General features: G+C 64.0%; 101 protein-coding genes and 2 tRNA genes (2 of these 103 cut by a window edge). 65 read left to right on the top strand and 38 right to left on the bottom strand.

Going from position 1 to position 115,343, the window contains the following annotated elements; all coding sequences use genetic code 11:
- From JOD47_RS01080 to JOD47_RS01050, 7 genes are all read left to right on the top strand, one after another.
- Positions 1-727 carry the 3' portion of a homoserine dehydrogenase gene (locus JOD47_RS01080; protein WP_204531200.1) on the top strand. It extends 608 nt beyond the left edge of the window, so only the last 727 of its 1,335 coding nucleotides appear in the window; its start codon lies off the left edge, out of view; the stop codon is at positions 725-727.
- Positions 727-1,857: a threonine synthase gene (gene thrC / locus JOD47_RS01075; RefSeq protein ID WP_204531199.1), complete on the top strand. Its 1,131-nt coding sequence runs from the start codon at positions 727-729 to the stop codon at positions 1,855-1,857. Before JOD47_RS01080 ends, thrC begins: the two co-directional genes overlap by 1 nt.
- Positions 1,850-2,824 carry a homoserine kinase gene (gene thrB / locus JOD47_RS01070; protein ID WP_372432777.1) on the top strand — a complete coding sequence of 325 codons (975 nt, stop codon included), beginning with the start codon at positions 1,850-1,852 and terminating at the stop codon, positions 2,822-2,824. The genes thrC and thrB overlap by 8 nt, the downstream gene beginning before the upstream one ends.
- A 350-nt stretch (positions 2,825-3,174) precedes the next feature.
- Positions 3,175-5,355: a transcription termination factor Rho gene (gene rho, locus JOD47_RS01065; RefSeq protein ID WP_204531197.1), complete on the top strand. Its 2,181-nt coding sequence runs from the start codon at positions 3,175-3,177 to the stop codon at positions 5,353-5,355.
- Between the two features lie 103 nt (positions 5,356-5,458).
- Positions 5,459-6,535, top strand: coding sequence for a peptide chain release factor 1 (gene prfA / locus JOD47_RS01060; RefSeq protein ID WP_204531196.1), 1,077 nt, complete (start codon positions 5,459-5,461; stop codon positions 6,533-6,535).
- A 16-nt stretch (positions 6,536-6,551) separates the two neighbouring features.
- A complete protein-coding gene (prmC, locus tag JOD47_RS01055) occupies positions 6,552-7,400 on the top strand; it encodes a peptide chain release factor N(5)-glutamine methyltransferase (protein WP_204531195.1) in 849 nt (282 codons plus the stop codon).
- A 17-nt stretch (positions 7,401-7,417) separates the two neighbouring features.
- A complete protein-coding gene (locus JOD47_RS01050; protein ID WP_204531192.1) occupies positions 7,418-8,239 on the top strand; it encodes an L-threonylcarbamoyladenylate synthase in 822 nt (273 codons plus the stop codon).
- Here the strand turns inward: JOD47_RS01050 and JOD47_RS01045 are convergent.
- From JOD47_RS01045 to JOD47_RS01035, 3 genes are read right to left on the bottom strand one after another with little or no spacing between them, the layout of a single operon-like run.
- Positions 8,190-9,134, bottom strand: a complete 945-nt coding sequence (locus JOD47_RS01045) for an NAD-dependent epimerase/dehydratase family protein (protein ID WP_204531190.1) — start codon at positions 9,132-9,134, stop codon at positions 8,190-8,192. The genes JOD47_RS01050 and JOD47_RS01045 overlap by 50 nt on opposite strands.
- The gene (locus tag JOD47_RS01040) at positions 9,131-10,096 is read right to left on the bottom strand and encodes a glycosyltransferase (protein WP_204531188.1); all 966 of its coding nucleotides are present in this window, start codon (positions 10,094-10,096) and stop codon (positions 9,131-9,133) included. The genes JOD47_RS01045 and JOD47_RS01040 overlap by 4 nt, the downstream gene beginning before the upstream one ends.
- Positions 10,097-10,099: 3 nt before the next feature.
- Positions 10,100-10,999: a glycosyltransferase gene (locus tag JOD47_RS01035; RefSeq protein ID WP_204531185.1), complete on the bottom strand. Its 900-nt coding sequence runs from the start codon at positions 10,997-10,999 to the stop codon at positions 10,100-10,102.
- Between the two features lie 177 nt (positions 11,000-11,176).
- Here JOD47_RS01035 and JOD47_RS01030 point away from each other — a divergent pair, with 177 nt between their 5' ends.
- The 13 genes from JOD47_RS01030 to JOD47_RS00970 all read left to right on the top strand — a co-directional run bounded on the left by JOD47_RS01030 (position 11,177) and on the right by JOD47_RS00970 (position 22,595).
- Positions 11,177-13,039: a polysaccharide biosynthesis protein gene (locus JOD47_RS01030; RefSeq protein ID WP_204531183.1), complete on the top strand. Its 1,863-nt coding sequence runs from the start codon at positions 11,177-11,179 to the stop codon at positions 13,037-13,039.
- Positions 13,040-13,041: 2 nt separating this feature from the next.
- On the top strand, positions 13,042-14,049 hold the full coding sequence (locus JOD47_RS01025) for an MraY family glycosyltransferase (protein ID WP_204531181.1): 1,008 nt from the start codon (positions 13,042-13,044) through the stop codon (positions 14,047-14,049).
- Positions 14,050-14,153: 104 nt separating this feature from the next.
- Entirely contained in the window at positions 14,154-14,651 is a 498-nt protein-coding gene (locus JOD47_RS01020) for a Cg1360 family ATP-synthase-associated protein (protein WP_204531179.1), read from the top strand.
- Positions 14,638-14,970, top strand: coding sequence for a hypothetical protein (locus tag JOD47_RS01015; protein WP_239547963.1), 333 nt, complete (start codon positions 14,638-14,640; stop codon positions 14,968-14,970). The genes JOD47_RS01020 and JOD47_RS01015 overlap by 14 nt, the downstream gene beginning before the upstream one ends.
- 85 nt (positions 14,971-15,055) lie before the next feature.
- A complete protein-coding gene (gene atpB, locus JOD47_RS01010) occupies positions 15,056-15,880 on the top strand; it encodes a F0F1 ATP synthase subunit A (protein WP_204531177.1) in 825 nt (274 codons plus the stop codon).
- 75 nt (positions 15,881-15,955) lie between these two features.
- Positions 15,956-16,171: an ATP synthase F0 subunit C gene (gene atpE / locus JOD47_RS01005; protein ID WP_204531175.1), complete on the top strand. Its 216-nt coding sequence runs from the start codon at positions 15,956-15,958 to the stop codon at positions 16,169-16,171.
- Positions 16,172-16,224: 53 nt separating this feature from the next.
- Positions 16,225-16,776: a F0F1 ATP synthase subunit B gene (locus JOD47_RS01000; protein ID WP_204531172.1), complete on the top strand. Its 552-nt coding sequence runs from the start codon at positions 16,225-16,227 to the stop codon at positions 16,774-16,776.
- Positions 16,776-17,591: a F0F1 ATP synthase subunit delta gene (locus JOD47_RS00995; protein ID WP_204531170.1), complete on the top strand. Its 816-nt coding sequence runs from the start codon at positions 16,776-16,778 to the stop codon at positions 17,589-17,591. The genes JOD47_RS01000 and JOD47_RS00995 overlap by 1 nt, the downstream gene beginning before the upstream one ends.
- A 106-nt stretch (positions 17,592-17,697) precedes the next feature.
- Positions 17,698-19,332 (top strand): F0F1 ATP synthase subunit alpha, encoded by a 1,635-nt coding sequence (atpA, locus tag JOD47_RS00990; protein WP_204531168.1) that lies wholly within the window; start codon positions 17,698-17,700, stop codon positions 19,330-19,332.
- 88 nt (positions 19,333-19,420) lie between these two features.
- The gene (locus JOD47_RS00985; RefSeq protein WP_204531166.1) at positions 19,421-20,314 is read left to right on the top strand and encodes a F0F1 ATP synthase subunit gamma; all 894 of its coding nucleotides are present in this window, start codon (positions 19,421-19,423) and stop codon (positions 20,312-20,314) included.
- 83 nt (positions 20,315-20,397) lie between these two features.
- Positions 20,398-21,861, top strand: a complete 1,464-nt coding sequence (gene atpD, locus JOD47_RS00980) for a F0F1 ATP synthase subunit beta (protein WP_204531164.1) — start codon at positions 20,398-20,400, stop codon at positions 21,859-21,861.
- Between the two features lie 6 nt (positions 21,862-21,867).
- A complete protein-coding gene (locus tag JOD47_RS00975) occupies positions 21,868-22,152 on the top strand; it encodes a F0F1 ATP synthase subunit epsilon (protein ID WP_204531162.1) in 285 nt (94 codons plus the stop codon).
- An 11-nt stretch (positions 22,153-22,163) separates the two neighbouring features.
- Positions 22,164-22,595: a DUF2550 domain-containing protein gene (locus JOD47_RS00970; RefSeq protein WP_204531160.1), complete on the top strand. Its 432-nt coding sequence runs from the start codon at positions 22,164-22,166 to the stop codon at positions 22,593-22,595.
- A gap of 84 nt (positions 22,596-22,679) precedes the next feature.
- Here the strand turns inward: JOD47_RS00970 and JOD47_RS00965 are convergent, their stop codons facing one another.
- Together JOD47_RS00965 and nucS are read right to left on the bottom strand one after the other, a co-directional pair.
- Entirely contained in the window at positions 22,680-22,883 is a 204-nt protein-coding gene (locus JOD47_RS00965; RefSeq protein WP_056548105.1) for a cold-shock protein, read from the bottom strand.
- A gap of 314 nt (positions 22,884-23,197) precedes the next feature.
- The gene (nucS, locus tag JOD47_RS00960; protein ID WP_204531157.1) at positions 23,198-23,893 is read right to left on the bottom strand and encodes an endonuclease NucS; all 696 of its coding nucleotides are present in this window, start codon (positions 23,891-23,893) and stop codon (positions 23,198-23,200) included.
- 65 nt (positions 23,894-23,958) lie between these two features.
- On the opposite strand from nucS, the gene JOD47_RS00955 reads away from it, so the two are divergent.
- Both JOD47_RS00955 and JOD47_RS00950 read left to right on the top strand, forming a co-directional pair.
- Positions 23,959-24,279 (top strand): Rv1322 family protein, encoded by a 321-nt coding sequence (locus tag JOD47_RS00955; RefSeq protein WP_204531155.1) that lies wholly within the window; start codon positions 23,959-23,961, stop codon positions 24,277-24,279.
- 14 nt (positions 24,280-24,293) lie between these two features.
- Positions 24,294-25,082: an alpha/beta hydrolase gene (locus tag JOD47_RS00950; RefSeq protein ID WP_204531153.1), complete on the top strand. Its 789-nt coding sequence runs from the start codon at positions 24,294-24,296 to the stop codon at positions 25,080-25,082.
- A 30-nt stretch (positions 25,083-25,112) separates the two neighbouring features.
- Here the strand turns inward: JOD47_RS00950 and JOD47_RS00945 are convergent, their stop codons facing one another.
- Positions 25,113-26,432, bottom strand: a complete 1,320-nt coding sequence (locus JOD47_RS00945) for an AI-2E family transporter (protein ID WP_372432776.1) — start codon at positions 26,430-26,432, stop codon at positions 25,113-25,115.
- Between the two features lie 242 nt (positions 26,433-26,674).
- On the opposite strand from JOD47_RS00945, the gene JOD47_RS00940 reads away from it, so the two are divergent.
- From JOD47_RS00940 to JOD47_RS00910, 7 genes are all read left to right on the top strand, one after another.
- Positions 26,675-28,390, top strand: coding sequence for a DUF8094 domain-containing protein (locus tag JOD47_RS00940; RefSeq protein WP_204531151.1), 1,716 nt, complete (start codon positions 26,675-26,677; stop codon positions 28,388-28,390).
- Between the two features lie 64 nt (positions 28,391-28,454).
- Positions 28,455-29,453: a tetratricopeptide repeat protein gene (locus JOD47_RS00935; RefSeq protein ID WP_204531149.1), complete on the top strand. Its 999-nt coding sequence runs from the start codon at positions 28,455-28,457 to the stop codon at positions 29,451-29,453.
- Positions 29,454-29,539: 86 nt separating this feature from the next.
- A complete protein-coding gene (locus JOD47_RS00930; protein WP_239547962.1) occupies positions 29,540-30,373 on the top strand; it encodes an ABC transporter ATP-binding protein in 834 nt (277 codons plus the stop codon).
- The gene (locus JOD47_RS00925) at positions 30,355-31,926 is read left to right on the top strand and encodes an ABC transporter permease family protein (RefSeq protein WP_204531147.1); all 1,572 of its coding nucleotides are present in this window, start codon (positions 30,355-30,357) and stop codon (positions 31,924-31,926) included. Before JOD47_RS00930 ends, JOD47_RS00925 begins: the two co-directional genes overlap by 19 nt.
- Before the next feature lie 38 nt (positions 31,927-31,964).
- Positions 31,965-32,261 carry a DUF3039 domain-containing protein gene (locus JOD47_RS00920; RefSeq protein ID WP_204531145.1) on the top strand — a complete coding sequence of 99 codons (297 nt, stop codon included), beginning with the start codon at positions 31,965-31,967 and terminating at the stop codon, positions 32,259-32,261.
- A gap of 63 nt (positions 32,262-32,324) precedes the next feature.
- Positions 32,325-33,773 (top strand): MFS transporter, encoded by a 1,449-nt coding sequence (locus JOD47_RS00915; RefSeq protein WP_204531143.1) that lies wholly within the window; start codon positions 32,325-32,327, stop codon positions 33,771-33,773.
- A complete protein-coding gene (locus JOD47_RS00910; protein WP_204531141.1) occupies positions 33,770-35,548 on the top strand; it encodes a DEAD/DEAH box helicase in 1,779 nt (592 codons plus the stop codon). Before JOD47_RS00915 ends, JOD47_RS00910 begins: the two co-directional genes overlap by 4 nt.
- 35 nt (positions 35,549-35,583) lie before the next feature.
- Here the strand turns inward: JOD47_RS00910 and JOD47_RS00905 are convergent, their stop codons facing one another.
- On the bottom strand, positions 35,584-36,207 hold the full coding sequence (locus JOD47_RS00905) for an isochorismatase family protein (RefSeq protein ID WP_204531139.1): 624 nt from the start codon (positions 36,205-36,207) through the stop codon (positions 35,584-35,586).
- On the bottom strand, positions 36,204-37,535 hold the full coding sequence (locus tag JOD47_RS00900; protein WP_204531136.1) for a nicotinate phosphoribosyltransferase: 1,332 nt from the start codon (positions 37,533-37,535) through the stop codon (positions 36,204-36,206). Before JOD47_RS00900 ends, JOD47_RS00905 begins: the two co-directional genes overlap by 4 nt.
- An 85-nt stretch (positions 37,536-37,620) precedes the next feature.
- On the opposite strand from JOD47_RS00900, the gene clpS reads away from it, so the two are divergent.
- From clpS to JOD47_RS00840, 12 genes are all read left to right on the top strand, one after another.
- Positions 37,621-37,926 carry an ATP-dependent Clp protease adapter ClpS gene (clpS, locus tag JOD47_RS00895; RefSeq protein ID WP_204531134.1) on the top strand — a complete coding sequence of 102 codons (306 nt, stop codon included), beginning with the start codon at positions 37,621-37,623 and terminating at the stop codon, positions 37,924-37,926.
- Positions 37,927-37,935: 9 nt separating this feature from the next.
- The gene (locus JOD47_RS00890) at positions 37,936-38,502 is read left to right on the top strand and encodes a DUF2017 domain-containing protein (RefSeq protein WP_204531132.1); all 567 of its coding nucleotides are present in this window, start codon (positions 37,936-37,938) and stop codon (positions 38,500-38,502) included.
- 105 nt (positions 38,503-38,607) lie between these two features.
- A complete protein-coding gene (murI, locus tag JOD47_RS00885; RefSeq protein ID WP_204531129.1) occupies positions 38,608-39,564 on the top strand; it encodes a glutamate racemase in 957 nt (318 codons plus the stop codon).
- On the top strand, positions 39,561-40,352 hold the full coding sequence (locus JOD47_RS00880; RefSeq protein WP_204531127.1) for an MBL fold metallo-hydrolase: 792 nt from the start codon (positions 39,561-39,563) through the stop codon (positions 40,350-40,352). The genes murI and JOD47_RS00880 overlap by 4 nt, the downstream gene beginning before the upstream one ends.
- 68 nt (positions 40,353-40,420) lie before the next feature.
- Positions 40,421-41,218, top strand: a complete 798-nt coding sequence (rph, locus tag JOD47_RS00875; RefSeq protein ID WP_239547961.1) for a ribonuclease PH — start codon at positions 40,421-40,423, stop codon at positions 41,216-41,218.
- Positions 41,211-41,846 (top strand): RdgB/HAM1 family non-canonical purine NTP pyrophosphatase, encoded by a 636-nt coding sequence (rdgB, locus tag JOD47_RS00870; RefSeq protein WP_204531125.1) that lies wholly within the window; start codon positions 41,211-41,213, stop codon positions 41,844-41,846. Before rph ends, rdgB begins: the two co-directional genes overlap by 8 nt.
- 87 nt (positions 41,847-41,933) lie before the next feature.
- A complete protein-coding gene (locus JOD47_RS00865; RefSeq protein WP_239547960.1) occupies positions 41,934-42,593 on the top strand; it encodes a DedA family protein in 660 nt (219 codons plus the stop codon).
- A complete protein-coding gene (locus JOD47_RS00860) occupies positions 42,590-43,240 on the top strand; it encodes a GNAT family N-acetyltransferase (protein ID WP_204531122.1) in 651 nt (216 codons plus the stop codon). Before JOD47_RS00865 ends, JOD47_RS00860 begins: the two co-directional genes overlap by 4 nt.
- Before the next feature lie 117 nt (positions 43,241-43,357).
- Positions 43,358-43,735 carry a GntR family transcriptional regulator gene (locus tag JOD47_RS00855; protein ID WP_372432838.1) on the top strand — a complete coding sequence of 126 codons (378 nt, stop codon included), beginning with the start codon at positions 43,358-43,360 and terminating at the stop codon, positions 43,733-43,735.
- Positions 43,732-44,652, top strand: a complete 921-nt coding sequence (locus JOD47_RS00850) for an ABC transporter ATP-binding protein (protein WP_204531118.1) — start codon at positions 43,732-43,734, stop codon at positions 44,650-44,652. Before JOD47_RS00855 ends, JOD47_RS00850 begins: the two co-directional genes overlap by 4 nt.
- Positions 44,649-45,335 (top strand): hypothetical protein, encoded by a 687-nt coding sequence (locus JOD47_RS00845; RefSeq protein WP_204531116.1) that lies wholly within the window; start codon positions 44,649-44,651, stop codon positions 45,333-45,335. Before JOD47_RS00850 ends, JOD47_RS00845 begins: the two co-directional genes overlap by 4 nt.
- A gap of 90 nt (positions 45,336-45,425) precedes the next feature.
- Complete coding sequence (locus tag JOD47_RS00840) at positions 45,426-46,415, top strand: 3'-5' exonuclease (protein WP_204531114.1); 990 nt, start codon at positions 45,426-45,428, stop codon at positions 46,413-46,415.
- An 8-nt stretch (positions 46,416-46,423) separates the two neighbouring features.
- Here JOD47_RS00840 and JOD47_RS00835 read toward each other — a convergent pair whose 3' ends face one another.
- On the bottom strand, positions 46,424-47,377 hold the full coding sequence (locus JOD47_RS00835; RefSeq protein WP_307836160.1) for an ADP-ribosylglycohydrolase family protein: 954 nt from the start codon (positions 47,375-47,377) through the stop codon (positions 46,424-46,426).
- Positions 47,378-47,507: 130 nt separating this feature from the next.
- On the opposite strand from JOD47_RS00835, the gene JOD47_RS00830 reads away from it, so the two are divergent.
- The 4 genes from JOD47_RS00830 (at position 47,508) to JOD47_RS00815 (ending at position 54,072) form a co-directional block, all read left to right on the top strand.
- Entirely contained in the window at positions 47,508-48,386 is an 879-nt protein-coding gene (locus JOD47_RS00830; protein ID WP_204531112.1) for an aquaporin, read from the top strand.
- 86 nt (positions 48,387-48,472) lie between these two features.
- The gene (locus JOD47_RS00825; protein WP_204531109.1) at positions 48,473-49,636 is read left to right on the top strand and encodes an exonuclease SbcCD subunit D; all 1,164 of its coding nucleotides are present in this window, start codon (positions 48,473-48,475) and stop codon (positions 49,634-49,636) included.
- Positions 49,633-52,728, top strand: coding sequence for an AAA family ATPase (locus tag JOD47_RS00820; RefSeq protein WP_204531106.1), 3,096 nt, complete (start codon positions 49,633-49,635; stop codon positions 52,726-52,728). The genes JOD47_RS00825 and JOD47_RS00820 overlap by 4 nt, the downstream gene beginning before the upstream one ends.
- Positions 52,729-52,800: 72 nt before the next feature.
- On the top strand, positions 52,801-54,072 hold the full coding sequence (locus JOD47_RS00815) for an MFS transporter (RefSeq protein WP_204531104.1): 1,272 nt from the start codon (positions 52,801-52,803) through the stop codon (positions 54,070-54,072).
- On the opposite strand, the gene JOD47_RS00810 is transcribed toward JOD47_RS00815, so the two are convergent.
- A complete protein-coding gene (locus JOD47_RS00810) occupies positions 54,065-54,772 on the bottom strand; it encodes an IclR family transcriptional regulator (protein WP_204531102.1) in 708 nt (235 codons plus the stop codon). The genes JOD47_RS00815 and JOD47_RS00810 overlap by 8 nt on opposite strands.
- Positions 54,773-54,962: 190 nt before the next feature.
- Here JOD47_RS00810 and JOD47_RS00805 point away from each other — a divergent pair, with 190 nt between their 5' ends.
- A complete protein-coding gene (locus tag JOD47_RS00805) occupies positions 54,963-56,300 on the top strand; it encodes an MFS transporter (protein ID WP_204531100.1) in 1,338 nt (445 codons plus the stop codon).
- Between the two features lie 256 nt (positions 56,301-56,556).
- Here JOD47_RS00805 and JOD47_RS00800 read toward each other — a convergent pair whose 3' ends face one another.
- Complete coding sequence (locus JOD47_RS00800) at positions 56,557-57,228, bottom strand: TetR/AcrR family transcriptional regulator (RefSeq protein WP_204531098.1); 672 nt, start codon at positions 57,226-57,228, stop codon at positions 56,557-56,559.
- A 150-nt stretch (positions 57,229-57,378) separates the two neighbouring features.
- Between JOD47_RS00800 and JOD47_RS00795 the strand changes: the two genes are divergently transcribed.
- Both JOD47_RS00795 and JOD47_RS00790 read left to right on the top strand, forming a co-directional pair.
- The gene (locus JOD47_RS00795) at positions 57,379-58,254 is read left to right on the top strand and encodes a DNA-formamidopyrimidine glycosylase family protein (RefSeq protein ID WP_204531096.1); all 876 of its coding nucleotides are present in this window, start codon (positions 57,379-57,381) and stop codon (positions 58,252-58,254) included.
- A 136-nt stretch (positions 58,255-58,390) separates the two neighbouring features.
- On the top strand, positions 58,391-58,558 hold the full coding sequence (locus tag JOD47_RS00790; protein WP_204531095.1) for a hypothetical protein: 168 nt from the start codon (positions 58,391-58,393) through the stop codon (positions 58,556-58,558).
- Between the two features lie 13 nt (positions 58,559-58,571).
- On the opposite strand, the gene JOD47_RS00785 is transcribed toward JOD47_RS00790, so the two are convergent.
- Together JOD47_RS00785 and JOD47_RS00780 are read right to left on the bottom strand one after the other, a co-directional pair.
- A complete protein-coding gene (locus JOD47_RS00785) occupies positions 58,572-59,534 on the bottom strand; it encodes a serine/threonine-protein kinase (RefSeq protein ID WP_204531094.1) in 963 nt (320 codons plus the stop codon).
- Positions 59,535-59,674: 140 nt separating this feature from the next.
- On the bottom strand, positions 59,675-60,475 hold the full coding sequence (locus JOD47_RS00780; RefSeq protein ID WP_204531093.1) for an alpha/beta fold hydrolase: 801 nt from the start codon (positions 60,473-60,475) through the stop codon (positions 59,675-59,677).
- A gap of 320 nt (positions 60,476-60,795) precedes the next feature.
- Here JOD47_RS00780 and JOD47_RS00775 point away from each other — a divergent pair, with 320 nt between their 5' ends.
- The 5 genes from JOD47_RS00775 (at position 60,796) to JOD47_RS00755 (ending at position 66,507) form a co-directional block, all read left to right on the top strand.
- Positions 60,796-61,518 carry an NUDIX hydrolase gene (locus JOD47_RS00775; RefSeq protein WP_204531092.1) on the top strand — a complete coding sequence of 241 codons (723 nt, stop codon included), beginning with the start codon at positions 60,796-60,798 and terminating at the stop codon, positions 61,516-61,518.
- Between the two features lie 78 nt (positions 61,519-61,596).
- Positions 61,597-62,898 (top strand): quinolinate synthase NadA, encoded by a 1,302-nt coding sequence (gene nadA, locus JOD47_RS00770; protein WP_204531091.1) that lies wholly within the window; start codon positions 61,597-61,599, stop codon positions 62,896-62,898.
- Positions 62,895-64,436 carry an L-aspartate oxidase gene (gene nadB, locus JOD47_RS00765; RefSeq protein ID WP_204531089.1) on the top strand — a complete coding sequence of 514 codons (1,542 nt, stop codon included), beginning with the start codon at positions 62,895-62,897 and terminating at the stop codon, positions 64,434-64,436. The genes nadA and nadB overlap by 4 nt, the downstream gene beginning before the upstream one ends.
- The gene (gene nadC, locus JOD47_RS00760) at positions 64,433-65,362 is read left to right on the top strand and encodes a carboxylating nicotinate-nucleotide diphosphorylase (RefSeq protein ID WP_307836159.1); all 930 of its coding nucleotides are present in this window, start codon (positions 64,433-64,435) and stop codon (positions 65,360-65,362) included. Before nadB ends, nadC begins: the two co-directional genes overlap by 4 nt.
- Positions 65,359-66,507: a cysteine desulfurase family protein gene (locus JOD47_RS00755; protein ID WP_204531087.1), complete on the top strand. Its 1,149-nt coding sequence runs from the start codon at positions 65,359-65,361 to the stop codon at positions 66,505-66,507. Before nadC ends, JOD47_RS00755 begins: the two co-directional genes overlap by 4 nt.
- On the opposite strand, the gene JOD47_RS00750 is transcribed toward JOD47_RS00755, so the two are convergent.
- Positions 66,469-67,365, bottom strand: a complete 897-nt coding sequence (locus JOD47_RS00750) for an alpha/beta fold hydrolase (protein ID WP_204531084.1) — start codon at positions 67,363-67,365, stop codon at positions 66,469-66,471. The two genes, JOD47_RS00755 and JOD47_RS00750, sit on opposite strands and share 39 nt — an antisense overlap.
- A gap of 96 nt (positions 67,366-67,461) precedes the next feature.
- On the opposite strand from JOD47_RS00750, the gene JOD47_RS00745 reads away from it, so the two are divergent.
- Positions 67,462-68,244 (top strand): hypothetical protein, encoded by a 783-nt coding sequence (locus JOD47_RS00745; RefSeq protein WP_204531082.1) that lies wholly within the window; start codon positions 67,462-67,464, stop codon positions 68,242-68,244.
- Positions 68,245-68,318: 74 nt separating this feature from the next.
- On the opposite strand, the gene JOD47_RS00740 is transcribed toward JOD47_RS00745, so the two are convergent.
- From JOD47_RS00740 to JOD47_RS00730, 3 genes are all read right to left on the bottom strand, one after another.
- Positions 68,319-68,510: a DUF2795 domain-containing protein gene (locus JOD47_RS00740; RefSeq protein ID WP_204531080.1), complete on the bottom strand. Its 192-nt coding sequence runs from the start codon at positions 68,508-68,510 to the stop codon at positions 68,319-68,321.
- Between the two features lie 190 nt (positions 68,511-68,700).
- Positions 68,701-70,260, bottom strand: a complete 1,560-nt coding sequence (locus JOD47_RS00735) for an HNH endonuclease signature motif containing protein (RefSeq protein WP_204531078.1) — start codon at positions 70,258-70,260, stop codon at positions 68,701-68,703.
- A 59-nt stretch (positions 70,261-70,319) separates the two neighbouring features.
- The gene (locus tag JOD47_RS00730; RefSeq protein ID WP_307836158.1) at positions 70,320-71,243 is read right to left on the bottom strand and encodes an oxidoreductase; all 924 of its coding nucleotides are present in this window, start codon (positions 71,241-71,243) and stop codon (positions 70,320-70,322) included.
- Between the two features lie 91 nt (positions 71,244-71,334).
- On the opposite strand from JOD47_RS00730, the gene JOD47_RS00725 reads away from it, so the two are divergent.
- Positions 71,335-72,138 carry a transglutaminase-like domain-containing protein gene (locus JOD47_RS00725; protein WP_204531076.1) on the top strand — a complete coding sequence of 268 codons (804 nt, stop codon included), beginning with the start codon at positions 71,335-71,337 and terminating at the stop codon, positions 72,136-72,138.
- 108 nt (positions 72,139-72,246) lie between these two features.
- Here JOD47_RS00725 and JOD47_RS00720 read toward each other — a convergent pair whose 3' ends face one another.
- From JOD47_RS00720 to bcp, 9 genes are all read right to left on the bottom strand, one after another.
- Positions 72,247-72,726, bottom strand: coding sequence for a MarR family winged helix-turn-helix transcriptional regulator (locus tag JOD47_RS00720; protein ID WP_204531074.1), 480 nt, complete (start codon positions 72,724-72,726; stop codon positions 72,247-72,249).
- Positions 72,719-73,801, bottom strand: coding sequence for an LLM class flavin-dependent oxidoreductase (locus JOD47_RS00715; RefSeq protein ID WP_204531072.1), 1,083 nt, complete (start codon positions 73,799-73,801; stop codon positions 72,719-72,721). The genes JOD47_RS00720 and JOD47_RS00715 overlap by 8 nt, the downstream gene beginning before the upstream one ends.
- Positions 73,802-73,836: 35 nt before the next feature.
- Positions 73,837-74,802, bottom strand: a complete 966-nt coding sequence (locus JOD47_RS00710) for a DMT family transporter (RefSeq protein WP_204531070.1) — start codon at positions 74,800-74,802, stop codon at positions 73,837-73,839.
- Positions 74,803-74,811: 9 nt separating this feature from the next.
- On the bottom strand, positions 74,812-77,967 hold the full coding sequence (locus JOD47_RS00705; protein ID WP_204531068.1) for an efflux RND transporter permease subunit: 3,156 nt from the start codon (positions 77,965-77,967) through the stop codon (positions 74,812-74,814).
- 44 nt (positions 77,968-78,011) lie between these two features.
- Entirely contained in the window at positions 78,012-79,508 is a 1,497-nt protein-coding gene (locus tag JOD47_RS00700) for a malate:quinone oxidoreductase (protein WP_204531066.1), read from the bottom strand.
- Positions 79,509-79,647: 139 nt separating this feature from the next.
- Positions 79,648-81,381, bottom strand: coding sequence for an ABC transporter substrate-binding protein (locus JOD47_RS00695; protein WP_204531064.1), 1,734 nt, complete (start codon positions 81,379-81,381; stop codon positions 79,648-79,650).
- 245 nt (positions 81,382-81,626) lie between these two features.
- A complete protein-coding gene (locus JOD47_RS00690) occupies positions 81,627-82,319 on the bottom strand; it encodes a fasciclin domain-containing protein (protein WP_204531062.1) in 693 nt (230 codons plus the stop codon).
- A gap of 250 nt (positions 82,320-82,569) precedes the next feature.
- Positions 82,570-82,654, bottom strand: a tRNA-Leu gene (locus tag JOD47_RS00685).
- Between the two features lie 99 nt (positions 82,655-82,753).
- Positions 82,754-83,224, bottom strand: a complete 471-nt coding sequence (bcp, locus tag JOD47_RS00680; protein WP_204531060.1) for a thioredoxin-dependent thiol peroxidase — start codon at positions 83,222-83,224, stop codon at positions 82,754-82,756.
- A 147-nt stretch (positions 83,225-83,371) separates the two neighbouring features.
- Between bcp and JOD47_RS00675 the strand changes: the two genes are divergently transcribed.
- On the top strand, positions 83,372-83,866 hold the full coding sequence (locus tag JOD47_RS00675; protein ID WP_204531057.1) for a MarR family winged helix-turn-helix transcriptional regulator: 495 nt from the start codon (positions 83,372-83,374) through the stop codon (positions 83,864-83,866).
- A gap of 90 nt (positions 83,867-83,956) precedes the next feature.
- Here JOD47_RS00675 and JOD47_RS00670 read toward each other — a convergent pair.
- Both JOD47_RS00670 and JOD47_RS00665 read right to left on the bottom strand, forming a co-directional pair.
- Positions 83,957-84,029 (bottom strand) — tRNA-Lys (locus JOD47_RS00670).
- Positions 84,030-84,119: 90 nt separating this feature from the next.
- Positions 84,120-85,253 (bottom strand): PQQ-dependent sugar dehydrogenase, encoded by a 1,134-nt coding sequence (locus JOD47_RS00665; protein WP_204531055.1) that lies wholly within the window; start codon positions 85,251-85,253, stop codon positions 84,120-84,122.
- Between the two features lie 70 nt (positions 85,254-85,323).
- Between JOD47_RS00665 and JOD47_RS00660 the strand changes: the two genes are divergently transcribed.
- Positions 85,324-86,292, top strand: a complete 969-nt coding sequence (locus tag JOD47_RS00660; protein WP_204531053.1) for a 2-hydroxyacid dehydrogenase — start codon at positions 85,324-85,326, stop codon at positions 86,290-86,292.
- Between the two features lie 3 nt (positions 86,293-86,295).
- Here JOD47_RS00660 and JOD47_RS00655 read toward each other — a convergent pair whose 3' ends face one another.
- Entirely contained in the window at positions 86,296-86,883 is a 588-nt protein-coding gene (locus JOD47_RS00655; RefSeq protein ID WP_239547959.1) for a hypothetical protein, read from the bottom strand.
- A 117-nt stretch (positions 86,884-87,000) separates the two neighbouring features.
- Between JOD47_RS00655 and ilvD the strand changes: the two genes are divergently transcribed.
- The 5 genes from ilvD to serA all read left to right on the top strand — a co-directional run bounded on the left by ilvD (position 87,001) and on the right by serA (position 94,413).
- Positions 87,001-88,716 (top strand): dihydroxy-acid dehydratase, encoded by a 1,716-nt coding sequence (ilvD, locus tag JOD47_RS00650; RefSeq protein WP_204531051.1) that lies wholly within the window; start codon positions 87,001-87,003, stop codon positions 88,714-88,716.
- Between the two features lie 346 nt (positions 88,717-89,062).
- Positions 89,063-90,958 (top strand): acetolactate synthase large subunit, encoded by a 1,896-nt coding sequence (locus JOD47_RS00645; protein ID WP_204531049.1) that lies wholly within the window; start codon positions 89,063-89,065, stop codon positions 90,956-90,958.
- A 2-nt stretch (positions 90,959-90,960) separates the two neighbouring features.
- The gene (ilvN, locus tag JOD47_RS00640; RefSeq protein ID WP_204531047.1) at positions 90,961-91,473 is read left to right on the top strand and encodes an acetolactate synthase small subunit; all 513 of its coding nucleotides are present in this window, start codon (positions 90,961-90,963) and stop codon (positions 91,471-91,473) included.
- 118 nt (positions 91,474-91,591) lie between these two features.
- The gene (gene ilvC, locus JOD47_RS00635; protein ID WP_204531038.1) at positions 91,592-92,617 is read left to right on the top strand and encodes a ketol-acid reductoisomerase; all 1,026 of its coding nucleotides are present in this window, start codon (positions 91,592-91,594) and stop codon (positions 92,615-92,617) included.
- 206 nt (positions 92,618-92,823) lie between these two features.
- Positions 92,824-94,413: a phosphoglycerate dehydrogenase gene (gene serA, locus JOD47_RS00630; RefSeq protein ID WP_204531036.1), complete on the top strand. Its 1,590-nt coding sequence runs from the start codon at positions 92,824-92,826 to the stop codon at positions 94,411-94,413.
- 46 nt (positions 94,414-94,459) lie between these two features.
- Here the strand turns inward: serA and lepB are convergent, their stop codons facing one another.
- The gene (lepB, locus tag JOD47_RS00625) at positions 94,460-94,954 is read right to left on the bottom strand and encodes a signal peptidase I (protein ID WP_307836157.1); all 495 of its coding nucleotides are present in this window, start codon (positions 94,952-94,954) and stop codon (positions 94,460-94,462) included.
- Between the two features lie 246 nt (positions 94,955-95,200).
- On the opposite strand from lepB, the gene JOD47_RS00620 reads away from it, so the two are divergent.
- Entirely contained in the window at positions 95,201-100,357 is a 5,157-nt protein-coding gene (locus JOD47_RS00620; RefSeq protein ID WP_307836381.1) for a peroxidase family protein, read from the top strand.
- 173 nt (positions 100,358-100,530) lie between these two features.
- Here the strand turns inward: JOD47_RS00620 and JOD47_RS00615 are convergent, their stop codons facing one another.
- From JOD47_RS00615 to JOD47_RS00605, 3 genes are all read right to left on the bottom strand, one after another.
- Positions 100,531-102,717: an S-layer homology domain-containing protein gene (locus JOD47_RS00615; RefSeq protein ID WP_204531032.1), complete on the bottom strand. Its 2,187-nt coding sequence runs from the start codon at positions 102,715-102,717 to the stop codon at positions 100,531-100,533.
- Between the two features lie 90 nt (positions 102,718-102,807).
- Positions 102,808-103,791 carry an AfsR/SARP family transcriptional regulator gene (locus tag JOD47_RS00610; RefSeq protein WP_204531030.1) on the bottom strand — a complete coding sequence of 328 codons (984 nt, stop codon included), beginning with the start codon at positions 103,789-103,791 and terminating at the stop codon, positions 102,808-102,810.
- Positions 103,792-104,003: 212 nt separating this feature from the next.
- Positions 104,004-104,594 carry a hypothetical protein gene (locus JOD47_RS00605; RefSeq protein WP_239547958.1) on the bottom strand — a complete coding sequence of 197 codons (591 nt, stop codon included), beginning with the start codon at positions 104,592-104,594 and terminating at the stop codon, positions 104,004-104,006.
- A 157-nt stretch (positions 104,595-104,751) separates the two neighbouring features.
- On the opposite strand from JOD47_RS00605, the gene JOD47_RS00600 reads away from it, so the two are divergent.
- Both JOD47_RS00600 and metG read left to right on the top strand, forming a co-directional pair.
- Positions 104,752-107,772 carry an S-layer homology domain-containing protein gene (locus tag JOD47_RS00600; protein ID WP_204531028.1) on the top strand — a complete coding sequence of 1,007 codons (3,021 nt, stop codon included), beginning with the start codon at positions 104,752-104,754 and terminating at the stop codon, positions 107,770-107,772.
- Positions 107,773-107,952: 180 nt separating this feature from the next.
- Positions 107,953-109,521, top strand: coding sequence for a methionine--tRNA ligase (gene metG, locus JOD47_RS00595; RefSeq protein ID WP_204531026.1), 1,569 nt, complete (start codon positions 107,953-107,955; stop codon positions 109,519-109,521).
- A 66-nt stretch (positions 109,522-109,587) separates the two neighbouring features.
- Here metG and JOD47_RS00590 read toward each other — a convergent pair whose 3' ends face one another.
- The 5 genes from JOD47_RS00590 to JOD47_RS00570 form a co-directional block, all read right to left on the bottom strand.
- The gene (locus JOD47_RS00590; protein ID WP_204531023.1) at positions 109,588-110,097 is read right to left on the bottom strand and encodes a hypothetical protein; all 510 of its coding nucleotides are present in this window, start codon (positions 110,095-110,097) and stop codon (positions 109,588-109,590) included.
- Between the two features lie 58 nt (positions 110,098-110,155).
- The gene (locus JOD47_RS00585; protein WP_204531008.1) at positions 110,156-112,636 is read right to left on the bottom strand and encodes an ABC transporter permease; all 2,481 of its coding nucleotides are present in this window, start codon (positions 112,634-112,636) and stop codon (positions 110,156-110,158) included.
- Between the two features lie 2 nt (positions 112,637-112,638).
- Positions 112,639-113,406, bottom strand: a complete 768-nt coding sequence (locus JOD47_RS00580) for an ABC transporter ATP-binding protein (protein WP_204531005.1) — start codon at positions 113,404-113,406, stop codon at positions 112,639-112,641.
- A 111-nt stretch (positions 113,407-113,517) separates the two neighbouring features.
- Positions 113,518-114,210 (bottom strand): response regulator, encoded by a 693-nt coding sequence (locus tag JOD47_RS00575; protein ID WP_204531003.1) that lies wholly within the window; start codon positions 114,208-114,210, stop codon positions 113,518-113,520.
- Positions 114,211-115,343, bottom strand: the 3' portion of a protein-coding gene (locus JOD47_RS00570; RefSeq protein WP_204531001.1) for a sensor histidine kinase. 67 nt of this gene lie beyond the right edge of the window; only the last 1,133 of its 1,200 coding nucleotides appear in the window; the start codon falls outside the window, past its right edge; its stop codon occupies positions 114,211-114,213.

The raw sequence follows: 115,343 nt of genomic DNA, 5'->3' as shown, positions 1-115,343 counted from the left end.
CATCGAGGGACATGACGCTGCAGCCAAGGCGGCCATCCTCGCCTCCCTGTCCTTCCACACGCGCTTCGCGCTGGAGAACGTGCACTGCCAGGGCATCACCTCGGTCTCGGCGGAGGACATCTCCGCGGCCAAGGACGCCGGCTACGTCATCAAGCTGCTTGCCATCGCGGAGCTGCTGAAGGATGAAGCGGGCGACGACGGCGTCAGCGTCCGCGTGCACCCCACCCTCCTGCCGCGTGAGCATCCGCTCGCCGCTGTTCGCGGAGCGTTCAACGCGGTCTTCGTCGAAGCAGAGAGCGCCGGGGAGCTCATGTTCTACGGACAGGGAGCCGGCGGAACACCGACCGCCTCCGCCGTCCTCGGAGATGTGGTGAGCGCTGCCCGGCGCATGGTGCTCGGCGGTCCGGGGCGCACCGAAACAACGACGGGCCATGTCCCTGCCCTGAGCATCGACATGGTGAACACGAGCTATTACATCGGGCTCGACGTGGCGGACCAGCCCGGCGTGCTCGCTCGGATCGCACAGCTCTTCGCCGAGCATGGAGTCTCGATCGAGACCATGCGGCAGACCATCCACCCGGCAGAAGATGGCGGTGTGGCCAGCGCTGAGCTGCGTATCGTCACCCACCGGGCAGCCGAATCGGCGCTCGCAACAACTGTGAAACATATCCAGGATCTGGACGTCATCAATGCGGTGACGTCAGTTCTCCGAGTAGAGGGACTCTGATGGCTCACCAATGGCGCGGGGTTATCCGCGAGTACGCTGACCGGTTGCCGGTGACGGGGTCCACGCGCGTGATCACGCTCGGCGAGGGCGGAACACCCTTGGTGCCTGCACCGGCGCTGTCCGAACTGACCGGTTGCAGCGTGTACCTGAAGGTCGAGGGGATGAACCCCACCGGCTCCTTCAAGGACCGCGGCATGACCATGGCCATCACCGCGGCTGTCGAGGCCGGGGCGAAGGCCGTCGTGTGTGCCTCCACGGGCAACACCTCGGCGTCCGCCGCAGCTTATGCAACCCAGGCGGGCCTGACCTGCGCGGTACTGGTGCCGGACGGCAAAATCGCCATGGGCAAGCTCAGCCAGGCCATAGCCCACGGTGCGGAGCTGCTGCAGGTGCACGGCAACTTCGACAACTGCCTTGAGGTGGCCCGGAAGCTGGCGGAGTCCTACCCGGTATTCCTCGTCAATTCAGTGAACCCGGCCCGCATCGAGGGCCAGAAGACGGCCGCCTTCGAGGTTGTTGATTCCCTGGGCGACGCCCCCGACTATCACTTGCTTCCGGTGGGCAATGCAGGAAACATCACGGCTTACTGGAAGGGCTACAAGGAGTACTCACAGCCCTATACCTCGCTCAGCGCCGGTGAATTGCCTGCGGTATCGACTCGAACCCCGGTCATGTGGGGCTTCCAGGCCGAGGGCGCATCGCCGCTGGTGAAGGGCTACCCCGTGACTGAGCCGGACACGATCGCCACCGCCATCCGCATCGGCAATCCGGCGTCCTGGGATCAGGCTATCGCCGCGCGGGATGAATCGGGCGGGCTCATCGAGGCGGTGACGGACGAGGAGATCCTCGAAGCGCACCGCTGGCTCTCGTCCCGCGAGGGAGTCTTCGTGGAACCGGCGTCGGCCGCGGGCGTTGCGGGTCTGATCAAGAAGCACGCAGCCGGAGACGTTCCCGAAGGCAAGACCATCGTCATCACGGTCACGGGGCATGGTCTCAAGGACCCGCAGTGGGCGCTCAAGGCGGCCGACGGGTCCGATGTCGAGCCCACCAAGGTGGAGTTCGACGTCGTCAGCGTTGCAGGTGCGCTGGGCCTGGCGGACTCTCATGCAAGCCAGCCGGCAAATGCCTAGCGGAGCGCCGGCCATGACTGCAGCGGCCGTGGTGGCGTCCGGGCAGGAGGTGTCGGTTGAAGTTCCGGCAACCAGCGCCAACCTCGGCCCCGGTTTTGACAGCCTTGGCCTGGCCGTGACGCTCTACGACTCCATCCAGGTCCGGACCACCGGTACAGGCACGACAACGGTGACGGTCACCGGCGAGGGGGAAGAGTCCCTGCCGCGGGACGGGACGCACCTTGTTGCAGCAACCATCCTCGGCACACTGGAGCGCGCAGGGTTCGCCAGCCCCGGCCTGGAGATCGAGACGCGGAACGTGATTCCCCACGGCAGGGGGCTCGGGTCTTCGGCGGCGGCAATCGTCTCCTCCGTGCTCGCCGCCAACGCGCTCCTTCCCGAGTCCGCCCGCATGGATGCCCGCGCCGTCCTGCAACTGTGTTCCACGCTCGAAGGGCACCCGGACAATGTGGCACCGGCGCTGCTGGGTTCGCTCGCAGTGTCCTGGGAAACCGGCCGTGCCTACCAGAGCACCATCCTCGCGGTGCACCCTGACGTGGTGCCTGTTGTTGCTATCCCTGCCAGCGAACTGTCAACAGAGGCAGCGCGCGCCCTTCTGCCAGCTTCCGTGCCGCACAACAGTGCGTCGTCGAACGCCGGGCGCGCGGCCCTATTGGTGCATGCCATGACAACGTCACCTGAGTTCCTCTTCGACGGCACCCGGGACCTGCTGCACCAGGACTACCGCGCCCAGGCCATGCTGCACAGCGCCACGTTGATGCGCTCACTGCGATCCGAGGGCTTCGCCTCAGTAATCTCCGGCGCCGGGCCCACAGTAATGACACTCGCCGTCGGGGAGGACCAGGCCGCAACGGTCATCGCGGCGGTGCAGCGCATCGTCGCCGGCACGAATGAGGGTAGTGACTGGCGTGTTCTTAGGCTGAACGTGGACACAGAAGGTGCTAAAGTGAAGGTGCACCAACGGTAATTGCCTGCTTGAATCGTTGACGTTCATCACTCACCGATCTTACGAAGACAATTCCGAATTCAGATGTGCTTCTGTTGATCTGGCCGTCATCTTCTGTGACCGTCGTGAAACTGCCTGTGTGTCAGCAGTGGCTCAATCTCAGGTGTACCTCCCAGAACCTGATGCGGCAGTACGTCACATCGTGACTGCTACGCACTGGGCCTTGAGGTCTCCAGCACGCTCGGCCACGCCGGAGAGCATCCGGCCAGCACCGAACCTTAGCTTCCAACTCTCTCGACTTGGCGGCGGGCAAACCAAAACCGCGATTCACATCAGAGATGGATCGCCCGACGAGGGGGAAGGAATCCTTCGTGACTCAAACCACTGACCTGCCGACAGGCGTGGATACCCAAGCCGCCGAAACAAACGGCGCACCAGCTTCCAAGAGTTCCGGGCTTGCCGGACTGAAGCTCGCCCAACTGCAGGCTCTTGCCGGTCAGCTTGGCATCACCGTAGGTTCGCGGATGCGCAAGGGCGACCTCGTGGCCGCAATCTCCGACCACCAGCGCGGCTCGGCAGTGGCAGACCGCCCCAAGGCGACGTCTGCACAGGCTCCGGCCCAGGAAAACGCACGTTCCAACGCTTCGTCCGGCAGCGCTTCTGCGCAGAACGGCGCCGGTGCTCCGGAGCAGGAACAGGCAGCTGAGCCTGCCGAGCGGCCCTCGCGCACCCGCAACCGTAATAGGCGAGCCGGGAGCGACGGCGTCGTAAAGACCGACCAGACCGCCGCTGACAGTGCGCAGGGCGGCCAGGCTGCGGGCGCCGCGGCTGAGTCCGAAGGCGGACCGGCCCAGGAAACTTCCGGTGCTGAAGCGGAAACCCCGGATCGCGGCCGCCGCAGCCGTGACGGGCGCCGCGGACGCCGCGCCGAGTCCGATGCCCAGGGCAGTGCGCAAGCCCCTGAGGCCGAGGGTGCCGAGCAGGGTGCCCAGCAGAATAGTGAGAGCACGGACGGTGCGGATACCCAAGGCGAGCGGCGCAATGATCGCCGCGACCGTAACCGGGACCGCAATGAGCGACGCTCCAATGACGAGCGCCGTTCAAACGACGACACCCGCGATAACCAAAACGAACGCGATAACCGCAATGACCGTGGGGACCGTGACAACCGGAATGACCGCGACAACCGTGGGGACCGTGACAACCGCGACAATCGCGGCGACCGCGACAACCGGAATGACCGCGGAGACCGCGACGACGGCAACAGCCGCAACCGGCGCAACCGCAACCGCAACAACCGCGAGGACGACCGCAACAACCGGTTCCGCGACCGCAACGAGCGCCGTCGTGGACGCAACCAGAACCCGGACGTCGACGACGTCGAGGTCACCGATGACGATGTCCTGCTGCCTGTTGCGGGCATCCTGGACGTCCTCGAGAACTACGCGTTCGTCCGCACCTCCGGGTACCTGCCCGGCGTCAACGACGTTTACGTTTCGCTGGCACAGGTCAAGAAATACGGGCTGCGCAAGGGCGACGCCGTAGTCGGCGCCATCCGTGCGCCGCGCGAGGGTGAGAACCAGAGCAGCACCCGCCAGAAGTTCAACGCGCTGGTCCGTTTGACCTCCATCAACGGGAAGAACCCGGAAGAGCTGAAGGACCGCGTGGACTTCGCGAAGCTCGTTCCGCTCTACCCCTCCGAGCGCCTGCGCCTCGAGACCGAGCCCAAGAAGATCGGCCCCCGCGTCATCGACCTGGTAGCGCCGATCGGCAAGGGCCAGCGTGGACTCATCGTGTCGCCTCCGAAGGCCGGCAAGACCTTGATCCTGCAGGCTATTGCCAATGCCATCACGGTGAACAACCCGGAGGTGCACCTCATGATGGTCCTCGTGGACGAACGTCCCGAGGAAGTCACCGACATGCAGCGCACCGTCAAGGGTGAGGTCATCGCCTCCACCTTCGATCGCCCGGCTGATGACCACACGACTGTTGCCGAACTCTCGATCGAGCGGGCCAAGCGCCTCGTCGAAATGGGAATGGACGTCGTCGTACTCCTTGACTCGATGACCCGCCTGGGACGCGCCTACAACCTGGCAGCACCTGCCTCGGGCCGTATCCTCTCCGGTGGCGTCGACTCGGCGGCCCTGTACCCGCCGAAGCGCTTCTTCGGTGCAGCCCGCAACATCGAGAACGGCGGCTCGCTGACCATTCTTGCCACGGCGCTGGTTGAGACCGGTTCGAAGATGGACGAAGTGATCTTCGAAGAGTTCAAGGGCACCGGCAATATGGAACTGCGCCTGTCCCGCAACCTTGCGGACAAGCGAATCTTCCCCGCGGTCGATGTGAACGCATCGGGCACCCGCCGCGAGGAGAACCTGCTCTCGCCCGACGAGGTCAAGATCATGTGGAAGCTCCGCCGGGTCCTTTCCGGGCTGGAGCAGCAGCAAGCACTCGAGCTGCTTACCAACAAGATCCGGGAGACGCAGTCGAACGTCGAGTTCCTCATGCAGGTCCAAAAGACCACGCTTGGATCAAAAAGCGACAACGATTAGCTAAGTAGCCGTTCGGGACATGCCGGCCAGGCATGTCCCGAACGGCTTTGCGCGTTAAGCCACCCATGCCCGCTCGATTCCGATACTGAAGGTTGTGTCTGCCATGTTTGAGTCCATTCAGGGCCTGCTCGATGAGCACGCCGAGCTGCAGGTGCGGCTGTCTGATCCAGCCGTGCATACAGATCAATCCCTGGCTCGCAAACTTGGCCGACGCTATGCCGAACTCAGCGGCATCGTGGAAGCGCACACACGGTGGCAGGCCCTCGAGGATGATCTGGAGGCGGCTCGTGAGATGGCCGAGGACCCTGAATTCGCTGCCGAGATCCCTGAGCTTGAGCAGCAGTTGGCCGCTGCGCAGGAACGGCTGCGACGGCTGCTGATCCCGCGTGATCCCAACGACTCCCGCAACGTCATCATCGAGGTCAAGGGCGGTGAAGGAGGCGACGAAGCCGCGCTGTTCGCCGGCGATCTCCTCCGGATGTACACCCGGTACGCAGAATCGCGCGGCTGGAAGACCGAGCTCATTTCCGCCAATGAATCCGATCTCGGTGGATACAAGGACGTCCAGATGGCCATCAAGGGTTCATCGAATGATCCGGCCGAAGGCGTGTACGCACGGTTGAAGTTCGAGGGCGGCGTTCACCGTGTGCAGCGCGTTCCGGTCACGGAGTCCCAGGGACGTATTCACACGTCGGCAGCCGGAGTGCTGGTGCTGCCCGAGGTGGATGAGCCCGAAGAGGTCGAGATCAGCCAGAACGATCTCAAGATTGACGTCTACCGGTCGTCCGGACCCGGTGGCCAGTCAGTGAACACCACAGACTCTGCCGTGCGCATCACCCACCTTCCCACCGGCATCGTCGTTGCCATGCAGAATGAGAAGTCCCAGCTGCAGAACCGCGAGGCTGCCATGCGCGTGCTGCGTTCCCGCATCCTGGCCGCCAAGCAGGAAGAGATCGACGCCGCCAACTCGGACATCCGCAAATCCCAGGTACGCACCATGGACCGGTCGGAGCGCATCCGCACCTACAACTTCCCCGAAAACCGCATCGCTGACCACCGCACGGGCTACAAGGCGTACAACCTTGACGCCGTCATGAACGGTGAACTCGAAGCGGTCGTGCAGTCCGCCATTGAGCTGGACGAGCAGACCCGGCTCGATGCCATCGGCGACGACGCCTAGCAGCGTCGGCCACAGCATGAAGTCGCTGGCGGATGCCCTGCGTGATGCTGCGTCGACGCTGGCTGAGGCAGGTGTGCCGAGTCCGAAGGTCGACGCGGAACTTCTTGCAGCGCACCTGATGGCTGAGAGTGTCGGCCGGGTGCGTGCCCTCGCCCTGATCGGGGCTGCGGCGCCGGACGGGTACAGCGAGCTCGTTGCTGAGCGGTCGCAGCGGGTGCCGCTCCAGCACATCACGGGCGTTGCGTACTTCCGCGGTCTGGAGCTTGCGGTGGGACCCGGCGTCTTCATCCCCCGCCCGGAGACGGAGACGGTTGCCCAGCTTGCCATCACAGCGGCGCAAGGTGTCCCGGGTGCGCGCGTGGCCGACCTCGGCACAGGATCCGGCGCCATCGCAGGCTCAATTGCCCAGGAGGTGCCCGACGCGGACGTCCATGCGGTTGAACTGAGCGACCTGGCGTTGGCGTGGGCGGAGCGCAATCTCGCCCCGCTCGGTGTCACCCTGATCAGGGGCGACTATGCCAGCGCGCTTTCAGGGCAGAACGGAACGTTCGACGTCGTCGTCTCTAATCCTCCCTACATTCCTACCGATGCGGTTCCCCGCGACCCCGAAGTTGCTGAGCACGATCCGGAGATTGCGCTGTACGGAGGAAGCGCCGACGGGCTACGCCTGCCCCTCGCCGCCGCGGCTGCTGCAGCGCGACTCCTGAAGCCGGACGGCTATTTCGTGATGGAACATGCCGAGGTGCAAGCCGAAGCGCTGATGCGGATCCTGGGTGCGGACCCGTCGTGGACAACTGTCTGCACCCACCAGGACCTTTCGGAGCGGGACCGTGCAACCTCGGCAATTCGAACCAACGTGCAGTAAATGAAAGGATGGCTGGCGTGAGTGCCACCTTCGATTGCTCCGACCCGACCGACCGCAGTGAGGGAATAGCGCGCGCCCAACGCGCGCTCGCCGCAAAGCAGTGCGTGGTGATTCCCACTGACACCGTGTACGGAATCGCCGCGGATGCCTTCACGCCGCAAGCCGTTGCCACGCTGCTCGCGGCCAAGGGGCGCGGACGCAGCATGCCGCCGCCGGTCCTCATTCCACGCGTTCAGACGATGGATGGGCTCGCAACGGACATCAGCCTCGAGGCGCGTCGGCTCGCAGAGGAGTTCTGGCCCGGCGGCCTGACCCTCATCTGCCATGCCCAGCCGTCGCTCACCTGGGATCTCGGCGATACATTCGGAACAGTGGCGCTTCGCATGCCGAATGACCGCGTTGCCCTGGACCTCCTGATCCTGACGGGCCCGCTTGCCGTCTCCTCGGCAAACCGCACGGGACAACCGGCAGCTGCAACCGCGGCTGATGCCTACGCACAATTGGGAGACGCGGTTGAGGTCTACCTTGAGGACGGCGCACGTTCCGCCGACGCCGGTGCGTCCACGATCGTGGATACCACGGGGGACCTGCCCGTAGTGGTCCGCGAAGGCGTGATCTCATTCGAGGAACTGCGTGCTGTGGTTCCCGGGGTCGTGCGTGGAACGAGCGACGACGTCGACGCCGGTGCAGGCGACGAAAGCACGGACGGAGATAGGAGCGCGGAAGAAGACAGGGTCACGGAAGAAGCTGCGGGGCCGCCCGACGCGACACCCGCTGGAAGCCCGCCCCCTAACGGGGACTCCGGCGACGAGCCCCGGCCTCCTCAAGAATCGAACTGACGCGGGCAGGAAGGGCGATGCCTTGCCCGGCAACCCAGCCGGCAACCTGATCCTGGCCGAACCACATCAGCTCAACCCGCCGGATCGATCCGTGAAGACGTTCCTTCAATAGCGCGGATACCCCGTATCCCGTGCGCAGGATGAGTCGGCAGAGAAATGAAGGAAGAACCAGGGGAGTGCCGCCGGTAGCCTCAAGCACCGACCGCACGGTCATCCCTTCCCACGGCTGCAGCACGACTGACGGTACCGGGCCTTGATGCAGACCGATCGTCCGGACCAGCTCGGCGAGGGCATCGACAGAGGAGACCGGGCTGGGTGCCGTGCCGGGTGAGGCGACCGATGCCAGCGGTGAGGCGGCGAGCCGGGCCAGTGCCGTCGTCGTCGGCCGTTCAGGGCCCTGGACGGATGTGGCGCGCACCGAGACAATCTCCAGCGTGCCGAAGCGGCCAAGTCCGAGTGCCTGCTCCCCGAGCGCTTTGCTCCGTGAATAGGGGGAGAAGGGTGCGGTGTCCGGTGATTCGTCGAGGACCGGACGGTGCCCCTGCACGGCCGCACTGCTGAGGTGCACCAGCCGACGTACTCCCGCCGCGGCGCACGCGCGGGCAAGCAGCACAGGAAGCAGGGCGTTGGCGCCGGTCAGCTCCCGGGAGCCGGGGCTGCGCGGTGCGGCAGCTCCCGCCGCATTGACCACCACGGTGCAACCGGAAAGTTCCTTGGCCAGGCGATCGACGACGGCGGCCTGGCGGTCAGCCTCGGCGAACACTTCCGCCGGTGTGTCCGCTGATGCGGTAACGCGCGGTGCCCGGACCGGCCGTGCTTCCTCGCCCGCGTCGGTGAGCGCCTTGAGGACTGCGCTCCCGACGAAGCCGCTGCCTCCGACGACGGACCAGATCATGAGGCAGCGCCCGTCGCCTGGGAATTCAGCGCCGGCATCGGCAGCCAGTCTGGATCCCTTAGAACGAAGCGCGATTCGCGCCACCCGTGCCACAGGGGACCGATCCCCGAGAGCGTGCGCTCGACAGCGATCAGCCGTACCAGTTCCTTCGCTGCTGTGAGGGCTGTGCCGAGGGCAAATCCGACGCGGTTGAACTGTCCGTATTCCATCAGGTACCTCGCGAGATGCCCGCGGTTACGCATTCCGCAGTAGCGTCCCAGGTTGCTCGAATCATTCAGGTGGCGCACGCCGAGGTCGATCTGCTTCTGTGGGCGGGCCTTCCGCAGCACGAACTCGTCGATGTAGACAACGGGTTCCCGCTGGGAGATGAGCCAGCCGTACGTGGTGTCATCGCCGTTGATGAAGAACCGCGGATCAGGGAGCCCCACGGCCCGGACGACGTCCGCATGCAGAAGAACACCCTCGAAGCACGCCACATTGGTGCGGAAAACCGGAGAAGAGGCGAAGACATTGCCGGGAACCGGGAAATGCACGCCGAGGAATGCGTTGAAGCGGTGCTGCCAGAAGAAAGGCTCCCCGGTATGGTCCAGGCGCCGGCCATGCAGGCACCTGTACTTGTCGAGCCACGGGGAGAAGGCCGCCAGCGCGCCGGGCAGGGCTTCGACGTCGTCATCCATCAGCCACAGCCAGGTTGCGCCGTCAGCGACGGCCCGCTTCACGCCGGCGGAAAATCCGCCGGATCCGCCGGCATTGACTGCCAGTCGATGCACGGTCAGCGGGACCGGAAACGAGGCAGTCGCCGCTTCCAGCACCTCACCGGTGGAGTCGGTACTGGCGTTATCAACGACGACGACGGCGGCAGGCGCCGGATCGAGCCGCCCCAGCGAATCCAGCAGTCGGCTCAGATAGCCGGCGCGGTTGAACGTGGTCACCACCACGGTGACGGACGGCTGGGCACTCATCAGTCAGAATCCGAAATCCGAAGGAGGGCCGAAGCTTCGCCCACGCATTCCGGCAGCGTAGGCACGGGCCCAGGAGGCGAAGCCGCGGATATCACCGCGGCGGAGATAGTAGACCGGGTAGCCCACCACGTCCGCGACGAAGGACCGCACGCGGATGTACCGACGCGTCAGATGTCCCCGGTTCCGGAAGAAGTAGAAGCGCTTGAAGGGTGTTTCCGGAACCAGCACGTGGAGCCGGTCGCCGATCACGTGCTGGACTTCCGCCCATCCCGGCGGGTGGCTGAGCGCGACGGTGGTGACCGTGCCGAACGGTATGCCGGCGCGGCGAAGCCGAAGCATGAAGTCAGTTTCGTCGCCGCGGATGAAGAGGCGTAGATCCGGCAGTCCGACCCGGAAGAAGACATCGGTGCGGATCAGCGCGCCGTTGAAGAACTGCGCAATGTCCGGGATGAAGCCGAGGTTTTCCACCTGGTCACGGTCGTGGGTGGTGCGCCCCTGAATGCGGAAGGGGAAGGAGAGGCGGGTGGAATCGGTCGGCGCGACAATCAGCGGTACAACGACGTCCAGTTTCCTCGAGCGGGCCGCTTCCAGCAGGCTGCGCAGGACTGTGGTGTCCTCCGGGTGGGCGTCGTCGTCCATGATCCAGATCCATTCGGCGCCGCTGGCCATTGCGGAAAGAATGGCAAGGGAGAATCCGCCGGCGCCGCCCAGATTGGTGGAGGACCGGATGTAGTTGACGCGCGCGCTGGAACGTTCAGCCAGGGCAGCGACGTCCTGCGTGCCCGAGTCGACCAGTGCCACAGAGGTGATCGGATGATCCTGCCGTGCGAGCGCTTCAAGGAGTGTCTGTACATCATCCGGCCTGTCGAAAGTCACTGCCGCTACAGCCACGGTTTCCTGCAAAACGGTCCTTTCGGCCAGCCTCCGCAACGCTCAGCTCACTGCGACAGGTCACAGGGAGCGCACATCAGTCGGGCTAGTATTCTCGGGTAGGGAAAGTCTATTACACGGCCCGGACGGCCTTTTTGCGCCGGATCGAAGGGGGCGTGACGCTACGCCAACCGCCCATCCAAAGGAATCATGACACAGACGGATAACCAGAATTCCGCGGCTCGCGTGAATCGGGACGACTCCGCCGGCAGGACCGACAAGCCGGCGCTGTGGCTGTGGTCCCAATACGCCTTCGATTCGTTCGCGTGGATTGTTGCTGTCTTCCTGGCCGTGATCCTTCGCCTGGAGCTGCTGGTCACCCAGATCAACGTTCCCGGTGCAGTTGTCTTCTGCGCCGTTGCAGTGATCTCCCAGTTGGTCGTCGGCATGAGTTTTGCCCTTTACCGGGGACGCTATGCGTTCGGCAGTTTCCACGAAGCGCGCCTGCTGGTCATCGTGACGGTGATTGTCTCGGTGATCCTGCTGCTGGTAAGCATCGCTTTCATCAGCGTTATCCAGATCCCGCGCAGCGTGGCCATCATCGCATTCCCGTTCGCCTGCATCTTCATGGCATCGACCCGCTACCTGAAGCGCATGTATGTGGAGAGTAAGGCCAAACCCGGCGACGATGCTCAGCGGACCCTGATCTACGGAGCGGGCTTCCTTGGCAAGTCACTGGTGACCCGAATGATGCAGGACCGGGAGTCCCCCTACTTTCCTGTCGGCCTGATCGATGATGATCCCGCCAAGAAACACCTGCGGCTCGCCACGGTTCCGGTACTGGGCCGCCTCGAAGATCTGCCGGAGATGGCGCGTCGCACGCGTGCAACCGCCCTCGTCATTGCGTTCTCCGATGTTGAAGCGGCCCAGGTGCGGCGCGTCTCGGACCTCGTAGCGGGGCTCAACATGCGGGTGTTGGTGCTGCCTCCGCTGCGGGAGATGCTCGCCGGAGGTGGAGAGAAGGGACTCACCGATTTCCGTGAAGTGGCGGTCGAGGACCTGATCGGTCGGCGTCCGGTGGACATTCATGCCGACGAGGTGGCCGGCTACATCGCCGGCAGGCGGGTTCTGGTGACCGGTGCAGGCGGCTCCATCGGCTCGGAGCTGTGCCGCCAGCTCGCAGAATTCGGTCCGGCGGAACTCATCATGCTGGATCGGGACGAGACGGGACTGCAGACCACCCAGATCTCCCTGACAGGCAGGGGACTGCTGACGGGCAGGGACACTGTCCTTGCCGACATCCGGGAAGCGGACACGCTGCGCGCGATCTTCGTGGACCGCAAGCCTGAAGTGGTCTTCCACGCGGCGGCGCTCAAGCACGTGTCCTTGCTTGAGCAGTATCCCGAAGAGGCGTGGAAGACCAACGTCCTCGGCACGCTCAACGTGCTGCGGGCAGCTGAAGCGGCCGGTGTCAGCAACTTCGTGAACATCTCTACCGACAAGGCTGCGAATCCCACCAGCGTTCTCGGCCACTCGAAGCGCGTCGCTGAGAAACTGACGGCCTGGACAGCCGGCGCGGCGGGTGCGAGGTACGTGTCTGTCCGCTTCGGCAACGTCATCGGCAGCCGCGGATCGATGCTGCCGCTCTTCACTGAGCAGATCCGGGTGGGCGGACCGATCACCGTCACAGACCGGGAGGTGACCCGCTTCTTCATGACCATCCCTGAAGCCTGCCAGCTGGTCATCCAGGCGGGAGCAATCGGCAGCGGAGGCGAAGTCCTCATCCTCGACATGGGGGAGCCGGTCAAGATCCTGGACGTGGCCCAGCGGATGATTGCCATGTCGGGGAAAGACATCGAGATAGTCTTCACCGGCCTGCGCAAAGGCGAGAAACTGCATGAGGATCTCGTGGGCATCGACGAGGACGACGCCCGGCCCCTTCATCCCAAGATTTCGCATACCCGGGTAGCGGCGCTTGATCCGGGCATGCTCGACCTGGGTGACTGGAAGGTCAAGGGCGGCATCGAGGCCTATTCGGAGGGCATGCAACCTCCGGCCGAAAAAGGGGCCTGATCATGTTGCTCTGGGTTGTTGTCGGTTCGTCGCTGCTGCTCAGCCTGGTCCTCCCGTTTGGACTCAAGCCGATCCTGCAGAAGCTTGGTGTGCTCGACATCCCCAATGAACGCTCCTCCCACACCTCGGTGGTTATCCGTGGAGTGGGCATCACCGTCGCGGTGGGTATCGCCGTCGGGCTTGTTCTGTCCCTGCTGACGGGCCTGGTCCCGGTTGACCGTTCAGTGGTGCTCATCGTCCTGGCCATGCTCTCGGCCGCGGCCGTCCTCGGCTGGATCGAAGACTACCGGGGTCTGTCGATCCGGCTGCGTGCGCTGATCCAGTTGATGATCGGAGCGGTGGGGACCGCTGCGCTAGCGTGGACGATCGGACAATCCTACTGGTGGGTGCCCATTGGAGCACTCGCCGTGGCCGCCTATGTGAATGCGGCCAATTTCATGGACGGCATCAATGGCATCTCCGGCCTCCATGGCGTCCTTGTGGGAGTGTTCTATTCGGTGGCCGGCATGCTGGTGGGCCAGTTCTGGCTGACTGTTGCCGGACTGGTTGTCGCGGGAGCCTTCGCGGGATTCCTGCCCTGGAACCTTGGGCGGGGCTTTGTTTTCCTTGGCGACGTCGGCAGTTACCTGCTCGGCGCCTCCATTGCCGGCATGGCGGTCGCAGGCTTGCTGGCCGGCGTTTACCTTGAGTACCTGCTGTCCCCGGTACTGATCTACCTGGCGGACACCTTCATCACCTTCCTGCGGCGGATCAGGGCAGGGGACCGCTGGTACGCCTCGCACCGCGAGCATGTCTACCAGCGATTGACTGACGTCGGGCTCACCCACGTGCAGTCGGCGCTCGTGGTGACCATGTGTTCTGCACTGGTCGGCGCGGCCGGATTTGTCCTTGCCACAGCACCCGCGCCACTGGCCATTGCCTGCTCGGTGTTTGCTGCCGCCGTCGTCGCCCTGTATATCTACTCGCCGAGAATTCTCGCACGACGACGGTTGATTCCGGCTGACGGTTGAGAAAGGCAACTAAAAGCGGGATCGATTTCTATCTGCTGTAGAATTTCAGGGACCGGTCGGGCGGAGACGCCGGCCCTACCCAGCCCCTCGATGGACGGAACCCCATGAGCACACCCGACGCATCGCGCGCCAGTGTGTCCCGTGCCTCCGCGTCTGGTCCCACTGAGTCCCTGTGGCTGCGGATCCTGCTGCGTTGCCTCGCTGTCACGGGGGCGGCGCTGGTCATCACTACGGCCACCGCGTTCGCGGTGGACGGGGGAAGCGGGGCGGCGAGCGTGCTGTTCGGCTACGCCGTGGTAGCGCTCTTCTTCGCGCTGAGCCTGCTCATCGGTCATTTCGTCGGCCGGTCGAATCCAAGCGGTGCCCTCGGTATCTTCATGGTCACCTATGCCATCAAGGTCGTCGGCTTTGCCGCTGTCCTGTTTTTCATCGGCGTCCCGGCCTGGCTGGAACGCAACTGGTTCTTCGGCGCAGCCGTGGGAGCAGTGGTTCTCTGGCAGGTAGTGGAGGTCACCGTCTTTTCCAGGGCTCGCCATCAGCTGTACAACGACTATGACTCGACCGGGTCGTCCGGAGCGCAGGCAGCTGATGGGCATGCGTAAAGGCGCATCCAACGCCGGCTCGGGCTCGGGCGATGAGCGCCCAGAGGCTGACGCGCGCGGTCGCTACGGCGAAGCCGGGTACAACGATGGAATAGCTGTTTTCAGCTACATCATTGGCGGGATCATAGTCTGGAGTTTGATAGGCTGGGGGCTGGACAATCTCCTGGGGACGCGTTGGATCGTGCTCGCAGGAGGCCTCTTGGGTGCAGTGGGCGGTTTCTACCTCTCCCACAAGCACAACCTCACCCGTTCCAACTCCTCCGGTCCTGATTCAATGCCGGAGCGCAGGCGCGGTCCGGAGGAAGGTTCCCCTGAGTGATGTCCCATAACTTCATGCGTCGGAGCAGTAACGCTGTGCCCGATCCAACCACGCCCAACGATGGACACTGCAGAGAGGAAACGCGTTGATCGCGCTTGCGCTCCCCGCTCAAACCACCACTGAAGAGGGCTTTGTCCCACCCACGATCGAAGAAGCGCATCCGCCGAACATTCTTCCCTGGAATAGTGAGTATGGCGTTTGGTTCGCGCCAGGCTTCGGCAAGCAGATGCTGCTGGTCATCCTGTCGGTTATCCTCATCGGCGCATTTTTCTATATTGCCTCCCGCCGCAGTCAACTTGTTCCTGGCAAACTGCAGTTCCTTGGTGAAGCAGCGTACGGCTTCGTTCGCAACTCCATCGGCAAGGACATCATCGGCGGACGCGAGTACATGAAGTACGTCCCCTGGCTGTTCACCGCGTTCTTCTTCATCCTGGTGAACAACATCTTCGGTGCGGTTCCGCTGCTTCAGATCCCTACTTTCTCCCACCCCGGCAGTGCGTACGCGATCGCGGCCATCTTCTACATCCTTTGGATTGCCGTCGGCATCAAGAAGCATGGCCTGCGCTACTTCAAGCTCGCCGTGGTTCCCTCCGGGGTGCCGTGGTACATCATGCCGCTGGTAGTTCCGATCGAGATCATTTCGAACTTCCTGGTTCGTCCGGTCACCCACTCCCTCCGTTTGTTCGCAACCATGCTGGCAGGTCACCTCATCGTGATGCTGGCAGGCAGCGCGATCGAATTCATGACCCTGTCCGGCAACATACTCCTTCAGGGAACCGGCGTTCTGGTTCTTGGCGGCGCGGTTGCCATGTACATGCTCGAAGCTTTGATCATGGTTCTGCAGGCCTACGTTTTCACCCTGCTGGCCGCGATCTACATTGAGGGCGCGCTCCACGCGGACGCTCACTAACACGTAACAAAGTCTTCCCCGCTGGGGATGATCCCAACCAACCTGCCGCATAGCCGGCATCTTGAAAGGAAGAAAATGGAAGGCATTATCAACGGCAACATCAACCTCGTAGGCTACGGTCTCTCCGCAATCGGCGGTGGTATCGGTGTGGGCCTCGTGTTCGCCGCGTACATCAACGGTGTTGCTCGTCAGCCCGAAGCGCAGCGTGTGCTGCAGCCAATCGCATTCCTTGGCCTGGCACTGACCGAAGCCCTCGCAATCCTCGGTCTGGTCTTCGCCTTCGTTCTCTAGAAGAGTCGCTGGCTGACCAAACGGACTAGTGGTAGAAAGACGGGTGAAACAACATGGATAGCGCAGTCATACTTGCAGCTGAGAGTCCCCTCGCACCGAACCTATGGGAATTATTGGTTACGGTCGCAGGGTTCGCTGTACTGATGTACATCGTTATCAAGTTCGTCATGCCGGCGTTTGAGAAGACGTTTGCAGAGCGGACTGAAGCCATCGAGGGTGGCATCGCGAAGGCGGAGGCCGCTCAGGCCGAGGCTAATGCTGCACGCGAGGAGTACAAGCAGCAGTTGGTCGACGCTCGCACCGAGGCGAATCGCATCCGCGAGGAAGCACGTGCTGAGGGCGCACAAATCCTGGCAGAGCTCAAGGAGAAGGCTGTCGCCGAGGCGAACCGCATCTCCGCACAGGCTGAGGCACAGATCGAGGCCGACCGCCAGGCAGCTGCTGTCTCGCTGCGGGCTGACGTCGGGACCCTTGCCACTGACCTGGCCAGCCGGATCGTCGGCGAGTCCCTGGCCGATGACGCGCGTTCTGCACGTGTCGTCGATCGTTTCCTCGCTGACCTGGAGGCGCAGTCCGCTACCCAGAGCGCAGGTGCAGCCAAATAATGGCAGGCGTATCAAGCCAGTCCCTCACGGCGGCACGGCAGGAACTCGAGCCTCGGCTCGGCACAGCATCGCTGACGCTGGCTGAGGAACTGTTCGGCGTGCTGGACACACTCGATTCGAACGCCGGGCTCCGCCGCGCCGTCACTGACCCCAACCGCGACGGAGAGCAGAAAGTTGCTCTCTCCACGCGGCTGTTCGCTGGACGTATCTCGCCGGAGGCGTCAGAAGTCATTCGCGACCTCGTCGCCCGCCGCTGGGCCAAGCCCCGCGACATCGGTGATGCCCTGGAAGCGCTCGCCGCAACCGTGGCTATCGCCGTCGCCGAGAACAGGGGACAGGGAATTCACGGTCTTGAGGGACTTGAGAATGATCTTTTCTCATTCCTGAGCGTCGTTGAATCGAACCATGATCTGCAGCGTGCTCTGTCTGAACCCCAGGCAGAAGGATCCGCGAAAGTGGCCCTTGCGCTGAAGCTCGTTCCCTCGGCCGGAGATGAAGCCAGGCTTTTGATCCGTCAGGCGGTTCTGTCGCCGCGTGGCCTGAGGCCCTCGGCGTTGGCTGAACGCTTCATTGAGCTTGTTGCCCTGCGCCAGGAGCGCTGGATTGCTACCGTCAGCGTTACCCGTCCGCTGTCGGATGAGCAGCTGGCCCGGCTCCAGGCAGGGCTGAACGCGCTCTACGGGCGAGACCTCAAGGTCAATGTCAGCGTGGACCCGTCCCTCGTGGGCGGCGTTCGCGTGAAGGTGGGAGACGAAGTGGTTGACGCCACGGCACTAACCCGTCTGTCCGAACTCCGTCGAAAGATGGCCGTTTAGCTGCGGACAGGGCAACGCTGAAGCTCGCGGGCTTCGACTACAGACGAAAACAACACGGTCACCGCTTACCGGCGGTGATCACAACACAGGAGAGCAGGGACTGCAGATGGCCGAATTGACCATCAACGCCGACGACGTCCGTAATGCGTTGAACGAGTTCGCGGCGTCCTACGAACCCGGAAACGCGGAGCGGGTCGAAGTTGGCCGCGTAACATCCGCAAGTGACGGCATCGCCAGGGTAGAGGGACTTCCCTCTGTCATGGCAAACGAGCTGCTGCGCTTCGAAGACGGCACGCTGGGCCTCGCCCAGAACCTCGACACCCGTGAAATCGGTGTCGTTGTCCTCGGTGACTACACCGGTATCGAAGAAGGTCAGGAAGTACACCGGACCGGAGAGATTCTCTCCGTTCCCGTTGGCGACGCCTTCCTTGGCCGCGTGGTTGACCCCCTCGGGCAGCCGATCGACGACCTCGGTGAGATCAAGTCGGAGGCGCGTCGTGCACTCGAGCTCCAGGCACCGGGCGTAACGGAGCGCAAGTCGGTGCACGAGCCGATGCAGACCGGCCTCAAGGCCATCGACGCCATGATCCCGATCGGCCGCGGACAGCGCCAGCTCATCATCGGTGACCGCCAGACCGGCAAGACGGCCATCGCGGTGGACACCATCATCAACCAGAAGGCCAACTGGGCATCCGGAGACGTGCAGAAGCAGGTCCGCTGCATCTACGTCGCCATCGGCCAGAAGGCTTCGACGATTGCGGCCGTGCGCCAGACGCTGGAAGACAAGGGCGCGCTGGAGTACACAACCATCGTGGCGTCCCCTGCCTCGGACCCCGCCGGCTTCAAATACCTTGCTCCCTACGCAGGTTCGGCCATCGGCCAGCACTGGATGTACGGCGGCAAGCACGTTCTGATCATCTTTGATGATCTCTCCAAGCAGGCAGAGGCCTACCGCGCGGTGTCCCTGCTGCTGCGCCGTCCGCCGGGACGCGAAGCCTACCCGGGCGACGTTTTCTACCTGCACTCCCGCCTGCTGGAGCGTTGTGCAAAGCTCTCGGACGAGTTGGGCGCGGGCTCGATGACAGGTCTTCCGCTGGTCGAAACCAAGGCGAACGACGTGTCGGCCTACATTCCGACCAACGTCATCTCCATCACTGACGGTCAGATCTTCCTCCAGTCAGACCTGTTCAACGCCAACCAGCGGCCCGCCGTCGATGTTGGTGTGTCCGTGTCCCGCGTTGGCGGTGCCGCTCAGGTGAAGGCGATGAAGAAGGTTTCGGGTACGTTGAAACTCGATCTCGCCCAGTACCGCGACATGCAGGCGTTCGCCATGTTTGCTTCCGACCTGGACGCTGCCTCGCGTCAGCAGCTGACCCGCGGGGCACGCCTCATGGAGTTGCTGAAGCAGGGCCAGTATGCTCCGTTCCCCATTGAGGAACAGGTCGTCTCGATCTGGGCCGGCACCAATGGGTACCTTGACGATGTTCCGGTTGAAGACATCCGCAAGTTCGAGGCGCAGTTCCTGGAGCACCTGCGCCACAAGTCCTCAGTGCTGACAACGCTGGCGCAGACCAATCAGCTCGAAGACTCCACCGTGGATGAGCTCAAGTCCCACATCACGGACTTCAAACAGGGGTTCTTCGGCGAAGGTCATGATGGTCTTGTCGCAGGCCACGAGGAACACAGTCCCCTCGATGAGGGCGCCGTGGACCAGGAAAAGATCGTCAAGCAGAAGCGCTAACGGCGCGGGCGTTCGCGCGCACCGCGCGTGAACGCCCGATGCCTGAACCGTGGTTCCTTTCGTGGGGACTACGAAGGAAAGGACAAGTATGGGAGCCCAGATCCGGGTCTACCGCCAGAAGATCGTGTCGACGACGTCGATGCGGAAGATCTTCAAGGCGATGGAACTGATCGCCACCTCTCGCATTGGCAAGGCACGTGCCCGCGTGTCGTCGTCACTGCCCTATGCCAATGCCATCACCCGTGCGGTTTCCGCTGTGGCGTCGCAGTCCGAGATTGATCACCCACTGACCACCGAACCGGAGCAGATCCGGCGGGCGGCAGTGCTCATCATGACCTCGGACAGAGGCTTGGCGGGCTCCTACTCGGCCACTGTGCTGAAGCAGGCGGAAGCTCTCCTTGAGCTTCTCCGCGAGGAGGGTAAGGAAGTCAAGACCTATCTGATCGGCAGGAAAGCCCAGGCGTACTTTGACTTCCGCGGCCGTCCCTACGAGCAGGTCTGGACCGGCGGCACGGATGCGCCTGAGTTTGAAACCGCACGTGAGGTTGGCGGGGTGCTTCTGGAGCAGTTCGGAACCGACTTTGAGGACGGTGGTGTCGACGAGATCCATGTCGTCTACACGCGCTTCCGTTCGATGGTCACCCAGGAACCGACGGTCATTCGTCTTCTGCCGCTTGAGGTAGTGGAAGAGGAAGCAGCGAGCGAGTCGGACATCCTTCCGCTGTACGAGTACGAGCCCGAACCGGAAAGGGTTCTTGATGCGCTGCTTCCGCGGTACATCGAGTCCCGGATCTTTGCAGCGCTGCTCCAGGCGGCTGCGAGCGAACTCGCGGCACGCCAGCGTGCCATGAAGTCGGCCGGCGACAACGCCACCGATCTGATCAAGAAGTACACGCGCCTCCGCAACACCGCCCGCCAGGCGGAAATCACGCAGGAGCTTTCGGAGATCGTGGCGGGTGCGGACGCACTAAGCGCGTCCTGACCCTCGGCCTCCGCGGACCCCTCCCGGGGTTCCCAACCGCACTACCATTAGCACCACGCCATCTACTGAATGAAGTGAGAGAGATGACTGCCCAGACTGTTGAGAACAGTACGGACTCAGTTGCCCCCGGCGCGACCGGCCGCATAGCCCGTGTCATCGGCCCGGTTGTCGACGTTGAGTTCCCGGCTGACGCCATTCCCGCCATCTACAATGCGCTGACCACCGAGGTGACCCTCAACGGCGAGACGCGCACCATCACCTTCGAGACCTCGCAGCACCTGGGCGACAATCTCGTGCGTGCGATCTCCCTGCAGGCAACCGACGGCCTCGTCCGCGGCACCACCGTTCAGGACACCGGCTCTGCCATTTCGGTTCCCGTCGGGGACGTCGTGAAGGGCCATATCTTCAACGTACTGGGCAAGCCGCTCGACGTTGAGGAATCCCAGCTGGAGATCACCGAGCGCTGGCCGATTCACCGCAAGGCTCCCTCCTTCGCCTCCCTTGAGGGTTCCACCGAGATGCTGGAAACCGGTATCAAGAGCATCGACCTCCTCACCCCGTACATCAAGGGTGGAAAGATCGGACTCTTCGGCGGTGCCGGCGTGGGTAAGACGGTGCTCATCCAGGAGATGATCACCCGTGTGGCCCGCAACTTCGGTGGTACTTCGGTCTTCGCCGGCGTCGGTGAGCGTACCCGTGAAGGAAACGACCTCTGGGTCGAGATGGAAGAGGCCGGAGTCCTCAAGGACACGGCGCTTGTCTTCGGACAGATGGATGAGCCGCCGGGCACGCGCCTGAGGGTCGCACTGTCGGCACTCACCATGGCGGAGTACTTCCGCGATGTCCAGAAGCAGGACGTGCTGCTCTTCATCGACAACATCTTCCGTTTCACCCAGGCAGGCTCCGAGGTGTCGACCCTGCTGGGACGCATGCCTTCGGCAGTGGGTTACCAGCCGAACCTGGCAGACGAGATGGGCCTCCTCCAGGAGCGCATCACGTCCACCAAGGGCCACTCCATCACCTCGATGCAGGCCATCTACGTCCCGGCGGATGACTACACAGACCCCGCGCCGGCCACCACCTTCGCGCACCTCGATGCAACCACGGAGCTGTCGCGTGAAATTGCCTCGCGCGGTCTGTACCCCGCGATCGACCCGCTGACCTCCACTTCGCGGATCCTCGATCCGCAGTACATCGGTCACGATCACTACAACACCGCTGTGCGCGTCAAGCAGATTCTGCAGAAGAACAAGGAACTCCAGGACATCATCGCCATCCTCGGTGTCGATGAGCTGTCGGAAGAAGACAAGATCGTTGTGTCGCGTGCACGCCGCATCCAGCAGTTCCTCTCGCAGAACACCTACACCGCAAAGCAGTTCACCGGTGTCGAGGGCTCAACCGTGAGCATCAAGGACACGATCGAGGGCTTCAACGCCATCGCCAACGGCGATCTCGACCACATTGCTGAGCAGGCGTTCTTCAACATCGGCGGTCTGGACGACGTCGAGCGCCAGTGGGCACGGATCCAAGAGCAGAGCGGAAAGTAAGCCGCCATGGCTGAACTTGAAGTTGAGATTGTCGCGGCGGACCACTTTGTGTGGTCCGGCGCGGCGACCATGGTTAAAGCCCGCACGGCCGACGGCGAAATCGGGATCCTTCCCGGACACTCGCCAGTTCTCGCAATCCTCGCAGAAGGCGAGCTTGCCATTCAGCCGGTATCCGGCGAACGCCTCACTGTGGGTGTCGATGGCGGATTCTTCTCCGTGGATAGCAACCGCGTGGTGATTGTTGCCGACAATGCCAGGATCGGCGGCTCAGTGACCGCAGACGCAAAGTAGCAGTTGGGCTGATGGACGGCATCGGTATCACGTTCATCACGCTCGCGGTGCTCTTTGCCCTGGTAGTTCTTATGATCGGCGCCTTCTGTCTGCGCCGCTTTCAGCTGCGCACAGCGCTGGGAACGTTCGACGCCTCCATTCGCCTCCCGAGTAAGGGCTGGCGGATGGGGGTTTGTCGTTATACGGATAAGCACCTGGAGTGGTTACGGCTGGTCTCGCTGAGCCCACGGCCGAGGCACCGGTACGTGCGCAGCTCCCTCGAACTGAAAGGCTGGCGTCAGCCCACTGAGGTGGAAAAGGCACGTATTCAACCGGGAGCGATAGTGGTAACGCTGAGTTACGAGGGGACAGATGTTCTCTTGGCGATGAAGTTCGATGTCTACGCCGGATTGTCCTCCTGGTTGGAAGCCGGTCCTGTGATAGGCATCGGCACCTGGCGCTGACGCAGGCACTCCGGCGGCGGGCAGTGCTTAAATAGTTTGGGCCCCCGCACAAGTGGGGGCCCAAACTATGTGCGTGAGCTTGAGTTACAGTGCGGTGACGCCTGTAGCCTGGGGGCCCTTGGCTCCCTGGCCGATCTCGAACTGCACGCGCTGATTCTCATCAAGGCTCCGGAATCCGCCGGTCTGGATCTCGGAGTAGTGAACAAAGACGTCGCCCTCGGAGTCGTCCGGCGTGATGAAGCCGAAGCCCTTTTCAGCGTTGAACCACTTGACGGTTCCCTGTGCCATTTATATTTCTCCTCTTAATGGAACATATTTCTGAATCGACACACTGTATGCCGACCGCGAGTTACTTCGCGTGAATTCCACCGAGGACAAGAAAGACCCTGCACCTACGACAAGCTTCACGCTCGCAACCTGTCTTGCGAGCATGAAAACCACGTACACAAAGACTGAAATAAGCATCACATAGCCGTATGTGCAGGTCAACGGACATTCCGACGATTAAACCGATTGTTAAGCGGGAATTCGAATATCCGGAAGTTCAGGATTGCGGTAACCGGTCCAAACCGTCACAGCAGGCCAACAGATGCGGGCTGCGGTCAGAACAGACGTGAATCCGCGTCGTCGACACCGCGCATTGCATCGTAGTCAAGTGTCAGGCAATCGATTCCGCGGTCCTGCGCCAGCACCCGCGCCTGGGGCTTGATTTGCTGTGCTGCGAAAACACCTTTGACCGGAGCCATCAGCGGGTTGCGGTTCAGCAGCTCAAGGTACCGGGTAAGTTGTTCGACGCCGTCAATGTCGCCGCGGCGTTTCAGTTCAATGGCCACCGTGCGGCCTTGACCGTCCCGGGCCAGAATGTCCACCGGACCGATCGCGGTCATGTACTCGCGGCGGATGAGTGAGTAGCCCTCGCCCAGCAGACTGATCTGCTCCGCGAGCAGCCGCTGCAGGTCGGCTTCCACACCGTCCTTGATCAAACCGGGGTCAACGCCGAGATCATGCGAACTTTCGTGCAGCAGCTCATGGATGCTGATGACCAGGCGGTCGTCGCTCTTGGCATGCTGGACGTTCCAGGTTTCGGTGACCCCCAGTTCGGCGTCGTCGGCCGCCGGCTCGACGATCCTGAGGGTGGCCGGCGGGCTCATCCAGTTGAGCGGCTTATAGGAGCCGCCGTCGGAATGGACCAGAACCGAGCCGTCCGCCTTGACCATGAGCAGCCTGGTGGCGAGGGGAAGGTGGGCGCGGAGGCGTCCGATGTAATCGACGGAGCAGCGGGCAATGACTAAACGCACCCTTGGCACAATACCTGCCCCGCGACGGTTTCCCGTTCACTGCGCCCCCGGTGCAGACTTGATCCATGCCCCGTTCCAACCAGCCGAGGAAGTCGCGCGCCCAGCCGCGCCGCAAATGGTCCGAGGCCCCTGAACTGGATCTGGAGCGCGCACGGGCGGGCATTCCCACTAGGGAATCGGGTCGTGACGGTGTCTGGTCGGTCCGGCGGATCACCGAGCAGAATGCCGCCAAGCACTATCTGTGCCCCGGGTGCCACCGGGACATTCCGCCCGGCGTCGCCCATCTCGTTGCCTGGCAGGAAGACTCATTGCTCGGTTCGGAAACTGCGCTGGCCGACCGGCGGCACTGGCACCTGGCGTGCTGGCGTACCCGCCGGTCGGGGTAAGTAGACTGAACCAGATGACCAGCTCAGAACCCGCGTACCAGTTCTCCGAAAGCTCCGAACCCGCTGAAATCAGGGCGGGCACGGTCCTGCCTGCCATCCGCCGCGACATTGAACTGACGACGGCGGACGGCAAGACCCTGGTGGGCGAGTTCGCCGCACCCGAGGGCAGAGCTCCGGCAGCGACGCTGGTGACGCTGCATCCCCTTCCGACTGCGGGCGGTTTCATGGACTCACATGTCTACCGCAAAGCCTCATTCCGGCTCCCGGCGCTGGCGGACATCGCGGTCCTCCGGTTCAACACCCGCGGCACCTGCTCACCGCGCGGTTGCAGCGACGGAGAATTCGACGGCGGCGGACTGGAGCAGCATGATCTCCAGGCGGCGGTGCAGTGGGTCGTCAACGAGGGGTTGACCAACGTCTGGCTGGTGGGCTGGAGCTTCGGCACCGAGCTGTGCCTGAAATACGGGGCGAGGGAGCCGGTTGCCGAGTACATCGAGGGCGCCGTCCTGCTCTCCCCGCCGCTGCATCGCGCCACGGATGCGGATCTCGACTCCTGGGCGGAAGCGGAGCTTCCCCTGCACGTACTGGTACCCGAGCACGATGACTACCTCCAGCCGCCGGAAGCGGCTGAGCGCTTCGCCCGGGTGCCGCAGGCGCGGGTGACCGGCGTGGACGGCGCCAAGCACCTGTGGGTGGGGGAAAAGTACGTGAGCCGCGTGCTGGAGGAGGTTGCCGCCGTCGTGCTGGGTAAGCCTGTTGCCCTGGCAACCGAATGGAACGGCTTCACGGCGCGTGCCGACTAGCGTGCCCCGCTACCGCTACCGCAATTGCTGCTACTGATTGTCCTGGCGGGCGATGAAAACTTCCTTCAGAAGCAGCATCACACCGGCCGCGAGCGGAATGGCGATGAGCGCGCCGAGCACTCCGAGCAGGCTCCCGCCCGCGATCACCGCGATGACGGCGATCGCGCCGGGTACCGCCACCGCCTTCTGCATGATGCGCGGAGAGATGAAGTAGGCCTCCACCTGAAGATAGGCCACATACAGCACTGCGAACAGCGCAGCGGTCTGCCACCCGACGGTGAGTGCCACCAGACTGACGACGGCGGCGGCAATCACCGCGCCGACCAACGGTATGAATGCCAGCATTGCCACCACGAATGCGAGCAGGACCGAGAATGGAACATCAGCAATGGTCATGAAAATGAAGGCGAAGGTCGCGTTCAGGAGGGCCACGCAGGCCTGGCCGATGACGTAGTTACCCACACTGCGTGTGATCTCCTCGGCGAGCCGCTCGACGCGGGGCCGGCGCGAGCGGGGAGCGAGCCGGTAGGCCCATTTCTTCATCGCCGGCAGCGAAGCGAGGAAATACAGCGTGAGCACCAGAATCACGAGAACGCCGAACAGGCTGTTGATGATGACCGTGCCCACGCCCAGAACGCCGCCGAAGATGCCGCCGACTGCCTCGGAGTTGGCGAAGAACCTGTTGATCTCCTCGGTCACGCGTTCGCGTACCTCGAACTGCTGGTCAATCGTCTGGAAGAAGTCCGACGCAAGGAACTCCCGCGCGTAACCGGGCGCACGCTCCACCAGCTGGGTGGTCTGCGAAACGATCGTCGGGATCAGGACGGCGAAGAAACCGACGATGATGCCGACAAGCATCACCAGGGCCAGCGTAATGCCGGCGGGGCGGGGTACGTTCCGGTTTTCGAGCCAACGAACGATGGGGTCCAGCCCGAGCGCGATGAAGAGCGCTGCGCCGATCCAGACAAGAAGCTGACCGACATTGGTGATCATGAAGTAGGCCAGCAGCGCAAGCCCCGCGCCCACACTGGCCATGAAGCCGAAGTGGATTGGATGCTGGCGCATCGATCGCGGTGGTGGGCCACCGAACTTGAGGCGGTCGTCGCTGATGGCGACGGACTCGTCCACCGGGACATCCTCGCCGCGTTCGGGCGGGAACTCGAACCTGGGCCGGGGCTGCGCCATCGGCACCATATGCCGCAGGCGTGCCATGGCGAAACCCAGTCCCCGCCGGCGCACCTCGACGCGCGGTGCAGGTTCGTCCACGCGGGGAGCCTCCGGCGCGGAGTTCACTGATGACGCCGGGCGAGGCAGCGGCTCGCTGATCGGCACGTCCTCGGGTTCACTCACGTGTGTCCGCTTTCATTTGCGTGGTGGCGCGGGCAGCGCCGGATGCATGACTAGCGAAACAGTAACAGGAGCGGCGGGCCCTCCGCGGGAAACTCCCGGGCGGTTCCGCCCGTTGTCAAGAGGGTCCTTCAAGGTGTGCCGGCGGCCGGCGGGTCCGGACGGGGCATCTTCGTTACCATGGGATCTAGTCCGATTCCTGAGGTAGCCCCAGGCTTGACTCAATCCAACGTTAGGTTTCTCGCGTGCGCTTTCCTCTTGCTGCTCCCATCATGGTGATCGGTGCGCTCCTCGTGGTGCTGGGTGTCGGCCAGCTCACCTGGTGGGCACCGTCGGAGACAGCCACGGTCAGCGTTCCTGCAGATGTACGCAGCGGACCTGTCACGGTGATCGATGCCGGAGCCAAGGCGGCGGACGCTTCAGAGATGGACATCACGGTCCAGTCGGAGGGCACATTCACCCTTGCGGTCGGCAGGGCGTCCGACGTCGATGCCTGGGTGGCGGATGCGGCGCACCTGACGGTCACCGGCGTGGAAGAGGACCGGTTGCTCACCGAGTTCACGGAGGGCGAGGAGACGGTTCCCAACCCTTCCGGCGCCGATCTGTGGACGAGCGAGGAGACCGCTGACGGTACGTTGACCCACCGCTGGCTGGACCCGGGGGAGGGCGAGTGGTCCATCCTGATCGCCGCCGACGGAGAGAATGCTGCGCCGACTGCTGTGTCAATCACCAGCCCCAACGACACCGCGACCCCATGGGCGGTTCCGCTGATCATTCTCGGTGCGCTGCTGCTGGTGCTCGGGATCGCGCTCGCCTTCATCAAGCCGCGCAAGACCCGGCGTGCACCTGCACCTGTCGGATCCCGGGCCTACGCACGGCAACAGAACCGCGGGCGGAACCCAGGGAACGCTTTCGCGGCGCACCCGGTGCGTCCGTTGGCTGCACTGGGCCTGGCCGCCGCGCTCGGCTTGACCGGAACGGCGGCGGGTACTGCTTCGGAATCCGAAACCGCAACGCCGGGCGGGTCAGCGTCGCCGGAAGAATCAGAGCCGCCCGCTGAAGCGGAGGATACGCAGTACCCGGTTCTCCTCGAGAGCCAATTGGACCGTATCCTTGCCGCAGTGGCCACCTCGGTGTCAGAGGCCGACGCCGCTGCTGACGCAACGCTTCTTGAACAGCGTGTTGCAGGTGCTGCCGCAGCCCTGAGAACCGCAAACTACTCCGTCCGTTCCCAGGCGGACGACGTGCCGGCTCCCACCCCTGTGGCCGCGGACCCGGTTCTCGCGAGTATGATTCCCACCGGCAACGACTGGCCGCGCACCGTCGTCGCGCTGACGCAGGGCGAGTCCAATCCGGTGCCGCAGGCACTCGTGCTGGTTCAGGAGGATCCCCGATCCAACTACAGGCTCACCTCCTCCATCCAGATGCTTCCGGGCACTACTTTCCCCACGGCCGGATCGCCGGAGGGACTTCAGGAGATACCTGTCGACGGCGGAGAGGACCTCGTTGCCTCTCCGCAGGACGCGGTTGCTGCAATCGCCGATTACCTGACCAGCCCGGACGGCGGCAACGAGGCCACATTCGAACCGAACTCCTTCGCGGATGCGATCACCTCTTTCCAGACCGATGTTGTTGCCGATGCCGATAATGATTCGGCAGAGATCACCTTCACCCATGAGCCGGTTGCCGAGCACACCAGGGCGATTTCCGCCGGTGACGGGGGAGCGATGGTCTTCGGATACCTTGAACACACCTACAGCAGCGTGCCGGAAGGGCCAGGCGACTCGATCGCTTTGGACGGAACTGTCTACGAGACACTCACCGGCGAGGAAACCACGGAGGACGGCATCGATGTCCGCTACGGCGAGGCCGTGATGATGTACGTCCCGGCTGTGGGCAGTGATCAGAAGATTACGGTGATCGGCGCCGCCCAGCAGCTGCTGTCCGCTGAACTGCGCTGATGACCTTTCCATTCCGTCGGGCGTGAGTTGCCCGTGGATGTTGACCCAGTAATAAGGTGAAAACATGACCATTCCGAATATCCCGGGCGGCCCTGCGCCGTCGTCCATGAACTTGCGCGGCGCCGTCGATCTCTCCGCGTTGAAAGCCCGATCGCAGGCGGCGGGCGGAGCGGCCGGAAGCCAGGGCGGTCCGGCCCCCGAAGGCCCGGATGCCGGCGGTGTGCCGGCAGGCGGCAGCCCGTACATTGTCGATGTCACCGAGCAGGTTTTCCCGCAACTGGTTCAGCTGTCCGCGCAGGTGCCGGTGATTGTTGCGATCGGCGCGTCCTGGAGTGAGCAGTCGGCGCAGGTCCTCACCGTCCTTGAGGCTCTTGCAGTGGAACAGGCGGGCCGAATCCTGGTTGCCCGCGTGGATTTCGATGCGCAGCCGGGGATTGCGCAGGCCTTTCAGGCGCAGGGCGTCCCCACTGTCGTTGGTGTCCTCAAAGGGCAGCCCGTACCCCTGTTCGAGGGGCCGCTCGCGGAACCGCAGATCCGCACCTACGTGGAGGAACTGCTCAAGGTCGCACAGGCCAACGGCGTGAGCGGTTCGCTGAACGACGCGCCGGGCGGCGATCCGGCGGCTAGCGGGGAACCGGCCGAGGAACCGCTGCCACCGCTGCATCAGGAGGCGTTCGACGCCATCGAAGCAGGCGACTACACAGCGGCCGCCGCAGCGTACCGCAAGGCGCTTGCCGAACAGCCGGCCGACGCCGATGCAAAGTCAGGGCTCGCACAGGTGCAGCTCATGCAGCGGCTTCAGGACGCGGATGCCGCCGCTGTCCGCGCAGGAGCGGCGGAGGCCCCCGATTCCCTCGAGGCGCAGCTCGCTGTTGCGGACCTCGACCTGTCGGGCGGGCACGTGGAAGATGCGTTCGCGCGACTGACTAACTTCATTGCCCGGAGCGCCGGTGAGGACCGGGAGTCCGCTCGGGTTCGCCTCCTCGAGCTGTTCGACATCGTGGGTCCTGCCGACCCGCGGGTGAACAAGGCGCGGAGTGCACTGGCGAGGGCATTGTTCTGATCCCAGCTCCCATCAGCGCCGGGGGTTCCGGTTTTTAGTCCTTTCGGATGACGAACTGGCGCCAACGCCGTTGTTAGCGTTGACGCATGACGTCCCAACCTTTTTCTGCACCACAGCCTGCCCCGGATCAGCGCGAGGCATCGGTCGGTGACTCCGCACCGGTGGCCCGGCCCGCACTGGTGCTGCGTGGTCTTGCGAAGCGTTTCGGCGAGAAGATTGCGGTCAACGGCATTGACCTCGATGTTCCGGCCGGGTCTTTCTATGGGCTCGTGGGACCCAACGGTGCCGGCAAAACCACAACGCTGTCGATGGCCACGGGGCTGTTGCGCCCTGACTATGGTCAGGCCTGGGTGCATGGCGTCGATGTGTGGGGAAGCCCGCTGGATGCCAAGCGGTTGATGGGCATTCTGCCGGACGGCGTCCGGCTCTTCGACCGGCTGACCGGTGAACAGCTCGTTACCTATGCGGGCCTGCTTCGCGGAATGGACCGGGACGAGGTCGCTGTGCGAGTGGCGGACCTGCTGCGGGCGCTCGACCTCGCGAATGACGCAGGGACGCTTGTCGTGGACTACTCGGCCGGCATGACGAAGAAGATCGCGCTGGCCTCGGCACTTGTCCACGCGCCCGGGCTTCTCGTGCTCGATGAACCATTCGAGTCCGTCGATCCGGTTTCGGCTGCCAATATCCGCGACATCCTTGCAACCTACGTGGCAACGGGTGGCACCGTCATCGTGTCGAGCCACGTCATGGACCTCGTCCAGCGGATGTGTGACCACGTGGCAGTCATCGCGGCCGGTACCGTGTTGGCGGCGGGGACGGTCGACGCGGTGCGCGGCGACGCGAGCCTGGAAGACCGGTTCGTGGAGCTTGTCGGAGGAAGGAACACTGCGGAGGGGTTGTCGTGGTTGCGCACCTCCTGAAACTCAAGCTCCTGCTCCTGCGCAACTCCCTTCGCCGCAGTACTTGGCAACTGGTCGGAGTGATTCTCGGTGGTCTGTACGGTCTTGGCCTGCTAGGACTGATCGTCGCGGGGCTGATCAGCCTCGGTGCACTCGACCTGGACCTGATACGGACCGTCGTCGTGCTGGGCGGGTCCGCAGCTGTACTCGGCTGGCTGGTCATCCCTCTCATCGCCTCCGGGGTGGACATGACGCTGGACCCGGCCCGGTTCGTCACTTTTGCAGTACCGATGCGCCAACTCATGACCGGCCTAGCACTGGGCGGAGTGATCGGCATCCCGGGAATTGTGACCCTCATTGCGTTCCTCACCCTGACGCTGACCTGGATACGTTACCCGGCATCAGCTGTTGCAGCGGTAGTCTGCGCGGTTTGTGCCGTCCTTCTGTGCATCGTGGGCTCGCGCCTGATAACGACGGCGGGCACGGCGCTTTCCTCCTCGCGGCGGTTCAAGGATCTCAGTTCGACGGTCGCGATCATTCCGCTCATCCTTCTCGGCCCGATCTTCGCAGGGATCACTGCCGGGTTCCAGAACTCGCCGGAATTTGCAGGGGAACTGGCGAACATCCTCGCGTGGACGCCGCTCGGCGTATTCGTCGCCATCCCCGCCGATCTCGCTGCCGGGGACGCGCTTGTCGCCCTGGCTCGTTTTGCGATCGGTATCGGCACCATCGGCGGGTTAGCCTACCTGTGGCACAAGAGTCTGAGCCATGCACTCGTCACGCCTCCGTACAACGCCGTCACCCGCAAAGGGGCGGGTAACCTCGGCCTGCTCGCGCGTTTTCCCGGAACGCCGACCGGTGCGGTCGCAGCACGTGCGCTCACCTACTGGATGCGCGACCCTCGGTATGCGGCATCCGTCATCGTGGTTCCTCTGCTGCCGGTCCTGCTCTGGTTCATCAGCCGAGACTCCGGTGACCTGTTTCTGCTCAACTATCTGGGTCCCATCACAGCATTCCTGCTTGCCTGGTCCATTTCGGCTGACATTTCCTATGACAACACGGCGTTCTGGCTGCACCTTTCCGCGGGAGTCAGCGGCAGGGCCGACCGCGCGGGCAGGACGCTCGCACTGCTGGTCTTCGCAGCGCCGGTGGTGCTGGTCTTCACCGTCGCCCCGCTCTGGTTGAGCGGATCGCTGGCGGACCTTCCCATGATGCTCGGGCTGAGCCTGGGGGCGTTACTGTCCGGAGCCGGCTTTTCAAGCGTTCTCTCTGCACGCTATACCTACAATGTTCCGCTCCCGGGAGAGAGCCCGTTCAAGACACCGCCGGGAACGGGATTCTCGATGCTGGCCGTCCAAGGCCTTGGCTGGATGGTCCTGATGGTGCTCCTGCTGCCGGAGATCGCCCTGGCGATTGCCTATCTTCTGACTGGAAATGCAGTGTTCGGATGGCTGACGCTCCTTGCCGGGGTGGTGCTTGGGACGGCCGTGCTGATCGGGGGGATCCGGCTTGGGGGAGCCTGGTATGACAAGCGTGGATCCGAATTGCTGCAGGCAGTCAGCGTGAACAAGTAAGCCGGGTCGGGGCCTGTGCCGCGCAGTAGGATAGAGGAATGAGTATGCCTGCAGACCCGTTTGACGACAGCCCGCATGGAGCGCCGGGTGACTCCGGCACGTCCACAGCCACGATCGAGCGCGAGGAACTGCGCGAAGAAGTTGAGCCCGGCGACCGGGAAAGATTTGCCCACTACGTGCGCAAAGAGAAGATCATGGAATCCGCATTCTCCGGAGAACCCGTGATCGCGCTGTGCGGCAAAGTCTGGACCCCGGGCAGGGATCCCGAGAAGTTTCCGGTGTGCCCGGAATGCAAGGAAATCTATAATTCGATGCGGCCAGGGGACAAGTCCTAGCCACACTCTTCATACGTCCGCCGGGCACGTCCCGGCGGACGTTCGCATGCCCGTGAGGAAGCCATGTCACACCCTGAGGCGCTGCGCGGCGGGGCGATGTCCGCATCGCTGCGACCCCTGACAATAGGGGTCATCGCCATCATCACCTGCGCGGCCTTCGAGGCCATGGCGGTGGTGACGGCGATGCCCTCCGTCGCAGCGGAACTCGACGGCGTATCCAGCTACGGACTCGCGTTCTCCATGTATCTGACCGCCTCCCTGCTCGGCAGCGTCCTTGGTGGGATCTGGTGCGACAGGCGTGGACCCCGCCCGGCACTTGCCGCTGGTATGGGCCTCATGATTGCAGGTCTGGTGGTGTCCGGGAGCGCGCCGGCCTTCTGGATCATGACTGTTGGGCGCGCAGTGTCGGGACTCGGCGGCGGCTTCATGATTGTTGCCGTCTACGTGATTATTGCCAAGGCTTATCCGCAGCGGATGCAGCCGGTGGTCTTCGGCTGGCTTGCGGCGGCATGGGTAATTCCTTCACTGATCGGGCCCTACGTTGCCGGCGTCCTCGCAGAGCAGGCGAGCTGGCGTTGGGTCTTCCTTGGCGTGGCGCCCGTCATCGTCGCAGCGTTCCTCCTGGTCTGGCCGCGCACGGAACGGCTTAAAGTGGCAGGGCCACCGGAGCCGCTGGACCAGGCAGCACGCAGAAACGCAGGAACCGGGGTGCTGCTTGCCGGCGGCGTTTTTGCAGCGCAGTTCGCACTGACCAAAATCGCGGCTGACGGATTCGACGATCCCGTTGCCGCCTGGCTGCTGGTGGTGCTGGGTGGCGCCGGCCTGGCGGCCGCGGCTGTTTCCTTTCCCCGGTTACTGCCCGCCGGCACGGTTCGGCTGGCGCCGGGACTTCCAAGCGTTATTGCCACCCGTGGGCTGATGACCGTCGCCTTCTTCGGCGCAGAGGCATTTGTCCCGCTGATGCTGGTCTCTGCACGCGGCCTCAGCGCCTCCACGGCGGGCCTCGCTCTGAGCGCTGCAGCGATCGGGTGGAGCGCGGGCTCCTTCGTGCAGGCCAGGGTCAGCTTCCGCCGGCAGTGGCTGCTCGTGATCGGCGCCTCCCTGCTGTCCGTGTGTATCGGTGGGCTTGCGCTGGCCGTAGCTGCCGAGGTGCCCTTCTGGGTTCTTGTCTTCGTGTGGAGTGCTGCAGGCTTTGCCATGGGACTTACGTTGTCCAGCACATCGGTGCTCGTCCTGAAGCTGTCGGCGCCGCACGAGCAGGGCAGGAACTCGGCGGCTCTGCAGCTCTCGGACCAGCTGGGCGGAGTCATCGGAACCGCCGGCGCCGGAGGCCTGTTCGCCCTCCTGAGGGACCCGGCCGCGCCGGGCGAACTACACGTGTTTGTTGCAATCTGGCTGGCTCTGTGCCTGTTCGCTGTAGTCGGTATAGTGGCCGGGTTGAGGTCTGCGCGAGGCGAATCGGAGCCCGTTGAAGCACCAAACCACACACGAAAGGTGCCGTCCCAAGAGTGAGCAACAACGCACTGTTCGGCGCTGGTCCGGCACTTCCGCCCGCGTACCCGGAACGCGCCGCCTGGGGCACTGCACCCAAGTTGCGGCAGTGGCAGGAAGAGGCGCTTGCGAAGTATTTCGCCAACACACCGCAGGATTTCCTGGCTGTGGCGACGCCCGGAGCCGGTAAAACCACGTTCGCGCTCCGCGTTGCCACCGAGTTGGTGGAACGGCGGATCGTGAACCGCATCGTGGTTGTTGCTCCCACCGACCACCTCAAGCGGCAGTGGTCCGACGCCGCCGCAAAGGTTGGTCTGTCGATCGACCCGAACTTCCGCAACGCGGACGGCCGGCACGGTAATGGCTTCATCGGCGTGGCCGTGACCTACGCCCAGGTCGCCAGCAAGCCGATGCTGCACCGGGCCAAAACTGAAGCGGCCAAGACGCTGGTCATCCTCGACGAGATCCACCACGGTGGCGACGCGCTGTCCTGGGGTGACGGTATCCGCGAGGCGTTCGAGCCGGCAACGCGCCGGCTTGCCCTCACGGGAACGCCGTTCCGTTCGGACACGGCCGCCATTCCGTTCGTCGAGTATGCCCAGGACGCCGACGGCATCCGCCGTTCGCAGTCGGACTACACGTATGGGTACGGCGACGCGCTTCGCGACCACGTGGTCCGTCCGGTCATCTTCATGGCGTACTCCGGACAGATGCGCTGGCGGACCAGCGCGGGAGAAGAAATGGCGGCCTCCCTGGGGGAGGCCGCCGTCACCAAGGACATCACGGCGCAGGCCTGGCGGACGGCCCTGAATCCCAACGGTGAATGGATTCCCGCGGTGCTGGCTGCGGCCGACCGGCGGCTGACGGAGGTGCGCCGCGCCGTGCCTGACGCGGGCGGTCTGGTGATCGCCACAGATCACGACGATGCACGCGCCTACGCGGGGCAGCTGAAGAAGATCACGGGCGAGTCCCCTACGGTCATCCTGTCCGATGATGCCAAGGCGTCCGGGAAGATCGAGGCCTTTTCCGCGGGCGAGACGCGCTGGATGGTTGCTGTCCGGATGGTATCCGAGGGCGTGGACGTTCCGCGCCTGGCGGTCGGCGTGTATGCCACCTCCACTGCGACGCCGCTGTTCTTCGCCCAGGCGGTGGGACGGTTTGTCCGTGCACGACGGCGGGGGGAGACCGCGTCGGTCTTCCTGCCGTCAGTGCCGAACCTCATGGCGCTGGCAAACCAGCTCGAACTGGAGCGGGACCACGCACTGGACCGGCCGGAGAACAACGAGGACGGTTTTGCGCCGGAGGAAGCGCTCATGGAGGCCGCGAACCGGGAGGAGAAGGCCTCCGATGAGCTGACAAAGCAGAAGTTCGAGGCGCTCGAGTCCCAGGCTTCGTTCGACCGCGTACTGTTCGACGGCGGCGAATTCGGTGCGGGCGGTGAGATGGGCAGTGAGGAGGAACTCGACTTCCTCGGCATCCCGGGCCTGCTTGACGCGGACCAGGTGGGTGTCCTGCTGCGGCAGCGCCAGCAGGAGCAGCAATCACGACGACGGCGTCCGGTTGCCGCACACGAGCCCGTAGCCGCCGAGGTGGTGGACCACCGCCAGCTCACCGAGCTGCGCGGGCAGCTCGCCAAGAATGTCTCGGCCTGGTCTGCCCGCTCCGGAATGCCCCACGGTGTCGTGCACTCGGAACTCCGCAAAGCGTGCGGAGGCCCTGCTGTGGCGCAGGCAAACGAGGAACAGCTTCAGCGACGGCTCAAGAAGCTGCAGGACTGGTTCATCGGCCGGACGTGACCCGCACAGACCGGCAGTACTGACTGACCGTGAAGTCAGTCGAGGAGCTCGACCCCGGCATCTTCGAGCTCCGCAAGAACCTCGGTGAGGCGTTCGGCGTGGACAGGTCGGGTGTAGTCCACCAGGAGGCGGGTGGTGTAACCCGCCACTACAGCATCGAGCGCTGTGGCCCGTACACAGTAGTCGGCGGCGAGACCGGCGATTGCCACCTCGTCCACCTCGTTCTCACGCAGCCAGTCATCGAGCGAGACGGCCTCATCTGCTGCGACCGGATCGGCGGTGTTCATCTTCTGGTCACCGGTGGGCACCTGGTCCTCGGGCGCAAGGACGCCCTCGAATCCCGAATACGCCGCCTCGTACTGTCCCTTCCGGAAGACGGCGTCTAGGCTCTCGAGGTCCAGGTCGGCGTGGAACTGTGCACCGGACTGGTCCGCAACGCAGTGCACCGGCCACGAATCTTCGAAATCAGGCTGATCGGAGAAGTGTGAACCGGGATCGATATGCCAGTCCTGGGTGGCCACGATGTAGTCGTAGTGGTGCCCCTGCGCGTCGATGTAGTCGCTGAGTGCCTGTGCCACGCCCGCACCTCCTTCGACGGCGAGTGAGCCGCCCTCGCAGAAGTCGTTCTGTACGTCGACGATAATCAGTGCTCGTGTCATGCGGACTCCTCGTATTCGGTCGGGATGGCCGGCTCGCCGCGCTGCAGCCGCATCACGGATCCGGGCAGCTCGGCCATCGACTCGCGGTGGCGTTCGACGGCGCGCTGCACGGCCTCCGGCCCGGTCCACCCGGGTAGCACCTCGCCGTCCGCGACGAACTGGTGCAGCAGCGTGCGGTCATTGCCGTCGTCGTACGGATGGCTGCCAATCCCCAGAACTTCGGCTACTGCCCTGCCGGACTCGTTGAGGCGTCGCAACGCATATTTGCGGCCGCCCACTGAGGTCTTGTTCTTGGCCGCCTTCGCCACGGAAACAAAAGCGCCGTCGTCGTCGGTCCGGCTGACCAGCTTGTACACCATGCCGGCGGTGGGTGCGCCTGAGCCGGTGACGAGGGAAGTCCCGACGCCGTAGCTGTCCACGGGCGCGGAGGCGAGCAGACCGATGGCGTACTCATCAAGGTCGGAAGTCACCACAATGCGCGTCTGGTGGTTCCCCAAATCGTCGAGCAGCTGCCGCACCCAGCGCGCCTGCTCCACGAGGTCGCCGGAATCCAGGCGCACTGCCCCCAGGTCCGGCCCGCCGGCGGCGACGGCGTTACGGACGCCCTGTTCGACGTCGTAGGTGTCGACGAGAAGCGAGGTACCCTTCCCCAGCGCTGCAACCTGGGCAGCGAAGGCCTCAGGCTCGGAGTCATGCAGGAGGGTGAACGAGTGCGCTGCCGTACCAACGGTGCGCAGGCCGTAGCGGCGTCCCGCCTCGAGGTTGGAGGTGGTGGCGAATCCCCCGATGATGGCTGCGCGGGCCGCGGCCACCGCGGACTCCTCCTGCGTGCGCCGGGAGCCCATCTCGATGCACGGGCGGGACCCGGCCGCTCCGGTCATGCGGGATGCGGCGGAGGCGATGGCGCTGTCATGGTTGAGCACCGAGAGGAGGTAGGTCTCAAGGATGCAGGCCTCAGCGAAGGTGCCCTCAACGATGAGGATGGGGGAGGAGGGGAAATACGCCTCGCCCTCGGCATACCCCCAGATGTTCCCGGTGAAGCGGAAATCGGCGAGCCAGGCCAACGTGGTGTCGTCGACGACTCCGGCGGCGGAGAGCGCGTCCAGCTGTGCCTGCCCGAAGCGGAAATGCGCCAGGCCCTCCAACAGACGACCGGTTCCTGCGACGATGCCGTAGCGGCGGCCCTCGGGCAGGCGCCGGGTGAAGACCTCGAAGACCGATCTGCGGTGCGCGGCCCCTGAATGGAGGGAGGCCTGCAGCATGGTCAGCTCGTAGTGGTCCGTGTAAAGCGCGGAATTGGGGTGCTGCCAGGTTCGATGTGGGCTCACAGGAAAACTCTAGCCCCGTTCGCCGTCCGGGTGCCGCGAAGAGCGCAGCGCAGGCAGAACCATGCGCCAACCTACAATGGGGACCATGAGTGTTGGCGTAATTCCCGAAACCCACCAGCTCGAGGAGACGGAAGAAGATCTGGCAGCCGGCACCGCCGTTCCGTGGGTGGTCATCGTGTGGAATGACCCGGTGAACCTGATGAGCTACGTGACGTATGTCTTCCAAACCTACTTCGGTTACAGCGAGGCGAAAGCGAGAACCCTCATGCTGGAGGTCCACGAGCAGGGCAGATCCGTGGTCTCCACCGGTTCGCGCGAACAGGCCGAGCGTGACACGGTGGCAATGCATTCGTACGGCCTGTGGGCTACTTTCCAGACAGCGGACGCATAGGGAGCGGCAGTGGCCAGGGCATTTCGCAAAACGCGGCGCGGTATCGCCGGCGAGTTCGAGCAGGGGGAGCTGCGGCTGCTCCGGCGGTTGTTCGCGGACGTCGTGCAGCTGCTGGAGACTGAGAAACGGGAAGACGAGGATCCGCTGGCGGCACTGGTCGGTCTCGATCTCGAGGCAGTGAAGCCCGAGGACAGCGCGGTGATCCGCCTGCTGCCGGACGCTGTAAGGAACGACGACGACGGCGCGCTGGAATTCCGCCGCCTCACCGAACGGTCGCTGCGGGAGGAAAAGGTCAGTGCCCTGCGCGGGGCGGCGCTGCTGCTCGAAAACACGCAGATGGTTTTGAACCCCGATCAGGCGCAGGTGCTGGCCCGTGCGCTCAACGATGTCAGGCTGGTCCTGGCGGACCGCCTGGAGATCAGGACCGACGAGGACGCGGCCCGGCTGCATGGGATCGCGGACCTTGAGGATGCCGAGGATCTCGAGTCCTACCTTGCGCTGGTCTACAACTTCGTCACGTGGGTGCAGGAGGGCCTGATGCAGGCTCTACTCTCATCGGCAGGGCCCTCCGATTGACCGTTCGGGCGAGCGCTTCAGACCGGACACCGGAGCAGCGTTGTGATTAAGGACACGCCTGCCTGCTTAGCCAACTCCGGCGGTGCGTCCTATCCTCAGAGGATCATGAGTTCTGTCCCCGCCGACTCCGAGGCTGCCGAACTGGCCGCTCTGAGGTCCACCGAAGCACCCATCGGCATCTTCGACTCAGGCGTCGGAGGCCTCACTGTGGCCCGGGCCGTCATCGATCAGCTGCCCCACGAATCGGTGCTCTATGTGGGCGACACAGCGCACGCACCCTACGGTCCGTTGCCCATTGCGCAGGTGCGGGCCTATGCGCTCGGTGTCATGGACGAACTGGTGGATTCGGGGGTGAAGCTGCTCGTCATCGCCTGTAACTCGGCGTCCGCCGCCGTTCTGCGCGACGCGCGCGAGCGCTACACCGCGAGGTACGGAATTCCTGTCATCGAGGTGATCCAGCCGGCAGTCCGCAGGGCAGTCGCCTCCACGAGGACCGGCCGGATCGGCGTCATCGGAACCAGTGCAACGGTTGGCTCCCGTGCCTACGAGGACACTTTCGCCGCGGCTCCCCACCTCGATATCTTCTCCGCCGCGTGCCCCGCGTTCGTTGACTATGTGGAAGCGGGCGTTACGGCAGGCTCCGAGGTTCTGGAGACCGCCGCCCGCTACCTTCGTCCGCTGCAGGACGCTGAGGTCGACACGCTGGTTCTCGGGTGCACCCACTATCCGCTTCTGACGGGCGTGATTTCCTACGTCATGGGTGACTCGGTGACCCTCGTCTCCAGCGCGGAGGAAACAGCCAAGGACGTCTACCGCGCACTTGTGTCCCATGATCTGCTGCGCACCGGAACCGGCCAGCCCCGGCACCACTTCGTAGCGACGGGCAACGCAGCCCGCTTCGAGGAACTGGCGCGGCGCTTCCTCGGACCGGAAGTCTTGAGCGTGGAACATGTCGACCATGTGTCCGCGCAGTATCCAACAGGAAGCATGGCTCGGATCACGCCGGACATGATCTCCACAGCCCGGGCGGACGCCGGCGCTGCCGGGAACCGCCGTCCATGAAGCTCACCATCGTCGGGTGCAGCGGATCGTTCCCCGGACCTCACTCGCCTGCCTCCTGCTACCTCGTGACGGTGCAGGAGGAGGGCAAGACCTGGCGCATCCTGCTCGACCTCGGCAACGGATCCATCGGCGCATTGCAGCGCTACATGGACCTGCGGGATATTGACGCCGTCCTGCTGACCCATCTCCATCCCGATCACTGCATGGACCTGTGCGGTTTGCATGTGGCGGTGCACTGGGATCCGGCGGGCTGGAACCAGCCGCGTATCCCCGTGTGGGGTCCCGCCGGAACCGCGGACCGGATGGCCACCGCCTACGGGTTGGACCTCGATCCGGGCATGCATGATGACTTCGACTTCCATGCCTGGTCGCCGCGCACTCCCGTGCAGGTCGGTCCGTTCACCATTACTCCCTACCCCGTCCTTCACCCCGTGGATGAGGCCTACGCCCTTCGCGTCGAGGTTGCGGATCCGCATGCTCCGGGCGGCAAGCGGGTCCTCACCTACTCAGGCGATACAGACGCGTGTGACGGGCTCATTGAGGCTGCAGTCGACTCTGGAATTTTTCTCTGCGAAGCCGCCTTCCATGAGGGCAGGGACGATGCCATCCGCGGCGTCCACCTCACGGGGAAGCGGGCCGGCGAAGTTGCATCCGCTGCCGCCTCGCGGCGGCTGCTGCTGACGCACCTGCCTGTCTGGAACGACGCCGTGCTCACCATGGAAGAGGCGCGCAGCAGCTATGCGGGGGATGTAGCCGTGGCGGTTGCCGGGGTTTCGTACCTGGTCTGACCTCGGCGTGTGCCGGCCGAAACGCGCCTGAATAGCCCGTACTGAACCGGCTCTGGCAGACTGGAGCCATGACTTCCCCCTCCTCTTCTGCACCTGACTTTGCGCCTGTATCGACTTCCGAAAGCAACGTGGTCCGTGCGGACGGACGGACACCTGACCAGCTGAGGCCCATCAGCATCACCCGGGGCTGGTCCAACCAGGCGGAAGGGTCCGCGCTGATCGAATTCGGTAACACCCGGGTGCTGTGTACTGCATCGTTGACCACCGGAGTTCCGCGGTGGCTCAAGGGGGAGGGCAAGGGCTGGGTCACAGCTGAATACGCAATGCTTCCCCGAGCGACCAACACCCGCTCCGACCGCGAATCAGTGAAGGGCCGGATCGGCGGCCGGACCCACGAGATCTCACGCCTGATCGGACGCTCCCTCCGCTCGATCATTGATACGCGGGCACTCGGGGAAAACACCATCGTCCTTGACTGCGACGTGCTGCAGGCGGATGGCGGCACCCGCACAGCCGCTATCACCGGAGCCTACGTGGCGCTCGCCGAGGCAATCCGCTATGCCAAAGAACACAAGATGATCCCGCAGTCCTCCCGGCCCCTGACGGACACGGTCGCCGCGGTGAGCGTCGGCATCATCGACGGGGTGCCTATGCTCGACCTGCCGTACGTCGAGGACGTCCGCGCGGAGACCGACATGAATGTCGTCGTCACCGGAAGCGGAAGCTTCGTCGAGGTTCAGGGAACAGCCGAGGGTGCTCCCTTCGACCGGGCGGAACTGGATGCACTGCTTGACCTCGCGCTGTTGGGCACCTCCCAGCTGGCCCAGATCCAGCGCGAGACACTAGGGGAGTCCGCCGGTGTCTGAACCTCCTGCGGCTGCGCCGGCACGCCTGGTCCTCGCTACGCGCAACGCGGGGAAACTGCGTGAGCTGCGCTCGTTGCTGCGCGGCAAAGTGCCAGGGCTCGACGTCGATACCCAGTTGATCGACGCCGTCACGGCCGGCGCACCCGACGTCGTGGAAAGCGGCACGACCTTCGAGGAGAACGCCCTTCTCAAAGCACGTGCGGTTGCAGAGGCGACCGGCATCCTGTCGATCGCTGATGACTCCGGGCTGGCTGTCGACGTGCTCGGAGGTGCTCCCGGCATCTTTTCGGCACGGTGGGCCGGCCGCCACGGCGATGACTCCGCGAACCTGCATCTCCTGCTCAGCCAGCTCGCCGACATTCCGCAGGACCGGCGGCAGGCCCGTTTTGTCTGCGTTGCGGCACTGGCGCTACCGGGCGGGACGGACGTCGTGAGGCGTGGTGAACTGGAGGGAACGCTTCTGCATGAGCCGCGGGGCGAGGGCGGCTTCGGGTACGACCCCGTGCTCCAGCCCCGAGGAATGGACCGCAGCTGCGCCGAGCTGGCGCCGGAAGAAAAGAATGCCATCAGCCACCGGGGGCAGGCGTTCGAGGCACTGTTGCCGTCGATCGTCGAACTCCTGGGGTGACTGGCGGTTCGCCAGACAGAGGCCCGGCTCCCGCTTTCGGTGTGGGCGGCCTGATAGGGCAGACTTAACCGGGTTATGAGAACAGTCATGAGTTACCTGCCCCTGCAGACCGGGAATGAATCCACACTCGGAGGTGTCGCTGACTGGGCGGTAACCATGATGGAGACGATCGGCGCGCCCGGTGCGGGCCTGGCGATCGCCCTCGAGAATCTTTTTCCCCCGCTTCCGAGCGAGGTCATTCTCCCGCTTGCAGGGTTCACGGCCAGCAGGGGCGACTTCACCCTGTTCGAAGCTCTGTTCTGGACCACCGCCGGGTCGGTCTTGGGTGCCTACCTGCTCTACCTGCTGGGAGTCCTGCTTGGCCGCGACCGGATGAGGCACCTAGTGTCCAAAGTTCCCCTGGTCGATCTCGAGGATGTTGACAGCGTTGAGGCGTGGTTCAACCGCCACGGCTACAAAGCCGTGTTTTTCGGGCGGATGGTGCCGATCTTCCGCAGCCTGGTCTCCATTCCTGCCGGCATTGAACGCATGCCGGTATGGAAGTTCCTCGGCCTCACCCTCGCCGGCAGCCTGATCTGGAACACCATCTTCGTGTTGTCCGGCTACTACCTGGGTGAGAACTGGCATCTGGTGGAGCAGTATGCGGGCATCTTCCAGAAAATGGTGATTGCCGCCGTCGTGCTGGTGGTGGTCTTCTTCATCGTAAGCAAGGTTCGGAAGGTGCGTCGCAAACGCGAGGCCTCATGACGCGCCTCGCCGATGTGTGGCCGCTTTTCGGCCTGGAACTCCGGACGCCGCGGCTGTCGCTGGCACCTGTCCGGGACGAGCAGTTGCCGGAGCTGATCGACGCAGTGCAGGACGGAATTCATGACCCGGTGAAGATGCCGTTCGGTCTGCCGTGGACGGACGCGCCGCGGGACGTGCTCATCCGCGAGACGGTCAAGCACCAGTGGCGCCAGCGCTGTTCGGTCGAGCCTGGGTCCTGGACGATCAATTTCGCCGTGAGCTTCGGGGGCCGGGTGGTGGGAATGCAGGACGTCTCTGCCCGTGACTTCCCGCTTTTGCGCACCGTTCACAGTGGGTCCTGGCTCACGCAGTCCGTGCAGGGGCGGGGTCTCGGCAAGGAGATGCGAGCCGCAATCCTCCTGTTCGCGTTCGATCACCTCGGTGCCGTCGCTGCACTTTCGGAGGCAGCCGAGTGGAACAACTCCTCGCTCGGAGTTTCGCGCAGCCTCGGCTATAGAGCGAACGGTGTGTCGGAGATTGTTTCCCGGCCCGGTGAGGTGACGCGGCAGGAGCATCTTCGGCTGGAGGCAGCCGCGTTGGTCCGACCGGAGTGGACCCTCCGCGTGGATGGGATCGAGCCGGTCCTGCCCCTTCTCGCCGCAGGTTAGCCGCGCCCGCAGCACCTTAGCCATTGACAGCACCGTTTTTGGTTATATGGTTAGTTACATGAGTAATGAACCAGCTAAGCGCGTCGATCGCGCAGCCCCTGGTCCTGGAGCGCCATGCTGATCGACAACGGACGGCCGATCTTTCTCCAGATCGCTGAACGTATCGAGAGCGACATCATCGACGGCACCCTGGCGGAGGAATCCCAGGTGCCGTCCACCAACGAGTTTGCGGCCTTCTACCGCATCAACCCGGCAACGGCGGCCAAGGGTGTCAACCGGTTGGTCGACGACAAAATCCTGTACAAGCAGCGAGGAATCGGCATGTTCGTTTCAACGGGAGCGCGGACGGTGCTCATGCAGCGCCGGCGCGAGGAGTTTTTTGACCAGTACGTCCAGCCGCTTGCCCGCGAAGCACGCAAGCTCGGCATCGAGCCGGACGAACTTGCAGACATGATCAGGCAGGGCGAGCACGCCATTCAAGGGGGAACACAGTGAGCACGGTCATTGAAGTCACCGACGTCACCAAGACGTACAGGAAATCCGAAGCGTTGCGAGGGGTGACTCTTACGCTGCAGCCGGACCGCATTTATGGCCTCCTTGGCCGTAACGGTGCAGGAAAGACAACGTTGATGTCCATCCTCACCGCGCAGGGTTTCGCGACGTCCGGGCAGGTGCGGATATTCGGTGAGCACCCGTATGAGAATGAGCGCGTTCTGAACCGGATCTGCTTCATTCGTGAGTCGCAGAAGTACCCGGACTCCTTCACTGCCGAGCATGCTTTCAGATCCGCGGCGCTCTTTTTCGCCAACTGGAGTCAGGAGCTGGCCGACCGGTTGGCCCAGGACTTCCAGCTGCCGCTCCGCCGCAACATCAAGAAGCTTTCACGCGGTCAGCTCTCAGCCGTCGGCGTGATTATCGGCCTGGCGTCGAGGGCGGAGCTGACTTTCTTCGACGAACCGTACCTTGGCCTGGATGCTGTTGCCCGTCAGCTCTTCTATGACCGGCTGGTCGAAGACTACTCCAGGCATCCGCGCACCGTCGTTCTGTCTTCGCACCTGATCGATGAGGTGGCCAATCTGCTCGAGCATGTGATTGTGATCGACCAGGGCCGCATCATCATGGATGACGACGCCGATGCCATCAGGGGCTCGGCCTTCACCGTGGTGGGATCTGCCGAGAAAGTTCGGGCGTTCCTTGGCCACCGCCAGGTTCTTCACACTGACAGCTTTGCTTCGCTTGCCTCGGTCACCGCACTGGGAGCGCTGACGGACAGCGAGATCCAGGCTGCGGCTGAACAGGGCCTTGAGCTCGCTCCCGTGTCCCTCCAGCAACTCATTGTCCGCAAAACCATGTCCGCCTCACCGTCAGCATCGGGCAGCGCGGACCTTTCCTACTCGGAGGCAGCACGATGAACCGCGTCATCAATGTCATGCGCATGCAGCTGATCAACCGGTGGATCTTCATCGGGATACCACTGATCATTCTGGCTGCCTCCTTCCTGGTCACCCTCATCATCTGGTCCTTCCTGCCCGACGGCGGCGGCCGGCTGTCAGGAGGTTCGCAGGCAGTGATGTGGTACTTTTTCGCCCTGGGCATCCAGTCCCTGACCCTGACGTTCCCCTTCTCACAGGGGCTGAGCATCACCCGGCGGACGTTCTTCCTCGGCACGCTTGCACTCTTCTCGGTGATCGCCCTCATCACATCGGTCACGTATTACCTTTTGGGCATCGTGGAGCAGGCGACGGGCGGTTGGGGTGTCGACGGACGCTTCTTCGCCCTGGACTGGATCGCGAACGGACCCTGGTACCACCCCATCGTGTTCTACTTCGCCGTGATGATGGCGCTTTTCCTGGTGGGTTTCTGGGCGGCGACAATCTACAAGCGCTGGCAGACCAGCGGGCTGCTCGTGGCAGGGATCAGCGTCGCACTCCTGCTGGTGGGAACGCTGTACCTCATCGGTTCACGCAATGCCTGGGGTGAGGTGGGCGCTTTTCTCGGCTCCCAGTCGCAGCTGAACGTTGCGGGCTGGCTCGCGGTTCTGGCACTTGCACTTGCGGGAGGATCATTTCTCACCCTGCGCCGGGCCGAGCCCTAGCCGGGTTCGCCCTGCCGGTCTGCGCAGCAGCAGAGCGGCACGCGGCGCGGGTTACCGGGTTGAGGGCAGACCAGCCGATACCGTGGGCGGGTGGGAATTGAGTTCACGGCGATCGACTTCGAGACTGCCAACGGGTTTCGCGGATCACCCTGCGCAGTGGGGCTCACAAAGGTCCGCAATGGCCGAATAATTGAGGAAGCGCAGTGGCTGATGCGCCCGCCGGCAGGCCACGACCACTTTGACTCCCGCAACGTCGCCATCCACGGGATCACCGCGGACATGGTGGCGCACCAGCCGACTTTCGGTGAGCTATTTCCGGAGATCGGCGCTTTCATCGGAGACGACATTCTCGTTGCGCACAACGCGTCCTTCGACCTCGGGGTGATCCGCTCGGCGCTTGAAGTGTCGTCCCTGGCGGGTCCTGCGTATGACTACGCCTGCACCGTACTGCTCTCGCGCCGCAGTTACTTCCTTGTCTCCTACTCGCTGCCTTACGTGGCGGAAGCTGCCGGTGTGCCGTTGGTGAACCACCACGACGCCGTCGAGGACGCCCGCGCCTGCGCAGGAATCATGGTGGACATCGCACGTCGTGCGGAAGCGGCCACCATCGAGGAGCTCGTGTCCGGGCACCGCCTGAAACTGTCGCGCCTGGAGGCCTATGAGCCGGGAATCTCCGAGCTCTCGAAGGCTACGCGGACGGCCCTGGAGCGCGGGCCCGCCGCCGGATGGGCAGGCTGGCCGGATGAGGGACTGAACCCGGACCCGAACCCGGCTGCGGATCCGACTCACCCGTTGTATGGGCAGACAGTAGTTTTCACCGGCGACCTCGGGATTCCGCGGCCCCAGGCAAAGCAGCGGGCTGCCGTGCTCGGAGCGCAACCGGCAAGCGCCGTGACCCGCAAGACCACGGTGCTGGTCGTGGGCAGCGGCTTCGTTGCCGCGGACCTACGCAGCGGTCGAGTGACGGGCAAGGCGCGGCGCGTCATGGAACTCCATGGCCGGGGCCAGAACATCGAAGTGCTCTCCGAAGCGGAGTTCCTGCAGATGACCGAGGGACGGTGGCCCGTCACGAGCCAGTAGCGCTTTTCCTAGGCGCCCATTTGAGCGGAGAAGCGTCCGGCCAGTTCTTCGACCGCCGCGGCCCCCTTGAGTTGATCCATGGCGGCGGCAGGCAAGGCATCGCGTCCGTACAGTGCCCCGATGAGTGCACCGGCGACAGCCCCGATGACCGGTGCTGCCGGCGCATCCTGCTCCGCAGCAGCGGTGAGCAGAGCGCTCACGTGAGCTGCGTCGTCGTTGGTTGCGGTGTCCAGCACCAGCCGGATCGCCGCGCACAGGATGTTCCCGGCAGTAGCTGAAGCAGCGGAAAGCGAGCCGGCACCTGAGTGCGCGAGCTGAACTGAGAGGTCTGCTGCCCCCAATGTTGCCGCGTGTTCCGCAGCGTCCTTGACTGCGTCCGGAAGCGGGCGTTCCCGGTGGGCGATTCCGTGGATCAGGCCGGCGAAGACTGCGGCGGGAATCTGGGCAGCCGGGTTGCCGTGCGTGATTGCTGCGGCATCGAGTGTGAGCTTCTCCACCATCGCGGGCGGAACGTTGGCGATAAGTCCGAAAGGTGCAGACCGCTGCAGGGCGCCGGGGCCGTCGTCGTCCCCTTCGAGCGGGCGCTGACGGCTGCCCATTTCGCCGCTCCTGAGCGCACGGATAGTGGTGGCGTCCGGCTGGCGTCGACTGTGCAGGACGTCCTGCCGGTCGATCCAGCGGGCAGGAGGGGCGGGAGCCGACGACGGCGGCGCCTCACCCTGGGTGCCGAGCCAGCGGAGGTATGCGAGCCAGAGGCAGGCGGTTTCATCGGCAGCGACGCCGTCATTGGCCCATTCCAGCGCCTCGGTCATGCCGTCCACCGTGTAGAGCGTGAGCGCCGTGGCGTCGCCGAAGACCGATGCATCGGGTGTTCCTGCAGCGGCCTCACCGAGTGCGCACGCCAGGAGCGAGCCGGTGATCCTGCTGCTCAACGTCAGGCCGGAACGTTCAGAAGATGTCACCCCGTCAGTCTAGGCAGTGCCGCGGATGATCCGTGCGCCGCCTTTGTCAGGAAACGCCCAGAAACGGATGGAACGCTGAATGGGTTTGCCTCGTGCCCACCACACCCCACCGTCAAAGGAATCAGTCACCATGCACCCGATCAGCCAGGAAGCGCCCTCCACGGATACTGGGTACGACGACAACGGCCCGGGCCTCCTTACGGGTTCACTGCTTGAGGCGCTCGGGTCGTTTCTGCTGGTCCTGGGCGGTCTGGGGGTGACCATGCTCAATCCGCAGGCAGGCATTGCTCCGGGTGTTGCGTTCGGGCTGGCCCTGGCCGCAGCCATCGCGGCATTCGGCCGGTTGTCCGGCGGTTATTTCAACCCGGCCGTCACCCTCGGACTGGCGATGGCCGGGCGCCTGGCGTGGAGGCCGGTGCTGCCCTTCGTCATGGCGCAGGTTCTTGGCGGGCTTGCGGCGTCCGGCTTGTTCTGGGTGATCTTCAGCGCACATCCGCAGGACATCCAGACCACCGGCCTGTTCTCTGCAGCGGCGAACGGGTACGCGGAGCACTCCTCAACCCAGTTCCCGATCGCGAGTGTGCTGCTGATCGAGGTCGCTGCCGCTGCTCTGCTGACCGCCGTAGTGCTTGGATCGACCGGCCGCTCGCTCTCCCGTGCGGCGGCTCCCTTCGCTATCGGCCTGGGATACGCCGTCCTGCTAACCATGCTTGCTCCCATAGATAACGGCGCGATCAATCCTGCCCGTTCCACGGCGACGGCGCTGTTCGCCGAGCCCTGGGCAGCACAGCAGCTGTGGCTCTTCTGGCTTGCACCCCTGCTCGGCGCGCTGATTGCAGGCCTGCTGTACCGGAGCTTCGAGTTGGCGACCCGCAGCGGCCACGCTGAGTCCACTCCGGCGAATGATCCGGGCACCCCTGACACCACGGACACCGCGGCGGGTTCCGCGGCGGCTGCTGCAACGCTGGCCGCCCGCCGTGACACCGCCGACGACGACGGCACCCGGTAGCGTCTTCTGACCATTGGCATCCCGTTCCCTGCTGTGCTCCGGCGTTGCCGTCCGAAACTGTCGGAGGCGGCCGGTAGCTTGGAATCATGAGGTTATTGCACACGTCTGACTGGCACCTGGGCCGCTCCTTCCATGGGGTTGGAATGCTCGAGGCGCAGCAGCTTTTCGTCGACCAGCTGGAGAAGACGGTCCGCGAGGAGAACGTGGACGTAGTCCTGATTGCCGGGGATGTCTACGATCGCGCCCTCCCTGGCGTGGATGTCGTCGAACTCTTTGATGAGGCACTGGAACGAATCACCGTGGCGGGCGCGCAGGTTGTGGTCAGCAGCGGCAACCATGACTCTGCGGTCAGGCTGGGGTTCGGCGGGAAGCTCATCGAGCGTGGAGGAGTCCACCTCCGTACCCGGTTGAATGACATCGGCCGGCCTGCGGTGTTCCGCGTGGACACCGGGGTTGAGGTTGCCATCTACGGGCTGCCTTACCTGGAACCGCGGATGGTCGCGGATCCGCTCGGCTGCGAGAGCGCAACCCACACGGCGGTGACCTCTGCGGCCCTGGACCGCGTCAGGGCTGACCTGCAGCGCCGCCGCGGGCAGGGGACTGTGCATTCGGTGGTCATGGCGCATACTTTCGCCAGCGGCGGGGTCGGATCGGACAGCGAACGCGAGCTCAGCATGGGCGGCCTCGGCGTTGTTCCCCTGGGTCTCTTCGAGGATTTCGACTACGTGGCGCTCGGCCACCTGCACGGGCAGCAGCAGCTGCACGCGCGGGTACGGTATTCCGGATCCCCTCTTGCCTACTCGTTCTCCGAGGCACGTCAGTCAAAGGGCGCGTGGCTGATCGATGTCGGAGTGGATGGCGTCGGCGAGATTCGTGCGGTGACGTGGGCGCCTCAACGGCACCTCGCCATCCTGCGGGGCACCCTGGATGAACTCATTACCTCACCGGAGCACGCCGGTGCAGAGAACGCATGGTGCCAGGTGACACTGACCGACACCGAGCGGCCGCAGCAGGCCATGGAACGGCTGCGGGCGCGTTTCCCCGGAACCCTGGTGCTTGCGTTCGAACCCGCGTCGCGAACTGAGGGTGGGGAACGGACCTACAGCGAACGCATCGCGCAGGCCGTTGATGATGCTGAAATCTGCTGCGGATTCCTCGAACATGTGCGCGAGCGCAAGGCCAACAGCGAGGAGGCCGCCCTGTTCGCAGAAATCATCAGTGCCCTCCGGGCGGCGGAGAGCGGCGCATGAGGATCCACCGGCTCGAGATCCAGGCGTTCGGGCCCTTTGCTGAGCGCCAGCATATCGATTTCGACGCCCTCACCGAACAGGGCTTGTTCCTCCTGAACGGACCTACCGGCGCGGGTAAGTCGAGCGTCCTCGACGCAATTTGCTATGCGTTGTACGGTTCGGTTCCCGGAGCACGCCAGAACGCCAGGCGGTTGCGCAGCGATCACGCTTCAGACGGTCTCGCACCGGAAGTGCTGTGTGAATTCTCTGCCGGGTCCCGGAGACTGGAAGTCACCCGCAATCCGTCCTGGAACCGGCCGTCCAAACGGGGTGCCGGAACAACCACCGAGCAGGCAAAAACCCTGCTGCGTGAGCGCGTTGCGGGGGAGTGGGTCACCCGTTCCACCCGCAATGATGAAGCAGGAGCGGAACTCCTGGACCTCCTGGGGATGAACAGGGAGCAATTCACCCGGGTGGTCATGCTGCCTCAAGGTGAGTTTGCGGCATTCCTCCGTTCCGACGCCGCGTCCCGCGGTGAACTCCTGCAACGGTTATTCGCGACCGACCGGTTCTCGACCGTGGAACAGCTGCTGTCAGAGCACGCCGTGCGGACGTCGTCGCGCCTCCAGGAGGTCGAAAGTGAGTTGGAGGACCTCCTCAGCCGGGCTGCAGAGGAAGTGCAGCGCCACGGCCTGTCGCCCCAGCAGTCACTCAACCCTGCGTCCTTTCCGGAAAGTGAACCGGACGGTTCCGGCCAGGAGGGCAGTGTTACCGCTGACTGGAAGCCGGATCCCTTGGTTCTTCAGGAGCTGCTGACGGCCGCCGTGGCTGACGGCCGGAGAAGGGCCCGGGAGCTCACGGCGCTACGCGATGCCGCCGCGGAGAGGCGCTCCCGGTTTGAGGCTGAACGCAGGGACCGCCTGACGTTCCGCGAGCTGGTGGCCGAGGCACAGGGCAATCAGGTCGCCCTGGATGAGGCGGTAACCCTGAAGACACAGCTGGCAGATCACCGGCGCGCCCAGATCCTCCAGGGTGCCCTCCAATCGCGGGATGAGGCGGCTGATGAGGTGCGTCGTCAGCGGGCGGATCTGCACTCCGCTGTACGCCCGTTGCAGGCCGATCCCGCAGTCCTGCACGAGGCTCCTGAGGTCCTCCATCCGGACTCCGCGCGGTCGCTGGCCACATCTGAACGGGCACACGGGGCTGTCCGCGAATCGTTGGCGGCGGCGCGCGCAGCCTTGCCGCTGGAGAAGGACCTGACCCAGCTGTCCGAAAGGATCCGTCAGGGTGAGAGCGCTCTCGATGGCCAGAAGGCAGAGGCCGCGCGGTGCAGTGAGGCCCATACGGCGTTGCGGCAGGAGTACGTGGAGCTGACAGCACGGCTGGAAGATACGCAGGGTACGGCTGCCCGTGCAGGACAACTGGCCACGGAATGTGCCGAAGCAAGAACACGGTTGGAGTTGCTGGCGCAGGCGGAACTGGCGGAGCGATCCCTGCGTGAGTTGAACGAGAAACACCAGGAGCATCAAACACTCTTCCTCACGGCGAAGGAAGGTTGGCTCCGGAGACTCCAGGTTCGTCTGGAACAGACTGCTGCGGAGCTCGCCGAACGGTTGGACGCAGGGGAGCCCTGTCCCGTCTGCGGCAGTGAGGACCATCCGGCGCCCGCAGCGGCGGATGCACAGTCCCTCGTGACCCGCGAGGATGAAGCCCTTGCCCGTGAAAAACAGGACGCGGCCGAGCAACAGTTACGGGAGACCGCAGCTACTCGCGATGAGGCGGCGTTGAAAGCCGCAGGGCTACGCGCCAGGAGCGGCGACGCTCCGGCTGAGGAGCTTCGCGCTGCCCTGGTGTCCCTTGAACAGCAGCATGCGGAAGCGGAACGGGCGGTGCGCCTGGCCACCGATCTCAGCACGCGAAAAACCGCCGCGGAAACATCGCTTGCCGGGCTGCAGGAGCAAGAGGCAGAGCTCGGGCGCAGCCAGGCAGAAGAATCATCACGGCTAGCCACGCTTGCGGAGCAGCAGTCGGCATTGGTTGCAAGACTGTCCGACGTGCGTGACTCGTACAACTCGGTGAAGGAGAAAACAACAGCGCTCGAAGCAACAGAGCGGCGTCTCGGAGCGGTATGCGCTGCCCTGAGTCGCTGTGAACAGGCAGAGGAGAGTCTGGAGAAAGCCGAAGCTGCGCTGCAGACTTACCTGGCAGCAACAGACTTCGCGTCAGCGGAAGCTGTCCGCGACGCGCTGCTGAGCAGCACGGAGGCCGACACCGCGGAGCGGACAATCCGGGACGCCGAGAATTCAGCTCATCGGATCGAACGGGACCTCCAGCGACCGGAGAACCTTGCCGCTGCCGTCCTTGAAAAGGACGGTGGCCCCCTGCCGGATGAAGCTGACATTGCATCGGCCGCGACCGAGGAGGCGGACGCGTCGAAGCGTCTCGACCGGGCTGTACTGGAGGTGGGGTTGCTGGAGCAGTCCGTAGTGCAGATGGGATCCTATGCGGACCGGTCCGCAGCACTTGAGAAACGCCTCGTGCCTCTGCAGCAAGCTCATCAGCTCGCCAGATCCATTGCTGACACGGCCCGGGGTAACGGTGAAAATCTGTACAGGATGAGTCTGGCTACCTATGTGCTTGCGGCACGCCTGGAACAGGTTGCAGATGCTGCAACCGAGCGCCTGCAGCGGATGTCCGACGGCCGGTATTCGCTTATCCATAGCGACTCGAAATCAGGGAATCGTAAATCGGGGCTCGGGTTGAACGTCATTGACAGCTGGACCGGGATGCACCGGGATACGGCAACGCTGTCGGGCGGCGAGTCCTTCATGGCATCGTTGGCGCTCGCACTGGGGCTTGCAGACGTCGTGCAACAGGAGTCGGGTGGTCTGGACATTGAAACGCTGTTCGTCGACGAGGGGTTCGGGAGCCTCGACGAGCACTCCCTCGAGCAGGTGATGGACGCACTCGAAAGCCTGCGTGACGGCGGACGGGTGGTTGGACTGGTGAGCCATGTTGCTGACCTGTTGCAGCGGATCCCCGCGCAGCTGCAGGTTTTCAAGAGCCGGACAGGGTCGACTGTGCGCTTCGTCAATCAGTTGCAGCGAGTGTAAAATTGTGAGTGTTACCGGGTTGGGCGCATCGGGAGGAGGGACGATGCGCGCTCCACAGCACCCGGAAAGCACATGGCTACACCAACCTCCGAATTAGAAACCTCCCACCGCGGACGTTTCGGCCGCCTGCCCGAGATCGCCGGTGCAGGCTTTATTCCACTCGGTTTGATTGCCCGCCTGCCGCTGGCGATGCTCACAGTCGGAGCGCTCACCCTGGTGACAGCCGGCACGGATTCCTACGCTTCCGGCGGCTTTGCAGCCGGCGCTGTCGGCATCGGTTCTGCGCTGGGCGCGCCGGTCCTCGGCTTCCTGGCGGACCGTCACGGCCAGCGTCCGGTCCTGCTGCTGTCAGCCGTCCTCAATACCCTTGCAATCGGTGGTCTGATCACCGTCAGCGGCGCATCCGGCGCTGGGACAGGGCTGCTGCCCACGCTCATTGCAGCCTTCCTCATGGGCGCAACCTGCCCTCAAATCGGTCCGCTGGCCAGGGTTCGCTGGATGGCGCTGACCCAGGACAAGCGACCAACAGATCTCGATACGGCCCTCTCTTATGAAAGCACGGCCGATGAGTTGACGTTCGTGCTGGGTCCTGCGTTGGTGGGGTTATTGGCCAGCCTGATTGCGCCCTGGCTGCCGCTCGCTCTCGCAGCTGCACTGACTCTGGCCTTTGTCTCCGCCTTCGCCGTGCACCCGACGGAGCGGGCGGTAATTCCACTGCGGCGACGCCCCCGCACGCAAGCTACGGAACGAGCGAAGTCCCAGGGAAGAGCGCATACCGGCTTCCTCGTGGTGTTGCCGGTTCTCGGGATGGTGATGATGGGAACCTTCTTCGGCTCTACCCAGACCGCATTGATCGCTTTCGCCGGCGGTTTTGGAGCGGAGACGGCGGCCGGTCTGCTGTATGCCGTCATGGGCGTGAGCTCCGCGCTCACCGCACTGTCCGTAGCGTACTGGCCGCAGCGATTCCGCCATCCGCTGCGGTGGGTGGCGTCAGCGGCGTTGATGAGTGCGGCTGCTCTCCTGCCCCTTTTTGCGCTGGACATTCCGTTCATGCTCGCAGCACTACTGATTCTCGGAATCCCCGTCGGTCCCACTATGGTCACCATCTTCAGCGTCGGCTCACTGGTCGCGCCGAAACACCTGGTCGGCACGGTGATGACCCTGTTGGCAAGCGGCATTGTCGCCGGCACTGCGCTCGGAGCATCCATAGCGGGAGCGCTGGCGGAGGCGAGTGTCCGTGGTGCTTTCGCTGTTCCGGTGGCGGCCGCCGTCGTACTCCTGCTTTTGGGCCTGGTGTCGACTGTGGTGTTGCGACGCAGGCCTGATCCGGCGGAAGTCAGCTGAGCTGTTCCTCGATGGTGCGGGCGCTGCCCGCAATCCGCAGGCCGAGTTCAGCCTCCGGATGGGCGGAGCGGATATAGACGACGGCCACTGCCGCAGGCAGTCCGCCGGAGACCCGGATGGGAGCGGCCACGGATGACAAACCGGCGATCACCTCATCATGACTGGTGGCGAAGCCCTGCAAGCGCGCTGCAGCAGCTTCTTCCCGGTACAGCTGGCCTGGCGCCAGCCGCTCCCAATCCTCCTGGCTCACCGCGGACTGGATTGCGATGCCCGGAGCGCCCGCGCTGAAGGCATGCCGTGTTCCCGGCCGCTGGGCGACGGCAGCGCTGGAGTGACGTGGCTCGACCGTCACCAAAGTCACGCAATCGTGGCGGTCCCAGACGGCGACGAACGCAGTCATGCCGAGTTCGTTCGCCAGAACTGTCAGTTCAGGCAGCGCTGCAGTCTGCAGGTCACGGGATACCCCGCGCGCGAGGGCGGCCAGACCAGGTCCGGACGTGATCTTGCCGGCATCATCCCTGACGATGAGGGAATGGTCCTCCAGCGTGCGGACGATCCGGTAGGCAATGGAGCGGTGAACCCCCAGTGCTGCGGACAGCTCGGCGATTGATAACCCCCGCGGGGCATCCGCCAGAATCTCGAGGGAACGCAGACCGCGGGAAAGGGTCTGCGAGTGCTGGGCTGTTGTGTCAGGGCTCACACTTCGCTATTATTCTATATCGGAACGATATGTTCAACTATCGAACTCTTCGACGGTTGAACGCCGGTGACTCGCTATGTATGTGTCGGCTGCCGGTAATTACTGCGGCGCGGTGTCCATTGCGAGTATGATCTGAACCACAGTTACCGAACGTTCTGTCGGTAATTCAGTCCGTCCACTTGGAGTAACAATGACGTCTTCAACGGCTGCCCCCCGGCAGCGCATGTCTCGGGAGGACCGCAAGGTCGTTGCCGGAACCATGGTTGGTACCACCATCGAATGGTACGACTTCTTCATTTTCGCGCAGGCCGCGGGGCTCGTCTTCGCCCAGTTGTACTTTGCGCCGCTGAACGAGGACAGCCCGGGCCTGGCGCAGCTGGTCTCCTGGGCCACCATCGGCATCAGCTTCTTCTTCCGGCCGCTCGGAGCGGTAGTCGCCGGTCACCTGGGAGATCGCATCGGCCGCAAGGCCATGCTCGTCTTCACCCTGGTCATGATGGGCTCGGCCACTGCTCTGATCGGGCTTCTGCCGACGTACGCGCAGATCGGCGTGGCGGCGCCGATCCTGTTGATGCTGCTGCGCATCCTGCAGGGATTCTCGGCCGGCGGCGAATGGGGCGGTGCGGCCCTGATGGCGGTCGAGCACGCTCCGGTTCACAAGCGCGGCTTCTGGGGCGCATACCCTCAGATCGGTGTTCCCGTTGGAATGATCATCGCAACGCTGGTGCTGTTCCTGCTGCGCTCCTCCATGTCGCAGGAAGACTTCCTTGCCTGGGGCTGGCGGGTTCCATTCCTGCTCTCCGTGGTCCTGATCGTGGTTGGCTACTTCATCCGCAAGGCGGTCGCTGAGAGCCCGGTCTTCAAGGAAATGACCGAGCGGAAGCAGGAGTCTTCCGTTCCGCTGAAGGAGCTGTTCCGCCACAACACCAAGCAGGTTGTCCTGACTGCAGCAATCTTCATCGCGAACAACGCGGCGGGGTACCTACTCATCGCCTTCTTCTCGGCGTACGCGCAGCGCACGCTGGGCATGCCCGGTGGACCCGTGCTGTTCGCGACCCTCCTCGCGTCGTTCGGTTGGCTGATCTTCACCATGTACGGAGGCATCCTCTCGGACCGGATCGGCCGGGTGCGTACCTTCCAGATCGGCTATGCGATCGTCTTCGTCTGGATGATCCCACTGTTCCTGATGATCGACACGCGCAGTATTCTCGCTTACGGTGTCGCATTGTTCGTCCTCACGATCGGTCTCGGGTTGTCCTACGGGCCGATGTCCGCAATGTACGCCGAGATGTTTCCAGCGAACGTGCGGTACTCCGGCATCGGCATCGGCTATGCACTGGGCGCGATTCTCGGTGGTGCCTTCGCTCCGCTGATTGCCGAGGCGTTGCTGACGGGCACCGGTTCTTCGATCTCGATCGGCGTCTACATCATGGTGCTCTGCGTCATCTCCTTCGTGGCTGTGACCATGGTGAAGGAGACACGCGGGCTGCCGCTGCACGCCGGCGCTGCTCACAAGCAGGCCAAGTAGCAGGAACGCCGGGGCGGCTGGATACCGCCATGGGTAGTTCTCCCCATGGCGTCCGTTACCGGCACTTCATACACTGAGAATCAAGACGGGCCTTGTACGAGGGGCCCGCCGCCGGACTGACGGGTCCGGTACAAGAAAGGCCGGCTCGCCACGGGTTCCCCCAGCCCACCGAGCCGGCCTTTCGCATGCCCGGCCGCCGCTGGCGTCGTTCCGTGGCTGACGTCGCCCAGTGGTGCAAATTACGCGAGGGCCCCCGTCATCGTGGGTTTCCTGCCACCGCTGCCCTGAGCCCGGCGATCATCGCATCAAGCCCGAGGCCGAAGGCGGCGTCCGCCTGCCGCTGGGCCGCATGATCCTTGCGCGCGGCGACGGCAGCAGTGAACCGCGGGTAGGCTCCGGCCAGTGATCCTGATTCGAAAATCGTTTCCGGTGCCGTCGCGTCGAACGCGGACCCGAAGATGAACGACTCCAGGGCGATGATCGCCGGCACAATTAACGGTTCCGGCCAGCCGGCCCGCTCAAAGCCGCCGGTGACCGCCTCATAGACGGCCAAAGTCTGCGGTGCACCGCTCACGGGCAGCACGGCGATCACCGGAATGAGCGGGGTGTGCCGGGTGAAGACATCGCGATAGGACCAGGCGAACCGGCGGATGGCCTGCTCCCACGGTTCGGACTCGAAACCTGACACGTCCACCTGGGTCATGACGTGGTCCTGCACAAGGATGAGCACGTCGCCCTTGGATTCCACGTGGTTATATAACGACGACGGCGCCACTTTAAGTGCGCGGGCAAGGGAAGACATGGTCAAACCCTCATACCCGCGGGTTTCGATGAGTGTAAGAGCCGCACGGGTAATTGCTTCCTGGGAGAGGACCCTGTTCAGCGGCCTGCCTGCTGAGCGGCGGGATGCACCGGTTGCGCTGACCATCGTTTGTGTTCCTGATTCCTTCCCGGACGGAGCCGACACCGTTCACCTGCTCCTTCCTCCACGGTAGTGGAAGACCTGTTGCCCTGTTGCCGCAAACTGTTCTCGTGGCGCCGCGCTCGCAGGGGAGACCTCCCGCTGTACCGTAGTGCCATGCCGGAGATGCCTGAGGTACAGGGACTCGCCCAGTTCCTGGCCAGTAAATTGGTGCCCCAGGGCGGTGCACCCGCCCGTGTCGGAAGCATTGAGCTTGGCTCTTTTGCAGTGCTGAAGACTGCCGGGGTCCCGCTTGCTGCGGTGTCTGCGAAGGCGTTCACCGGCGTCGACAGGAGGGGCAAGTTCCTCATCCTCAGCCTTGAAGGCGTGTATCTGGTGATGCATCTGGCGCGGGCAGGGTGGCTGCGTTGGTCTGACACCCTCCCGGACACCGCCCTGCGGCCGGGCAAGGGTCCGATTGCGTTGAGGCTGAGATGCTCGGAGCCTGCAGGAGACGGATTTGATCTCACCGAAGCCGGCACAAAGAAGTCGGCGGCGGTCTACCTCGTCCGGGAGGTCGCAGAGGTTCCGGGTCTGAGCAGGTTGGGGCCGGAAGCGCTCGACGTCGGTCAGGAGCAGTTCGTGGCCATGCTCCATGGGCACCGCAGCCAGGTGAAGGGTGCGCTGCGGGACCAGTCCTTCATTGCGGGAATCGGCAATGCCTACAGTGATGAGATTCTGCACGCCGCGCGACTGTCTCCGTTCGCACTCGCGTCGAAGCTGGGCGATGAGCAACTGGGGGTGCTTCACCACGCGATGCATTCGGTCCTGGAAGCAGCCATCACCGCGGCTGCAGGCAAACCGGCGAAGGAGTTGAAGGATTCCAAGCGGCGGGAGATGAAGGTTCATGGCCGGACCGGCGAGCTCTGCCCCGTATGCGGCGACACCGTCCGCGAGGTCTCATTCGCCAATTCCGCGCTCCAATACTGCCCGACCTGCCAGACAGGAGGTAAGCCGCTTGCGGATCGGCGGACGTCCAGGTTCCTCAAATGACTCGCTGGGCGACCCTGGCGGGTGCCGTCTTTCGGCCGCTGGTGTTCCCGTGATCTGTGGCGGCACCTTTCGCCGGCGACACCGATGACCCTAGGATCGAAGGTGTAACGATCCGGTTCCAACTACGGAGGTCACCATGACGAATGATTCACGCGACCGAGAGCAAGACGGCCAGGGCGAGGATTCCACCAGCACGGAGCCGGAAGGAACCATACCCAACAACGACGACGGTGTTGGCGCCACAACCACTGAGGAGCCCAGCAGCTTCGAACCGGAGGAAGACCCGGACGAGGACGCAGGGTGAAGCGCTGAAGGTGCTAACCCAGTGAAGGGGCGTGGGACGGCGGTTCGGGGATGTGAACGTTGCCGGTGGTGACGCCGCCAGTAATCACGTCGGGTGTATCTGCCTGAGTGTCGCTGGGCGCCGGCCGCTTGAGTACCATGCCGCCGTCGTTGTCGGTGTCGCTTCCCACACGGAGCGCAAGCGCGACCTCATGCGCGTCGGGGCGCGACCGCGGATCCCTGGCGGTCATGCGGGTGAGGAGGTTGACCCACTCAGTGCCGAGGGATTCAGGAACGTCCGGGTCCCGTAGGAGGCGGGCCACGGCAGCCTCGACGACGGGGCCAGGAAACGCCTTCTCCCCGGTCAGGCATTCCAGAAGCACGAGACCAAGCGAGTAAATGTCGCTGCTGGGTTCCACCTGCGTGCCCTCGGCCTGCTCCGGGCTGAGGTAGTTGGCCGTGCCGATGGTGGCACCATGTGCGGTGGAGTGGGTTGCATCCACCATGCGGGCAATCCCGAAGTCGGTCAGCTTGGGGTAGAGCCGTGTGTCCTGTTCCCCGGAGTGATACATCAGAATGTTTGCCGGCTTCACGTCACGGTGAATGACACCCTGGGAGTGAATGTAGGCCAGCGCATCTGCGAGATCCGCACCCAGTTGGGCCACGTGCTCGGAAGACAGCGGACCGCTCTTCAAAAGCTTGCGCAGGTCCAGTCCGTCCACCAGTTCCATGACGAGAAAGCTGGTGGTCTTGCCGCTGCCGTCATCCTGCAGTCCGGCATCATGAAGTGTCACCAGCCCGGGGTGGTTCAGCGTGGACAGCAGCAGTGTCTCCGTATGCTGACGCCGGTAATCGTCGTCATCGGAGGTGGTGGGGTTGAAAACCTTGACTGCCACGTCCCGGCCGAGGTTTCGGTCCAGTGCCCGAAACACCGATGCTGCGCCGCCGGTACCAATCAACTCAATGGGTTGGTAACGCTCGGCCAGGAGTTCATCCACGTGAGACCTCCGGGGAAGAAAGAAAAGTTATGGGGTGAACAGCGGGTGATAAGCATGCTGATCACCTCGACCATTCTACCCTGCTCGGGGCGGTGCGGGAGACCGCCACCGCGCCGGAGCGCCGACACGTTCGATGATTGTTACGCAGCGAGGAAGTTGATGGCTGCGCTCTTGAACGTCCGGGAAGTTACTGCGTTGGTATGGGTGCGTCCAGGAAGCCAAAGTATCTCTGCCTGGCTGCTCAGTTCCGCCAGTTCCGGGAGGGTGCGCGCCCGCTCGTCCCCGTCTCCAGCCACCAGGAGCAGGGGCATGTGAGGCACCGCGTCACCCGGCACGAAAGGTTCGCGCTTGATTGCCTCAACCATGGTGAGCAGGGCAAAAACGTCGTTTGTCGGAATGAGTCGGGCCATCCGAAGCAGACTATTGGTCGACTCGTCCGGAATGGGAGTTCCGTCGGTCAGGAAGCGTTGCGCGGCGTCGAGGTCGAAGGCCGCCAGTGGGTCACCGGTTCCGGGTCCGCCCAGCACCATGCGGTGGACCAGTTCCGGCTGCGTGGCACCGAATTCCCAGGCAAGGCGGGAACCGAGCGAGTACCCGATGATGTCAACGCCACTGCCCGGCTGGTCTTCCGTGAGGGGGTGGACGTGCGCATCCAGCAGAACCTGGAGGAGGTCCGCGCGGATGCGGCTGGGGGAGTAGGAGTCCATTTCTTCGGGAGCTGAGCTTGCTCCGTGGCCAGGAAGGTCCAGGACGATGACTTTGCGGCCGGCGGCCGTGAGTGCGCGAACCCATCCGGAATCTTCCCAGTTGAGCCTGGCCGAGGAGGCGAATCCGTGGAGGAGTAGGACAGGGCGTAGTGCCGACGGACCGGCAGGATCGTGGATGGCGACGTTCAACCCCGGGTTTGTTCCCTCGACCAGATGATCGCTGTGACGTCCCATGAGTTCCTCCGGGTGCTCTTGCTGCGGTCTTACTTGCACTCTAGCGCCCCGAAGCAGGACTCTCGTGCGAAAAGAAAATGCGGCAGAGAACTGTGCTTCATTGAACAGATCTCCGCCGCCCGGCCAGCAGTGGCCAACCCGTGTGACTTTAGTCACCGCTTCTGTTCGGATGCAAATCGGCCGGTAATTTCCCATGAAATCCCCAGAATTATCCGGTATGGCGCGTCATAGACCGCGGAGATTCGTCGTGAGCTGGAGCGGCGGTCTAGTATTACTTATAGTCATAGTGACTATAAGTAACGGGCCGGGAGGAGGGCCATATGAATGCACTGTCAGCGAACGTATCCGAGAGACACGTGCAGCCGCCGTCACTGGCGATCTCCACGGTCATCTTTGCACTGCGCCCGAGTGAGTCCTCGGGCCGGCCCACCCTGTGGCTACCGCTCGTGAGACGGATTCGCCAGCCATACCTGGGCCAGTGGGCGCTGCCGGGCGGGCCATTGGCGCACTCGGAATCTCTTCAGGACGCGGCGTCGCGCAACCTCCTCGAGACCACCGGACTTGCGCCCCGCTATCTGGAGCAGCTGTACGCCTTTGGCGGCCTGGACCGTTCTGTGGGGCAACGTTTGGTGTCGATCGTGTACTGGGCCCTGGTTCAGCCGGACGAGGCAGCGTTGACGCGCGAATCCGAGAACGTGCAGTGGTTCCGCGCAGACCGGTTGGAGTTCCTCGCGTTCGACCATAACGACATCGTCGACTACTCGCTCTGGCGGCTGCGCAACAAGATGGGATACGGCTCGATTGCCTACCACCTCCTGGGGGAACGCTTCACACTTGCGCAGGTCCGCGAGGTGTACGAGGCGGTACTCGACAAGGAACTGGACCCCGCCAACTTCCGTCGGCAGCTTCGCGCAACTCCCCATATCGAGGCCACCGATGAGTACCTCACGGGCACACGGCACCGGCCGCCGCGGCTCTATCGCTATGCCGGGCCGGTCCCGGACGGCAGCGTCCGGCAGCCCCTGCCAGCGCAATCACCGTGAAGCCACGCCCCTACCCACCAAACACCCCACCGAACCACCACCGGCTCACCGGAGCCCGTTTCTATCAGGGAGAATCCCATGACGAGCATTAATACCGCCATTCAGCTCATGTCCCGCCAGGACGCCGAGCGGTCTGTTGCCCAGGGGAGTAGCTGCAGTCCGGACCTCGCGAGGGGACCGTGGGAATTCGACGTTCCCGCCGGTCCCGGTCAGGGCCCGGACTATGGCCCCGGCGCTTCGATGAAAGACACGGCGCCGGTCTCGACGCCCCGGCAAGGGGTACTTCCCGAGGAATATCAGCTCGCCGGTGAGGCGGAGCTCGAAGCTCGGATCCTTGCAGCCAAGGAAGCGATGGGCGAGCGCCTTGTCATCCTCGGCCATTTCTACCAGCGGGACGAGGTCGTCAGGCACGCCGACTTCGTGGGTGATTCCTTCCAGCTTGCCAATGCGGCGCTGACCAGGCCGGACGCCGAAGCTATTGTGTTCTGCGGCGTGCATTTCATGGCGGAAACTGCTGACATTCTGTCCCGTCCCGACCAGAGCGTCATCCTGCCGAACCTTGCGGCCGGCTGTTCGATGGCGGACATGGCGGACGCCGACTCGGTGACGGATTGCTGGGAACAGCTCGAGGAGCTCTTCGGAACAGAGCCCGACGACGCCGGTCGCCAGCCGGTCATCCCGGTCACCTACATGAATTCCTCGGCAGCGCTCAAAGCATTCTGCGGCCGCTACGGCGGCATCGTCTGCACCTCATCGAACGCTGCGACAGTGCTTGAGTGGGCGTTCGAGCGGGGCCAGCGTGTGCTTTTCTTCCCGGATCAGCACCTGGGCCGCAACACAGCCAAGGCTATGGGCGTGCCGCTCGACCAGATGCCCATGTGGAATCCGCGCAAGGTGCTGGGCGGCAACACCGAGCAGGAACTGCTCGATTCACGAGTCATCCTCTGGCACGGCTTCTGCTCCGTCCACAAGCGTTTCACCGTCGACCAGATCGAGAAGGCGCGGGCTGACTACCCCGGGGTCAGGGTCATCGTGCACCCGGAATGCCCCATGCCCGTCGTGGACGCGGCGGACGAAGCCGGATCAACGGACTACATCCGGAAGGCAATCGCTGCGGCAGATCCGGGCACGGTGTTCGCGGTGGGTACGGAGATCAACATGGTGAACAGGCTTGCCGCTGAGCATCCCGAGCACACCATCTTCTGCTTGGACCCGGTCATCTGCCCGTGCTCGACCATGTACCGGATTCATCCGGGCTACCTGGCCTGGGTGCTTGAGGGGCTGGTGGCAGGAGTTGTCCACAACCAGATCGTGGTTGACTCCGAGGTGGCGGAGGTTGCACGGGTAGCGCTCGAAAGAATGCTGGCGGCCAAACCGTGACTACCGCCCTGGTGATCGGCAGCGGCATCGCGGGGCTGTATACGGCGCTTGAATTGCGCCGGCGGTCGGACATCCAGGTCACGGTTCTGGCCAAGGGTGCGCTTGCCCAGAGCAACACCTGGTACGCACAGGGCGGCATTGCGGCAGTACTTCCCGGGCGGGACCAGGTGGGTCAACTCCCCCCGGGTCCGGATCCCGACAGCATCGAGTCGCATGTGACTGACACCCTTGCTGCGGGTGCCGGGCACTCCGACGGACGGGCCGCGCGCATTCTCTGTTCCGAGGCATCCGCTCAGATAGGAAGGCTGGTCGACCTCGGAACGCTCTTCGACCGGGCTCCGGATGGAGGCTTTGCAGTCGGCCGGGAAGCCGCGCACACGGCCGCGCGGATTCTGCATATCGGCGGTGATGCCACGGGCGCGGGAATCGCTGCTCCGCTCATCCGTGCCGCTCAGGCGGATCCCGGCATCAGCGTGTGGGAACACGCTTTCGCCGCCGACCTCGTGAGGGAAAACGGGAAGGTGAGCGGCGCCGTCGTCGTACGTGACGGTCACCAGCGGGTGGTTTCGGCTGACTCCGTTGTGCTTGCGACAGGTGGTGCGGGAGGGCTTTTCGCGCACAGCACCAATCCGTCCGTGGCCACCGGTGACGGCGTCGCTGCAGCCTGGCGGGCGGGTGCGGCGGTGGCCGACCTCGAGTTTTTCCAGTTCCACCCGACAGCGCTGAACGTCGCCGGGCATCCGCTCATTTCCGAGGCGGTGCGTGGGGAAGGCGCGGTGCTGAGGGACGCCTCCGGGCGCCGGTTCATGGCTGATTATCATCCTGCCGGTGAGCTGGCGCCGCGGGATGTCGTTTCCCGCAGCATTGCACTGCATCTCGCGCGGACGGGAGGGGAAGAAGTATTCCTCGATGCGACGAAGCTTGGTGCGGACTTCCTCATACGGCGGTTTCCCACGTTGAACGCTGTGACTGCGCAGGCAGGGTTCGACTGGGCACGGAATCCCCTGCCGGTTGTCCCTGCTGCCCACTACTGGATGGGCGGCGTGTGGACGGATACCGCCGGACGGACGTCCGTGCCCGGACTGTACGGCGTCGGGGAGGTTGCCCGAACCGGGGTACACGGGGCCAACCGGTTGGCGTCCAACTCCCTGCTGGAGGGGCTGGTATTCGGCGCGCGGGCTGCGGAAGCGATCGTTGCAGAACGCGCACCGTGGCCGACTGTCGACGCCGACACGCTGAGCCTGGCGCCTGGTCCGGTGCGCGCCGCCCGTGCCGACATGCAGCGGGTGATGTCCGACCACGTCTCCATCCTGCGTGAGGATGCGGGGCTCCGCATCGCCTCGAAGCAACTCGCCGAGTGGCATTCGAACGGATCCTCCGTCGCCGAGCGGGAGACCGCGAACCTGCTGCTCGGTTCCAGGCTCCTCGCAGCGTCAGCGCTGGCACGCACAGAGTCACGTGGAGCGCACTACCGAGCCGATTTTCCCGGCACGTCCGCCCGGAAGGGCAGCCCCATCATCCTGAGGAGAGCCCTGTGAACTTTGCCCTGGTCAAACCATCCGCGGCCGACGTCGACCGCATTGTTGCTGCCGCGCTCGCCGAAGACGCGCCATGGGGAGACATAACCTCCCAGGCACTCATTCCGGAAGAGGCACAGGCTGAAGCGGTCGTCATGGCGCGCGAACCCGGCGTCTTCTGCGGAGAGCAGGTCATCGAGGCCGCCATGCGTCTGACCGACCCTCGGATCCGGGTCACCTTCAGTGTGCGGGACGGTGACGCGTTCGTCGCCGGCGCTGCGCTGGCCGCAGTGTCCGGTCCCGCCCGGTCCGTCCTCACGGCTGAGCGGGTGGCACTGAATCTGGCGCAGCGGCTGAGCGGTATCGCTACGCTCACCGGACGCTATGTTGCGGAGGTTGCAGGGACAGGTGCGCGCGTCGTCGATACCCGCAAGACCACTCCCGGACTTCGCATCCTGGAACGCCTGGCGGTGCGCTGCGGCGGAGGGACCAATCATCGCTTCAGCCTGTCCGATGCAGTGATGGCCAAGGACAACCACCTTGCGGTACTGACCCAGGGCGGTGCAATCGGCCTGACGGAGGCACTCCGGGCCGCGCGGGGCCGTTTGCCGCATACCGTCCATTTCGAGGTGGAGGTTGACCGGCTCGATCAGATCGAGCCGGTGCTGGCCGCGGGCGTCGACACGATCATGCTGGATAACTTCAGCCTTGAGGACCTGGCAAGCGGCGTGAAGCAGGTCGCGGGGCGCGCCCTGGTGGAGGCCAGCGGCAACGTCCGGCTGGAGACGATCGGCGCTATTGCGCACACCGGCGTCGATATCATCTCGTCCGGAGCGCTGACCCACAGCGTTCAGGCGTTGGATCTCGGGCTGGACATCCGTATCGGTACGCCTGTGCCTGCGCAGGGTTCCGGCTCCAGCCAAAGCATGTTGGGCGGCGTGCGGTGATTTACCTCGATGCTGCGGCCACCACACCGGTTCGCCGGGAGGTGCTTGAAGCGATGTGGCCGCTGCTCACCACCGACTATGGCAATCCTTCGAGTTCCCATACGGTCGGTGAATCGGCCGCGCGCGCTCTCGACTACGCACGCCGGCTGGTGGCCAGGGAACTCAACTGCAAACCGAACGACGTCGTCTTCACCTCGGGCGGTACCGAAGCGGACAATCTGGCGATCAAGGGCATTTCCCTGGCCCGTCCCAAGGCCAAACATATTGTTGCGTCGGCGATCGAACATCCCGCCGTTCTCGAAACGCTGGACTATCTGCAGCGGTTCCACGGCTTCCGGATCACCCTTCTTCCCGTGACGGCGGAGGGCCTGGTGGAGGAAGGGACTCTCCGCGCTTCGCTCACGGAAGAGACCACGCTGTGCACGATCATGTACGCGAACAACGAGGTGGGCACAGTGCAGTCAATTCCTGCGTTGGCGTCGATCTGCCGGGAGCAGGGGGTTTCCTTTCACACCGATGCAGTGCAGGCTGCGGGATGGCTGTCGCTGAACACCGCGGAGCTCGGTGTGGACGCCCTGAGCATTTCAGGTCATAAGCTCGGTGCGCCGAAGGGCTGTGGCGTCCTTTTTGTTCGCTCCCGTCTTCCGCTGGAGCCCCTCGTTCATGGAGGCGGGCAGGAGCGGGGGAAGCGGTCAGGTACCGAGAACGTGGCGGGCGCGGTGGCCATGGCGACTGCGTTGCAGCTCGCTCAGCAGGAGCGTACGGAAAATACCGCGGGGTCGGTGGCCCGGCGTGATCATCTGATCAGCGCAGTGCTCAATGGCGTCGAGAGTGCCCTCCTGACCGGTCATCGGGAGCAACGGCTGCCGAATGTCGCCTCGTTTTGTTTTCCAGGTGCCAACGGTGAGGCGATCCTGCTTGAACTCGAGCGCGCCGGCGTCGTGTCCTCAAGTGGTTCGGCCTGTGCGGCGGGTGCCAGTGAACCCTCGGCGGTTTTGCTTGCACTGGGCCTGGAACCCGATGTCGCGCAGACAGCACTGCGGCTATCGTGGACGGCCGCAACGAGTGATGCCGAGATTGCGCTCGCCGCCCGTGCGGTTGTCTCTTCAGTCAAGAGCATCCAGGGTTTGGGAAGCCGCACGTAGCGCCGTCATCAACCCGGCCGTTCCGGTTGCATCTTCGATATGCGCGAAGTGTCCGGTGTCGTCCAGCACCACACGGTGAGCATGTGGGATGAGGGCAGCAAGGGCACGCAGTTCGTCCGGCGGTGTGAAGATGTCCTTGTTGCCTCTAACCAGAACTGTGGGGGCGCTGATCGAGTGCCAGGTGCCGGCGTCGTACTTTCTCAGGGCATGTGCTGCAGCCAGGAAGGATGCCGGCCGTGCATCGAGCGCCAGGTCGGCGAACACCTGGCGCGGCAGGACGGAAGGATGAGCGAAGAAAGGGCGAAGGACGAGCCGGAGCAGTCCCGCGCGCTCCACGGTGCGCAACAGAGCTGGAGCGGATCGTCCGAGCGCCCGCAGAATGAACATGAGCCCGCACATCCCGAGAAGCGGTGCCATGGCTGGATGGCGGAGCGGGTGGTTCAGCGCCGCGACGGCTGTCAGTGCGGTGGGGGAGAGAGCAACGACGGCGTGAGTTTCTTCCGGATGCGACGCCGCAATGTCCAGCGCGAGAACTGCTCCCATCGAATGCCCGAAGAGGTACCAGGACCGGTAGCCGAGGGCCCTCAGTACTTCGACGACGGCGCTGCTCTGCTGCTCAACCGTGAAGGGCAGACGGCTGCCGGGGGAGTTGCCCCAGCCCGGCAGGTCGATGATGACCAGATCACCCGTGTCCGGCAGGGCTCCGTTGCGTGCCAGTTCGCGGAAAGTACGCCAGGAACCCGAAGCGCCATGCAGGAGGACCCACGGCGGGCTATCCGGTGGAATTCGAGTGCTGGAACTAGCCGGGCGTATGCGCACCGCGACTGATCCCAGGGACGTGTCGATAAAACGCTTCATGGAAGTGATTCTGCGCCGCTCCGGCCGCGGATGTCTCCTCAGTGACGTGCTTCACTGCATAGAGTGGGCATCACGGGTCATTCGAAAGGATTGAATATGACACGAACGGTTGGACCCCGCCTGGTGGGTGCTGTTCTGGTTCTCGCCGTTTCGGTCGCCGTCACGGGCTGTGACGACTTCGTTGTTGGCGATCGTCCGCCCGCCAGTCCCGCTGCGAGCGCAACGCCTGAGGGTTCCGCTTCGGCGAGTGCCGCCCCTACACCCGTTGCGATCCCCATGCTTCCGGAAAGGCCGGCGCCGGGGGATGGATGGACGGCTTTCACCGACGAACAGAGGCAAGTCAGTTTCGAGGTGCCCGAGAACTGGACAGTGGAGCCCATCGAAGATCCGGGTGAGGGGTTCAGCGAGGGGGGCCTGCACTTCGACGTGTCCAACGCTGAGGGCGTCAGCATGGCAGAGCTGCACACCCGAATAGTCTCCCCGTCGGAGGAATGCGGTGCGGATGCAGCAAGCCCCTACATTGTTCTCACCAGTGAGCCGGTTGATCTCCCATCGACAGCAGAGGCAGAAGGCTCCATCGAGCCTCGCTTTGTGGTGCGACTCATCCAGGGTTACCGGTTCTTCAGCTCATACGGGGTGACCGACATGGTGGGCGGAGCTGATGGAGCGGCGTGCGTCCTGAACAACACGGTTCAGGGCCCGGAGCACATCGGCCTCTATTCCTTCGGTGACTCCATCCAGCTTCGGGCACTGGATCCGACTCAGGTTGGTTCGCGGACGGAATCCTTTGCAACCATCGCTGAGGCACAGAAGCGGTTTGACCAGGAGGACTTCGACCAGATCCGACGGATGATCATGTCGCTGCAGGTCGCGAGCTAGGGTCCAGCGCCGCGGTCCAGGATGGCTGTGTCTGTGCGCGTGATATCGGTGAACCTGAAGTTCCGGATCCCGACCTACTCCGAGACGGCCTTGCTCACATCAGCGGGAGATTCGTACTCCTGATCGGGGATGCCCCGGAGCGCGTCGAGGACAGCCCCGTCTGCACCGGAAGTCTCAGCGTTGTTGACGAGATCGTCTTTCCGGGCAGGGTAGCTGACGCCGCCGAGGGCTTTTTGGATGTCGATGGGGCTGGGTGAATCTGCCATGGTATTCCCTTTCGTTCGCTGCAGTCGGTAGAACCAGAATCAACAGTATGCTTACTATCGCGTTCGGTTCAAGGGCAAAGGACGTCCGCTGTCCGGACAGGACGAAACACGGCGAACGCACGACGACGGTACTCCCCGTGAGGGAGAAGTAGCGCAAATGCCTGATTTCCCGCACCTCCCGTGCGGGTGTCTAGAAGGGCGGCGGTCTGGTGGTGTAGGTCTTGCCGGCTGGTGAGATGGCGATGATGGTGCCGGGTTCGGGCTGCTTGTAGTCCCAGTGCTCGTTTGTTTTGAGCATGTGGTGCTTGGCGCATAGGCAGGAAAGGTTGTGGTGGTCGGTGCGTCCGCCTTTGTGCCAGGGGATGGTGTGGTCGATTTCCGTTGCTTTTGCCGTCCGGTTGCAGCCGGGATGTCTGCAGGTTTTGTCCCGGGCTCGGACCCAGTCCTGGAGGTGTTTCGGTGGCCGGTAGGAGGCCCGGCCGATGGAGAGCGCCGCACCGGTTTCGGGGTGTGTCAGAATCCGGGTGAATGAGGGTGCGTGACCGGCCAGACGTGCTGCGGTCTCCGGGTCGATCGGGCCGTATCCCTCCAGCACCGCGTAGCCGGGTCGGCCTAGCCTTGCTCCGGAATCAGCGTTGCTGTCACCGTCGGCGGGACCGTACCCGTCTGTGATGCCATGTTCGTCTGCGTCTTCGCCGTGCATTGGGTTCCAGCCATCGCCCGCAACGCGGCCTTTTTCAGCATTCCCGGCTCGGGCGCCAGCCATGAAGCCGGTCGATCCCCGATCCGCTCCTCGTCCGCCTGCTCCTCGTTCACCACCGCCGCCTGGCATTTGGTCCAGCAGGGTGAGGGCGGGCACGGTGATGTGGACGGTTGCTCCGATTCCACGGAACCCGGTTCCCGTGCTGATGTCTCCGGTACAGGTGTGGGTGAGCAGGTCGGTGAAGACATCGGCACGGAGTTGGCCGAGAGTGCGCCCCTCCTCTGGTGCCTGGAGTCCGCGGGCTCCGGCGTCGATCCGGTTGTAAATCCCGCACGCCTGTTCCGCCGGCAAGTAGGCGCTCAGCCAGGCCATCCCGTCAGTACCCGGCTCGACGATGACCCGGCGTTCGGCAGCGGCACGGGTTTTGCGGACCGGAGCAGCTTCCGGGTGCAGGATCTCCCGCAGTCCGCGGGCTCGCCGGGTCAGCTTCGCGACTGTGGACTGCTCAGCCACCTCGACAAGGTCCTGCTCAAACCGGACCACCGAATCAGCTGGGACACCGACGCATTCCTCCACGATAGTGGCGGCATGCCGCCACGACAGCTTGCCGGATTCAAGCCCGATGAACGTGCGCGAATACTCCTCCAGGAGTAGTTGGCTCTGCTCCACCAGGGTCCTCGACGTGCTGGAAGGCAAGCGCAGAGCCGTACCAACCTCCTCAGCAGCCCACGAGGAGGACTGTTCCGCAACGGTGATGCCGTCGTCGTCGGTATCTTGCTCGAGGTGGGCTTCCACCAGATAGTGCTCGCGAATCCGGTCCACCAGCTTGGCCTTCTGCGCCTCCGCCCAGCATTGCAGCTCGTTTACCAGCACCAGGGCGTCCACCGCAGTGGGAAGGTCAAACCCGCCGGTCGGCGGAAGATGGACATGCCCATAGGGACCCGCCGGAGCCGGCTCTGCCGACCCTTCCCACACCGATGTCAGCGAAAGCCGTGCGCCATCACCCCGCCTGCCGGCACTGTGTGGAAACTGCTCCTCCGAACTCATAACTCAAGCTCATCATCCGCCACCGACATTCTCTGAAGTGTCTGCTCGGGAATCCAGAATCAGGCGGCAGGAAGCCCCGCATAGGTTACGCCAGTCAGTTCCTCACTGGCCGCCCAGAGTTTCGCAGCAACATCCTCGTCGAGGACCGACGGAGCGGGAGCTACCAGTGCGGGATTTCCTCGGGTCTCGCCTCGCCCATCCGGGCCGTAGTAGTCGCCACCATGCACCTGCGGGCCGGTTGCAGCCAGAAGGATGGGCTTCGCACCGTCCACATCCGATTGGCCCATGATCCGGAAGAATCCGCCCATCAGATCCAGCACGGCCGCTCCGCGCATCCCGGCCGTCAGGTTGGTCATCGACAGTCCCGGATGGGCGGCAGCGGCAATCAGCGGCCAACCGGCTGCCCGTACCCGACGATCGAGCTCCACGGTGAACATAAGGTTCGCGAGCTTGCTCTGGTTGTACGCCTTCCAGGGGCGGTACCGGGCATCGGCATTCAGGTCGGCAAAATCGATACGTCCGCGCTTGTGGGCCAAGGAGGACACCGTCACCACCCGCGCGGACGGGGACTGCCGTAGCGCCTCCAGCAGCAGGCCTGTCAGCGCGAAGTGCCCCAGGTGGTTGATGCCGAACTGCTGCTCAAAACCGTCAACCGTACGTTTCAACGGGGTGGCCATCACGCCGGCATTGTTGACCAAAAGATCCAGCGGACCGGTCCAGTCGCGGCTGAAGGAGCGTACCGACTCCAGGCTTCCCAGATCGAGCTGCCGCAGCGTCAGCGACGTGCTGCCGGACGCATCGCGTGCCCGCTCCAGGGCCGCTGCACCGCGTTCCTCGCTGCGGCAGGCCAAAACGACCGACGCCCCGCGTCTGGCCAGGCCGATAACGGTCTGCAGACCCAGCCCGCTGTTGGCGCCGGTCACGACGGCGGTCAGGCCGTCCAGGCGATCGTTTGCGGAGGTGTCAGTGGTAGAGCGATTCACCAGGGGCGCCTTTCTCGTCGTACCGTGTTACAGCCAGTGTTTCAGACCGGCACCGATCATCGCTCATCGACATCCGCCAGGAGCTCTCGGAATGAATCGATCAGTCACGGCTCGCCTCACCGCCCATACCCGGGCCAATACCTCGATGGCCTTTTCCGTTGCGGTGGCGCGGAACTCCGGGTACTCGGCTGTGGATGAGGTCCTTCAGCTCACGGCCAACGACAAACCGGTAGCGCCAATCCCCGTTCATGACAGCCATGGCGGAATCCTCCACACACTCACCCTCGAGCAGCCGTCAGTGCTGGAACTGTTCTACAGGGCCGAGGTACGGGGCTCCGCAACCGCACCCGAGAAGGACGACGCCGACCTCATCCGGTATGTCCGTCCCAGCCGTTACTGTGAATCGGACCGGTTGTTACCGACGTCGTACGCTCTGTTCGGAAGCCTGCAGGGCGGTGAGCTGCTGTCCGCAGTGCGCGCTTGGGTGAGCGGCAACATCAGCTACGTCTCCGGATCATCCAGGCCCACCGACGGCGCCACGGAGACGCTGCTTGACCGCCGGGGAGTCTGCCGCGACTACGCCCATCTGGTGATCGCACTGCTGCGTGCCAAGGACGTCCCCGCACGGCTGGTGTCGGTTTACGCGCCGGGTCTGACTCCGATGGACTTCCACGCAGTGGTTGAGGCGTGGGTGGACGGAGCGTGGCATGTCGTCGACGCAACCGGGCTCGCTCCGCGGACCAACCTGCTGCGCATCGCAACCGGGCGGGACGCCTCGGACACCGCGTTTCTCTCCACGGTCGGAGGGAGCCTCACCCTGGACACGCTGCAGGTCACCGCTGTGGCAGACACCCTGCACGACGACGACGGCACCTCACCGGTCCAGCTCGGCTAGCGTAGCTAGCCAGCCAAACCAGCCGGACGGAAGCCAGCGAAGTGGAACGGAAGCCGGCGAAGCGGAACGGAAGCCGGCGAAGCGGAAAAGCGAGACGAAAAGCGGCCGTCAGTCCGGCCGGTGAGCGCCGTCGTCGTGCTCCAGGCCCGCCCGAAGTTTCGTGGTCAGAGTCAACAGCTGTTCCATCTCTTCCTCGTCCAGGAGGGGACCGAGCAGGGCGTGGATGCCGCGCACGTGCGCCGAGCCGATCTCGCGCTGCAGGCGGCGGCCTTCGTCTGTGAGTGACAGCAGCACACCGCGCTGATCATCCGGCGCCTGCCTGCGCTGGACGAGGCCCTTATGCTCAAGGCGCTCAGCCATCCGGCTCAGGCTCGGCTGGCTGATCAAAAGATGACTGTTCAGCTCGTTGAGCCGTGTCCAGCCGGTGGGACAGCGGCTGAGGTTGAAGAGGACGTCGTACTCTCCGATGGCGAGCGTCTGGAAGGACGGATCCCGCCGGAGCCTGCGCATCACCGCGACCTGCGCCCGGAAGAGGGACTCCCAGGCGTCGGCAGTGAGGCGCAGCGGTGTTGCTGGAGACTCAGGCATGGGCAGACACCGCAGCCAGCCGGTTCTCGAACGTCGGGGGAGCGGGTATCGAGGCGGGCGTGCGCTTCGCGAATTCCTTGCGCAGTGTGGGCAGCACATCGGAGCCGAACAGGTCGAGCTGCTCCAGGACCGTCTTCAGTGGAAGCCCCGCGTGGTCCACGAGGAAGAGTTGGCGCTGGTAGTCCCCGAAGAACTCCCGGAAGGAAAGTGTCTTGTCGATCAGCTCCTGCGGACTACCGACGGTCAGGGGTGTCTGCGAGGTGAAGTCCTCCAGTGATGGTCCGTGCCCGTAGACCGGCGCGTTGTCGAAGTAGGGGCGGAAATCGTTGACGGCGTCCTGGGACTTGGGGCGGATGAAGAACTGTCCGCCGAGCCCGACAATCGCCTGCTCGGGTGTGCCGTGGCCGTAATGTGCGTACCGCTCGCGGTAGAGCGAGATGAGCTGCTGGTAGTGCTCCTTCGGCCAGAAGATGTTGTTGGCGAAGTAGCCGTCGCCGTAGTAAGCGGCGATCTCGGCCACCTGCGGCGTGCGGATGGTGCCGTGCCAGACGAACGGCGCAACGCCGTCGAGCGGCCGTGGCGTGGAAGTGAAGTTATGCAGCGGGGTGCGGTGCTTGCCCTCCCAGGTGACCACGTCCTCGTCCCACAGCCGGCGCAGCAGGTGGTAGTTCTCAACGGTGAGGTCGACGCTGTCCTGCGGACTCTTGCCGAACCAGGGGTAGACGGGAGCCGTGTTTCCCCGACCCAGGATGAGGTCCACCCGGCCGTCGGCGAGGTGCTGCAGCATGGCGTAGTCTTCGGCGATCTTGACCGGGTCATTGGTGGTGATCAATGTGGTTGAGGTCGAGAGGATGATCCGCGAGGTCTGCGCCGCCACGTAGCCGAGCATGGTGGTGGGGGAGCTGGGAACAAACGGGCGGTTGTGGTGCTCGCCGGTCGCGAAAACATCCATGCCAACGTCTTCGGCATGCTTGGCGATGGTCACCATGGCCTTGATGCGCTCGTGTTCGCTCGGTGCTTTGCCGGTGGTGGGATCAACCGTTACGTCGCCGACGCTGAAGATACCGATCTGCATGGGATTCCTCCTCCTAGAAGTACATGCATTTGCATCTACTGTACTCCGTAACCACTCCTGCCGCGCATTTGTTCCCTGTCCGGGTTTGGTCGCGGCGCACGTCTGATGCGCCGCAGCGGCATCTTCGTCATCACCACCCCAAGGACTACGAGGACTCCTCCGGCCGGCTGATTCCAGCTGAAGCTTTCATCCAGCACCAACACGCCGGCAATCACGCCGACCACCGGAGTGAGATAAGTGACTGACGCGGCGCTGGTGGCACCCCACCCCGCCACGATCTCCGTATTCCAGATGTAGGCGAGGCCCGTACTCAATGCTCCCAGCGCTATCACCGACAGCACCACCGGTGGAGTTAGGGTCATCGGCTGCAGCGCAGTGAAGGGAGCAAGCACAAGCGCGACGACTGCGCCCAATCCGACCTGCACGAACGCCACTGACGCAGCCGGCAGGCCGAGCGGGCTGATGAACCGGCGAATCCAGACGAATCCGATGCCATAACAGGCAGTGGCGCCAAGGCACATGAGCTGCCCGGCAAGTGATTCGTCGTTCCCCGTCTGCGCTCCCACCGGTAATCCGACCACCACCAGCACTCCAAGGAAGCCAACCGCCAGCCCGGCTCCGGCCCTGCGCGAAAGCCGTTCGCCAGGCAGCGCGAGGATTGCCACCAGCGCGGTGAGCAGCGGCGTCGTCGCGTTGTAAATGCTGGCAAGGCCGGACGGGATCGAGGTCTCCGCCGCCGCAAACAGCGTGAACGGGACGACGCACAGGAACAGGCCGACCACGAGGAGATGACCCCAGACCCTTGCACCCCGCGGCAGCGGTACCCGGCCCGCCGACACCACCAGCCCCAGCGTGATAGCGCCGATCAGTACCCTGCCGAGCACCACCTGGCTGGGCGAGAGCCCTTCGAGCGCCACCTTGATAAAGAGGAAACTGCAGCCCCATGCAAGGGCGAGCACGGCAAACCGCAGCACAAGGCTGGCACCGGACGGGGGATTCATGCTTCGACTCTAGCGCTGCAGGGCCAGCTCCGACTCGCGGGTTTCGGTCATCACGTTCCGCCGCTCCCGCCGGCCTTCGACCAGCCGGTAGAGCACCGGAACCAGCACCAGGGTCAGCAGGGTCGAGGAGACAAGACCACCAACGACGACGACGGCAAGCGGTTGGGAGATGAACCCGCCTTCTCCGGTCAGGCCGAGGGCCATCGGGGTCAGGGCGAAGACCGTCGCCAGAGCTGTCATGAGGATGGGACGAAGACGTTGCCTGGCACCGCGGGTCACTGCGTCGGCAACGCTGAGCCCGGGAGAACCGTTCTGCGGCCGCCGGTACTGGTTGATCAGGTCGATGAGGACGATCGCATTCGTGACAACGATGCCGACCAGCATCAGCATGCCAATCAGTGAGGGCAGCCCCAGCGGGATGCCCGTGAGAACGAGCAGGGCAATCGCACCGGTAGCCGCGAAGGGAACCGAGACGAGGAGGATGAGCGGCTGGATCAGGCTCTTGAACGTTGCCACCATGATGACGTACACGATGGCCACCGCCGCCCAGAGCGCTAGGAAGAGCTGGCCGAAGGAATCCGCCTGCTGTTCGGACGCGCCGCCCAGTGTGGCGGTCGCCCCGGCAGGCAGCGTCACGGCGTCCAGGCGCTCGGTGACGGACGCCGTCAGGGCGCCCAGATTGTCCTGGGACGGCGTGATGGACACCTGCGCTGTCCGTTCGCCGTTTGAACTGGTGATCGTCAGCGGAACCTGCACCTCTTCAACCGTGGCGACATCCGTCAGCGGAATCGGCCCGGCCGGGGTCGGCAACGAAAGGTCGCGGAGTTGCTCCAGGCTGGTGATCTCGGTTCCCTCACCGATGAGGATGGGGTAGTCGGTGGCTTCAAGCCGGACGGTGCCTCCCGGAACGGCGCTGATATTGCCGCCCAGCAGCGCGCCGATCTGGCCCTCAGTCAATCCGGCGCTCACCGCCGCCGTCCGGTCCACGCTCACCTGGATCTGCGGCTGGGCGGCAGCCAGGTTGGACGTCACATCGCGTGCTCCCGGTACCCCCTGCATGGCGGCGACGACGGCGTCGCTTGCCTCAGCGAGCAGGTCGGGTTCCGGGGCAGTGATATTGATGTCCACCGTGCTCGACGTCCCCAATCCGCCCTGCTGGCTGGAAAGCGAGATCTCGCCCGCTCCCTCGAGCTCGTTGAGCGCGGAACGGACCTCGTTCTGCAGCTGCTGCTGGTCAGCGTCTTCCTCGGTGGTCACCGTGAACTGTGCGGTGGAAGCACCGGCCGAAAAGCGGGCGCCCACTGCCCCTGCTGCGTTTCCGACCGTGACCTGCACATCACGGATCTCCTCGAAACCGGCAAGGGCTTCCTCCACGCGGCCCGCTTCGGCAACAGTGTTTTCGAGACTGGATCCCGGCTGCTGGCGCTGGGTGATGCTGAAATTGTTCTGTCCGGTATTGCCGAGGAGGTTGGTCTGCATGAACGGCACCAGCGCCACGGTTCCTGCAAGCACGAGCGCTCCGGCCACGACGGTCCACACCGGATGGTGCTGGGTTACCCGGAGTACAGGAAGGTATCCCCGTTGGAGCCAGGACCGCTGCTCCTTTTCCTCAGCCCGGTGCCGTTGCTCCGCCGCGGCCGCCGCCGGATCTGCCTGATCGGTTGCGACCGGCGTCCGCGGCAGGAACCAGTAGGCCAGCACCGGGACGATCGTCAGCGATACAGCCAGGGACGCCAGCAGCGCAATCGTGACGGTCAGCGCAAACGGCCGGAACAGCTCACCTGCCAGATCGCCCACAAAGGCGATCGGGGCAAAGACCGCCACCGTGGTCAGGGTGGAAGCGGTGATGGCTCCGGCAACTTCGCGGATGGCGGTCAGGATCGCGGAGCGTTTGTCCTCGCCGTAACCGAGGTGTCGCTTGATGTTCTCAATCACCACGATCGAGTCATCGACGACCCGGCCGATCGCAATCGTCAGAGCACCGAGCGTCAGGATGTTGAGGGAGTAGCCGGTGGCCCACAAGCCGATGAAAGTGATCAGCAGCGACAACGGAATGGACACCGCGGTCACCAGCGTGGAACGCGCTGAGAGGAGGAAGACCAGAATAACGACGACGGCGAAGCCCAGTCCCAGCAAACCCTCGGTTGTGAGGTCTGCAATGGAACGCTCGATGAAGGGCGCCTGGTCGAAAATCACGGTGATGTCGGCGCCGTCGCCCAGTTCAGCCTCAAGCTCGGGGATCAGTGCCGTCACGGCGTTGGAAAGGGTCACTGTATCTGCGGACGGGACCTTCGTCACGGTGAGCGCCAGTGTTTCGATGCCGTTGGTGCGCGTGATGGAAGTGGCGTCGTCGTCGGCTATTGAGACCTCGGCAACCTGGCCAATCGTTGCCGGTCCGGGTGTGCCGGGACCCGGGGACGTCTCCGGCGGCAGGATGGGAAGGGCGCGGATGTCGTCCAGTGACTGGACGGGACTGCCAGCCTGAATGGTCAGCGACCGTTCGCCCTCTTCAAGGGTACCGATGGGGAAAAGCTCCCCGTTGTTTTCGAGGACGTCGATGATGTCGCCCACGGCAAGCCCCTGCGCCGCAAGATCTTCCTCCCGGGGCAGGATGGAGATGTGCTGTTCAGCGCCGCCGGTGATCTCGGCGCTGCGGACACCCTCCACCTTCTGAAGCTGCGGCACCGTGAGCCGGGTCAGTTCCTCGCCCAACTCACTGAGGGTGCGGTCTGAAGACACGGCCATGAAGACAACGGGGAGGTCGTTGATGCTTCCGGCCAGCGACTGCGGCTCAACGTCCTCGGGCAGAACAGGGCGTACCGTCGAGATGGCACGGTCAACCTGCCCGCGGGCGCGGTCCAGGTCCGTGCCGTACGCGAACATCAGGCTGACTGTAGAAACGCCGCTCCGCGAGGTGGCCGAGGATGATTCAAGGCCTTCGACACCGCTGAGGGCGCTTTCCAGCGGTTCACTGACCTGCTTATCCAGGTACTCTGGGCCGGCCCCGGGCAGCGAGGAAACCACAGTGATCTGCGGAAACTCCAGCGAGGGAATGAGCTCCTGCTTCAAGGATCCCATGGCGATCACGCCGAACACCGCCGCGCAGACGGTGATGAGGGCGATCAGTGCGCGGTTACCCAGGGAGAGCTGCGCCAAACGGAACATCGGTTCTGCCTTCTGCGGGCATCCAGTCCTGGCGGCACCGCGGTCTAGTTGAGTCCCAGGACCCTGTCAGTCATTGACTGGATGTCGTCCGCAAGCGACTCATTCTCGTTGAGCCTCGTGCCGTAGCCGGGAATCATTTCCTTCAGTTTGGGCTCCCAGTCAGCCAACTGGCCGGGGAAGCATCGCCGCATGAGTTCGAGCATGATCGGCGCCGCAGTCGACGCCCCTGGAGATGCTCCCAGGAGCGCGCCGACAGTGCCGTCAGCCGAAGTGATGATCTCCGTGCCGAACTGCAGAACGCCGCCCTTTCCGGGTGCCTTCTTGATGACCTGTACACGCTGACCGGCGCTGATCAGTTCCCACCGGTTGCCGTCCGCTGCCGGCAGGAACTCATTGAGGTACTCGTTCTTCGCTTCACGCTTCTTGAGCACCTCGCTGATGAGGTACCTGGTGAGCGGAATATTGTCCTTGCCCACCGCGAGCATGGGCAGGAGATTGGATGGACGGATCGACGTGGGCAGGTCAAGGAGGGACCCGCGCTTCAGGAACTTGGTGGAGAAACCGGCGTAGGGACCGAACAACAGCGAGCGCTCGCCGTTGACGTAGCGGGTGTCGAGGTGCGGCACCGACATGGGCGGTGCGCCCACCGACGCCTGCCCGTACACCTTGGCGTCATGCCGGCTCACGGTCTTCGGGTTGGTGCAGCGCAGGAACTGCCCGGAGACCGGGAACCCGGCAAAGCCCCGGCCTTCGGGGATACCGCTCTTCTGCAGCAGATGCAGCGCACCGCCACCGGCTCCGATGAAGACGAAGCGCGTGTTCACCGTGTGCTCCTGACCGGTTGCACGGTTGCGGACAGTGACATCCCAGCGGTTCTGCGACGTCTTCGAAAGGTTGGTGACGTCATGGCCGTAGCGCAGGTCGACGTCATTCTCGCCGAGATAGCTCGTCAAGCCTCGGGTGAGTGAGCCGAAATCGACGTCCGTTCCGCCGGCTACCCTCGATGCGGCGACGGGCTGCCCGGCGCTGCGGCCCTCCATGATGAGCGGAGTCCACTCTGCAATGGCGGAGTGGTCGGTGGCGAACTCGATGGACTTGAAGAGCGGTTGCGTGCGGAGTGACTCATAGCGGCGACGGAGATACTCCACATTCGGTTCGCCCCAAACGAAGCTCATGTGCGGAACAGCATTGATGAAACCGCCCGGATCGCCGAGGTGGCCGTTCGAGACCATATGCGCCCAGAACTGCCTGGAGACCTGGAACTGTTCATTGATGGCGATGGCTTTTGAGGGGTCTACAGAGCCGTCCTTGCCTGCCGGCGAGTAATTGAGCTCGCAGAGGGCAGCGTGGCCGGTGCCGGCGTTGTTCCAGGGGTCCGAGCTTTCGAGCCCCGCGCGGTCAAGCCGCTCGAACAGGGTGATACTCCAGTCCGGCTGCAGTTGCTTGAGGAACGCACCCAGGGTGGCGCTCATGATTCCGCCGCCAATAAGAACGACGTCAGTGTGGTTCGCGGGTTTTCCCGCCTGGCTGTCAGCAGTCACGATGGGTCTCCAATAGCAAGGGCGCTAGCCCTAGAAGCGTAGCCTCTGGCGGGAGGGTTCCCTAAATCGGAATGAGCCGCTGCGGCGTGATCCTCATCCCAGTACGCCGCCGGTCCATTTCCTTCGGCGAGGTGCCCGGTCAGTTCCCTGTCGAGGGAGCTGGCTGCTCAACATCAGCGAGGTCGATGTTGTTGAACACCTCATGCATCACCGGACTCACGGGGTAGCTCAGAACGCGCGGAGATACCACCGCTGCAGAGATAGGGAACGCGAGTGGGACGGCCGGGAGGTCCACGGCGATGCTTTCACTGATCTCCCGGTAGGCTGCCACACGCTCCTCGCCGCCCGGCAGGGTGACTGCCCTGGCGATCTTGCTGAAGAGCTGGTTGTCCCGGAAGGCAAACTCTTCGCTGTAGCTGCCGAACAGGGCGCCTACGAAATTGTCCGGATCCTGATAGCTTCCACTCCATCCGAGCAGGTGGAAGGCCCGGTTGTCGTCATTCTGGACGGTCTCGATGTAGCCGTCGGCCCACTCGGTCGGGACGGGCTGGATGGTGAACCCGGCAGCGGTGAGCTGACGGCTAAGCTCGGCGTACACCTTCTCCGGAGAGGAAAGGTAGGGACGGGAGACATTGCGGGGGTAATGGAAGGGGAGCGGCTCACCGTTGTACCCGGCCTCCTCCAGCAATTCGCGTGCGCGCTCGGGGTTGTACTCGTAATCGGTGATCTCTTCGCTGGTGACCCCCAGCTTCGGCGGAATGAACTGATTTGCCGGGCTGGTGCCGGCCAGGAAGCGGCCCTCGATGAGCGCATCCTTATCGATCGCGTGCGCCACCGCCTGCCTGAACAGCACGTCATCGACGCCGGGGAAATCCTGGTTCATCCCGAGGTACAGGATTGAATAGGGATCGCGTTGCAGAATCTGCTGGCCCTCCCGGGCCAGCTCGGCAGCGTTGTCCACGGTCACGAGGTCGTATCCGTCGATTTCCTCGCTCAGGAGCGCACGCAACCGCGCAGCCGTGTGCGGAATAGTGCGGAAAATCACTGTCTGGATCTCACCCGCAGTGCCCCAGTACCCCTCGAAAGCGCTCAAGGTCACTTCATCCTCAGTCCACTGCGTGAAGGTGAACGGACCGGTTCCCACCGGGCTCAGCGCGAATTCCGACAGTTTCCTGCCATTCCGTTCCACAGTCAGCTGGTTTGCGCCGAGCTCCTCGAGTGCTTTCGGCGACGCCATTCCGAAGGCCGGCAGCGCGAGGGCGGGAATGAATGACGTGAGTCGGCCGGTGAGCCGGATGAGCACCGTGTGTTCTCCGAGCGGCTGGCATGAATCGTAGACCGACTCCTCAGGCTCATCGGAGAAGGCCTTGAACACTGCCTTGAAGGCGATCGTGGCGTCCAACGCGCGGGTTTCGGGAGGCATCGTGTACCAGCGCTCGAAGTTCGCGCAGACGGCCGCCGCGTTGAACGGTTCGCCGTCGTGAAAGACAACGTCCTCGCGCAGTTCGAAGGCGTAGGCCCGGCCCTCGTCCCGTTCCTCCCATGACGTGGCCAGGAGCGGCGCCGGCTCGGACGTGAGGGGATCGATTCCGACAAGCCCCTCCAGCATCTGCCGCGTGATCCGGTAGGACTCAGTGTCGGCAACAAGCGCCGGGTCAAGACCCGTGGGCGACGCCGCAGTGCCGAACGCGAACGTTGCGGTGGTGGTGTCACCGATCGGAGCCGCAGGCTCAGTGGAGGTGGCGGGCGCCGTCGTCGTCGGTACGGGCGTGGCGGCGGTGCACGCGGTCAGGCCAAGCACTGCTGCTCCCGCCAGAGCACGCAGGAACGGCGCCGACAGCGTACGACGGCGGTGCGTTGGGCTGGTTGGCATGGTCTCCTCGGGGCACGCGTGCAGTAGGCAACCACTGCGAACGGAGCTTCCAGTCTAGGTCACGAGGCTGGATGGACACTGATCGCGGCCGACCGGAGGACACACATGACACACGAAAAACGGTGGGTATCCGCACCGAGATGCAGATACCCACCGTGTCCCTGATCCAGATTAGAGGAGTCGAATCAAGGAGTCTTTATCGGGCGATTCCTCGCCTGACTGCCGTGCCTGTTTCCCAGGGGGAATTACTCGCTCGGGGGCATCAGGATGGAGTCGATCAGGTACACCGTTGCGTTGGCGGTCTGAACGCCACCACAGATAACGGCTGCGCCTTCTTCACCGACGGTGATGGAGTCACCCTCGCCCTCGACCATCAGCTCAGCACCGTTGAGCGTGGTGTGGGTGCCGGCAACCTCATCGGGAGCCAGCTGGCCCTCGACAACGTGGTAGGTCAGGATGCCGGAAAGGAGGTCCGCGTCAGTCTGCAGTGCCTCGACGGTCTCGGCATCCAGTGCGGCGAACGCGTCGTCAACCGGCGCGAAGACTGTCAGGGCTTCTGCTCCGTTGAGGGTGTCAACCAGGTCGACATCCGGGTTCAGTTCGGCGGAGACTGCCGCGGTCAGCTGGGTGAGCAGCGGGTTGTTCGACGCGGCCGTCGCAACGGGATCCTGAGCCATGCCGGCCACTGAGCCGTCGCCATCGGGCACCTCGGCAGCGTAACCCTCGCAGCCCGGTCCAACGAGGTTAGCGGCGGGGTCCATGGCCTCGTCCGTCATTTCCTCGGTCATCTCGGGTGCAGCGGACTCCGTCATGGTCGATTCGGTGGTTTCCGTATCGCTGGTGGCTGCTTCGTCCCCACCGCCACATGCTGCCAGGCCGAACATGGCTACAGCTGCGACACCGAATACGGAGAGGTTCCTGCGCTTGAGAATTTCCATTTTCATTTCTCCTTCATTCATTCCGACCCCCACGGCAAAACGCGATGGCCTAATTTCCGGACGAACACATCGTGTCGATGTCTCATGGGTCATTCGGCTGAGCGAACAGGGCGGATGGGTGAGTGTGAAAAAAAGTTGTTGACAGCGGCCGTGCGCCGTGATTTCGCATCCCGGGATTAACGAACCGGGCCCCCAGGCAGGAAGCCTGGGGGCCCGGATGTTCACGACGCGATGCGTCTCTTCACCCTGGTGGTGCGCAAGGGGGGACTCGAACCCCCACGTCCGAAGACACTGGAACCTAAATCCAGCGCGTCTGCCAATTTCGCCACTCGCGCTTGGTCGTGCCGGCCGGCCGAAGCCGTCCGACGCACGGTCCATTGTACTGGTTCCATCGGAGACTTCGGCTGGTGGTTACCGGCCTGGCCGCTTTCGACTCAGCTGATCCCCAGGTCGCGGCGCAGCTTGGCGACGTGACCGGTGGCCCTCACGTTGTACTGGGCCACGGAAACCAGCCCTGATCCATCAATCACCACCGTGGACCGGATGAGACCTTCATAGGTCTTCCCATAGTTCTTTTTCTCGCCCCATGCTCCATACGCCTCTGCCACGGCGTGATCCGGATCGGAGAGCAGCGGGAAGGTCAGCGACTCCTTTTCGATGAACGAGCGGAGCTTGGCCTCCAGGTCGGGGGAAACACCGACGACCCTGTACCCGGCAGCGGCAAGCGAGGCGAGGTTGTCCCGGAAGTCGCAGGCTTCGGTTGTGCAGCCCGGTGTCGCTGCCGCGGGATAGAAATAGACGACGACATTCTCCCCGGCGAAATCGCTGAGGGAAACGGCCGAACCATCCGCGGACGTAAGCCTGAAATCGGGTGCGCGGTCCCCGGCCTGGAGTCGTTCTGACATGGAAGCCTCTCTTTTCGGTCTCAATTGTGCATCAGCGGTGCAACTCTCCCGGATTGCGGCCCGAGCAGTAGCTATCCTATGTGGGTGGATTTCAAGGTCCCCAAGTGAAGCTACACGAGCTACGCGGGGCGAAAGGGAGTTTTGCTGATGCCGGATCTCGAGCAATGGCCTACCGGTCGACTACTGACGACGGCGGCTCGGCTGGTTGAGCATGCATGGAATGAACGGCTGGTCTCCATCGGCGTCACCCATGCCGGCGTGATAGCGCTCGGTGTGCTGGAAGCCCAGGGCGCCATGACCCAGGCCAATCTTGCCCAGATGGTGCGCGTTCAGGCGCAGACCATGGGCAAGACCCTTTCCCGCCTCGAAGTGCGCGGACACATCTCGAGGACGCGCAGCGATATCGACCGCCGCAGCCATGCCGTCTCGATCACATCCGCCGGCAGCCGGGCGCTTAGTGAAGCGAAGGATGTTGAGCGTACGCTCATCGCCGGCGAGGGGCTTGTCTCCAATGAACTGAGATCACACCTCCAGTCCGTCATCCAGGACCTCGGCGCCCCCCGCTGGAGCTGGGAACCTGATGGTGCGCCTTCTGCCTCACGGCGGGCCGGCCTTCCGGAGCCCGCGCTCATCGACGACTGACGGGCGCTGAACGACGCCTGGCGGGCACTCGGGAAAAACGTAAAAATCCTCCCGCCGGGCAGATGCCCAGCGGGAGGATTTCTTTCTCTGTGCACCCCCCGGGACTTGAACCCGGAACCCATTGATTAAGAGTCAATTGCTCTGCCAATTGAGCTAGAGGTGCCTGCGAAATCCGGTCCGACCGCGTTCCGCAACAGCACTAAACTCTACCAGCACTCCGACGGAAAGTTGAAATCGGAACGTGCCGCGTGAGCTATTGCATCTCCACCCGCAGGATCCGGGATCCACTGCCTTCGTTGGTCGCAATGAGCAGGCCGCCGTCAACCCCCGCAAGGGTGTCCCTCAGCCGTCCGTGAGCGCCGTCGAGGAAGCTGGCCGGATCGCCGGCGGAACCGCCGGACACCGGCACGCGCCAGAGCCGTTCACCCCGGAGGCCGCCGATGTAGGCAACGTCGTCCACGATGGCCATCCCGCTGGGAGAAGAGGTTGCGGTGGACGGCCACACTACCTGCGCGTCAAGGAAGCCGCGCTCACCCGGGGCCCCGGTGACTGCGGGCCATCCATAATTGCCGCCGGCCTCTATGAGGTTGAGCTCATCATCGCGCTCGGGGCCGAATTCGCTTGCCCAGAGCCGGTCCCCGGAGTCCCAGGCGAGACCCTGCACATTTCGGTGCCCCAGCGAATAAACGGCTGAACCGAACGGATTATCCGGCGCTGGTTCGCCGTCAGCTGTTACCCGAAGGATCTTCCCTCCCAGGCTCGTCCGGTCCTGAGCGCTTTCTGCGTTGGAAGCATCGCCGGTGCCGATGTAGAGATACCCGTCCGGACCGAATTTGATACGGCCTCCGTTGTGGATGTTCGCCTTCGGAATTCCCGTCAGCACTTCCTCTGGAGCTTCAAGGCCGCCGTCGCCGTAGGCCATAGTGACGACGCGGTTATCCTCAGGGCTTGTGTAGTAGAGGTACAGACGGGGCTCATTCGTGAAGTCCGGAGGCACGGCAACTCCGAGGAGTCCGCCCTCGCCGTCGGCGTCGATGGCGTCCTCCACCACACCGATAACGTCAACCGTGCCATCGACGATCCGTTTCACCTCCGCAGTCTCGCGCTCAGTGACGACGAGGCTTCCATCCGGCAAGAGGGCCATTGCCCACGGAACATCCAATCCGGTTGCGACATCGCCTGTGACGGTTGGATCAGCCACCGGAGTGGCCGGTTCACCGCCGGTCGCATCCGGGGAAGTCTGTGGAGGATTCTCTTGGACGATGGGAGCGGGCTCGGGTCCGGCATTGCACGCGGTCAACCCGGCGAGCAGACAGAGTGCTGCAGCGATTGCCCGGAGGGCCGGGATCATCGCACCATCCCGCTGTCCCTGCCGCGCGGCCCGCATGACAGAAACGTTACGACGCCGGAAAACGGCTGTCCATCGGACCGCGCGTCTGTCCGGATACGCTGATCAAATGACCGCTCCCACCATCCGTACCGTGACAGTGCCCGACCACTACCTTCTGGAAGAACTCAGTCCCGCGCCCGCCGGAATCACCCTCGCCGTCTGGGACTTCACAAGTGAACCTTCCGGGGCGGACCTGGAAGATGTCGATGTCGCCGTGCTGCCGTATATGGCGAGGGGAAATTTCAGCAAGCAACTGCAGTCCGCTCCCGCGCTCAAGCTCGTGCAGACCCAATCAACGGGGTACGAGGGCGTGCCGGCCATGGCGGGAGACGGCGTGGCTGTCTGCAGCGCCGCCGGCGTCCACGCAGCGGCAACAGCGGAGATGGCAGTTGGACTCGCCATCGCCTCCCTTCGCGGCATCGACGTGGCGGTACTGAACCAGCGCAAGCGGGTGTGGAAGCCGGAACGCTTCCCCGGCCTCGCCGACCGGAAAGTGTTGCTGCTTGGAATCGGCGGTATCGGAGAAGAAATAGCCAAGCGTCTTGACGCGTTCGAAGTCGAGCTCACGAGGGTTGGACGCACCGCGCGTACCGATCAACGCGGGCAGGTGCACGGCAGTGACGAACTTCTTGAGCTGGCTGCCGGCCACGACGTCCTGATCATCATCACCCCGCTGTCGGAATCTACCCGGGGACTGGTGGGCAGGGACGTGCTTGCAGCGTTGCCTGACGGCGCCTTGGTGGTCAATGTCGCACGCGGCCCCGTGGTGGACTCGGACGCACTCACTGCGGAGGTGGTCAGCGGCCGCCTGCATGCCGCGATCGATGTCTTTGATCCCGAACCCCTGCCCGCCGATCACTCACTCTGGAGCGCGGAAAACGCGATCATCACGCCGCACAACGGCGGAAACACCGGTGCCTTCCTGCCACGTATCGTGCGGTTGCTGCGGCGCCAGCTTGAAGCATTCGCCGCCGGTCGGGAGCCGGTCAACCTGGTGGTGCCGGGTCCATGGGAAGCAGGCCGTGCCGACGGGTGACGGCTAGGCGAGCGCGATGAACGTTTGCATGAACAGTTCGAAGTCAACGTAGTCGTCCGCCTGTTCGAGGTGGAGTTCCTTCTGTGGTGCAGGCTGGAAAATGGTGTCCGGCTTGACTCCGAAGCGGAACGTCCTGCCCGTATTCGTTGCCACTTCGTAATCCCCGTCCGCCAACTGAACGGCGTGGGCGAGGTTGGTCATGTTCAACTCGACCGGAACGCCGCCACCTGTGAGCGTTTGCCCGTTGACGGGCGCCACCATGATTTCCGTGGGTTGCCAACGGTATCCGATCACGTAGCACCGCGGTTTGCTGATGCGGGCCCCGTCGGCATCCCTGCCTTCGCGGCGGGCGTTCACGGCGAAGATGAGGTTGTAGTCGCCGTAGTTCAGAATCTGGGAGTCGAAGATTCCGCGGAGGATGTTTTTCAGGTCGTCGCTTCCGGGCTCGTCGTGTGCAGCGTGCGGCAACTGGGGAATCATTTTCGGCCTGGGTAGGAAAGTGCCCGCGGGACGGCTGGTCGGGATGCGGCCGCCGATGGCCGGCCGCACGTGGTCCGCGCCGACCACCCTACCCGAAAAAGCACGGTCCATCCGTCCGGCGTGGGCTGTGGATGGTCGCAGGCTGTGACGCAGGACACCCCTCGGACCTTCTTAACAGGTCGGTCACACGCGCAGGGCGCAGCCGCTTGCGGGCCTAGACTTTTACCTATGAGCGTGGATAGCGAAGCCAAGGCAACACCGGATATCAAGCCAAGAAGCCGTGCGGTCACCGACGGCATGGAGCGGGCGCCTGCCCGCGGCATGCTGCGAGCGGTGGGAATGGGTGATGACGACTTCGCCAAGCCGCAGGTCGGCGTCGCGAGCTCCTGGAATGAAATCACTCCCTGCAATCTCTCCCTGAACCGGCTGGCCCAGGGCGCCAAGGAAGGCGTTCACGCGGCCGGCGGGTTCCCCATGCAGTTCGGAACAATTTCCGTCTCCGACGGCATCTCCATGGGCCATGAGGGAATGCACTTCTCGCTCGTTTCCCGCGAGGTGATCGCCGACTCCGTGGAGACAGTAATGGAGGCCGAGCGCATCGACGGGTCGGTGCTGCTGGCGGGCTGCGACAAGTCACTGCCGGGCATGCTCATGGCTGCTGCCCGCCTGAATCTCTCGAGCGTCTTTCTGTATGCTGGCTCCATCATGCCGGGCTGGGTGAAGCTGGAAGACGGCACCGAGAAGGAAGTCACCCTGATCGACGCCTTCGAAGCCGTCGGAGCATGCGCAGCAGGGAAGATGTCGAGGGGTGACGTCGACCGGATCGAACGCGCAATCTGCCCTGGTGAGGGAGCCTGCGGAGGCATGTACACCGCCAACACCATGGCCTGCATCGGTGAAGCGCTCGGTATGTCACTGCCCGGTTCGGCTGCGCCGCCCTCGGCCGACCGCCGTCGGGATGAGTTTGCCCGCAAATCGGGCCAAGCCGTCGTCAACCTGTTGAGGCTGGGCATCACGGCGCGGGACATCATGACCAAGAAGGCGTTCGAAAACGCCATTGCCGTCACCATGGCATTCGGTGGATCCACCAACGCAGTCCTGCACCTGCTCGCCATTGCACGCGAAGCAGAAGTCGATCTCAAGCTGGATGACTTCAACCGCATTGGGGACAAGGTTCCCCACCTCGGAGACCTGAAACCGTTCGGCCGTTACGTGATGACCGATGTGGACAAGATCGGCGGCGTGCCTGTCATCATGCGCGCGCTTCTGGACGCCGGGCTCCTGCACGGAGATGTACTGACCGTGACGGGCAAGACCCTGGCGGAGAACCTGGAATCTATTGACCCGCCGGATCTCGACGGCAAAATCCTGCGCGCCCTGGATAACCCGATCCACAAGACGGGCGGGCTGACCGTCCTGCGCGGTTCCCTCGCACCCGAAGGCGCGGTCGTGAAGACAGCCGGCTTCGATGCTGAGGTGTTCGAAGGAACCGCCCGCGTCTTCGAGCGCGAACAGGGAGCGCTCCAGGCGCTGGCCGCAGGCGAGGTAAAGGCGGGCGACGTCGTCGTCATCCGGTATGAGGGTCCCAAGGGCGGCCCGGGCATGCGGGAGATGCTGGCGATCACCGGAGCCATCAAGGGGGCAGGCCTCGGCAAGGACGTACTCCTGCTGACGGACGGCAGGTTCTCGGGTGGCACCACCGGTCTGTGTATCGGCCATGTGGCACCTGAGGCAGTGGACGGCGGTCCCATTGCGTTCGTCAAGGACGGGGACCGTATCCGCGCCGATATACCGAACAAGACCTTCGACCTGCTGGTTGATCCCGAGGAGCTGGAGCGCCGCAGGGTCGGCTGGGAGCCGCTTCCCGCAAGGTACACCAGGGGAGTACTGGCAAAGTACGCGAAGCTCGTGCACTCGGCCTCCGAGGGCGCCTACACCGGTTAGTCTGCGCCGGCCGGGGACCGGGACTGAAGACGACGACGGCGACTGCCCGTCGGCGTCGTCGTCTTCAGTTAGTGTCCAGTAACTGGAATGGTTGTCCACATAGTGAGACAGCGTCGGGTGCTGTTGACACTGTTGGCGGGGGAGTGAAAACTACAGGTATGCAGCTCGTATCCGTAGTCCTAGTTACCAAGCGCGTGGCCTAAAAGCCCGGCTGGTACGTCTACGTCACGCGCAAACCCCTCGCAGAGCCCACCAGGCTGAGGGGTTTTTTTGTTCCCACCGAACAGATTAGCGCAGTACATTTGCGCAGCGATCAAGCTGTGCTGGATACAAAGGAAGTTCAAGGATGTCCAAGGGATCGCCCATCAGCCCGGCGCTGATGGCAACCAAACAACCCGCTCCGGCGGCACCGGTCCAGCAGCCGGGCAGGGACAACACGGCTGCTTCCGCGCACGCCGGCCCCGTTCTCGGACCGAACCGCGTGGTGCCGCCAACCCAGATGACCGGGTCCCAGGCGATTGTCCGCGCCCTTGAGGAACTGGGCGTGGACGACATCTTCGGCCTTCCCGGAGGCGCAATCCTTCCGACCTACGATCCACTGATGGCCTCCACCAAACTCCGGCACATCCTCGTCCGTCACGAGCAGGGTGCCGGGCACGCAGCGCAGGGCTACGCCATGGTGACGGGGCGTCCGGGTGTCTGTATCGTGACGTCCGGCCCCGGCGCCACGAACCTGGTCACCGCCATTGCTGACGCGCATATGGACTCTGTACCGATGGTGGCCATCACCGGCCAGGTCTCCAGCGCCGTGATCGGATCCGATGCGTTCCAGGAAGCGGACATCGTCGGCATCACCATGCCGATCACCAAGCATTCCTACCTGGTGACAAAGTCCCAGGACATCCCGAGGGTCATGGCTGAAGCGTTCCACATCGCCTCGACTGGTCGGCCGGGGCCGGTGCTGGTGGATATCGCGAAGGACGCCCAGGTGGGCCCGATGTCCTTCTCCTGGCCACCGAAAATCGACCTGCCCGGGTACCGCACGGTGGTGCGGGGCCATGCCAAGCAGGTGCGCGAGGCTGCCCGGCTCATCATGGCTTCGGAGCGTCCGGTGTTCTACGTGGGCGGCGGGGTGGTCAAGGCCCATGCCTCCGCAGAATTGCTCGAGCTGGCGGAGCTGGTCGGCGCACCGGTTGTCACCACGCTCATGGCCCGCGGCGTTTTCCCCGACTCCCACCCGCAGCACGTCGGCATGCCGGGCATGCACGGCTCGGTGTCCGCAGTGACTGCCCTCCAGCAGTCGGATCTGCTGATCACGCTCGGTGCCCGGTTCGACGACCGCGTAACCGGTGTGCTGACGAGCTTCGCGCCAGGAGCGAAGGTCATCCATGCAGATATCGATCCTGCGGAGATCTCGAAGAACCGGACGGCCGACGTGCCGATTGTCGGCTCAGTCAAGGAGATCATTCCGGAGTTCACCAGCGCACTGCGCGAACAGTTCGCCGCTTCCGGTGCCCCTGACTACAGCGCCTGGTGGATGGTGTTGAACCGGCTTCGCGAGAGTTACCCTATCGGCTTCACCCAACCCGAGGACGGCCTCTCGGCACCGCAGCACGTCATCCAGCGCATCGGTGAACTCACCGGACCGGAAGGCGTGTACGCGGCCGGCGTCGGCCAGCACCAGATGTGGGCGGCCCAGTTCATCAACTATGAGCGGCCGCATGCCTGGCTGAACTCCGGAGGCCTGGGCACCATGGGTTACGCGGTTCCGGCGGCCATGGGTGCCAAGGTCGGCAATCCGGACCGCGTGGTGTGGGCAATCGACGGTGACGGCTGCTTCCAGATGACCAATCAGGAGCTCGCTACGTGCGTGATCAACAACATCCCCATCAAGGTCGCCGTCATCAACAATTCGTCGCTGGGCATGGTCCGGCAGTGGCAGACCCTGTTCTACGAGGGCCGCTACTCGAACACTGACCTCAACACGGGGCACAACACCGCCCGGGTCCCGGACTTCGTGAAGCTGGCCGATGCTTACGGCTGCGCCGGGCTGCGTTGCGAGCGGGACGAAGATATCGATGCCACCATCCGGCAGGCACTCGAGATCAACGACCGACCCGTCGTCGTCGACTTCGTGGTCAGCCGCGACTCGATGGTCTGGCCCATGGTGCCGACCGGCGTCAGCAACGACCTCATCCAGATTGCCCGCAACATGACCCCGGACTGGGAGCAGGAGGACTAACAATGGCCCGTCATACCCTTTCCGTTCTGGTCGAGGACGTCCCGGGCGTTCTGACACGCGTCGCAAGCCTGTTCGCGCGGCGCGCCTTCAACATCAACTCACTGGCCGTCGGCCCTACCGAAGTGACCGGAATGTCCCGGATAACTGTGGTGGTGGAGGCCGAAGGTGACCTGCTCGAGCAGGTCACCAAACAACTGAACAAGCTCATCAACGTCATCAAGATCGTCGAGCTTGTCCCCGAATCTTCCGTGCAGCGGGACCACATCCTGGTCAAGGTCCGCGCGGATGCCGCAACACGGCTGCAGGTAACCCAGGCAGCAGATTTGTTCCGCGCTTCAGTGATCGACGTGTCCACCGACTCGCTGATCATCGAAGCCACCGGCACTGCCGAAAAGCTCTCCGCACTCCTGTCAGTGCTGGAGCCGTTCGGCATCCGCGAAATAGTGCAGTCCGGAACGCTGGCAATCAGCCGCGGCGCCAAATCAATGAGTGACCGCGCGCTGCGAAGTGCATAACCAGGAGCGCATAAAACCTGAAGCGCATAACCAGTAGCGCGAACTCCACTCCCAGTACCCGAAACCATGCTGGTCCACACTAGGTGGACGGCAGAATCACATCACAGGAGATACACAAGTGACCGAGTTGTTTTACGACGACGATGCAGACCTTTCGATCATCCAGGGCCGCACCGTGGCTGTTATCGGGTACGGCAGCCAGGGCCACGCCCACGCGCTGAGCCTCCGCGACTCGGGCGTTGACGTCCGTGTGGGCCTCAAGGAGGGCTCAAAGTCCCGCGCCAAGGCAGAGGGCGAGGGCCTCCGCGTCCTCAACGTCGCCGACGCCGTTGCCGAAGCCGACCTCATCATGGTGCTGACTCCGGACCAGGTCCAGCGCCACGTCTATGCCGAGGACATCGCGCCCAACCTGCAGGCAGGCGACGCCCTGTTCTTCGGTCACGGGTTCAACATCCGCTATGGCTACATCAAGCCCCCGGCTGACGTGGACGTGGCCCTCGTTGCCCCGAAGGGCCCGGGTCACATCGTTCGCCGCGAGTTCGAAGCGGGACGCGGGGTTCCAGACCTGATCGCCGTGGAGCAGAACCCGTCCGGCAAGGCCCGCGAACTGGCGCTGTCCTATGCGAAGGCAATCGGCGGCACCCGCGCCGGCGTCATCGAGACCACCTTCACCGAAGAAACCGAAACCGATCTGTTCGGCGAGCAGGCTGTGTTGTGCGGCGGCGCGTCCCAACTCATTCAGTACGGTTTCGAAACACTCACCGAGGCCGGTTACAAGCCGGAGGTCGCGTATTTCGAGGTGCTGCACGAACTCAAGCTGATCGTCGACCTGATGGTGGAGGGTGGCATCGCCAAGCAGCGCTGGAGCGTCTCCGACACAGCAGAGTACGGCGACTACGTCTCCGGCCCTCGCGTCATCGACCCGTCGGTGAAGGAGAACATGAAGGAAGTCCTCGCGGACATCCAGAACGGTGCCTTCGCCAAGCGCTTCATCGACGACCAGGACGCCGGCGCGCCCGAGTTCGAGAAGCTGCGCAAGCAGGGCGAGGATCATCCGATCGAGGCCACGGGCCGCGAACTGCGCAAGCTGTTCTCGTGGATCAAGACCAATGACGACTACACCGAAGGTTCAGTCGCCCGCTGATCATTCGTAGCGGACACCCTCACGGCGACGGCCGGCCCGGCGAATACTTTGCCGGTCCGGCCGTCGCCTTGTGTGTGGCACTTCTCTCATCTGCTCTCCATAACGGGTAACAAAGTTGGGCCGCGGATGCAGCAAACTACACTTAACCGAAACTCCTGAAGACACATGTCGAACACTTCTGCCCAACGCACTGCGAAGGATCTCCCGTGGAAAAACCAGTAGTTCTCCTTGCTGAAGAACTCTCGCCGGCAACCGTGGACGCGCTCGGACCGGATTTCGAGATCCGCCAGACTGACGGGGCTGACCGTTCCAAGTTGCTTTCCGCCATCGCCGATGTGGACGCGATCCTTGTGCGTTCAGCAACCCAGGTGGATGCAGAGGCGATCGCCGCCGCACGCAAACTGAAGGTCATCGCACGTGCCGGCGTCGGCCTGGACAACGTTGATATCAAGGCAGCCACGCAGGCGGGCGTGATGGTGGTCAACGCACCGACCTCCAACATTATCTCCGCCGCTGAACTCACCGTCGGCCATATCCTGAGCCTCGCCAGGCACATTCCGCAGGCCAGCGGCGCGTTGAAGGGCGGCGAGTGGAAGCGGTCCAGGTACTCGGGGATCGAACTCTACGAGAAGAAGGTCGGCATCATCGGCCTTGGCCGCATCGGCGCGCTCGTCGCAGCCCGGCTGCAGGGTTTCGGCACTGACATTCTCGCCTATGATCCCTACGTCACCTCGGCGCGGGCCGCGCAGCTCGGAGTCCAGCTTGTGACGCTGGATGAGCTGCTCGCGGAGTCGGACTTCGTCACCATTCACATGCCCAAGACGCCCGAGACCGTCGGCATGCTCGGTGCTGCAGCCTTCCAGAAGATGAAGAGCAGCGCCTACGTGGTGAACGTCGCCCGCGGGGGCCTGGTTGACGAGGAAGCGCTCTACACCGCGCTCAAGGAAGGACAGATCGGCGGCGCCGGCGTTGACGTGTTCGTCAAGGAACCCAGCACCGATCTCCCGTTCTTTGAACTGGACAATGTTGTGGTCACTCCGCACCTCGGCGCTTCAACTGCCGAGGCCCAGGAGAAGGCGGGTATCTCCGTTGCCAGATCGGTCAGACTCGCACTCGCAGGTGAACTCGTGCCCGACGCCGTCAACGTCGCAGGAGGCGTCATCGCACCGGAGGTGCGTCCCGGTATTCCACTGATTGAGAAGCTGGGCCGTATCTTCACCGCCCTTACCCACGATTCACTCACACAGATCGAGGTCGAGGTAGCGGGTGAGATCGCCTCGCTCGATGTGAAAGCCCTGGAACTGGCAGCCCTGAAGGGGGTCTTCACCGACGTCGTCTCCGAGCAGGTCTCCTACGTCAATGCACCGGTTCTCGCTGAGCAGCGCGGCATCAACACGCGCCTGGTGACAACTGACTCCTCCGAGGAGTACCGCAACGTGCTGACCATCCGCGGTGCGCTGTCGGACGGCTCGCAGATCTCGGTCGCCGGCACGCTCACCGGGCCCAAGCAGATTCAGAAGTTGGTAGGGGTCAACGGCTACGACCTCGAGATTCCCATCAGCGAGCACCTGCTCGTCATCCTGTACCAGGACCGGCCCGGCGTGATCGGAACTTTAGGCCGGGTGCTGGGGGAGCGCGGCATCAACATCGCCGGCATGCAGGTGGCCCGTAGCAAGGAGGGCGGCCAGGCGCTGTCGCTGCTCACCGTGGACAGCTCCGTCCCGCAGGATGTGCTGGAGAGCCTGAAGGAAGCCATTGGTGCCTCGGTAGCGCGTGAGGTGGACCTGCAGGACTAATGCCTGCCGGGCGCCTCGTTCCTGGCGTCGGAGGCGTTATTCGTCGCTAAGGTGAAGGCCACAGCACTGTCGCTTCGATGCTGTGGACGGGGATAGCGCCGAAGTCCCGTGAATCGATTGACCGTCCACGGTTGTCTCCCAGCACAAAAACATGCCCGGCCGGAACCGTCACCGGCCCGAAGTAAGTACCGTCTATGCGGCTGTGGTCCACGAACGGCTCAGGTATCTCCCGACCGTCAATCACCAGCAATGCATCTTCGAAAGCCACCGTTTGACCCGCGACGGCAACGACCCGCTTGAGGGTCAAGGCGTCGTCGATGGGACTGCGGAAAGACACCAGGGAGCCGGCCTCAAAGCTGGGTGACTTCAGCAGCAGGACGGTGCTGCCCTCGGGGACCGTCGGCTCCATGCTGTCCGAAGCCACGATCAACGGTTCGAGTACCCAGATGCGCAGTGCCAGCAGGGCCGCCAGGCAGCAGACCAGTACGACTGCCACACGCAACGGTATGGCCCCGTGTTTCTCGATGGTGCTGTGAGCCACCGGACCTCCTCCTCGATGCTCTCCTTCTGAGGATGCGCCGTCGTGCTTGGAGAAACCCTGACTGCTCCAAGGTATTCATAGCGCACGTAACGAATCCTTGGGTGAAGCCGGCGGGGGCACGCCGGCAGTGTCTTGGGAGGACTCATGAGCGGGCGACTGCTGGAAATATTTCGGGGTACACATGCAGGCGGGGCCGGTTCGGACAGACCCCTGAGGCTGCGCCGGACGGTATCAGGTCTGACTGTGATGGCAGTACTGGCGGGCATACTTTTGCCGCTGGCTGCCCCTGCGCATGCGGCACCCGTGGGGCAGGGATTCAGAGTGACTACGGCAGATCTGGCGTTCATCCTGAAACAGATCAAAATCGCCGAGGCACATGTCGCCAATACCACGTCGGACACCGGCCCTTGCGGTGCGCTGCTTGGACCCGGGCCGAACCAGGTTCCGGGTCCGCTGGTGTCCTACGGGCTGCGGACTGTCGACGGATCCTGCAACAACCTGCAGCAGGACCGGGAGGATTTCGGTGCGTCCAACCAGCTATTCCCTCGACTGGCCCCGCCGGAATTCCATGCGGCGGAAGACGGTGCCATAATCCGGGAGCCTGGGCAGACAACGTACGACAGCATTGGCAACGTCGTCGACTCCCAGCCCCGCTTGATCAGCAACCTTATCGTTGACCAGACCTCAGCCAACCCCGCTGCGGTTTCCGCGGCGAAGTATCCGGTACGCACCCAGGGGAATGAGGGAGTAACGCCCTGCGATGAAACCGGCCTCCCTGAAGGGTGCGTACCGGCGGGGGAGACACTCTTCATACCCAACGTGACCACCGACGTCGGGCTGTCACCGCCGTATAACTCTCTCTTCACGCTTTTCGGGCAGTTCTTCGATCACGGGCTCGACCTGATCAACAAGTCGGGCAGCTCGGTCTTCATCCCGCTGCAGCCGGACGACCCGCTGATTGCGGGCGCGGATGGCGAGCCAGGCACCGCTGACGACCTGCCGCCGCGCATGCGGTTCATGGTGCTGACGAGGGCAACCAACCAGCCGGGCGAAGACGGTAAGCTCGGCACCGCCGACGACGTGCGCGAGGCCTCCAACCGGACGAACCCGTATGTCGACCAGTCACAGACCTATAGTTCCGACCCGTCCCATCAGGTATTCCTTCGCGAGTACTCGAACAACAGCGCCGGCAAGCCCGTGTCCACGGGAATGTTGCTGGAGTCAGCCGACGGCGGCATGGCAACCTGGGCAATGTTGAAGCAGCAGGCGGCGACGAGGATGGGGCTGAAGCTCGCCGATTCAGACGTTCTGAGTGTGCCGATGCTCGCCGTCGACCCATATGGCAAGTTTGTTCCGGGCCCCGCCCGCGGCCTCCCGCAGTACGTCACAGCTGACGGCCTCGTCGAAGGAAATGTTGCCGATCCGGTGGCCGTGCCGGCTGATGCGTTGCGGGTCAATGAATCCTTCCTCGACGACATTGCACATAACGCCGTCCCGAAGCCAGGACTCACCGCCGACGCGGACACGATCATCACTCCTCCCGGTGCACCCGGTACCACTTACGACGACGAGATGTTGAATGCCCACTTCGTCGCCGGCGACGGACGGGTGAATGAGAACGTTGGCCTGACCATGATTCATCAGGTCTTCCATTCCGAGCACAACCGGCTCGTGGACGACATCAAGCAGACCCTGTCAGCCGACACATCCGCACGCGGGGCCACCGCTCTTGCCGAGTGGAAGAGCGCCTCGGGTGCCGGTGGCTGGAACGGTGAGCGGATCTTCCAGGCTGCCCGTTTCGTCGCCGAGATGGAGTACCAGCACCTGGCCTTCGAAGAGTTCGCGCGAAAGGTGCAGCCGCTCATCGAGCCCTTCTCCACCTATCACGACGACGTGAACCCGGCTATCACCGCCGAGTTTGCGCATGCGGTCTATCGGTTCGGTCACTCGATGCTCACTGACACGGTGTCCAGGACGAACGCCGATGGGTCCACCAATGACGTGCCACTGTTCGAGGCGTTCCTGAACCCACCCGAATACTTCAACGGCGGCTCCGCAGGCACGCTCGATTCCCGCGAGGCGGCCGGCGCAATCGCCATGGGTATGTCCGAGCAGGTCGGTAACGAGCTCGACGAGTTCACCACTGACACCCTTCGGAACAATCTGTTGGGGCTGCCGTTGGACCTTGCGGCAATCAACATGGCGCGGGCAAGGGAAACTGGCATCCCGTCGCTGAACAATTTGCGCAAGCAACTGTACGCGGAAACGAATGACGGGCAACTCAAGCCGTACACCAACTGGATCGATTTCGGGCTGAGCCTCAAGCATCCGGAATCCCTGGTGAACTTCGTTGCTGCCTATGGCAAGCACCCCTCCCTTACCGCCGCCACGACGATGGCGGAGAAGCGCGCCGCGGCAAAGCTGTTGGTGGACCCGCCCATTGACGTTCCCGAAGGTGCTATTCCTGCAGACGCACAGGCCTTCATGGGATCGACCGGAGCATGGGCCACTAAAGAGGGTGTATCCACTACCGGCCTGGATACCGTGGATTTGTGGGTCGGCGGCCTGGCCGAACGCACCAACCTTTTCGGCGGGCTCCTCGGCTCCACCTTCAACTTCGTTTTCGAGCAGCAGATGACGGATCTGCAGAACGGTGACCGGTTCTATTACCTGGCGCGGACCCCCGGCATGAATTTGCTGTCGCAGCTCGAAGGGAACTCCTTCGCCGAGATGATCATGCGCAACACCACTGCGCGGGCGCTGAAGGCCGATGCGTTCGCGACGTCGGACTGCAAGTTCGAACTCGGCAGGCTGCAGTTCAGCGGTACCACCGTCCTCGATGACCCGTTGTCTGAATGCGACGAGGAGGCACTGCTGATCCGCATGCCGGATGGCACCATCCGCTACCGCACCGCAAACTCCGTGGACCCCGCGGGCATCAACGGCCAGAGCGTCTACAACGGCACCGCCGAGGGGGACCGGGTTTGGGGTGGAGTAGACAATGACACTTTCCTTGGCAACGAGGGCGATGACGTCATCGAAGGCAACGACGGCGCCGACACGGCTTTGGGTGGGGAAGGCGATGACATCATCACGGACTCAGCAGGCGATGACGTTCTCAAGGGCGGACCTGGCCATGATGCCCTCGACGGCGGTCATGGCCTGGACCTGATCCTTGGGGGCGACGGCAAGGACTTCGTCAACGGCGGCGCAAACACCAATGAAGTGTTCGGCGGGGAGGGCGATGACTTCCTGATTGCCGGCGACGGCAATGATATGGCGCGTGGCGACGGCGGGGACGATTGGCTGCAGGGCGGCGAGGGAGCGGACCTGTTGATGGGAGACAGCGGGGCGCCGTTCTTCGATGATCCCAATACCCCGGGACACGACGTTCTCCTCGGCGGCAACGGTGACGACGACTACGACGCAGAGGGCGGTGACGACGTACTGCTTGCGGACGCCGGGATCGAACGAAACGCGGGTGCAGCCGGCTTCGACTGGTCCAGCCATCAGCTCGACCCACTGGCTGCGGATGCAGATCTCACACTGAACCTGTTGGGGGTGCCACTGCCCGCCGCTGTGCTGCGTGACAGGTACGCCGAAGTCGAGGCGCTATCGGGTGCACACCAGGACGATGTCCTGCGCGGTGACGACGTTCTTCCGCGGCTCGTTGAAGGGGAAGGGTTCTCAGGCAAGAACTGGCTGGACGCCGAGGGCGTCGCTCGGATCGCGGGGCTCAAGGATCTGCTCCCGGCCGGAGCAACGGACGCCGGCAAAGTCTGGGGAGAAGGAAACATTCTCCTCGGCGGCGGCGGTAGCGACACCCTGGAAGGCCGGGGAGGTGACGACATCCTCGACGGCGACAAGCACCTCGAAGTTCGCCTGAGCGTACGCACGGATCCCTCAGATCCCGCCACCGAGATCGGCAGTGCCACCAGTATGGAGAAGCCGTACCTCGATGGAAGTGCAAGGACGCTGCAGGCAGCGGTCTTCGCGGGCGACGTGAATCCGTCGAACATCGTCATCGAACGCAAAATTATTCATGGCGGATCGGGAAGCGACATCGACGTGGCCGTCTTCACGGACTTCGAAATCAACTACAAAGTCACTACGGTTCCATTCGGCGCCACAGTCGGCTCACCGAGCAGCGTCACCACGGTTGAACACCTGGCGCGGCCGGAACCGGACGACGATCCGGCCGCAGGCGAAGAGGACGGACCTGCCCAGGGTGACGGCGTGGACACCCTGCGCAACGTCGAGCAGCTGCTCTTCGCCGACTCGCAGGCGCCTGCGAAGCCCGCTGCCCCGGCCGCTACCGCGAGCAACGGCACAGCAACGATCACCTGGACCGCACCGGCCAATTCGGCAGTGAGCGGATACCGGGTGAAGGTACTCGATTCAGCCAACGCACAGGTCGGCGTACTGCGCGCGACCGACGCGCGGACCACGTCCCTCACCATCGAGGGCCTGACCAACGGCAGCAGCTACCGGTTCCAGGTGCAGGCCTTCAACCGTGCGGGAGACAGCGCGTTCTCGGACGCGTCCGCAGCTGTGACCCCGAAGGCGGTCGTACCGGGGCAGCCGACCGTGGGTGATCCCACCGGGAAGGCCGGCTCAGCGACCGTGAGCTGGGCCCCTGGGTCGACCGGCGGCTCGCCGATCACCGCGTATAAGGTCAAGGTTGTCGACATGACTGGAGCGCAGGTCGGGGCAATCCGGGAGGTTCCTGGCGACCAGCTCACCCTGACGCTGAAGGGCCTGCCGGCGAATATCCTGTTGCGCTTCCAGGTAGCCGCGGTGAATGCGGTCGGCACCGGGGCGTACTCGTCAGCGTCAACTCCACTGGCGCCAACGCCTTCCCCTTTCATTGATGTTCCTCAGAACAACCGGTTCTTCACGGAGATCACGTGGCTTGCGGCGGAAGGAATTTCCACCGGCTACGACGATGAGACGTTCCGGCCGCTTCAGCCGGTGAATCGCGATGCGATGGCGGCGTTCATGTACCGCTTCGCCGGTGAACCTGACTTTGTGCCGCCAGCGGTCTCGCCCTTCAAGGACGTCACCCCGACGACCAAGTTCTACAAGGAGATCACCTGGCTTGCCTCGGAAGGGATCTCGACGGGCTACGACGATAAGACGTTCCGGCCGCTTCAGCCGGTGAATCGCGATGCGATGGCGGCGTTCATGTACCGCTTCGCCGGTGAGCCTGGGTTTACCGCTCCGAAGGATTCGCCCTTCCCTGACGTGGCAGTTGGCGGGCAGTTCTTCAAGGAGATCACCTGGCTGGCCTCCACCAAGATCACTACGGGTTACGACGACGGGAAGTTCCGCCCCGTGCAAGCCGTCAACCGGGACGCTATGGCCGCGTTCATGTACCGCTTCAGCAACTTCACGACGCCGTAGGGCAGCGCCGCAGGGTAGGCCACACAATAAGACCCCGGAACAATGCGTTCCGGGGTCTTATTGTGGGCGCTTGTCGAAGCATTGCGCGATGAGAACCAGCACAGCACAGAACGACGGCGGCACTTGCGTGCCGCCGTCGTCGTCGGTTCGTCTCGCCGGATAGGCGCTGGAGCCTAGTCGAGATCCTCGCGGTTGGGACGTCCGAACTTCTGCGCGTACCGGTAGAGGAAGGCAGCGATCGCGTCGCGTGCGACTGCCGCGCCGGGGCGGAAAGTGCCGTCCGGGTAACCGGTGGTGATGCCTGTCGATGCGAGCCAGCTGATCTCCCGGTAGAACTGGTGACCGGGCAGTACATCCAGGAATACGCCTGCCGATTCAACATCGGGTTCACCGGCGATCCGGTATAGGAACGCCGCCATCGCCTCACGGGACACTGATCCCAGCGGCCGGAAGGTGCCGTCGTCGTACCCGGTGGTGATTCCCTCTTCGGCAAGCCAACTGATTTCCAGGCGGAAGGGGTTGCTCGCTGGCACGTCCCTGAAAGTGTTCTCGACCTCGTGTTCAGGCTTGCCGCAAAGTCGGTATAGGAACGCTGCCATAGCTTCGCGGGAGACCGGCGCCAGCGGGCGGAAGGTCTGGTCCGGCCAGCCGGTGGTAATGCCGTTGACGGCCAGCCAGCCTATCTCCTTGCGGAACTGGGTGCCTGGCGGGACGTCCCTGAACTCGGGAGCCAGCGGATAGGTCGGCGGAACCGAACCGTCATCCCAGTACCCCGGAGCGGCGAGGATGGGATCGTGGTTCGGCGGCTCCAGTTCGGCCGCGCCCACCCGGAACTGAACCATCATGTCGTGATCCTCATGCGGAAGGTTGTGGCAGTGCACCATGTAGCGGCCCCGGTGTGGACCGAACTTCATCAGCAATTGCACCGTCTCACCTTCCCCGACGTAGACGACGTCCTTGGGACCCTGTTCGTAGGCGTAGGTTGACCGGTCCTCTCCACCGATGATCTTGAAGTCCACCAAGTGGACATGGATCGGGTGGAACCAGCCTCCGGAACTGTTCTCGAAGGACCAGATCTCCGTGTCACCGAGATCCGGATTGGCGATGACGTCCTGATAGTTGCTGGCGATGACGTCAGCCCAGCCGCGGTCGTCAATGGTCCAGATACTGTCAGTTTTCTTCACCCGGAAGTGGCGCCTCTTTATGGCGTCCTGTGGCTGGAGCGCCATGACTTCATTGTGCGGGTCCAGTTCGTAGGGCAGCGTGTTCCAGGTGCCGTCACTGGTGTCCACTGGAGCGTCCACAACATCGAAGGCCATGATCTTGTTGGTGAAGTCGTAGTCCACATTGTTCCTGTTGGAGCTGTTCAGCAGTTCGACTCTTTGGCCGGGCTGGTAGTTGCGGAAGTCGATGAGAATCTCATAGCGTTCAGCACCCGCGTGACGCCATTCACCAACCTGCTGCGCATAGGGCATCAGGCCTCCGTCGGTGGCCACCATCGTTACGGGTTCCCCCGTGCTCAGCCGGAACCGGAAGGACCGGGAGATACTGCAGTTGAGCACGCGGAAACGGTAGATACGCCGTTGAACCTGCATGACCGGCCACGGTTGTCCGTTGACAAAGATGACGTCACCCCACAGACCGGAGTGCGAGTTGTCGTCGTACGCCAGTTGGCCGTTCGCGGCGAACATCGCATCACTGATAGTGAGCGCGACATCGAACTCACCTTGGGGAAGGAGCGCACGTTCCAACGGATCGTGCAGGTGGTACTGCGCGGCGAGACCGGAATATGCGTTTTGTGCAGTCTGGTGGACTCCATGATCGTGATACCAGAGAGTGCGCGCCGGCTGGGCGTTAGCGTATTGGTAGTCCTTCACGAATCCCGTGTTCGTGACGTCACTCGCATAGCCGTCAAATTGGGGCAGCGAAGCGGACCCGTGCAGATGAGTGGAGGTGGCGAGCGTATATCCCGCAGAGGGGTGTATGGCGGGAAGGTGGTTGCACACCCGCAGAAAAGCCTTTTCTCCCTGCTCAAGACTGATCGTGGGACCAGGAAAGATGCCGTTGTAACCCAGGATCGGCGTGAGCATATTCCGATTCGGCAGCATCGAAGCCATGGCAGCCGTTTCGTCAACCGAAAAGTACTTGATGGTCTCGCCGTCGCTGGGGTCCGTGCCAACAGCGTAGGGTACTAAGAATGGCGCCTGCGTGAACCGCGTCCGGTACGGGACCGGCATCTGTTCTTCGGGTAGGGCGCTCGCCGACTTGGCTTCGATCGATCGAAGCGGTGTCGCCAATGCTCCGGCCCCCAATACACCCAGGCCGCTGAACAGCAGCACTTGGCGTCGCGAAACTGACATGGTTTTCTCCTTTTTCTCCTGCTTTTGCTATCTCAGGGTCCACCGTTGGAATTGTGGAAACCCTGTACTCCGGGAAGCTGCGGGCTGGGACTACGCCGCTGCGAGCGCTCGCCGAAGGAATGAGTTCAATACGTTGCCGGCCTCGCGGAGGGACTTACCAGCAGCGGGCGTTGCAGCCGGAACTTCCACGCCCGTCCGGGAAATCTGGTTGTGAAGGAGGAGGAGAGCCGAAAGCACGTCGGACAGTTCCCCTTCGCTATCGGCCGTAGCCTGCAGCAACCTTGCATGCGCCGCTTTCAGTGCAGGGCCGGGGGAGCATCCGAGCTCGCGATGCATGATCCGGCGGCAACGTTCATAACTTTGAAGACCCTCCGTGTGACGGCCGGAAGCCTCCAGCGCCAGGATCAGCGAGGTCCACGCCCGTTCATTGAGTGCATCCTGCGCTGTGATCTGGTTGGCCCAGGTGATGGCCAGATCGTATGCGCCGACAGCTGTGGCGGTCTCAGCGGCGAACAGCTTGGCCTCGGTGACCCTGGCCGCATGCAAATCGCGCTCTTCCTCGGCCCAGGCGGGGAGCAGCTCGTCACCGAGGAGTGGCGCATCCGCAAATGCAAGTGCTTCCTGCATCAGCTTCAAGCCTTCAATCGGCTCGCACTGATGCGCGAGGCGCACCGAACGCTCGAACCGGGCGAGATCCACATCAACCAGCGTGCGGTCGATGACGTAGCCGCCGGTAGTGGTGCGCAGTACTCCGTTCTTGCCGGCGCCGGGCTGCAGGTTGCGGCGCAGGACACTTACGTAGCTTTCGAGTGTCGGAAGCGCCTCAGCCGGAGGGTTACCGTTCCACAGGAGGCTGATGAGCTTGTCTTTTGATACTGGATTACCGAGATTGATGAGCAGGATTTCGAGGATCTGCCGGGGCTTCGGGCCGCCAAAATCCTTCGCGCTGAGAGTCACCCCATCACGGACGATCTGCAAGCTCCCGATGACTTTCACGGACAGTACGTTTGCCGGGGTCCGGACGGGGACCGTGGCGCTGGATGCCGGGGTGGGGTAGGAATCTGACTTCAACATGATGGAGACCTCATACTTCTGAGCGGGTGTTGATGCCTCCAAGGTAGGGATTGGGTAGCGGCTCCGGCTTGAGTAGGAACTACCCGAATATTTCCCGGATCACAGGCCGATCACGCAGAAACGGTACTCACCTGGTAGCTGAGTACCGTTTCGGGTAGTGCGTAAGTAGTACTTGCTGAGTACTGAGTAGTGGGCTCTCAGCCCACCCATTTTCAGGAAGTGTGGTGTTCCGTGCCCAGGGACAACCGCAACCCATCCGGCCCCTCAAGGACGAGAGCGAGTGCCCGGTTGGGGATTTCGAAAACCAGTGTTGCGTTGATCGTTCCGCCCTGGGCCACGTTTTCGCTTGAGGGGGAGGACCATAGAACTCCCGGGGTCCCGGTTCCGAGACCGTCAAGCACGTAGTCTTCGGCCGCGAACTCAACTCCCTGACCTTCGAGAGCCGTCAGCTCAAGTAGTACCCGCACCCGATGACCGCCTTCGGTGACCGGGCGCTCCAACTCGGATACTGAAACCGGCGCTGACCAGCCGTCTGTCTCAAGGGGGATAATCCCATTGATGCGTGCCAGCCCGCCATCGACGGCGCCGGCCGCCCCCAGCATGGTTGCTGGCTCATCCTTGTCCACTGTGAAGACAAACAGCAGCCCTCCGGTAAGAGCTGCAACTAGCAGGAGAGGGATCAGCAACCGAAGGCGGCGGCGCATAGTGGGGCGCGTATCAGCGGCGGAGGTGTCCAAGGAACCGGAGCCGTCGGCGCTATCTGTCAGTGCGAAAGACGGGGCGCGGGTGTCTGAAGATGCCATGGTCGCCATGGTGGGTGCCGCACCATACGAAAACCTTTGAGCAGTGACCGAAGGAAGCATCCAAGGTTTTTTACAAGTTGCACCCGGGATGCTCAGTGAGGACAGCCGCACAACAGCGGTTGCTCACAATCACACGCAATGAGGGGCAGGTCTTGTAATGCTTAGTTATCGACGCCCCCGGGTGAACCGGGAAAGCAGCAGTACATCCGCAGGGAAGCGGATTGCCGCCATTACTGCGGCGGGCGCGGTGTGTCTGCCGCTTCTCGTCGCGCCATCGGTTGCGACGGCCGTAACAACTCCGGGCGGCGAAGGACTGGCCGCGGTCGGTCCAATCGACAATGCAAATGGGTACCCATTCTGGTATCAGGACAAGGGCATCGGTCTCGGCGACGCCGACACAACAAACGATGTTGCACCGCTCCGCCTGGAGCTGTGCCTCGAGATTGATATGTGCGGTGCGGAAATTCCGGTTCCCGCAGAGGACATCAAGTTCCCGGAGAACTATCCGGACGAGGGGTTCTGGTGGGCAGCGGAGGCCGAGATTGAGAATGCACCCGGTGACCGGGCGTTGCTGGTGTACGCCCAGGAAGCGGCATTCGGTGACGCCGGCGCCGTCGCGGTGGACAAGCAAGTAGCCTTCACCCGCCAACGCGTTCGTTTGGATGCGCTCCTTCCCAACGCCACGTACACCGTCACCACGCCCTACGGGACAGAGGAATTTGTCACGGACGTCGAAGGTGAAATCAACGACACCCAGGACATCGGCTGCATGAGTCCGCCCTGCGGGTTCGAACATGCCATGACGGGTCACATTGGTCCGTTCCTGCGGTGGACCGACTGGGAGACTGACCCACAACTGGTGAGGGAGACCGGCCAGTACATCGGTGACCCCGCGACTCCCCACACGGTCGAAGGCGGTACCGGCGACGAGAACGTCTTCCGAGTTGAAGGTCCGAATCCGGACGGTAGCAGCGCTCCCTGGTCCATGGAAACCGACCTCTTCTCCGTCACCGGCAAGGTCGCCCAGCTGAAGACCACCATCGATAAGCCGGGCGATCTGTTCGGCGCAGCCACGCAAGTGCGGATTCAATCGTCATTTCCGGGTGAGTCTGACATTCTCTACACACTCGATGGAAGTGATCCACTAGGACCGGACGGCATTCGCGTCGCCTCCGAGGCACTTGTCACCATCCCGGGTCCGACGCCCGAGCAAGGAACCATCGCAGATACGGTTCTGCGCTACGTAGCGGTTGGCTCAGGTCAGACAACCGAACCACAGACGCACGAATACAGGGTGGACACCAGCCTGCCCGTCGTCACGGCAACACCTTCCGGTGCTGCGGCTTCGGCACCAGACGTGAGTCCGATCGTGCTCAAGGGATCACAGATGATCACCTTGACGGCGGCTGTTGGCGCGAATGCGGATGCGGTTTCGACAATTTACTACACCACCGATGGAACCCGGCCGCGCCTGGTGGATGGTGCACCCGCCGGATCCACTCAGGAGTACACGGGGCCGTTCCAGTTCACTCGCAGCGGCACGGTCAACGCCATCGCGGTCACCACCGACGGCGTGACGGGTCCGAACACCAACGTCAAGTACACGGTGCGGCATCTGGATGTCATCAATGAGCCGGCTGCACCGGGATCCCGGAACCACCCGTTCCCGACGACGGTGAAGGACTACGGAACGGTGGACGCAGCAGGTAACACGGTCCTGGCTCCGGTAGAGCTCGCGCTCTGCCTCAATGACCCGAACTGCGCTCTTGAAGTGCCGTTTGATACCACGCGGGCGTCCTACCCGGACAACTTCCCGAGTGAATCCTTCTGGTGGGCAGCAGATGCCGAGATACCGGTCGGTACCGAAGGGCGTGCCCGCCTGGTCCTGGCTCTCGAGGCAGCCTTTGCCAACGAGGTGCCGCGCGACGGTGACGAGATTGCCTTCGGACGTACCAGGTACTCGATGCGGGGCCTTACTCCCGGAGTGACGTACCGGATCACCCACCCGTACGGCGTGGACGTTCTCACTGCAGATACTGCGGGCGACATCCGGTACACCAACGACGTCGGTTGCCTGGATGTGAATTGCTCCTTCGATCTCATGGCCCAGGCCGGCATCGGTCCGCTCCTTCGCCAGCCGAACGCACCTGCCGGCTACCTTGGAGACGGCGCGACGGAAGCCCCGGTTGTTGGAAGCCCGTTTGATACCAACTACTTCCAGCTCGAAGCCATCACCGATGCTGCCGGCGCCGAGCTTGCCGAGGCCCAACTGATCGGCAAGACCGAGAACTTCTCGATCGTCGGCCGACTGGCAAGTACGCCTGAGCCAGAGCTTCCCAGCACTGTTCCCGATGCGGTAGCGGCACCCGTGGTTGACGCAGCGGCCGCACCCCGGATCGGCGAGGCTGTCGTTCAGCTCACCGCTCCCAACGACGGCGGTTCACCGATCACCGGTTTCGTAGTTCGGGTGACCGATGCGGCAGGCACTCAGCTGGGTGCGCTCCGCACGGCACCGGCCACGGCAACGAGCCTGACCATCACCGGCCTTCGGGCGGATATCGCCACCCGATTCCAGGTAGCAGCGGTCAACGACATCGGACAGGGCGCCTTTTCACCACTGTCGGAGGCACTGCCGGCCCTGCCTGCACCGTTCTCGGACGTGCCGCAAGGCATCCAGTTCTTCACCGAGATGGCTTGGCTGGCGGATAGCGGGATCACCAATGGCTGGACTGACGGGACCTTCCGTCCAGTCACTCCGGTGAACAGGGACGCCATGGCGGCCTTCCTCTACCGGATGGCGGGCGAGCCGAGCTATAGCGCTCCAACAGTGTCGCCATTCAAGGACGTCAAGCCCGGCATGGAGCACTACAAGGAAATGGCCTGGCTGGCTGAGCAGGGCATCTCCAAGGGCTGGGATGACGGAACCTTCCGTCCGACCACTCCGGTGAACAGGGATGCGATGGCTGCCTTCCTCTTCCGGATGGCGGGTTCGCCCACCGAAGGATTCGAACCGACTACCTTCCCGGATGTCACGACCGGTAACGAGTTCTTCGACGAGATCAGCTGGCTAGCCTCCACCGGCATCACCACCGGGTACCCCGACGGTACGTTCAAGCCGGTGCAGTCCGTGAACAGGGATGCGATGGCTGCCTTCCTGTACCGGTTCGACGTCCTCTGATCCAACCCAGGGGCCGGAAAGACCCACAACAGAATAGACCTACCTGAGGAAAGACCCCGAAACCCCGGTATCGTGCCCCCGATGCCGGGGTTTCGGGCTGTCCGCGGGCTACGGAGGCCGGAGCCAGCCGCCCGGCGCAACGAAGCGACAACAACAACGGCGGCAGGGTAACTTTCTAGGGTGAGTTCTGCGCAGAAATCCCCGTTCTACATCACTACAGCCATCACCTACCCCAACGGCGTGCCGCACATCGGGCACGCGTATGAGTATGTGGCCACCGACGCCATTGCGCGTTTCAAGCGGCTGGACGGCTACGACGTCATGTTCCTCACGGGTACCGACGAGCACGGCATGAAGATCGCCCAGACGGCAGAGAAAGAGGGGATCACGCCCAAGCAACTCGTGGACCGCAACGCAGCGGTCTACCAGGCTGCCCATGCTGACCTCGCCATCAGCTATGACCGTTTCATCCGTACCACGGACGAGGACCACTATGCCGCCTCGCAGGATATCTGGCGCCGGATGGAAGCCGCCGGCGATATCTACCTCGACAAGTACGCCGGCTGGTACTCGGTACGGGACGAGGCCTATTACACCGAGGAAGAGACCGAGGTGCGTGAGGATGGCATCCGCTACTCGAAGGACACCGACACCGAGGTGACGTGGACGGAGGAGGAGAGCTACTTCTTCCGCCTGTCCACCTACCAGGACCGGCTCCTGGCACTGTACGCGGAGCAGCCGGAATTCGGTGCACCGCAGTCCCGCTTCAACGAGGTCATCAGTTTTGTTAAGCGGGGCCTGGACGATCTCTCGATCAGCCGCACCACGTTTGACTGGGGTGTACCTGTGCCCGGCAACCCCCAGCACGTCATGTACGTCTGGGTGGATGCTCTCACCAACTATCTGACCGGGGTGGGCTATCCGGACACCGAGTCGGAGCAGTTCCGCAGGTACTGGCCCGCAGACGTGCACGTGATCGGCAAGGACATCTCCCGCTTCCACGCGATCTACTGGCCCGCCTTCCTGATGTCCGCCGGCATCGAGCTTCCCAAGCGGGTCATGATTCACGGCTTCCTGCATAACAAGGGCGTGAAAATGTCCAAGTCCCTGGGCAACGTGATCGCGCCGAAGGACTGGATGGAGCAGTACGGCCGGGACCAGATCCGCTTTTTCCTGCTGCGTGAGGTGCCCTTCGGAGCGGATGGCTCCTACAGCCATGAGGCCATCGTGACCCGGATGAATTCCGACCTCGCGAACAATCTGGGGAACCTCGCCCAGCGGTCGCTGTCCATGGTGGCGAAGAACTGTGACTCACTGGTGCCTGCACCGTCGTCGTTATCTGTCGCGGACCAGCGCATCCTGGCCGCAGCGAACACGCTGCTGGACACCTGTCGGGCGGCGTATGACAAGCAGGAGCTGTCCCGCGCGCTCGAGGCGATCTGGACGGTCCTCGGCGACACGAACGCGTACTTCGCCGAGCAGCAGCCCTGGGTGCTGCGGAAGACTGACCTCGACCGCATGAACACGGTCCTCTACGTGACCCTGGAGGTCCTCCGGATCGTGTCTATCCTGGTCCAACCTGTGATGCCGGACGGCGCCGCGAAGCTGCTCACGGTTCTGGGCCAGGGCACCGCGAACGACGACGACGCCCGCCGGTTCAGCGCGATCGCCACTCCGTTGGTTCCCGGCATTGCCCTTCCGGCGCCCGCACCGATCTTCCCGAAGTACGAGGAGCCCACCGAAAATTAATTCATTTGTCAGGACGCGCCCTTATCGCTCCGCCATTCGGGGCGTGTCCTGACAAATCAACGGGGGTCAGGCGCGGAAACGCTCGGCGGCCGTGCTCACCATGATGGCGGCGATCTCCCGCTGTTGTCCGCGCGCCCGCTCGGCAAGCTGCGTAAGGTGCCCCCGGTCGTATCCGGCAAAGGACCAGCCGTCATCCAGCAGCGCCAGGAGGGTCTCCCACAGCGCTTCCTTGCCGCGGACGAGGCTCTGGAGTGCCTCCAGCTCCAGCTGCGCCCCCGGCCCGTTCTCCGCCTTGCTCACGTTGAGGGGGTTCAGGCGCGCGGCGGCAGCGCTGACGTGGCCGAAAAACATCTTCGCGGGGTTCGGGCGGTGTCCCTGGGCGCGCAGGGAGGTAAGCAGCTCACTGCGCTCGTGGTTGATCTCGTCGTGCAGGCGGGACAGCGTGCGCCCGTGCCGGGTGCCGGCCCAGGTCCGGGCGGCTGCCTGGAAGAGGCGCACCCCTCCGGTCGCTCCGAGGAGATGGTCCTCCAGGTAGCGAAACAGCCATTGCCGTTCTTCCCGGGTGGGGTTCTTCACCGGTCCTCCTGATTGCTTCACGGCCCGCACCTGCGGGCCGTGAAGCAATCCTTGCAGGTCAGCCCTCCACGGCCAATCCCTGGACGGGGGAGAGCCTCGCTGCGCGACGGGCAGGCAGTACTGATGCCGCCAGTCCCGCAGCAGTCGCGACAAGGAGCACGCCCGCCAGCTGCAGCCACGGGAACGACGGCGTCACAACAGCCACCAGGCCCAACGCGGACTGGGCGCCTCGCCAGCCGTAGAGCATTCCGAGTACGATCCCGATCAGCGCTGCCACCCCGGCGATCAGGACTGCTTCCACTGCCAGCATGCCGCGCAGCTGGCCCCGGGTCAGCCCTAGTGCGCGTAGGAGCGCCGATTCACGCGTGCGCTCAAGCACCGAAAGGGACAGGGTATTGGCTACCCCGATGAGCGCGATCAATACGGCGACAGCCAGGAGCGCTGTCACAACCAGCAGCAGGACGTCGATGATCTGATTGAAGGTCGCCCGCTCCAGCGCCGCTCCCGAGACGAGATACTCGGACACACCCAGGGCGTCCACCACACTCGTGCGGAGCTGCATGATTTCTCCGGAACCCAGTGAGTCATCCAGCTTCAGCCAGAGGACTCCGGCTGCGTCCGTTCCCTCCAGCTGCCCGAGCTGATCGGCAGTGGCCGGCGTGATGAGGGGAACAATCGTGCGGCTTTCGGCTTCCTTCACGGGAAGAACCCGGGTACTGGAGGAACCGGATACCTCCAGCTCGGTCACTTGGGTGCCGTCCGGCATCGCCACTTCACCATCCTGCGGGTACGCGGTCTCCGAGCGCAGGACCGCTTCCGCGTCGGCGGACGAGAGGCTGTAGACCGTCAGTGCGCCGGCGTCCTCTGTGGTGCGGGCCACCGGCAGGGGTTGCACCACTGCGTCGACTCCGTCCAGCGCCAGCAGGGTGTCCGCAGCTTCCGGGTCTTCTCCGCCGTCAAGCTGCACGGCCAGATCCACCGGGTAATTCTGCGCCAGGGCATCATCGAAAGCTGTCCGCGATGTCTGTGCTCCGGTCATCATCATGCTGACGAGCGTGACGCCGACAAGCAGGGCTGTTGCTGTCGCCGTCGTTCGGGCCGGGTTGCGCACCGCGTTCACCGCTGCGAGCTTTCCGGGTACGCCCAAAGGGGAGGCAAGTCGACCGACGCCCGTGACGAGTGCCGGGACGAACAGGCCGGCGCAGAGCAGGAATCCGAGGAAGGACAGCGCACCACCGGGCAAAGCCAGCAGCAGGTTGGCCTGAGCGGCGCCGACCGCGAGCAGCGCGCTGCCTGCCACGACCGCCAGCACACCGATTCCCAGGCGGACCCGGCCGCGGCGGGTGGTGACGCCTGCATGTTCGGCCGGCCGGAGGGCGGCAAGGGGAGCGACGGCGGTGGCTGCCCTTGCCGGCACGAGTGCTGCTGCGATGGTCATGAGGATTCCAACCACCATGCCGCCCACGACGGCCGATGCCGGCACTGCAAGGGTTGCAAATTCACTGCCCGGAACCGTTCGGGCAAGGGACACGAGCGCCCACATGACACCGGCAGCGAGCAGGACACCGAGGGCCGAGGACACCGTGCCGACAACCGCAGCTTCCAGGAGAACCGAGCGGCGGATCTGCCCGCGGCCGGCCCCGATGCAGCGGAGCAGCGCGAGTTCCCGCGTGCGCTGGGCAACGAGCACCGAGAACGTGTTGGCGATCACGAGCGCCGTGACGATCACTGCGACGACGGCGAATGCCAACAGCACGATGGTCAGCTGGTCCTGTCCGCCGGAAAGGGCAGCGACATCCTCGGTCGTTTGTTCGGCTGCGGTGAGCACACTTGCCTCCGTGCCCGCGTCGGCCAGGACCTGGTCGACGGCGGTACCCACCTGGCCCGCCCCCGCCCCGTCTGTGAGAATAACCTGCAATTGCGACGTCGCACCGTCCGGTACGAGTTCATCGACCTGGAACGGGACGGCATGGAGTGCGATGGCCCCGGAGAGGAAAGGGTGGGCGGACGGTTCACTGAGCCCCGTGACGGTCAGCTCCATCCCGGATGCCGCGAGGTTCTCTGCGAGGGTGCCCTCGCGGAGAGCGGCGCCCTGCAGAGTGTCGCCGATTTCCACACCGAATTGTTCAGCCGACGCAGCGTCAATCACCACCTCGCCGGCGGATTCGGGCAGGTTACCTTCCTGCAGGACGAGGCCTTCCAGTACGGGCGGTGCCAGCGCGGAAAGATTCGCCATGTTCGTTGCGGTGCCGGCCTGGAGCACGAAGTACCCCTGCTGTTCCGCATGCACCACCTCGACTCCGGCTACTGAACTGACAGTGTCCGCCGCTGCCGGCAGCAGGGAGGAGCCGTCAGCCGAGGTCACGACGAGGTCGGCTTTGGAATATTCCGCACCGATGCTGTTCTGAAGCGTGGCAGTAGTGGTGGCGCCGACCATCAGGGTCGCGGCCAGGAAGCCGACACCGAGCATGACAGCCAGCCCGACGGCGATGTAGCGGCGGGCATGCCGCGAAACCTGGGACAGGGCAACAGTCAGCACGGTCAGGCTCCCAGCTGCGAGAGGGCGGAGAGGATGGCGTCGGGGGTGCTTCGTTCCAGTTCCCCCACCAGGGCTCCGTCCTGCATCAGGATCACGCGGTCGGCGTAGGAGGCCGCGACCGGGTCATGGGTCACCATGATGATGGTTCGTCCCATCTCCTGGCTGCTGCGCCTCAGGAGGGCCAGCACCTCCGCTCCCGAACGGGAGTCGAGGTTGCCGGTCGGCTCATCGCCGAAGATGACGTCCGGTCGCGTGAGCAGGGCACGGGCCACCGCCACGCGCTGCTGCTGCCCACCGGACAGCTCGTGCGGACGGTGGCTGAGCCGGTCGGTCAGGCCGAGAATGGTGCAGATCTGCTGAAGCCATTCTCGATCCACCTGCCCGCCGGCCAGCGCGACAGGAAGAGTGATGTTTTGTTCCGCGGTGAGCGTGGGGATCAGGTTGAAGGACTGGAACACGAAACCCACGCGGTCGCGGCGCAGCCTCGTCAGCTCGCCGTCGTTCAAGCCGGTGATGTCCGTGCCGCCCAGCAGAATACGACCGGAATCGGCAGTGTCGAGGCCGGCGAGGCAGTGCATGAGCGTGGACTTCCCGGAACCTGAGGGGCCCATGATTGCGGTGAAACGCCCGCTGGGGAAACTGACCGAGACATCGCGCAAAGCGTGCACTGTGGTGTTGTCCCGGCCATAGGACTTGTTGAGGGATTCGGCAGCAACCGCTGCAGCGGAAACGGAGGACGGCGCGGCAGCCGTCGAAAGATTCGGTGTCATGCTTTCACGCTAGGAAACGCGCGGGTGCCCGCGGATCGGACGGTGGGAGGTTCTTCGCAGCGCCGTCCTCCTACTGGAGGATGAGAGCGGCAACGGATCGGGATGAGGGTGTCAGGGCTGTACGACGCCGGCCTCATAGGCCAGCACCACTGCCTGCACGCGGTCCCTTGCGCCCAACTTGGCGAGAATGTGTCCCACGTGTGTCTTCACCGTGGCTTCCGAGAGGAACAGATCCGAGGCGATCTCGGTGTTCGATCTGCCCTGCGCAATCAGCGTGAACACTTCGCGCTCGCGGGCCGTGAGGCTCCCCACCAGGGACTTCGCCCGTTCGTTGGCTCCGGACGGCGCCCTCAGCAGCGGTGCCACGTGTTCCAGCAGCCTGCGCGTGGTTGACGGAGCGATGACGGCGTCACCCCGGTGAACCGTCCGCACCGCCTCGAGCAGTTCTTCGGGTGGCGCATCCTTCAGCAGGAAGCCGCTGGCCCCCGCCTGGATGGCTGCGAGCGCATATTCGTCCAGGTCGAACGTGGTCAGCACGATGATGCGCGGTCCGGAACCCTGTGCCTGCGCGAGGATGCGCCGGGTTGCCTCAATCCCGTCCATGCCGGGCATGCGAACATCCATCAGTACGACGTCGGCTACCGTAGACGCGAGCACTGAGACCGCCTCGGTGCCGGTGCCGGCCTGGCAGACAACATCGAGATCCGGTTGTGAGTTGATCAGCATCGAAAAACCGCTGCGGACCAGTTGCTGGTCATCGACCAGGGCAACCCGGATGGTGGCGGTGGAGGGCAGGGTGCTCATTCAGGCCTCTGTGTAGGGGATCAGTGCATGGACTTCGAAACCGCCGCCGCCGCGCGGACCGGTTTCCACTGTCCCATCGTAGAGTTTCAGCCGCTCGGTCATCCCACGAATGCCCTGGCCGGGATGAGCGTGGTTCCCGTCGAGGATTCCGCCGTCGGACGCTGCGCCGCGCCCGTCGTCGTCGACTGCCACTTCGAGCCCTTTTCCGGTCCAGGACAGCGAAACGGACGCCGATGCGCGTGGGCCGGCGTGCTTGAGGACATTGGTCAGCGCTTCCTGGATCACCCGGTAGACAGTAAGTTCGGCGCCCGTTGCCAACTGCCGCCGCGGAGTTCCCAGCTGCGTCAGCGCCACGTCAAGGCCTGCCTGCCGCACCGTTTCGATCAGATCGGGAACATCGGCCAGGGATGGAAGCGGGCGGGTGGGCGCGTCGTCGTCGTTCCTCAACACACCGAGCAGCCGGCGCATCTCGCGCAGCGACGCCCTGCCGGTCTCCGCGATCGTGCCGAGGGTGGAGGTAGCGACGGCGGGGTCTGCAGCGCCGGCGTAACGGGCCCCGTCCGCCTGCGCAATCATGACCGAGAGCGAATGGGCGACGATGTCATGCATCTCACGGGCAATGTGGCTGCGTTCATCGGCGGCCGCGAGGTCGCGTTCCTGTTGGTGCTCAATCTCAAGCCGGCGGGCGCGGTCCTGCAGCGCCTGCAGCGCCAGCCTGCGGTTTCGGGCAAGGTCACCGAACGCCCAGCACAGCAGCACCACTGCAACGGCGAAGAAGATGTACAACGCGTACAGGGGCAGCGCTGCGACTCCGGTCTGGTACTGGTTCAGCCCAAACTGTGCAACGCCGGCCACCATGCCGAAGGCAGCAACACCCACACCGCCCAGGCTTGCCCACCGTGGGCCGTAGGCAGCGAGCGCATACACCATGACGAGGACACTGATCTGGGCCGCAACCGGCGGCTGGTTGATGAGGAGCTGGCTGATGGACACCGCCGCGACCGCCGATGCGGCAGCGACGGTCCGGCTGCGCCGCCAGGCCAGGGGGATGACAAGCGCCGTCGAGACAACGAACTCGACGGGTGAATCGAGGAGAACGTATGGCAGCGCCAACAGGACGAATGCCGCTCCCG

It is taken from the genome of Arthrobacter tumbae (genome assembly GCF_016907495.1).
Classification (GTDB): domain Bacteria; phylum Actinomycetota; class Actinomycetes; order Actinomycetales; family Micrococcaceae; genus Arthrobacter_D; species Arthrobacter_D tumbae.
This window is presented reverse-complemented; position numbering and strand designations above follow the sequence as displayed.

What these genes read in the sequence shown, in the direction of transcription:
- thrC (WP_204531199.1), top strand. Translation starts at nt 727, where the DNA reads ATGGCTCACCAATGGCGCGGGGTTATCCGCGAGTACGCTGACCGGTTG.
- thrB (WP_372432777.1), top strand. Translation starts at nt 1,850, where the DNA reads ATGCCTAGCGGAGCGCCGGCCATGACTGCAGCGGCCGTGGTGGCGTCC.
- prfA (WP_204531196.1), top strand. Translation starts at nt 5,459, where the DNA reads ATGTTTGAGTCCATTCAGGGCCTGCTCGATGAGCACGCCGAGCTGCAG.
- prmC (WP_204531195.1), top strand. Translation starts at nt 6,552, where the DNA reads ATGAAGTCGCTGGCGGATGCCCTGCGTGATGCTGCGTCGACGCTGGCT.
- JOD47_RS01045 (WP_204531190.1), bottom strand. Translation starts at nt 9,134, where the DNA reads ATGATCTGGTCCGTCGTCGGAGGCAGCGGCTTCGTCGGGAGCGCAGTC.
- JOD47_RS01040 (WP_204531188.1), bottom strand. Translation starts at nt 10,096, where the DNA reads ATGAGTGCCCAGCCGTCCGTCACCGTGGTGGTGACCACGTTCAACCGC.
- JOD47_RS01030 (WP_204531183.1), top strand. Translation starts at nt 11,177, where the DNA reads ATGACACAGACGGATAACCAGAATTCCGCGGCTCGCGTGAATCGGGAC.
- JOD47_RS01025 (WP_204531181.1), top strand. Translation starts at nt 13,042, where the DNA reads ATGTTGCTCTGGGTTGTTGTCGGTTCGTCGCTGCTGCTCAGCCTGGTC.
- JOD47_RS01020 (WP_204531179.1), top strand. Translation starts at nt 14,154, where the DNA reads ATGAGCACACCCGACGCATCGCGCGCCAGTGTGTCCCGTGCCTCCGCG.
- JOD47_RS01015 (WP_239547963.1), top strand. Translation starts at nt 14,638, where the DNA reads ATGGGCATGCGTAAAGGCGCATCCAACGCCGGCTCGGGCTCGGGCGAT.
- atpE (WP_204531175.1), top strand. Translation starts at nt 15,956, where the DNA reads ATGGAAGGCATTATCAACGGCAACATCAACCTCGTAGGCTACGGTCTC.
- JOD47_RS01000 (WP_204531172.1), top strand. Translation starts at nt 16,225, where the DNA reads ATGGATAGCGCAGTCATACTTGCAGCTGAGAGTCCCCTCGCACCGAAC.
- JOD47_RS00995 (WP_204531170.1), top strand. Translation starts at nt 16,776, where the DNA reads ATGGCAGGCGTATCAAGCCAGTCCCTCACGGCGGCACGGCAGGAACTC.
- atpA (WP_204531168.1), top strand. Translation starts at nt 17,698, where the DNA reads ATGGCCGAATTGACCATCAACGCCGACGACGTCCGTAATGCGTTGAAC.
- JOD47_RS00985 (WP_204531166.1), top strand. Translation starts at nt 19,421, where the DNA reads ATGGGAGCCCAGATCCGGGTCTACCGCCAGAAGATCGTGTCGACGACG.
- atpD (WP_204531164.1), top strand. Translation starts at nt 20,398, where the DNA reads ATGACTGCCCAGACTGTTGAGAACAGTACGGACTCAGTTGCCCCCGGC.
- JOD47_RS00975 (WP_204531162.1), top strand. Translation starts at nt 21,868, where the DNA reads ATGGCTGAACTTGAAGTTGAGATTGTCGCGGCGGACCACTTTGTGTGG.
- JOD47_RS00970 (WP_204531160.1), top strand. Translation starts at nt 22,164, where the DNA reads ATGGACGGCATCGGTATCACGTTCATCACGCTCGCGGTGCTCTTTGCC.
- JOD47_RS00965 (WP_056548105.1), bottom strand. Translation starts at nt 22,883, where the DNA reads ATGGCACAGGGAACCGTCAAGTGGTTCAACGCTGAAAAGGGCTTCGGC.
- JOD47_RS00955 (WP_204531155.1), top strand. Translation starts at nt 23,959, where the DNA reads ATGCCCCGTTCCAACCAGCCGAGGAAGTCGCGCGCCCAGCCGCGCCGC.
- JOD47_RS00950 (WP_204531153.1), top strand. Translation starts at nt 24,294, where the DNA reads ATGACCAGCTCAGAACCCGCGTACCAGTTCTCCGAAAGCTCCGAACCC.
- JOD47_RS00935 (WP_204531149.1), top strand. Translation starts at nt 28,455, where the DNA reads ATGACCATTCCGAATATCCCGGGCGGCCCTGCGCCGTCGTCCATGAAC.
- JOD47_RS00930 (WP_239547962.1), top strand. Translation starts at nt 29,540, where the DNA reads ATGACGTCCCAACCTTTTTCTGCACCACAGCCTGCCCCGGATCAGCGC.
- JOD47_RS00920 (WP_204531145.1), top strand. Translation starts at nt 31,965, where the DNA reads ATGAGTATGCCTGCAGACCCGTTTGACGACAGCCCGCATGGAGCGCCG.
- JOD47_RS00915 (WP_204531143.1), top strand. Translation starts at nt 32,325, where the DNA reads ATGTCACACCCTGAGGCGCTGCGCGGCGGGGCGATGTCCGCATCGCTG.
- JOD47_RS00905 (WP_204531139.1), bottom strand. Translation starts at nt 36,207, where the DNA reads ATGACACGAGCACTGATTATCGTCGACGTACAGAACGACTTCTGCGAG.
- clpS (WP_204531134.1), top strand. Translation starts at nt 37,621, where the DNA reads ATGAGTGTTGGCGTAATTCCCGAAACCCACCAGCTCGAGGAGACGGAA.
- murI (WP_204531129.1), top strand. Translation starts at nt 38,608, where the DNA reads ATGAGTTCTGTCCCCGCCGACTCCGAGGCTGCCGAACTGGCCGCTCTG.
- JOD47_RS00880 (WP_204531127.1), top strand. Translation starts at nt 39,561, where the DNA reads ATGAAGCTCACCATCGTCGGGTGCAGCGGATCGTTCCCCGGACCTCAC.
- rph (WP_239547961.1), top strand. Translation starts at nt 40,421, where the DNA reads ATGACTTCCCCCTCCTCTTCTGCACCTGACTTTGCGCCTGTATCGACT.
- JOD47_RS00865 (WP_239547960.1), top strand. Translation starts at nt 41,934, where the DNA reads ATGAGTTACCTGCCCCTGCAGACCGGGAATGAATCCACACTCGGAGGT.
- JOD47_RS00860 (WP_204531122.1), top strand. Translation starts at nt 42,590, where the DNA reads ATGACGCGCCTCGCCGATGTGTGGCCGCTTTTCGGCCTGGAACTCCGG.
- JOD47_RS00845 (WP_204531116.1), top strand. Translation starts at nt 44,649, where the DNA reads ATGAACCGCGTCATCAATGTCATGCGCATGCAGCTGATCAACCGGTGG.
- JOD47_RS00830 (WP_204531112.1), top strand. Translation starts at nt 47,508, where the DNA reads ATGCACCCGATCAGCCAGGAAGCGCCCTCCACGGATACTGGGTACGAC.
- JOD47_RS00825 (WP_204531109.1), top strand. Translation starts at nt 48,473, where the DNA reads ATGAGGTTATTGCACACGTCTGACTGGCACCTGGGCCGCTCCTTCCAT.
- JOD47_RS00820 (WP_204531106.1), top strand. Translation starts at nt 49,633, where the DNA reads ATGAGGATCCACCGGCTCGAGATCCAGGCGTTCGGGCCCTTTGCTGAG.
- JOD47_RS00815 (WP_204531104.1), top strand. Translation starts at nt 52,801, where the DNA reads ATGGCTACACCAACCTCCGAATTAGAAACCTCCCACCGCGGACGTTTC.
- JOD47_RS00805 (WP_204531100.1), top strand. Translation starts at nt 54,963, where the DNA reads ATGACGTCTTCAACGGCTGCCCCCCGGCAGCGCATGTCTCGGGAGGAC.
- JOD47_RS00800 (WP_204531098.1), bottom strand. Translation starts at nt 57,228, where the DNA reads ATGGTCAGCGCAACCGGTGCATCCCGCCGCTCAGCAGGCAGGCCGCTG.
- JOD47_RS00795 (WP_204531096.1), top strand. Translation starts at nt 57,379, where the DNA reads ATGCCGGAGATGCCTGAGGTACAGGGACTCGCCCAGTTCCTGGCCAGT.
- JOD47_RS00790 (WP_204531095.1), top strand. Translation starts at nt 58,391, where the DNA reads ATGACGAATGATTCACGCGACCGAGAGCAAGACGGCCAGGGCGAGGAT.
- JOD47_RS00780 (WP_204531093.1), bottom strand. Translation starts at nt 60,475, where the DNA reads ATGGGACGTCACAGCGATCATCTGGTCGAGGGAACAAACCCGGGGTTG.
- JOD47_RS00775 (WP_204531092.1), top strand. Translation starts at nt 60,796, where the DNA reads ATGAATGCACTGTCAGCGAACGTATCCGAGAGACACGTGCAGCCGCCG.
- nadA (WP_204531091.1), top strand. Translation starts at nt 61,597, where the DNA reads ATGACGAGCATTAATACCGCCATTCAGCTCATGTCCCGCCAGGACGCC.
- JOD47_RS00750 (WP_204531084.1), bottom strand. Translation starts at nt 67,365, where the DNA reads ATGAAGCGTTTTATCGACACGTCCCTGGGATCAGTCGCGGTGCGCATA.
- JOD47_RS00745 (WP_204531082.1), top strand. Translation starts at nt 67,462, where the DNA reads ATGACACGAACGGTTGGACCCCGCCTGGTGGGTGCTGTTCTGGTTCTC.
- JOD47_RS00740 (WP_204531080.1), bottom strand. Translation starts at nt 68,510, where the DNA reads ATGGCAGATTCACCCAGCCCCATCGACATCCAAAAAGCCCTCGGCGGC.
- JOD47_RS00735 (WP_204531078.1), bottom strand. Translation starts at nt 70,260, where the DNA reads ATGAGTTCGGAGGAGCAGTTTCCACACAGTGCCGGCAGGCGGGGTGAT.
- JOD47_RS00725 (WP_204531076.1), top strand. Translation starts at nt 71,335, where the DNA reads ATGAATCGATCAGTCACGGCTCGCCTCACCGCCCATACCCGGGCCAAT.
- JOD47_RS00720 (WP_204531074.1), bottom strand. Translation starts at nt 72,726, where the DNA reads ATGCCTGAGTCTCCAGCAACACCGCTGCGCCTCACTGCCGACGCCTGG.
- JOD47_RS00715 (WP_204531072.1), bottom strand. Translation starts at nt 73,801, where the DNA reads ATGCAGATCGGTATCTTCAGCGTCGGCGACGTAACGGTTGATCCCACC.
- JOD47_RS00710 (WP_204531070.1), bottom strand. Translation starts at nt 74,802, where the DNA reads ATGAATCCCCCGTCCGGTGCCAGCCTTGTGCTGCGGTTTGCCGTGCTC.
- JOD47_RS00705 (WP_204531068.1), bottom strand. Translation starts at nt 77,967, where the DNA reads ATGTTCCGTTTGGCGCAGCTCTCCCTGGGTAACCGCGCACTGATCGCC.
- JOD47_RS00695 (WP_204531064.1), bottom strand. Translation starts at nt 81,381, where the DNA reads ATGCCAACCAGCCCAACGCACCGCCGTCGTACGCTGTCGGCGCCGTTC.
- JOD47_RS00690 (WP_204531062.1), bottom strand. Translation starts at nt 82,319, where the DNA reads ATGGAAATTCTCAAGCGCAGGAACCTCTCCGTATTCGGTGTCGCAGCT.
- bcp (WP_204531060.1), bottom strand. Translation starts at nt 83,224, where the DNA reads ATGTCAGAACGACTCCAGGCCGGGGACCGCGCACCCGATTTCAGGCTT.
- JOD47_RS00675 (WP_204531057.1), top strand. Translation starts at nt 83,372, where the DNA reads ATGCCGGATCTCGAGCAATGGCCTACCGGTCGACTACTGACGACGGCG.
- JOD47_RS00665 (WP_204531055.1), bottom strand. Translation starts at nt 85,253, where the DNA reads ATGCGGGCCGCGCGGCAGGGACAGCGGGATGGTGCGATGATCCCGGCC.
- JOD47_RS00660 (WP_204531053.1), top strand. Translation starts at nt 85,324, where the DNA reads ATGACCGCTCCCACCATCCGTACCGTGACAGTGCCCGACCACTACCTT.
- JOD47_RS00655 (WP_239547959.1), bottom strand. Translation starts at nt 86,883, where the DNA reads ATGGACCGTGCTTTTTCGGGTAGGGTGGTCGGCGCGGACCACGTGCGG.
- ilvD (WP_204531051.1), top strand. Translation starts at nt 87,001, where the DNA reads ATGAGCGTGGATAGCGAAGCCAAGGCAACACCGGATATCAAGCCAAGA.
- JOD47_RS00645 (WP_204531049.1), top strand. Translation starts at nt 89,063, where the DNA reads ATGTCCAAGGGATCGCCCATCAGCCCGGCGCTGATGGCAACCAAACAA.
- ilvN (WP_204531047.1), top strand. Translation starts at nt 90,961, where the DNA reads ATGGCCCGTCATACCCTTTCCGTTCTGGTCGAGGACGTCCCGGGCGTT.
- JOD47_RS00620 (WP_307836381.1), top strand. Translation starts at nt 95,201, where the DNA reads ATGGCAGTACTGGCGGGCATACTTTTGCCGCTGGCTGCCCCTGCGCAT.
- JOD47_RS00615 (WP_204531032.1), bottom strand. Translation starts at nt 102,717, where the DNA reads ATGTCAGTTTCGCGACGCCAAGTGCTGCTGTTCAGCGGCCTGGGTGTA.
- JOD47_RS00610 (WP_204531030.1), bottom strand. Translation starts at nt 103,791, where the DNA reads ATGTTGAAGTCAGATTCCTACCCCACCCCGGCATCCAGCGCCACGGTC.
- JOD47_RS00605 (WP_239547958.1), bottom strand. Translation starts at nt 104,594, where the DNA reads ATGGCATCTTCAGACACCCGCGCCCCGTCTTTCGCACTGACAGATAGC.
- JOD47_RS00600 (WP_204531028.1), top strand. Translation starts at nt 104,752, where the DNA reads ATGCTTAGTTATCGACGCCCCCGGGTGAACCGGGAAAGCAGCAGTACA.
- JOD47_RS00580 (WP_204531005.1), bottom strand. Translation starts at nt 113,406, where the DNA reads ATGACACCGAATCTTTCGACGGCTGCCGCGCCGTCCTCCGTTTCCGCT.
- JOD47_RS00575 (WP_204531003.1), bottom strand. Translation starts at nt 114,210, where the DNA reads ATGAGCACCCTGCCCTCCACCGCCACCATCCGGGTTGCCCTGGTCGAT.